This window comes from Vibrio toranzoniae (assembly GCF_024347655.1).
GTDB classification, from domain to species: Bacteria; Pseudomonadota; Gammaproteobacteria; order Enterobacterales; family Vibrionaceae; genus Vibrio; species Vibrio toranzoniae.
In genome coordinates this window covers 865,074-980,416 of record NZ_AP025515.1, presented here as the reverse complement: position 1 = coordinate 980,416, position 115,343 = coordinate 865,074, and the positions used below count along the sequence as shown (strand labels likewise).

Sequence of the window (115,343 nt, the reverse complement as noted above, 5' to 3'; positions counted from 1 at the left end):
GGCGCTTTAACGCTAATGAGTTAGGCGGAACAGAAGGGTCTACATGTTTAAAAGCTTCTACCATCATCTGGAAAATGATCATCTTGCCCAGATTGCGAATCAACCCAACAAAGTACGCCGCCGCTTGATCTTCTTGGGATGAAGAGTCTTTCATCAACTCCTTAGAAAATGACGCCGTTTGAACGCTGTGATTCCAAATCTTCTCACCGAAATGACGCCAGTAAATGTTATTGCCCGGCGTAAAGTTCTTCATGTAAGAATTCACCACTCCTTCAATTAGCCCTTGAGAACCCATATTTAGGAATGCTGTTTTTAGGTCGGTAACTTGTTTTTCACTGCGTTTGTAGAAAGCACTGTTAGCCAGTTTAATCACATCGGCAGCCATACTTGGCTCTCGCTCAATCACTTTCAGCAATGCATCGATATCAAATTCGTCGCTCTGTAGTTCTGCCATTAACGTAGTCACCGAGGCTGGCATCACTGGCAGTTCATTAAGCAGCGCTTTCGGAGAACGAATCAAACGTTCGATCTGACAAGCGACAAAATCGCTAAATGGATCAGACTCCGTTCTCAAGCGTGATTCTCCAAACAGATAATCAAGAAACTCACCATCGTGAAGGCTTATCGTTTTATCGACAAGTAATGATGATGGCTGAGCAGATGACGGCGGAACAAAGATTGAAGTGCGAGGAGTGACTTGCTCTGCTTTAACGTTTTCCTGCTCAGAGGTCATTTGTTGGGAGGTAGCTTGTTGGGAGGCACTTTCTGAAGAATGACTTTGCTTACTTTGATTAGCAACGAAAGGAGAAAATAGTGCCTGCAATACCCTTTTAAACATCAATACGGCTCCTAGATGAATACAACATAGATAGGATAGTTAACGGCAATGATTATCGCACAGTTAATTCATAAACCACACAGTGATAAATGAATCCTTAACTTTTCACCGATATAGGGTCTGTTACTCAACAATTTGTTAGGCCAAGCCCTCGATATTCGCCAGAAAAAAAGCGAGCAAATAAAGCTTGCTCGCTCTTACGTAGATTAGATGTATGACACTATCTAAAGTTAGATCTGGGCTACTTCCAACACGATCTTACCGTTAAATCTAGAGTCGACTGCGTATCGTCACCAACACAGATAACGCGCCACAAAGTACCAACACCATACCTAAATCTTGAATCATTCCCGCTAAAGCGAGCCCTGAACCAATCAAGGTGTAATACATCAAACCAAACAGTGCGCCTGCACTTCCTGCTTGAGATTGGTAACGCACCAACGCTCGGCTCAATACATTAGGAATCGCAATGCTAAACGCCATAACCACCAACATCATCGGAAGCAAGAACCAGATCGTGTGTTGTGAACAATACACACCCACCGCACCTAATGTTTGAAGCCCTACCGCTAAGCCAATCAAAGAGATAGATGACACTTGTCGCTTCAAGAGCGCTTTGTTAACCAAGCTTCCCAACAAGGTTCCGAACCCAAGCACGACACCACTATAACCAAACTGCTCGATGCTGAATCCAAGCTGTAAGAAGGTGAATGAACCCAGTTGATAATACGAAAACAACGCAATGTTGAATGACGCAACAAGCAGTGCCGATACCCAAATACCGCCGTCTTTGATCATGTGACGACTGAGTGATTTTAATTGCAACGGCTGCTTAGATTGTTGTGTTTCAGGCAGCGACCATAAGCTATGTAACAGCAATGCTAATACCATAATAAACAATGCAATAAACACATATTGATGCCCACCGGCTTGGCTTAACTGGCCACCCAGTAGCAACCCGATGATTGGGCTAATCGACAACCCCATACCCATGTAACCAAATACCTTGGCTAGCTCTGTTCCGCTAAAAGCATCTCGAAGCATGGTTTGAGTGACGACAGAGCCAACCGCAAGTCCGAAAGCGCCCATCGCTCTTGCTATCATCAACCACGTGAAACTGTCGGTTTGCATAGCAATGAGTGCTGAACAAGCGAATAATCCCATCCCCAATAACATGGTAGGACGACGTCCCCATTTATCCGCTAACACGCCCCATACCACCACACCCACCGCAAATGCAGAGAAGTAAATCGATAGGGTTTGTGCCGCTTGTGTATAACTAACATCAAAGGATTTCGATATAGAATCCAGAGTCGGGCTATAGATGGTTTCTGCGATTTGAGGGAACATCAACAGCAGCACCATTTGCCATAAAGAAGGTTTTGTTTTCATCATTTTTCCAAGACCAGTGAACTTGACGGGAAGTCTAGAGGAAACTAACCTTGGCTCGTTAACAACATTAAAACCAAAAACAACAAGATTGGGACAAATGGCATTAATTAGTGAGACCATCGAGTTTGATGCAGATAGCTTACCCGCACCTGTCATTGGCATTGCCGCAGAGCTAGGCAAACATGACTCGGGCATACATCACCACGTTAAGGGGCAACTTCTGTATGCTCCACAAGGCTGCATCACCTTAACCTTAGAAAACGCCTTTTGCATTTTACCGCCGACCAAAGCCGTGTGGATCCCGCCCTATACCAAGCACCGAGCGCAGATGACTAATGTGGTTGCCTATCGCTCGCTCTATTTCGATAGCAGTATTTATACCTGCCCAGAAGCGATTGAAATTATTGAAGTGAATGAGCTTTTAAAGGCGCTGATTAATAAAATGGCCTTTTGGGATTGGAACATTGCACCAGAGCAAATCACCAATACCGCCAACCTATTCTGGGAAGAGTTTTACAGCGCCAATCAGTATTCATTCATCTTACCGATACCGACAGATCGCCGCTTTAAAAGCTTTTGTAAACGAGTTCGAACCGCTTCCTTTCTTGCACCTGCCCTCTCGACATTAGCGAACTCAGTTGGCGCAAGCCCCAAAACGATTACCCGATTATTCAAAGCAGAAACAGGCATGACCTATCAAGAATGGCGACAACAGTGGCGCTTGTTTAAAGCAATTGAATTGTTATCAGAGAGCCGACAAGTCGGTGATGTGGCACACCAATTAGAGTTTTCATCCAATAGCGCTTTTATTGCTTTTTTCAAACAGCAAACCGGACAAACACCACTGGCTTTCGTAAGACAGCAAAACTAACGCAATTTGCCTAACATTCAAATAGAAATATTAATAATAGTATCAATGACACATTTGAGCATCGATGAGACTCTCAGCCATTAACGTGTTTGATCGACAATTAACTCCCTCAACCATTTGTGACTTGGTTCAGAGTCAAAGTAACGGTGCCAAAGCAAGAACAAACCACCCGGTACTAATTCTATTGGAATCGGTTTCATCACCAGCTCGCCACTCTCGATATAATCTCGTACTGAGTTATAGGGATAGCACATCAACAAATCACTTTGCTTACACAGTTTTACTGCGCTGGTAATATCCGACACGTTCGCCGCTTTATTAATTTGTAACTGCTTGGCTTGCAAGACTTCAAGTAATAACCAGTCACCTACTCCACCCGTCACAAGCTGGATATGACGATGTTTTAGAAACGCTTGTAAATTCCACTCTTCTTGAAGTACAGGGTGGTCATTACGCATTAAACACACTGAGTAATCTTGTAGCAATTCAACATAATTTAGTTCAAAAGGGATATTCTGAATATGGGTACTCGCGCGCTCATCATGCTCAAAAATCCCAATCCCAAAATCAACCTCACGCTTTAGTAAGCGCTTAAAGGTTTCACTACTCCAAGTTGTACTGTTTATCGTGATGCTCGGCGCTTCTGCCAACGCATTAGGCATAAATTTGGGGTAAATCGCGGTATAAGCGGTTTCAACAAGATCGATATTAAAAGTGCGCTCGCTGTATTTTGGCTCAAAAATGTCCGGCACGGTTAGCTGTTCAACTTGCAAAAGGATCTGATGAATTTTTGGTGCCAGAGAGGTCGCTTTCGGAGTTGGGAACAGACCTTTTGACTCACGTTCAAACAGCGGGTCATCAAACAAGGATCGTAGCTTAGTTAGTTGCTTACTTACCGCCGACTGACTAAGAAACAACCGCTCTGCTGTTTTACTCACGCTACGCTCTTCAATCAACACATGTAAACACAGCAGTAAATTCATATCACATTTGAGTAAGCTCTTAACATCTACCATGATATTCCTTGAATTCAGATTAATGATGACTTTATGTCACTTTAAATCATATCACAAACTTGTTAATTTAAGTCCATGTAACCTATGAGTTAATAACTCAAAAAAATAATAGACCTAAGGAATACTCATGAACTTTCTAGCACTCCCGAAGATTGATCTGCACTGCCACCTAGACGGAAGTGTTCGCCCAGATACGATTATTGACCTAGCAAAACAGTACAATATCGAACTACCTGAAGATCGCGATGCGGTTGTTCAATCTCTAACTGTGCCAGAAGATTGCAAAAACTTAGATGAGTACCTGGCTTGTTTCAGCCTGCCACTGCAAGTCATGCAAACTGAAGAGGCGATTGAGCGTATCTCTTTCGAGCTTTACGAAGACGCTGCACTAGAAAACGTTAAGTACCTAGAAGTTCGCTTTGCACCAATCCTGCACGTAAACAAAGGCCTGTCTCTTGATACGATCATTGCAAGCGCAGTAAAAGGCATGAAGCGTGCTGAAGAGAAATATGACATCAAGGGCAACTACATCATGTCTGTACTTCGTATGTTCCCTAAAGATTCTATCAAAGATGTGATCGACGCAGGTAAACCATACCTTGATAAAGGTGTTGTTGCGTTTGATATCGCTGGCGGCGAAAAGCCAGGTTTCTGTGCGGAATTCCCTGAGTACACGCAATACGCTATCGAACAAGGCTACCGTGTGACAGTTCACGCTGGTGAGCAATGGCATGGTCAAAACGTTTACGACGCTGTCACTATGCTAGACGCTGAGCGCATCGGCCACGGTGTCCACATCCAAGGCAACGAAGATGCGTACAATATCGTTAAAGATAAGCAGGTAGCGCTTGAGACCTGCCCAACGAGTAACGTTCAGACTAAATGTATTCATCAATTTAGCGACCACCCCATTGCTGAGTTCAAGAAAGATGGCATCGTTGTTACCATCAACACAGATAATCGAACTGTGTCGAACACAACCATGACTAACGAAGTGAAACGTGTGTGTGAAACGTTCGGCCTAACGAAAGAAGATTACGTAGAAATCTACAAGTACTCTGTAGAAAGCGCTTTTGCTTCAGACGAAGTGAAACAGCACCTAATGAGTTTCGTAGAGCAGATCTAATTAACTTGTATTCCTAATCTCATTTAGTGATGAAAACCGGAAGAGAAAGGCTGAGGCTTTTCTCTTTTTTTATGTCTAAAAATCGCTAATCTTGCAGTATTCGTCATTTATACCAATCACAGTAAGTAAGTGATCATAAATAGCGCAGGAAAAAGGCTTAAGAACAAGGCAGAAATTTTCGATAAGTAGTTATTCTACAATCAAAATTTCTAACGCAGTTATTGAGCGTTTTAACCAGCTAGGATGACCAGTTATTTACTACGATTGGTATTAAACCGAGACTCTCGGAAAGTGGGCAAGCATGAGCAAAACTAACACTCAAACTGAATTAGAAAAGATGCTATCTGGACAAGTGTATGATGGCGCCGACCCAAAAATTGACATCATACGTACCAATGCAAAAAAATCGTTAATGGCCTTCAACAACCACCAAAAACCAGACCAACAACACGCATTGCAAGAGCGACTATTCGGGAAGGTCGGTAGTAACAGCTTAATCCAACCTCCTTTTCATTGTGAGTTTGGTAAAACCATTGAGATCGGTAACGACACCTTCATCAACATGAACGTGGTAATGCTCGACGGTGCTAATATCAAAGTCGGTAATAATGTTTTAATTGGACCAAGCGCTCAATTCTATACGCCATCACACTCCCTTGATTATCGTAGCCGCCGTAAATGGGAAACCTTTTGTTTACCAATAACAATCGAAGATGATGTGTGGGTTGGCGGGAACTCGGTGATCAATCAAGGCGTAACTATTGGCGCTCGCTCAGTCATCGCGGCTAACTCCGTAGTCAACAGTGATGTACCGCCAGATTGCCTGTATGGAGGCACACCTGCCAAGCTGATTCGAAACTTAAATACCGATAAGTAAAATAACTAACATGGTTACAGGCTCTAGAACAATGGCATCATAAAAAGCATGTCCCTGATCAAACCAATAAGCCCAGTAGATGTAAATGGTGTCTTTAGAGACATGCTGTTTTTAAAGACATGGTATTTTTAAAGACTAAGTTAAAAAGGCTAATCGTGGGGAGTTACCCAGTCTTTCTTTTGTCTATTTTAGTACCATATAAACTCGATTTTGGGTGGCTTAACTGATCAAAAAGTACATTTACACAAACAAGTAACGGTACGCCTATCAGCATCCCCATTGACCCCCACAGCCAACCCCAAAATACCAGCCATACAAACAAAACCAATGGGTTGAGACTAAATCTTTTTCCCAACAAAGTAGGCGTCACTAGCTGGCTCTCAATCAAGTTGATGGTTAAGAAAATCGCCGCAACGGTCAAGGCGTAACTGAATGACTCAAATTGTATAAATGAGACTAACGCGAAACACGTTACTGAAACCATTGGACCAAGGTAAGGGATGTAATTCATCAAGCCTGCAAATGCCCCCCAAAGAAAAGGGTCTTGCAGTCCCATCATATAAAAAACACAACCGACAATAAGCCCTAGGCAAACATTAACGATGGTGATCGAACCTATATAACGAGACAAATCCTTTTGCAGGACTTTAACCAACTCAACAGCCTTGCGCTTGTCTGAAAATCGTTCAAACAAAGATAAGCTTTTGGCATAAATTCTTCGGCCATAATTCATCATGAAATATGCCATAAGAAATGCCACCATTAACTGCGTGACAATAGTAGGCGTTGTTGTGAGCACCGATTTTATGATGGAAAAAGCCGTATTATTGGTAAGCCCATCATTAGCCACAGTACTACTCATAGACAACCCAGTCGCATCAGTCAGGCTGCTACTTTGAGCCGCTTCACTCACTTCATTGGATACATTTTCAAGCAACATCGGCAATTTCGACCACCATTGCTGAGCGGGTTCACTTAGCATATTTAGGCTAATCACAACAAAGCCGACAAGGCCAATCAATACTGCACTTACGTTAACGACACGAGGAATTCCGAAACGAATTAGATAATTAACCAATGGGCTACATAATAAAGAAATAAAGGCGCCACAAATGATAGGCAGCAAAAGCGGCTTGGCTATATATAATGTGAAAATAGACATCATTAAGATCGCAAAGAACATAAAGCTAGCTGTCAAAAGCTCATATTTTTTTGTTGTCATTATATTCCTATATGGTAGTAGACTTGCGATTTCAGAAGTAACGAGTAAAGGCTAAATCAGATATTTAACTAAAAACTTGAGCCCAACCAGGATTAAATTAATACTTATTGTTATTTGAGCAAACCAAGTATTAATGACACGGGTTGGTAGCCAAAAATAGATGACTTAAAGTGCCTCGTTTGGCTAAGAAACGCGATCCCAAGTGTTGTTACACCTAATGCATATAAGGGGCGATTTTCAATAAACTCTTTTCCTTTATGGCGAATGAGCCCGATACAGAGTGCCGCTTGACGAGCCCTACTTTTCCCCTCAAGCCTTTTCATCTGTATTTCTCTTTGTCGTTTTCTGAGTACTGACATGTAACCCCTCCTTCAATTGTTCTTTGGTATATTCAAAGCCGACAAACTGCCTTAAGTACTTATGACAAAACACTAGGCTTATAAGAATAAAACTGAGCATCAACATGAACGTGCCGTAACCCGCCAACAGGTTTAAAGTGAAGTAGTAGCTCACAACCCCAGCACCGACAGCGACACTAAAAAGAAACATCGGTAACAACACAATAAAGATAAATTGGAACACAAAAATCTTTTTACAAGCCGTAACACTATTGCGTAACTCTAATAAAAACAGTTCAAAGGTCGACTTAGACCATTGCTCTGTGTGTGCTTGCAGTAGGGTTAAGTCCTTCCATAGTCCATTTAATTCAGAAGCTGCACGTTTAAGATCATCCGCCTCTCTATCATGCGATTTACTATCGACGAAGTTCGACGAATCATTTTGACTATTTCCCTGCATAACTGTGCTCTCTCAATTGCATTGTTAATATGTGGCTATTTGATTAACTTCGACACAGCCCAACCAGCAAGAAACGCACACCCAACACTTAGCAGCGGACGCTCTTTAATTACATTTTCAGCCTTTTCTGTCGTATTTTTCATACTTTCAGAACTAGCCTCGAGCGTTTCATGAACCGTATCTTTGATACTTCCGATTGCTTCTACCGCAGCTTCTTCAGCCTTCTCATAAGTCTCTTCAATTTGCTGTTTAGACTCTGAACTTTTAGCATTTGACCTTGGCATAAAATCTCTCCTTATTTGACTAAAAAGACCAGCAACAATATAAATTACTGGTCGCTGTAGTAATATAAGCGAACTTCATGCCAACTTTATTAATCCCGTAATTATTAGTATTAAACACCGCAATAGTTAAATCACGACCGTGAAGATGTAATAATTTCATTGAAAATCACTTATTAATGTATTTTTTACAAAAACCATATAAAAACCAATCTAAATTACCAAATATGACAACTCATTATCTGGCATATAAAGTGCATATATAAGGTACACATAAAAATAAATGAGGAATCATGAGCAACCAAAACATATTATCGATCGTTAACTTGATAAAAAGTGGGAACATTATTTATGAAAGAGCAATATCAAACATAAAAAGTGACAAGATGAAAAATAACCTTTTCGATATATACACAGTAAAAAAATGTGCAGAATTGAAGTTGAGATCTTTAACCTACTACGCAAAAAACCAGCAAGATGAGATACCAGCTAGCTACACAATAAACGCTAGAGAGCGTTGCATTGAAGCAGAAGAGAAAAATGGAACAAGCAATGAAGATCTCTATTTAATGCACTTAGAAGGTGTAGAGAAGAAGATCATCTCCGACATTGAATCACTGTTAACAACAACCCCTAACTTAGAAGGGAAAAACAAGTTACAGAAGGTGAAAAATGAAATGGAAAACTGCCGAGATCAAATACACAGAATGCGTGAACACTAGCTCTTACTAGTGATAAATAAAGAGAGCAGGAAATACTACCTGCACAAAATACATCGATCGTAGTAAGTATAAACTGTTCCAAAAGTATAAGAATGCTACTGAGATAAAAGGAGTAATAACATGTTACTTAACAAGGACAATGACTCACTTGAGGTAATTCAGTATAAAGGCATAGATAAGATCCTATGCACATTGAAAGAGCATTATTTTTCATGTGTTGATCTAGTCGAACAAAAAACCAATGGAAACATATCAAGGGCTGCTAATCGATTTATCAAAGTAGAACGTTCAATGATCAAAGAAGTAGACACTAAGTTCTGCGTTAACGAAACGGATAGTGATCATTCAATCTTAAGCCAACAGTCTACTTCAATCGTTGACTATAATGATATGTACAGAAGTAACCTAAGCTTAATTTCCTACTTAAAAAATATTATCCGGAAGTTTAACAACCAACATATGTCTTCATTTTTTTCTTATTGGGTTGCAGCATTGCAAGTTGAAAATGATGAAATGGCAAAACACCTATAATTGGCATAGTTGAAAATTAATCTAGTTAAACTTATCGGAATTACATTAAACATCACTGATATCATCCTGCATAAAAAAGCGTCAAAGTGTAAAGCCTTGACGCTTTTTTATGGGATAACATCACGACTTTTTTATTCGGTTCTTGCGATATTATCCGCACAAATATGGAGAATTCTTACCACCATTAGCGACAAACCCAGCGTTCTTCTAATAAGGCTTTTGGTCTATACTTCTTATGGGGCGCAAACTGTTAAGGCCTGCTTTTTAATGCTGATCTCCAGTGACTCAGCCGAATACATTTCCCCATCAATGACGTAGTCAATCGGGAGGTCAGAATCAATTTTAACGTGCTGCGCTGACAAATAGTTAAAGTAGCTTGCTTGCTCTTTCATTCCAAAACTAGAAAGCAATAGATCAGATAAAGCGATAACTCGTTCACCAAGTGAAGTAGTGTTTTCCAGATAGGTGATATGTAACTTCCCATCATCCGGCTTGGGAGTCTGCCCACCTTGAGCAAGTACAGTACTAAAAGGAGAAGTATTCGCTACCACCAAACTTTGTAATCTCACATCTTGTAGCGGCTTTCCATCGGCTGACATTCTAAAACGCTGATTACCTTCAGCGACAACAGCATTAAAGAAGCCCATCAAGTACGCGAACTGTCCATTTTCATTTTTTTGCTGTCGATGTGCATAATCGATCATCTGCTCTTCAAACCCAATACCAAGAAGCAGTAATATTGGTTGCTCATTGCAGAAAGCCAAATCCATTTTCTTTGAGTTATCAGATAGAATCACTTCGCACGCTTTTTCAACAGGGGATACTTTCGTCGCGAAACCATAAAGCATATGACATAGCGCATTCGCTGTCCCTAACGGTACAATTCCTAACAACGTGTCGGTATCCATAACCTGTCTTACCACTTCACTAACCGTCCCATCGCCTCCGGAAACGATAATATGAGAAGCATTTCGTTCTTTGGCCTGTTTAGCTAAAGTTTCTGCAGAGACATCTTGACTGGTGATAGAAATCTCTAAATTGTATTTCCTAGTAAGTCGACGTATAACCTGTTGTTCATTTGCATACCATTTACCGCCACCTGCGACAGGGTTGACAATAAGACAAGCCGTACGCTGAAGGGTAAGTAAACCTTTATCACTGATTGCATGAAGAGCTTTTAACTGGAGGTTATTTAATCGAGCCGTACTTCGAACATCGTTGATACTTTTCAAAGCCTGCTCCACTGTGAGTGAAGGGTTTTTAGCCAATAGGTATGCAGCAACTACAAAGACTGAACGGCCACGACCTAGCGCACAATGAACAACAACCGATCTCGATTGGTTAATTTGAGTGTCAATCCAATTTATCGCATGCTTAAGCTTATGTAACTTAGGGGCTTTATGGTCAAGAACTGGTGTATTTAGGTAGTTAAATTGGTCACCCGTCATTGCACTTTCTAAACCAGAAAATTCAGCCGTAACGTCAACAATACAGTTAATATTTTGAGACTCTAAGAACGATAAATCGGATGGAAATAAGCGACGTGATACATATAAGTTCTGACCAACTTGCTGTATTGGATCAACTTGATCTCTTTTAATAGCCCATGCATTGTATAATCGAACACCTAGAAAAAATGGAATAAATACCCATCGAGTCCACCACACGATTTTCCCATCGCTATTTTTTCTAAATATTGACGGCATATCGAAAATATAAGCGACACTGACGATTAGCATAGATAAGCCGCACCAGGCAAAAACTCCACGGAGCATTAACTGTGGTATAAAAACAGCAGCAAAAAAGCAAGCAGTAGCTATAAGTATATAATACTTAACAATAAACATAATGGCGCCTTAATTTATCTGTGCATAATTTTTTTATAGAGTAATCAAAGAGGGACTCTGATATGAGTCCCTATCTTACTTAACAAAAATTTTAGTGCTTAATTCCTAGTACATCGCGAATCAAGCCATCTCTTTTTCGTATTTGCGAGCCAATGTTTCTTTTTGTTCTGCATCTAAAACTCGTCCTGCCGTTTGAAAGAAACGCTGTTCCTCTTCTTCTAAATGATGTTCGACTTTGTGTTTTAATGTCTTCATTAAAATAAGCCAAGTGGGTGAAGACATGTCCGTATCATCTAGTTGAGAAAGTACTTTATCAATGCCGTGATGTTCAGCTATCCCGTGCCTTGTCATATCAATCGATTGGTCGCTCTCGATCAAAGGAGCATAAAAATGACGCTCCTCTGCAATCGCATGTTTGGTTAGCTCATCCTTAAGGCTGATATAAAACTCTTGCCTAGCCTGGGTGTCACCCGAAGTTTGGAGTAACGCATCCATCAAGAGTCGCTGCTTTTCATGGCTGTCTTTGAGTACATCAAATATATTTTTCATGTCTAATTCCTACTTCAATTGATTGTTTTTTATGAGGATTGGAGTATCTCATTGCACTCTAGACGACCGTTCTAGCAATCTTCGTCTTCCGCACCTAGGTGCTCTTTAACATTTTCACAGCTATCTTCTATTGTATTTTGAGTCTCTTCTACCGCCTCATCTACATTTTCTCCCGCTTGTTCCATTGGACCATCGTCACTACATGCAGCAAGAGCAAGAGTAATACCCATAACGGTAAGAAAACGGTAAATAATTGATCTGATTTTCATATAAACTCCTAGTGTTTATTTTTTATTCATTAGAATCATTACCATCGAAACCAGTAATGAAATTGCAAAAATGTTAAGGAACAACGAATCGTAATAGTTCCTCTATTTTTAGATAAAATTGATTAGGAATAGATAAATTAGATAATATCCAATTTATCAATCACTTCCTCTACATTCGGTGTATTGTTCGCTATAGATAAAGCAAGATCGTGTTCTCCGCCAGATGCAACAGAACCTTTCAATATGACAACGCTATTTTCGGTTTCGACTTCAATATCGGTACCACTAACATTGGTATTCATTAACAAACGAGTGATAACAAGTGTCTTTATATGAGAATCTGTTAAGGCTTGTACGGCTTCTTGCGTTTTTTCACCATCTTTTTCTATAACCGTAAGATTATTTTTCACAGCCTTAACATCCTTTAAACTTAACACTAGTTCTTCAGCAAGCATCTTCTCAGTTTTATTTCTAACCGAACCAGTCAAAGTAACAACTTGATCTTTAACATAGGTATTAATATCAAATGAATTCAAATTATAATTCAATAATAAAGTGGTCTCTGCTTTTCCATCAACCCAAGCGTCGAGCGTTTCTTTCTTCCACATGCTATCAGCGACAGCTGCAGAAGAAGAAGTAGCAATCAAAGTAGCTAATAATATTTTACTTATAGTAATTTTCATTAATTATCTCCTTTAGTTCACTTACACCTATAACATAAGCAATCAGCATGCCAGATATATAACCCATTGATATTAAATGATTTACCACCTTTCCTTCTGGATTTCCCACTACTAAAATAAAAGTCGTATGTATTAATTACATGAGAGAGTTGTAAAAATTATCACCAAAATCAGACCAATATTAATTAATATCACCCCTTACTCTGGTTAATAACATTATTACTATTTCACTTATTTGGCTGGCGTATAGTAAATGATAGATTCGTCTTTGAAGGGTATCGTGGTATTATCGATATCACTTCTTGTCGTATAAAAAGAGAGTTAAATCATGTCATTACCGACACTGTTCTTAGAGCTAAGAGACGAACAATTACTGTCTCAAGTAAACTCTCTAAATGAATCGTCAAACTTTGAAATCATACAGAGTACAACGGATGTTCATTGGATTGACAAGCTACAACAACTCCAACCAAATACTGCTATTGTGGAAGTATCTCGGTTCACTAACGATGATTTTAAAGCTCTATCTAGTGTTAAAAGTTTGGACGAAACTGACCTAATTATTATTAGTTCCGGTTCGCCAAATAAAAACTTAGAAAAAATGATGAGCCATGGTGCAATTTTCCACTATAGAAAACCCGTTGATATACAGATTTTAGAAGATACTCTAGCTGACTTTAGTCAGTACTTCCTACAAAAACAGGAAGAAGGACGTAAAGTTTCCACAAGCGACTTGGATCAATTTGGGATGTTAATTGGTTCTTCTAAGCCAATGCATAAGCTGTATCGAACGTTAAGAAGAGTCGCTAAAACGGACGCCAATGTACTAATAGTCGGAGAAAGTGGTGCGGGTAAAGAGCTTGTAGCACAAACTGTCCATCTCGCTAGCGATCGCAAGAACCAACCTTTTATCGCGATTAACTGCGGTGCAATCAGCCCAGAATTAGTAGATAGTGAACTATTTGGTCATGAAAAAGGAGCCTTCACAGGCGCAAATCGAACACACCAAGGTGTATTTAGACAAGCAGAAGGTGGCACACTATTTCTCGATGAAATCACTGAGATGCCACTTGAACATCAAGTTAAATTATTGCGAGTTTTAGAGACTGGAGAATACCGCCCAGTGGGAAGTAACACATTTACCATCGCTAATACTCGGGTCATTGCAGCTACAAACCGAGATCCACAAGTTGCGATTGAAGAGCTGTTTTTGAGAGAAGACTTATACTTTAGGTTAGCTCACTTCCCCATACATATTCCCCCTTTACGTGAACGAGGCGACGATATCGTCGGCTTGGCTAAACACTTCATTGCTCATCGCAACGCAAATGAAGCTACAGCAAAAACTATTTTTACCTCAGCGCTTCAAAAGATCTCAGCTCATGCATGGCCAGGGAATGTAAGGGAATTAAAACACTGTATTGAACGGGCATTTATATTAGCTGACGACACGATTAAAGATGAGCACTTAATTTTTGACACTCCACCTTTGGAAACTGGAACAACGGTTGAAGAGATGGTTCCAGCTGGTGTGTCTCTCGAAAAAATAGAGAAAGCCGCAATAATCAATACACTCGAAGAGAACGAAGGCAACAAAAAAGAAACAGCTCAAGACTTAGGGATTAGTATTAAAACGCTTTATAACAAGCTTGATAAGTATCAGGAGTAATTCTGTTGATACCTTTATAGAGAACGATAAAGAGCCCCAAAATAAACTAAAGGTTACTTTAGGACTCTAATCACTTTCTTCTGTATTCTATAAAAATATAGTCATTCTACAAAAATATAGTAGTGGAGATGCCTCATCCCCACTACTATATTTTAGGCAGCACTCACCGATTTTTTAGCTTTTTTATTTTGATCAAAAAACTCTTTATGTAGTGCACAAATCGCTTGTTGATACTTGTCATCATTCACGACAAATTGCACATTTACATTTCTCATCGACGAGTGTAATGCAATAGGAGTTACGCTATTATTCATCAATGACAGTACGCCATTAGCAAGTGTTTTGTTGGTATCAATCTGAGAACCAATCGCTGAAATTATGGCTACCATACGGCCAGCAATTGATGCCTTTGGATACCGCTTCTCAGCTTTATAAAGCACCTGATTTAAGCTTTCAGGGTTACCACCAAGATAATAAGTAATAGAGTTGGCATTCATCTCCTTGCCTATCAGGCTAACTCTTGCATCCGCAATAATTTCCATTAACTCATAACTCACATTATCTATCTTACCAACCATTCCTTGGTCAAAGATATGCAATGCGTAAACTTTCTGTTTTCCAGCAATGATCTCCACATGATCCGTATCGGGTCGATAATTCGAAGAGATCAGTGTACCTTCATGCTCAGGTTCAAAAGTGTTCTTAATTTGCAGCTCAATCCCGCATTCACGTAAACCTGCAGCCGCATTTGAGTGGATAGCTTCCATACCAAGATTGGCTAATTGGTCGGCAACATCATAGTTAGTTAATCCAATGGGATTAACTGAGCCAACACCGACGACTCTAGGGTCTGCCGAGCTGAAATGATACTCTTTATGGATAACCGCAAGCGATGCTTGAGTTATTGTTGCGATGCGACTGAATGTCATCTCGCTGTAGCCACGGTCATAAGTATGCATTAACCCTTCTTTGCAATAGGCATAACCGGTAACAATAGGTAATTCTTTAGTCACGTCTATTTTAGAGAAAGCCTCTTTAATTGTCTCATCCAAACTTAGGGGTTGTTGGTTATCCCAACCAGACAAATCAACAAAAGTTGAATTTATACCGATATTTTTCAGTTTAAGAGCTGTGTTATATGCACTATGTGATTCGCCAATAGAAGCAAGAAACTCTCGAATTTGCGGTAAGTAATGTCGTAGTGAAAACTGCCCGTATTGACATGTTTCAAGAATATTAGCGATACAGTTTTTTGCTTCTGAAATGCGAGACCGGATAAACTTATCCGCTCTAATACGATTCATTGGATCAGCGAAGATATGTTCATTAGTCAACAACATACGACTTTCAATATAAGACAGAGAGTCTTTCCATGAGTCGTCACGCTTAGCGATAAGTTGATAAACGCCTGGTTTACCAGTTTTTTTACATTCCAGTAATGCATCTGTCATACCGCCATACGCAGATACAACAAAGATTCGGTTATATGGATTTTTAGGGCGGAGAATAATATTGTCTAGCACAGCATCAAATGCTGTCATTGATGTACCGCCGATTTTTTCTACGGTAAATGTCATAAAAGACCTTAATAATTAAGAAATTTGAAGGCTAAGTAAATAAAGAATAGGGGGGATGTTCCCCCCTCCCAAAAACGTTAGTCAACCAGTGGATAGACACCGTTTTCGTCGTGAACTTCAGCCCCAGTAATTGGCGGGTTAAACACGCAAGCCATGACCATCTCTTTGTTTTTATATGCGCGTAAATAGTGCTCGTCATGCTTATCAAGGATATAAAGCGTTCCAGGTTTAATTGGATAGGTTTTACCACCAACCACTTCGATCTCCCCTTCTCCACTCATACAAAAAACTGATTCTAAATGATTTTGGTAATGGATATGTGTTTCTGTCGATTCGTAGATTGTCGTGATATGGAATGAAAAACCCATATTGTCCTCTTTCAACAGCATACGAGTACTTTCCCAGTTATCTGAGACGATACGTCTTTCGCTATTACGACATTCATCAAGTGTTCTAACAATCATTTTATTATCCTTATTACGATGCTTTCTTGAAATACTTAGTTGCTATAACTTCAACTGAGTTTTCGAAAATAGTTAGGCCTTGTATTAGCTCCGACTCCGATATAGTTAGCGGGCAAAAGAACTTCAATATTTCATCGTTTGGACCTGCTGTCTCAATGACCATGCCGTTGTTAAAACATGTTTTAGCAATATCGTCAGCAGTGTTTCCATCTTTACATTCAATACCAATCATCATTCCGCGCCCTTTACGTTGAACAAACAACTCAGGGTAGCGTTTGATATTACGTTGGATAACTTCGTCAACCAAGCCTGAACAGTGTTGGACATGAGTTTCAAAATCATCATTTGCCCAATAGATTTCCAGCGCTTTAGCCGCAGTGATAAAGGCATGATTATTACCTCGAAAGGTACCGTTATGCTCTCCCGGCTCCCACTTATCTAATTCTGGTTTTAATAAAACGATGGCCATCGGTAAGCCATAACCACTAATAGATTTAGACAGTGTTACAATATCAGGCTTAATACCTGAAGGCTCAAAGCTGAAAAAGGTACCCGTTCGCCCACAGCCAGCTTGAATGTCATCCACAATTAACAATATATCGTGGGCCTTACAAATTTTACTTAATCGTTGTAACCATTCATTTGAAGCGACATTAAGCCCGCCTTCACCTTGAACCGTTTCCAATAAAACGGCTGCGGGTTTATCCATACCGGCTGAATTATCGGTTAACATCGTTTCGAACAATTTTAATCCATCAATGTCAGCGTAACCTTCAAACGGCAAACGCGTAACGTTGTTGAGATCCGAACCTGCACCTTGCCTGTGATGTTGATTACCAGTCGCAGCCAGTGCACCAGCAGTACAGCCATGAAAGCCATTAGTAAACGCAACAATGCTGCTTCGGCCTTTCACTTTTTTAGCTAACTTGATTGCAGCTTCCACTGCATTTGTTCCTGTAGGGCCGGTAAATTGAACTTTGTAATCTAAGGCTCTTGGTTCCAAAATGAAGCGACTCAGTGCTTCTAGGAACTCAGCTTTGGCTTCTGAATGCATATCTAAGCCATGTGTAATTCCATCCATTTCAATGTACTCAAGCAGTGCTTGCTTAAGGATTGGGTTGTTGTGACCGTAATTTAGAGATCCTGCTCCAGCAAGAAAATCGAGGTAACGATCACCTTGTTTTGTTTCAAGCCAGCAACCTTTTGATTTGCTAAAGGTGACTGGAAAACTATTCGAGTATGAACGTACGTTAGATTCCTGCTTTTTAAAAATATCCATGATAAGGCCGTTATTTAATTCCTATTAGTTTGTGATTATTTAAGGGAATTCGATATAAATATTCAGTATCGTGCTGACCGTTGAAGTGAACATTCTCATCTAAGAATGTTGTCACCTCTCCGGAACTACCATTTTTAGCGTCAAGCTTTTTGAATAGTGCCCAAGATGCTTGGTTTGATTTGGTAATGGTGGTTTCAATAGCGTCGATACCCTCCAACGATTCTCGCTTAAGTAAAGCATCTATCATCTTGTAAGCTAATGCATTACCTCTAAACCGAGGGTCAACGGCTACTTGCCAAATAAATAGTACATTAGGCTCACTCGGCTTCTGGTAACTAGAAATAAAACCGGCAAGGTCCCCTTTGTGCTCAACCAAGATACAAGTTTTACTAAAGTGAGTAGACTGCAAAAAATTGCAATATGAAGAATTAACATCTAATGGTGGGCATTCTGAAATTAAGCGGTAGATATCGTTGCCATCAGAAACTTCGGGCTCACGAAAAATCCATTTCTCATTGCTTTTTTCTACAATCTCCGAATATAGCCCCCAAGGCGCTGATGTAATCATATCTAGTTTTTTCCTTCGAACTCTAATTAAATTCCTTTCCATTATGAGCATTTTCACAGCATAAAGATCAACAAATTAACGCTACAAAGCTAAATTATGTGATATATATCACATAATTTAGCGTATTGCATGAATCAAACAATACTTTGAGTTCTAATGTATTTATTGAGATGAAGTTATCGAGACGTATTTTTCAAGGAACAGACACAAAAAAGTAGTTAGACAGAGATTGAGGATAGGAGCTTTTTGAGCATGGCGTTAAGTAACCGAGTACCCCACGTTTGATAGGTAGTAAGCCATTTACTGAGTCAGACCTATAACCTAATTGATAAGTAATCTCTAGCTAAAGAGATAGCAGTCAGCATCCAATAAGTCGCTAACTGAAAGCACTCCAAACAGTGGTATCTATAAGTCACTATTGGAAATGTTAGCCAAAAAAAAACCTAGCGACGAATCGTTAGGTTTCTAGTATAAAAGCAGTAATAACGAGCTGAAAAAGAAACGGATTCAGATACACCCGTTTAACTTTTACTTACTTTAGAGGATCATTGTCAGGTAATGCTTTGTGTATCCATAACGCTAAGCGCTTTTTAATGTTTGCTCCATCAAGCTTACTTTCGGGTAACGGCGTTATCTGGTTCACTTCAACAAGAAACAAATACACCGCTTTAACCTTTATTGGTTGAGATGAATGTGGCAAATCAAAGCCCTGCAATTTTGCCATCTTAAAACCGACCTCGACTGCTTTTTTCACCAGCTTATCTTCATTAATGATCTTCGCGGTTTTCGACATATTATCTCCATCACCTTTACCGAGCGAACAATAAGTATATCAAACAGATATCGTTCACAAGATTACCGTGCTCCCAAATCGAACACTCTTCCTGATAAATACCATAAACGAATCACCGTTTGGGAAAAGGTTCTAGTTTGAATTTCATGTACAACGTTTAATGGTCAAAAAATCCACCTTTTTACAAAAGACCAATAAATGAGACTTTCAGCCAAGAAACTAAAAATCGAACAAAATTTGACTTATCATTATAAAGAATACAGCATATTATTATCATTCAGACAATAAGCGCTCCCTCTAAAATCAATAACCCTCTGTTATTTAATCAGTTTTATACTAAAACGACTTAGATCATACTTACCGTTTCCTGTAACGAAAATTACTTACAAAACACTCAATAATAAAATAGAATAAACCCACTAATTTTATACTGGTGTTAAAAATGCGTTACCTGTGGGCTTCATTCTGTCATAAAAATCCAATTCTCGGACGAATCGTTCATATCCTTGTTATGTTGGTAGCGTTAGCTTCTATCGTTGTTCCACTGCTCTCGACAGATGCGACAACAATCCTTGTGGCACTGGGTACAGCCCTTGTGTGTATTGTTCTATTCGTTTTCTTTGCGCTCAGTGACAAAATGCGTTCAGGCATGCACTAAACTCCACTTTTCATAACTTACCGTCTCTTTTCGAGCATCGATATTAAACTGACCGTTTCCAGAGAAACAAAAGCGCCCAAAGTTATTCGCTTTCGGGCGCTTTTAGTTTCGGAGCGCATTACTCGCTCAACTTCACCGAACCTATCAATCTGGCATGACAACAATACCCATGCTTTCAAGCAGTTGCTCTTGCTGCCAAGCGACGATTTTAATCCCCGATGTGTCTACCTTGCGAGGATCTAACCCTTCTAATTCAGCATGGCATAAGTTGGCACCTTGCATACTGAATTGCCCCCATACGTCTTCCGAGAACACACCGCGACTGAGATCCGACTCTTTCAGTGACGCGCCGCCAAGGTAAGTACCAATCCAACGGTTTTCAAACAGCTCGCACTTCTCTAAACAAGCTTGTTCAAAATTGGCGTATGACAGGTTACAGCCCGTAATATACGCTGAGCAAAAATACATTCTATTACTTACCTGATTGGCAAAGTTAGCACGAGTAAAGTTCGCCCCTTTCAAGTCACAATCACGTAGCTCAATACCATAACAATTCGCGTTACTAAAATTCGCCATTGCCAACTGGCAATTTTGGAAGCTTGCATCTCGTAAGTCGGCAATATCAAAGCGGCATCCCTCAATATCGCCTTGCTCAATAAACTTACAGTTAATAAAGGTTGCGTCACGTAAGTTCGAACGTCTGAAATCACAACAAATAAACGTACAGGCTGTAAATGTCATTTCAGACAGGTCTTGCTGAACAAAACTGTGGTGATGATAAGTGCTGTTATTGGTGTCCATTTAGCCCCCTAAAGAAATTAAGCTAAGACTACCATTGCGATCTTAAGAAAACACCAAATTAAAAACCAACAAAAACAGCAACTTAAAACACCCTAATTTAGCCATTTTAAGACACCAAACAAGCCCTTTAAGGTTGTTATTTTCGATTTATAGGATGTGCTTATCTTGAAAAAAGTTTTGTCGCTTAGAAGGAGCATATAAGATGAGACACAACGAGAAGATAATCATCATATGTCAGTATGAACTTGATGCAATACCCTATACAGATACACTCGCTGATAATCGGTCTTTCTCAGGCCCAATTTGTATCGACAGGCCACAACTAAAAGGTGATTTGTACCAGTAAAATCTGAGGAGTAAGGAGGCCAAGATCAAAAATGGCCGCTAAAAGCGACCATTTGAAATCTATTAAAATTAATTCAAACCCTAGCTCTTAGCTACGTTTGCAATTCCTTCAAGCTGAAGAACGGGAGCGGCGTCGATGTCTTCTGCGTTCATCATTGCTGATACTCGCTGCATTGAAGAAAGCAGTAAGCTTTGCTCCCACGGTTCTAAATTTTGGAACTTCTTAACAAAGTTATCTTGCAGTGGTGGGGGCGCGTTATTAAGCAACTCTTGCCCTTTTTCAGTCAAGTTCGCGTGAACTTTGCGGCGGTCAGACGAACTGCGCACTCGTTGTACATAACCATTTAACTCTAGACGGTCGATGATCGTCGTCGTCGTTGCTTGGCTTACATTGGTCTGATTAGACAATTCTTTGATTGTCACATTACCCATTTCTTGGATTGCTCTCATTAAGATTAATTGAGGGCCAGTCATACCATATTCTTTACTCAGCTTCTTCGAGTGTAAATCGATAGCGCGAATAATTTGTCGAATAGCGACCAGGATTTCGTCATGTTTGTCCAAGATGCAGACCTTTGTACTAATATATTGTGAGTGGCTTTACAGCGTCGAAGTGATTAGATGTCCTAAGTGATTAAGTCAGGCACGTTCGAATTACACTGTAAATTGATAAATTAATTCATTGATTTTTTCCGCATTGTACTTATGTTCATAGTATTCTCAATCTTTTCTATGCTTCTGAATTTGCGCAGACCAACATTTTTGTTTAACGAGTGCCGATATTTGGCCTTAAAGAGACGAACAGGGTAAGAAAAGGCGAGAAGTTGTTGGTAAATAAAAAGACGATTTAGTCAAATAGGTAGTGAGATCTCGCGATCTCGCGACCTCACTACCTATTTTATCCGTTAGAAAACGAGTTAACTCAGCTCAAACCATTAAGCGGCACTGTTGAGTTGAAAATTCCCTATTAGCGCGTTGTAAAACTCACTGTTATCCAAAATACCAACCAATTGATTGTTTTCAACCAACAGAATTGGGTTATTACTTATCTGTTTCAATTTAATCGCATCACGCATTCCAATCTCAGGGCTCGCCACTACAACACTCGACGCGCTAATCGCGGTTAGATCGTCAGATTCATTCCACTCAACAAGCGCCAAAGTTGGCTCACCTTTTACCGATAATGACCCTTCAGTCTGTTCTATCCATAAATCTTTTGAATCACAAATCTTCCAACTCTCATTATCTTTCCTCAGTGAATCAAGAGGCTGCATGAGTGAACGACCTTTCAATACGTTCAACGGGTTAGTGTGGGCAACAAAGTCCTTCACATATTCCGTTTTTGGCGTTAACACGATTTCTTCAGGTTTGCCGTGTTGAATCAGTTTTCCCGATTCCATGATAGCGATGTTATTACCAATCTTTAGCGCTTCATCAAGGTCATGACTCACAAACAAAATCGTTTTGTTAAGTTTATTTTGTAGCGCAATCAGTTCATCTTGAAGTTGCGCACGAATCAAAGGATCAAGCGCAGAAAAGGGTTCATCCATCAATAGAATGTCAGTATCCATCGCAAAAGCACGCGCCAAACCCACACGTTGCTGCATACCACCAGAAAGCTCATGAGGGAATTTTGTTTCCCACTCTGATAAGCCAACCATCTCCAGTTGCTCACGCGCTTTAGCACGGCGAGCATCTTTAGCGACACCCTGCATTTCAAGGCCAAACGCGACATTATCTAATACAGTTAACCACGGCATTAAAGCAAATTTTTGGAACACCATAGAAACACGGTGTGTACGTAAGTGGCGCAATGTCGCTTCGTCGCACTGTTCGCCTAAATCAACCAGCTTATCGCCATCTTTGATTGCCAATGAACCACGGCTAATTTCATTCAAACCGTTAACAGCGCGAAGCAGTGAAGATTTACCCGAGCCAGACAAACCCATGAGTACGCAGATTTCGCCTTCTTTAACGGTCAGTGAAACATTATCGACACCCACTACTTGGCCCGCTTCATCGATGATCTCTTGGCGAGTTTTGCCTTGGTCGAGTAGTTCAAGCGCTTGATTAGCTTTGTCACCAAACACAACATCGAGATTCTTAATAGTAATAGCATCCATAGCTTTACTTTCTTCAAGCACACTTTTGTTTACTAGAGACATAATTAAGCTTCCTTCTGGTTGGGTGTTTTGCACAAGCGATCAAGAATAATTGCTACTAAAACAATCGCTAATCCGGCTTCAAAGCCTTGTGAAATGTTTACTGTGTTTAGAGCTCGAACGACTGGCTTGCCAAGACCATCAGCCCCTACCAGTGCCGCAATAACTACCATTGAAAGCGATAACATAATGCACTGTGTGATACCTGCCATGATGCTTGGTAAAGCCGCCGGCAATTCAACTTTGAGTAGCAACTTCATGCGGCTAGCACCAAAAGCTTTACCTGCTTCAATCAATTCTTCTGGTACTTTTGTGACACCCAGATAGGTCAAACGAATCGGCGATGCTATCGCGAAGATGATCGTCGAGATTAAGCCAGGTACGATGCCTAAACCAAACAGCACTAAGGTCGGAATCAAGTACACAAACGTTGGGACTGTCTGCATTAAATCAAGCACTGGACGCAGCAGCGTATAGAGCCAAGGACGATGAGCTGCCATGATGCCAACTGGAACACCAATTAATACGGAAATCGTTGTCGCCGCAAAGACGAGAACAAAGGTTTCCAGCATTTCTTGCCAATAGCCAAGGTTGAGGATAGTGAGAAGCGCTGCGACAACAAAGATCACCAACGACAGTTTACGGTGTAAATACCATGCGATTGCCGCCGTGATCACGATTGGCAGCGCAGGTGGCATCCATTTAAATACATCGACTAAAAAAAGAATAACGGTTTCCAAGAAGATAGAAATAGCATCAAAAAAACCTGCTGCGTTAATTGTTAACCAGTCAACACCAGTTTCCATCCATTGTCCGACAGGGATTTTGTTTTCCGTAATAAAATTCACAATATTGCCTTTGATTATTGGTGAGCCGAAGCTCACCTTTGTTATTTATGTAACTGGGTAGAGAACTAAGCTTTTACCTGCTTTAGGTAGTCAGTAACGGCTTGAGTTGCTGATTCACCTTTATGTGTTTTTACGTTGTCTAACCAAGCTTCCACTTGCTGTGGGTTGCTATTTAGCCATTGTTGAGCCGCTTTTTCAGGCTTAACGTTTTGGTTAAGGATTTCTTCCATCAACTGGTTTTCCATCTCTAGAGTAAACTCTAGGTTCTGTAGAAGTTGACCGACGTTTGCGCACTCAGACAGGTAGTTTGAACGAACATTGGTGTAAACATTTGCGCCGCCGTAGTTAGGACCAAAGAATTCATCACCACCTGATAGGTATTCCATTTCAACATTGCTGTTCATTGGGTGAGGTGCCCAACCAAGGTAAACAATCCATTGGCTACGGCGTGCGGCGCGTGATACTTGAGATACCATGCCTGCTTCGCTTGATTCCACTAGGCTAAAATCTTTTAAGCCAAATGCGTCAGAATCAATCATTGATTGGATTAAACGGTTACCATCGTTGCCCGGTTCGATGCCGTAGATACGGTCTTTAAACTTGTCGGCATGTTTTGCGAGATCAGTGAAACTTTTCACACCAGAGTCGTACACATATTTTGGTACGGCTAGTGTGTATTTAGCGCCTTCAAGGTTGGCACGAACGGTTTCCACAGTGCCCGCTTCACGGTACTTAGCAATATCGCCTTCCATAGTTGGCATCCAGTTACCTAAAAAGACATCAATATCACCGTTGGCCATTGAAGAATAAGTTACCGGTACTGAAAGTAGGTCGGTTTTGGTTTTGTAACCAAGGCCTTTTAATAGTTCAGATGTAACAGCAGTTGTTGCAGTAATGTCTGTCCAGCCCACATCAGCGAAACGCACGTTTTCACATTGCTGTGGTTCAATAGAAGCATTAGCACCAAATGCAAATGAGCTGATGGCTAATGTTGCGAACGCCTTCGTTTTTAACGCATTGCTTGCTAAAGGCTTTTTTGTCGCGGTTTGTGTATGTTGAGTCGTCATAATGATTCCTTTTTATCTTTCCTTTTACTGCCCTAACTCATACAAGTAAGGGAAGTTCTGCTAACTTTTTACTAATTTTTGTTATTACTGATTTTCTTATTTTTATTCAGTAACAGAGACTTACGCCTCTCTTACTGGTTTATTTATTCTTTGTTTCTCTTCCCATTCAGGCGCAATCCACACTGGAACGTCTTGTTCTTTAAGTGCAGGCTTGCCCAGAATCAAATCAGAAGCACGCTCAGCTACCATAATGGTTGGTGCGTTTAAGTTGCCATTTGGAATGGTTGGGAAAACAGATGAATCCACCACACGTAAGTTGTCGATGCCGCGGACTCGACACTCTTCATCAAGCACCGCCATTGGGTCGTTGTCTGAACCCATTTTGCAGCCGCATGAAGGATGGTAGGCGCTTTCAACGTTCTGCTTAACCCATTCATCAATCGCTTCATCAGAAGTAATGTTGAGACCAGGCTGAATCTCTTCACCTCGGTACACATCCATTGCAGGTTGAGACAGAATCTCACGCGTCAGGCGAATACAGTCACGCCAATCTTGGCGGTCTTGTTCGGTCGAGATGTAGTTGAAAATGATCTCTGGCTTGGCATGTGGATCAGCAGAAGTGATCGCCACCGTACCGCGGCTTTCTGGCTTATTGGGACCAACGTGTACTTGGAAGCCATGACCATCAAAGGCCGCTTGCCCGTCGTAACGCATTGCTGCTGGTAGGAAGTGGTATTGAATATTCGGCCACTTCAACCCTTTGCGTGAACGAATGAACGCGCATGATTCAAAGTGATTAGTAGCACCCAAACCTTTACGAGTCAGAATCCACTCTGCGCCAATCATGCCCTTGCTCACCAAGCCAAGCTTGCTGTTGAGAGTAATAGGCTCGTTGCAGTGATATTGGAAGTACACTTCTAAGTGGTCTTGCAGGTTTTCACCCACGCCGTTCAACTCGTGTTTTAGTTCAACGCCTGCCTTTTCAAGCACGGATTTCGGACCGATACCAGAAAGCTGCAGCAATTGAACAGAACCAATAGAGCCCGCTGACGAAATCACTTCTTTGTTCGCCACAGCAACTTGAGTATTGCCTGACTTTTCAAACTCGACACCAACGGCTTTCAAGCCTGATTGACCTTTTGAATCTTGAGCTTCAAGTAAGAAACGACGAGCCACGATGCCTTTTTTCAAGGTAAGGTTTGAACGCTTCAATGCACGGCGCAGATAAGCATTAGAGGTTGAGGCTCTAACACCCTTGTCTACTGTCATGTGCATGGTACCGAAGCCTTCTTGCTGGTAGCCGTTGTAGTCTTGTGTTTCTGGGTAACCGGCGTCTTTACCTGCATCAATAAATGCTTGATAAAGCGGATTAAGCTCCATATCGTTGCCGTTACAAGTGCCTACTGGACCATTGTCGCCACGATATTCGTCACCACCTTTGCTCCATGATTCAGCACGGCGGAAGTAAGGCAGACAGGCTTGGTAGTTCCAGCCCGCCGCACCCTCTTCTTCCCATTGATCAAAATCACACGCATGGCCACGCACATAAACCATACCGTTAATTGATGAGCTACCGCCTAATACTTTGCCACGTGGGCAATGCAGTTCACGTCCATCAAGGCCCGGCTCTTGCTCTGTTTCAAATTGCCACGCATACTTTTCAGTATTCATTGGGTAAGAAAGCGCCGTTGGCATTTGGATAAAAATGCTCTTATCCGTACCACCAGCTTCCAATAATAAAACGCTATGTTCACCGCTCTCTGTTAGTCTATCCGCTAACACACAGCCGGCCGAACCCGCGCCGACGATAATATAATCGTAGCGTTGTTCCATTTTGTTTCTCCGTTGAGTTGAGTGTTACGCGTTAGGCATATGGGCTAGCGAAATCGCCTAGCTCAATAAGAATGCTCTTGGTTTGCGTATAGTGAAGTAGAGTTTCTGGTCCATTTTCACGACCAATACCCGAAAGTTTGTAGCCACCGACAGGCATTTCTGCAGGTGAGTCACCCCATGTGTTAATCCAGCAAATACCGGCTTGCATTTGATGAATAACTCGGTGAGCGCGAGAAAGGTTTTGCGTGAATACGCCAGCAGCAAGGCCATATTTAGTGTCATTAGCACGGCGAATAACGTCGTCTTCGTCAGTAAACTTCATTACCGACATCACTGGACCAAAGATCTCTTGTTGGACATGTGGCATGCTGTCTTCGCAATCCACAAACACGGTTGGAGTAACAAAGTTGCCGCTCGCTAGGCCATTGGCCGTTACTTGATAACCACCAGTTAACAGGGTTGCACCAGACTGTTTAGCTAGCTCAATCGCTTCAAGAACTTTTGCAAGGTGTTCTTTAGAAATCAACGCGCCAACCTGAGTATCCATCTTCATTGGATCACCAATGATCAGCTTTTCAGTGCGTGTTTTAAGTTGAGCAATAAATGCGTTATAGATGTTTTCGTGTACATAAACACGAGTACCATTAGTGCATACTTCCCCTTGGGTATAGAAGTTTGCGACCATGGAAGCGGAGACCGCATCATCCAATTTCGCGTCATCAAACACGATCATTGGTGATTTGCCACCAAGCTCCATAGTGACCGATTTAAGCGTTTTGGCGCTATCGCCCATCACGGCTTTACCTGTACCAATTTCACCGGTGAATGACACTTTTGCGATGTCTGGGTGTGCGGTCAGCATCTGGCCAACGCGGTAATCTCCCTGAACCACGTTAAACACACCATCAGGAAGCCCCGCTTCGGTAAAAATTTCAGCGAGCTTAAGTGCCGTTAGCGGCGTTTCTTCTGACGGCTTGAAAATCATGGTGTTGCCCGCCGCGAGTGCCGGCGCTGATTTCCACATTGCGATTTGAATTGGATAGTTCCACGCACCGATACCTGCACAGATACCTAACGGTTCACGACGTGTGTAGAAGAATTGAGATTCACTAAGCGGTTGTTGGTCGCCTTGAAGAGTAGGAGCAAGGCCTGCGAAATATTCAATAACATCCGCGCCAGACGCCACATCCACTTCAATTGCTTCTTGCAACGGTTTGCCCGTATCAACAACCTCAAGGCTAGCAAGCTCATCATTTCGAGCTCTAAGTATCTCTACAGCTTTTAAAAGAATACGGCTGCGTTCAACGGCTGACATTGCTGACCATACCGCAAATCCACGTTTTGCCGATTCGATAGCACTATCCACATCCGCTGAAGATGCTTGGCCCAAAGTTGCGATAGATTCACCGTTTGCCGGATTAATACTATCAAAGGTTTCACCAGACGTTGCTTTAACTGCTTCGCCATCGATATATAATGAGTTCATTTCCATTTGAGATTCTGACTTAATTATTGTTTTAGACTCTACAGGTCTATATGTGAGTGTTTGTAATTCGAATGCTATGACTAGGTTTTATTCGAGTGACACGAGTAAAACGTCAGTTGCTTATCAAGGTAGTCATTGATGATAGCGCGTGCCTTTTGGGCATCGATACCTTCAGGGTTTAACGTGCCTCTCAGCCATAAACCATCAATCAAAGAAGCAATACCGTGAGCAACGAGCTCCGCCTGTTCATGATTAAGAATACCTTTCAACTCAAGGCGTAAATGCGAAAGTAAACGTCTTTCATTCACGCGCTGAAGTCTTTTCAATTGTTGGTCATGCATCGAATATGACCAAAATGCCAACCACGTTTTTGCGACCTTGTTTTCGGCTTGGTAGCCTTCGAAGTTCCCTTCAATGATCGCATTAATCCTCTGCTGGTGAGCATCAACAGGGAGTGCTTTTAATGCCGTGGTAATGGTGTTGGATAATTGGCGAAGAATTTCACGCATAGTCTCTTCAAGCAGGCCATGCTTTCCACCAAAATAGTGATTAATGATGCCCGTTGAAACTCCCGCTTCCTTACTGATCAAAGCAATACTTGCGGCATGTAAACCCACTCGATCAATCACGGTCATCGTGGCTTGTACGAGCTGTGGTTTACGTATATCAGGCATCCCAACCTTCGGCATTTTTTAGTCCTTTTATTTTTTATTGAACGTTTAGTTAAATATAAAATGACAGAAATTTAGTTAGGGTTCAAATGATTATTTAAAACAAACCCATAACAACGAACCGCCAATATATAAATAAATTAAATATAAACAATCACTTAAATATCATTTAGACCCCTAATTAAATTAATTAAAGATTTGAGGTGTGATGGTTATTGGTCGAATGTTTTCACTTAAAAAGTACAAAATTCAATCAAATTAATATTCTGTAAAAATTAGGCAGATCGTCTTAAAAGCAGATTCTAACGCTGAAAGTTAGAGGTAAAGGTAATGTCAGTAATGTATTTCGATAGTAGTGCTACCGTTATTCACTCCTGTGTAAAAGGTAAACTCTATTGATTAAGACTGTGACTATCGTCCTTACGAAGGTAATAGAATAAGTACGCTTTCTGAACATTGTTTTTTATTTTGCTCACTAATTCAAAATCAGCATTGAACTACCGTAGAAAGTGTTTAATCATTTACGTCAGATATTGTTCGCGAAGCATTTGAATTCAATATGCAACAATAGATCACCATAGAATCAAACTCGTTCAAAAAATCTCAATAAGTTAAACACCCAATAAGGCTGAAAATGGAATGACAAAACCTAAAATGATCATCGTGGAAGACGATTTGAAACTTCAGAAAATGTTGCAAGACTACTTTGTCGCGCAAGATTTTGATGTATTGGTTCTGGACGATGGCAGTAATGCCGCGCAAACCATTCTTGCCGAACAACCCGACATCGTATTGCTGGATTTAATGCTTCCTGTAACCGATGGGCTTACAATCTGCCGACAGACGCGTACGCTCTATAAAGGTAAAATCTTGATGTTGACCGCCAGTGATGACGATTTTGACCACGTCGCTGGTTTAGAAATAGGGGCCGATGACTATGTGACCAAACCAATCAAGCCAAGAGTTCTGCTGGCAAGGGTTCGCTCGCTCATGCGCCGTCAAGAAGCCTACGCTCCTTCTGTCGATGACTCAGACACCCTTCAGTTTGATCAGCTCGTGTTAAGAAACATCTACAAAAAATGTGAACTTGCAGGTTCAGTTTTATCACTCACGGACAGTGAGTTTGACCTGCTATGGTTATTAGCAAATAACCCTGATACTCCGTTATCACGAGACTATTTAACCCAAACACTGCGCGGGATTGAGTATGACGGGATCGATAGGACGATTGATAACAAGGTCGTACGCCTAAGAAAGATACTCGGTGACGATCACACACCAGCAGAGAAAATTCAGACCATTCGCGGTAAAGGTTACTTATTTGTTTCGACCGCCTGGCGTTAACCTCGCTCAATACGAGCGTAATGAAAGAGAGCGATTATGCGACGTATCTATTTGGAGTCCCTACTTGGGCTGTTAGTTTGCTTTATGACTGGCCTTTTTGCCTACGAGATTTCTGTCTACCAGCTCAATACCGACTACGAATATGTAATGGAAGATTACGAAGCGACGGCCCACCAACAACTCATAGCAAACATCGCAAAAAATCAAGGCCTTGAAGCGGCTCACCAAGCGATAAATCAGTTTGCAGAAACCACACGAAATAAACTGGTCACGCTCAGCTCAAAAGATGAAATACCAGGCCCTGTTTCAGAGTTCTTTAGTACCAACCCGAATACCTTTATCTTTCACGATGATGAACGTGATCTATGGTTTCGCCTAACAGACAGTGACAATACCTATCATTACCTACCTGACAATGAAGCATTCGTACGGCAAAAAATCGAGCTAGAAGATGACCTTATTTGGTTATTCTTCCTTGCAAGTTTTATCTTATACGGCTTATGTCATCTAGTTATTATCTTCCGCCGCGTCAAAAAGCTTGAATACGCCACCCTACGCTTTGCAGAAGGGGATCTCTCTTCACGAGCAGAAACTTCAAGCGGCATTGCCATCGGCTCACTGAATAAGTCTTTCAACCTGATGGCTGACCGCATTCATCGCTTAATTGAGAGTAATCGCTCGCTCACCAACGCAGTGGCTCATGAGCTACGCACGCCAATATTTCGTATCCAGTGGCAAGCTGAAATGCTCAAAGACACGCCACTCAACGAAGCTCAACAAGACACCGTAGAAAGTATTGTCGAAGATACGGAAGAGATGGAAAAGATGGTCGATGAACTGTTGTGCTACGCCAAACTCGATAGCATTGATCTCGAAAACCGACAACAACCATTAGAGATAAGAGGCTTTCTCAATCACGCGATTATTCGTTGGAACAAAGAGACGGAGCTCAATATAGACTTATCACTGCCTGAACAAGCTCAATTGATAAAGGCGGATGAAACACTACTGAACCGCGCCTTAGATAACCTCGTCCGCAACGCCATGAAATTCGCACGCTCTCAAGTCTCAATTGAAACCAGCGTGCATCAAGATCAGCTACAAATCGCAGTACATGATGATGGTGATGGTGTCGCACAAGAGCATCAAGCCCGCCTGTTTGAACCGTTTTACGTTGGCGACAAAGCACGTAACAAAGCCAAGAGCGGCCATGGTTTGGGACTTTCTATCGTCGATAAGATCTGTGCTCAACACAACGCAACCGTGGAAGTTGGCCAAAGCCAAACCTTAAAGGGTGCGGTATTCACTATTACCATTCAGATATGTAATGATTCAGATGACAAACCCATGCAGTAACTACAAAACACCTCTGGAATAATGTTCAACATCGGTCGGGAGGTGCTGTCTCACGATTAACTTAACTACGTTCAAATGGGCGGTAAGAAGAAGTAATTCGTTACGAACCTTAGTTGCGTACCTTTAATTGGTAATCTGTACAAACTAAGCTCATCTAAGCCAGTGACCTCATCACTGGCTTTTTTCATCCAACAGATTTTGTGCTCTGTGCCAAGTAAGTGGTTAATTCACCCAGCTTCATGTAACAAATAACTCGAGGCATAAGCCTAAAAATCTTCAATTCCTTATCAAAATTGCTTGTAAATTCGCTGAATAACCTTCTGCTTAAAATCACAATTTGAAATCGTTGATCCTTCTATCAACCCAAAAACCATTAATTGAGGCACGGATCAATTTGTACTAAAAACTTAATTATCAATGAAAATTAACACTTAATAAAAGTATCATGATTGTATAAATAAAAGACGCGGGTGCGTTCAAAAATAAACAGAAACAATAACTATCTGTAAATATGACAAATATAAATTTCATGAATAAAAGAGAGCGCTGCCATGCTACTAAATAATCAGACCGAATAATGTAAATACATTGTATTAGTTTTGTTACTTTTTCTTTGAATTTACATAGAAAGAGAAAATAACAATGAAAATAAGAAAGCGTTTAGTTGCCGTTGCTATAGCCAGTGCTATGTCTTTGTCAGTTCATGCAAATGAATCCGTTAAAATCGATCAACCGATCAACTTTACCAACTTCTCAGGGTTGAACGCCCAGTTAGGTGTCAGTAACGCCTCTAACTTCAAAATGGTAAAAGAAGTTAGCCTCAAAAAGCGTGGTACCTACAAAGTTAAGATTCAACAGAATATTTGGGGCACACCAGTTTGGGGGCATTATCTAAATGCGACCCAAAGTGTGAAAGGTGGGGCGCTTAAGTCGGTTCAAGGCCTCTACCTTAGAACAACAACCCTAGAACGATCGTTTGTGAAACCATCCATCAATAGCTCTCAAGCCGTTGCTCTTGCGAGTAAAGACCTCAAGACTCAAGGCTTAACCAGCCAATTTCTAGACAATGTCCAACATGAGTTGTTTATTTATCAGGGCGCATCCACCCAAAGATCCGGTAAACAAGGCATTGGCACACAAGGAGCGGATAAAACACGCCTAGTGTACGTTGTCTCTTATCTTGTCGAAGGCAGCGAGCACCCTACTCGACCATTCACCATGTTAGACGCACATACGGGCGAAGTTATTGATCGCTGGGAAGGTATTGCTCACGCACAGGTTGGCACTGGCCCCGGTGGTAACGAAAAAACAGGCATGTACGAATACGGTACTGATTACCACTACCTAGATGTGTTGGAAAATGGCACAGAGTGTGTGATGGAGTCGGAAAATGTTGTCACCGTTGACCTCAATGGTGCTACCGATGGCGACACCACTTACCGCTATGAATGCCCTCGTAACGAACACAAAACCGTAAATGGTGCCTTCTCACCACTCAACGATGCCCACTACTTCGGTAACATTGTGTTCGACATGTATAAGAACTGGTTTGACACCGCTCCGCTCTCTTTCAAACTTATGATGCGTGTTCACTACGGTTCCAACTATGAGAATGCTTTCTGGGACGGCAAAGCAATGACCTTTGGCGATGGTGAAAGCTTCTTCTATCCACTTGTCAGCTTAGATGTATCAGCGCACGAAGTGAGCCATGGCTTCACGGAACAAAACTCAGGCTTAGTCTATGCAAATCAATCTGGTGGTATGAATGAGGCTTTCTCTGATATGGCTGGTGAAGCCGCTGAATACTATATGAAAGGCACCAATGACTGGATGGTCGGCCGTGATATCTTTAAAGAAGAAGGAGCTTTGCGTTACATGGACGATCCATCACGCGATGGCTCATCAATCAACAACGCCTCCGAATACTACGATGGCTTGAACGTGCACTACAGCTCTGGTGTGTTCAACAAAGCATTCTACCACCTAGCAACCACACAAGGTTGGGACACGAAGAAAGCGTTTGAATTGTTCGTGCTAGCCAACCAAATCTACTGGTCAGAAAACAGTGACTTCTGGCAAGGTGCTTGTGGCGTGAAAAACTCAGCAACCGACCTTGGCTACAGTGCCGATGACGTTGTTGCTGCGTTCAACCTAGTCGGTGTCAGTCCATGTGGCGAGCCACCATTGCCGCCAGAACCGGAATATCAAAATCTAATCAATGGCCAAGCTCAAACCGTGACTGGCGAAACAGGTTCGAAAACTTACTTCGATATCGAAGTACCAGAAGGCCTAGACAAGCTGACGATTGATCTGGCTGTCTCTACTGGTGACCCAGATATGTATGTCGGCCTGGACTATGCACCAAGCTCTCAAGAGAATATTTGTAAGAGTGAAACCGTGACCGATGAAGTCTGTGTCATTGAAAGCCCAGTAGCAGGTCGCTATACCATTAACGTTCTGGGTTACTCAGATTATGCAGATGCAAACCTAAAAGCATCATACGAAGCAGGCAATGCTAACGTACCGCCAATCTCTTCATTCGAACACACCATTGTTGGTAAAGAAGTAGAGCTACGCAGTACAAGTTCGGACAGCGATGGCCAGATCGTTTCTTACCAATGGAACCTAGGCGATGGCAACACGCAAACAGGTGAAGTGACTCGTTATACCTATGCTGAAGCTGGCGATTATGTGGTAACACTTTTCGTGACAGACGATGCTGGCGTTACTACGTCTACCAGCAAATCCATCAACATTGAAAGCAGTTCAAACGATGCCTTCCCACTAAAACTGAAGTTTGGTAACAAGAATCCGAACGGCAAAGCTCGCGTTAAGCTGGCATGGGATTACGACACCAACGACTACTTTGTGATTAAGCGTAATGGCAAAAATGTTGGTGCTACAGACTACAACTTATACGTCGACAAGTTCCGTCACAACGGTACGATTGATGTGGAGTACCAAGTGTGTACCTCAAGCGATATTTGTTCAGAAACCAAGCACTACCGTTTCATTAAAGCACAATAATCGATAATAAATTCAGGGCTCCTAAAGGGGCCCTGTTTCTCTATTTGGATAGTGAAAATATCCAATAGTAGCACCAGAAAGACAACGTCAGACAAGCGGCGGTAAATAGAAACAATACCAATCAGAACAATGATATTAACCATAAAAAGGACGACAAATGGCTATCAAAAAAAGCATCCTAGCATTCGCTATATTCGGGAGTGTCTCGGCTTACGCATCACTCGGCATTACGCCACCAGAGGGCTCAGAAGTTTGGATCACAACCGATGCTGATGCCCAGCACCTTGTGACTCAACACGGCGCAACAGTTTATTCAGGGCTGGTTGCGAACAAGAACTCCATTGTGGCTAAAATAAACGAGAAACAACTGGCTAAACTCTCTAGCCATATGCACGAAGAAACCCACCGCTGTGGTGGTTACATGGTGCATGAAGACCAAGCAAGTGCACTCAAAGCGGCAGCTATGCCACTGACGATGAGCACGTTCGAAAAGCCAGTGATCAGCCACCAAGATACCGTGAACGACTTACTCGCTCAGGTTGAACCCAATAACCTGGTCACAACCATAGAAAATCTGACCACTTTCACCAACCGTTTTTATACGACTTCTACTGGTGTTGCTGCTTCAGATTGGCTTTTAGAACGTTGGGAAGCGGAAATTAAAGATGTGCCGTATGCGTCTGCACGACAAATCACGCATGCCGAGTATCCGCAAAAATCCGTTGAAGTGACACTACTTGGCGCCAAATATCCTGAAGAGATCGTCGTTGTTGGTGGACACCTTGATTCGACCGTTGGATCTTGGACAAGCGAAGGCACCATCTCACCGGGAGCCGATGATGATGCGTCTGGCATTGCAACGGTAACAGAGTCGCTTCGCCTGATGATCGCCAGTGGCATTCAGCCAGACAAAACCATTAAATTCTATGGCTATGCTGCAGAAGAAGTAGGGCTACGCGGTTCACAAGATGTCGCTAACGCTTTAAGAGATGAGCAAGCAAACGTTGTCTCGGTACTGCAATTAGACATGACTAACTACAACGGTTCAGCGCACGATATCACCTTCATTACGGATTATACCGACAGCAATCTCACCGCCTATTTGAGTGAACTTATCGATACTTACGCCAGTGAGATCAGCTACGGCTTTGATGATTGTGGCTACGCCTGTTCTGACCACGCCTCATGGCACAATGTTGGCTATCCAGCAGCAATGCCTTTTGAGAGCATGTTCAACGATTACAACCCGAACATCCATACGGAACACGATACACTCAATAACTCCGACCCTACGGCAACACACGCAACAAAATTCGCCAAACTGGCGATTGCTTACCTCGTTGAAACCAGCCTTGATTCGCCAGTTTCAGGCCCTAAAGAGCTGCAAAATGGTGTCCCTGTTGAAGGCCTTACGGCGGGATATGGTGAAGAGCAATTCTTCACCTTTACGACTCAAGATGCCGGTCAGTTAACCGTAACAATGACCGGACCTCGCAGTGGTGATGCCGACCTATACGTCAAACACAACGGTGTGGTTTCGAACGCTAGCTACGATTGTCGTCCATACACAAATGGCAGTAACGAACAGTGTGTATTGAATAAACCTGCGGGTGAATTCAACATCATGGTGCGCGGTTACCGTAACTTTAACGATGTATCTATCGTCGCCAACTTTGTTCCTCAGTCGCTATGAGCCTTGTAAACCATCACTCATACGAGTTCCACCGAGCATCAGGCATATTTGTTAGGTAGAAATATTCTCTAGGTTAAATGGACAAAGTTAAAAAAATCCACGAGTTCGATCCTAAATAGAATTGAGCTCGCGGATTTTTTATTGTCTGCGGAAAAAGTTCGATCAATGATCTTCCGTTATCATCAAGCCGTCTTTTTCATCACCTTGGTGCAAATATATTCACCAATCGGCATTGCAGAGGTCGCGGCTGGCGATGGCGCATTGCACACATGCAAACTTCTTGGGCTTTCGGCAAACAGAAAATCATGAACTAAGGTGCCATCTTTGAGCACCGCTTGAGCGCGAATGCCTGCAGGGTAAGGCTTAAAATCATCAACCGTAATGCTCGGGCAGTACTTGTTGACCAATTTTAGGTAACCCGGCTTCCACCACGAGTTCTTAAATTCCACCAATCCTGTTTTCAGGTTATTCGCGGTGACTTTCCAAAAGCCTGCAAAGCTCAGCATCTGACAAGTGTCCTTAAAGCTAAAGTTAAGCTTGCCATAACCTTCTCGCTTCCAGCCTTGAACTGCATTTGGCCCTACTGTTACCGAGCCATCAATCATGCGTGTTAAGTGCACACCCAAGAAAGGCAGTTCAGGGTCTGGAATAGGATAAATAAGATGATTCACCACTTGGTTGTGTTTCGCGTCCAACTGATAGTACTCACCTCGATATGGGACAATCTGGAAGTCAGTTTCAATGCCTAGCATGCTGGTCATTCTGTCAGCCATCAAACCTGAGCACGTGATCAAGAATCGGCTATTGAGTTGAAGAGTCTGACCATCTACTTTGCACGTTAGCTGCACCTCATCTGCTTGTTCATCCGCCATGACCACTTCGGTGCCTAAACTGAGCTTGCCACCCGCTTCAACAAATTCTTGAGCCATCACTTCGGTCACTTTTTTATAATCCACAATACTGGTGGTTTTGACATAAATCGCGCCTAAGCCCGTTATGTTCGGCTCAGCAAGCTTCAGCTGTGCTTGATCCAAGAGATCGACATCAATATCGTTGTCCTGACAACGCTGATAGAGCGCGTTCATTCGCTCCACTTCTTGTTGACTGGTTGCAACCAACAGCTTGCCACAATTCTCAACAGGGATATCGTGCTGACTACAAAAAGCAATGGTGCGCTCTACACCACGTTTACAAAAATCCGCCTTTAAACTGCCCGGAGCGTAGTAAACACCAGCGTGAATCACCCCACTGTTATGGCCAGTTTGATGCTGCGCGAAGCCACGCTCTTTTTCCACTAAAAGAATACTTTTATCAGGGTGAGCTTGTTGCAATTGCCACGCGGTCGACACACCAACAATGCCACCACCTACAATAATATAGTCGTATATTGAATTCATAATATTCCTACATTCAATCCTTTTAATTATAGGGAGGAAGCGACCGTTCTAGACTCGATTTGAGGTTCAGTTTCTTCCTCGCTTTTCGATTCTCTTTTCACTTTATTAGCATCGTATTTGCGACCACTGTGAATAAAAATACCGACAAACAAAGCAACACACACTAAGCGAATTACGACTGAAACATCAGGCCACACCAAGGCCACGCCAAGCACGACTAACACGACTCGAGTCATCACATTGATTTCACTTTCTAGGTAACCCTCAATTGCCGCGATAAACGCGTAAGTGCCAACAATAGCAAAACCACCCGTTACCAGTACCGAGACAATATCCCAGCTCACTAAATTAGTGTAGGCAATCAGCAACGGTACTAGGTATAAGCCTTTGGCGATCTTCCAAGCCATTAAACCTGTTCTCATTGGTGGTGTTTTAGCGATAGTCGCTGCCGCAAATGCAGTCAAACAAACTGGCGGTGTCACGTTGCTGTCTTGCGATAGCCAGAAGATGATCAAGTGTGCAGAAAGCAGTGCAAGGCTAATCGCTTCTAGGCCGAGGCTTTGCTCAAGCAGCGTTTCCACAAAATCAGCAGGCACTAAAGCAATCATCTCTTTGGCTGTTTCAAGTGCCATTGGTGCATTCAATAAATCTAACTTGTCTGGTGCCGCCAACATAAAGATGGCTTTTGCCTGTTCAGGTAACTGGCCCGATACCAACAGGTCAAGCAACTGGCTTTCAGCAATCAGTTTATATAAAGCCGGAGCCGACAAAGTGCCCAGCACGATATAAGCCGCCGTTACTGGTAAGCCCATACCCAGAATCAAAGAAGCGAGTGCGATTAAGGCTATCATCACCAACAAGTCACCATTCGCCCAACTGTTGATCATCAACGAGAAAGTGTTACCAATTCCGGTGGTGCTGATCACGTTGATAACGAGACCAATACCCACCAACAATACTGCCGTCGTCGCCATGTTTTTCGCGCCTTGAGAAAGCGCTTCAATGATCGCTTTTGGACCCATTTTATGATTTTTAGAGAACCATGAAGCCACGACTACGGACAGGATAGAGATACCCGCCGCGTAAGTCGGCGTAAAGCCTTTCACCAATAAGGTTACCAACACCGCTAGTGGGATCAGGTTGTGCCATCCTGAAAGTAGCACCTTCAACAACGGTTCACACCCTGAAACCACCTTCTGTACCCCACTACGCTTCGCTTCAATACGCACGAAAAAAGCCACAGACAAAAAGTAGATAAGCGCAGGTAAGAAGGAAACCGCAATGATATCGACATAAGGGATTTGCGTGTAAGACGCCATGATAAACGCACCAGCGCCCATCACTGGTGGCATCAACTGCCCGCCCGTCGATGCAGCGGCTTCAACACCTGCTGCAAAACGCGAAGGGAAGCCTGCTTTTTGCATCAGGGGAATGCTGATTACGCCAGTGGATACCGTATTTGCCACGCTAGAGCCCGACACCGAGCCCATCAAGCCAGAGCCAATCACCGCAATGAAACCGGGGCCACCAATCACTTTACCCGCCGCCGCGCGAGACACATCAATGATGTAATCACCGACACCAGAGCGTACTAAGAATGCGCCAAATAGGATGAACATGAACACGAAGGTCCAACTGATTCTTGAGATAGAGCCGAACATCCCTTCCGAAGAATAAAAGCTTCGATAAAGTAGAGTCTCAAGGCTCAACCCCGGGAAGTGGAAGATGCCGCTGGTCCATTGCCCCCAAAGCACCACATAGCTCAAACACACCAAGATAAGCACCGGAATAAACCAGCCCATAGTACGGCGAATCAGCTCAATAACAATTGCAATCGCCAAGATAGAGAAGAACCAATCACTGGCGATAAACTTCACGCCTCGCTCATAAAGCGCATCTTCGGCAAAGGGAATATAAATAAGGCAAGCCAGAGCCGCTAAAGCGATTCCGATATCGACCGCTAAAGCTACTTTGCTCTTTTTAAGCGAGATATGAGCCGGATACCAAAGCGCACAGATGATCGCAAAACCCGCGAAGTGAGTCGCTGAAACCCAAAGCTCTGGTAAGGTGGATAGCGTGTTAAACCAAATGTGCAATAAAGAGAGAATCACACCCATTGTTGTTATCGCTTTGCCCACCCACGGGAAATCCGTCCGGGTCGGCAGTTCAAATTTTTTCAGTTCCTGCTGCAGCGAATCGCTCATAGAAAACTCCTGCTCTCCGCAGCAAACACGAAGAGAAAATCCATAAAGTGAGGAGGCGCACGAACACATTCTTTAGCGAACGCGCACCAACAATTAAGTCACGAAGGGGGTAGTTGATGGCAAACCGTTAGTTCACAGACCAATAGTTCATAAACCAATGGCTCATAAACTAATAGTTACCTGACAACAGGTAAGCTAGTTGACGATCAACTCAGAAGGGATCTCGATGCCCACTTCTTGGTAGTAACGTGCAGCGCCCGGGTGAAGCGGAACAGGAAGACCTGCGATCCCTTTCTCGAGAGCCATTGCTTTGGTTGCTTTGTGGATACCTTGTAAGAAAGGTAGGTTTTCATAGATAGCTTTGGTGAGCTGATAAACATCCTCTTCAGAGATGTCTTCACGAACCGCTAGAAAGTTAGGTTGTGCGATAGTGGTAATCGGCTGATCGACACCTGGATAAGTGTTTGCTGGGATCTCATATTTTGTCCAGATATTGTAATCACCGTTCGCTTGTTTGATTTGCGCATCGGTAAACGACAAGATTTGAATGTCTTCACCTAAGGCCGCAAATGCTTGAGTAACCGCCCCGACAGGAACACCAGCGGGCGTATTCATGCCATCAATCGTGCCATTTTGTAATGCGCTCGCACTGCCACCGTAACCCATAAAGGCGAGTTTAAATTGTTCTGGGTCTATGGAAAGGCCTCGCATAATTTGACGACCTGAATTCTCTGTTCCTGAGTTTTTCTTACCAATAGAGAACTTTTTGCCATTCAAGTTCTTCAAATCAGTCATGGTGCCCGTTTCTGTCAGATCAGAACGAACAATGAAATGCTCAACATTTTGCCATAGCATAGAGACTGAACGCAGTTGCTTTTGACTGCCTGACTTCTCATATGGACCAAGCCCTTGCCACGCCCACGCGCCATACAAGCCTTGTAAAATGGCAAACTGAGCTTCGTTCTCATTTAACAACTTTACGTTCTCACCGGATCCAGCAGAGCTGATAGCCGCCAAAGAAAAGTGCTGCTTAGGCGCAAGCTTAACTTTACTCAAAGTTGCTAAGGCCACACCAACCGGATAGTAAGTCCCACCCGTTGAGGCCGTTGCTAAAATGTAGCTGCGCTCTTCTTGTGCTGAAGCGTTGCCGATAAGGCCAATAGAGGCCATTGCGATCGCTAAAGTTTTAACTAGCTTGTTGTATTTCATTGTTACTCTCCATGTAGAGTTATTCACGTTATATTTTTGTTAACAACAAAAGCTAGATAGCAAGCACAATGCCAATAAGGTAAGTTATTGATATGGTTTAAATTAAATGAAAAAACCATTTGAAATAGGCAAAATATTGCTTATTTGACAGCGATTACATGAGCTGTTTTTTGCTTATCCAAAGCCGTAATTAACACCCTCATAAAGGTGGTTACATCACACTGCGTTACATTTGCGTGATCAATGTTAATAATTTGATAAATAAACAATGAGCCATTTCTTGCTCATCAGTCATCATTAATAATGACAGTTAAACGGTTCACTAAGAGTCGACATAGTCACTTCGGTTCAATGCATAACGGACCATTTTTTGGTTTAGTGTTCGACGTGGTAAATCTAAATCTTGCATCACATCGTTGATACGCCCTTGATAACGCACTAACGCGTCGTGAATCACTTTTCGCTCAAAACTCTGAACCTGGACAGCCAAAGGGATACCCGCAGTGGTGGACTCCGTAACAGAGTTAGGACGACACGCCAAAATATCACCGACTGTCAGGCTTTCATCCAATGCAAAACGAATCGCGACATTGCGCAGCTCACGCACATTACCTGGCCACGAGTACGACAACAAAGCATAGCGATCAGCCTCACTAGCAATTCGTGTTTCAGTATGGGCTTCCTGGGTGAAATGTTCGAAAAGAATAAGAGCATCGTCTTCTCGCTCACTGAGCGGCGGTAAATGCAGCTGCGCGACATTCAAACGGTAGAAAAGATCTTGGCGAAAGTCGGGGTGATTGAGCAAATCACTTTTCGAAGCAGATACCACACGCAAGTCAACATGTTGTTGCTGATTACCACCAACACGCTCAACGACATTATCTTGCAAAGTCCGCAGTACTTTGACCTGCATAGATAGCGGCATACTCTCTATTTCATCAAGAAACACCGTCCCCTTGTCGGCAAACTCTAGCTTACCAATACGTCGTTTGGCGGCTCCAGTAAACGCACCAGCTTCATGGCCAAACAGCTCACTTTCAAATAGGTTTTCTGGAATCGCACCACAGTTTAGTGGCACAAAAGGATGAGGTTTTCGCTGACTAAACTCATGCAAACAAGAGGCGACCAGCTCTTTACCACAGCCGGTTTCACCATAAATAATCACATTGGTATCAATCGAGGCAACCTTGTGTATTTGCTCTCTCAATTCACACATCACTTTACTGCGACCAATCAGAACCTGTTCAATGCCCTTCAAGTTATCTAAATAGCTTTGGCGACTGATCCTGTCTTGGCCACTTTGAAATTTATCTACCGCTTCAGAGACCGTTTGAGAGAGGCGTTCTGGATCAAACGGCTTCTCGATGAAGTCATAGGCACCTTGCTGTAAAGCCTTAACCGCCATATCGACATCACCGTGACCTGTAATCAAGATAACAGGCACGTCTGGCACAAGATTTTTGAACCGCCCTAATAGCTCAACGCCATCAATATCAGGCAAACGCACGTCACTAATGATGGTTTGGAAATCACCCTGCTCTACCGCGTTTAACGCATCTTGCCCAACCTCAAATGCGGTGACATCGAAGCCCGCTAATTGTAACCACTGACTGGTTGCTTGACGCACTATCGCATCATCTTCAATCAAAGCTATACGCTGCATAGTTTGGTTCCGCTGCTTACATCAGAATAATGTCGCCCACGGTATGTAAAAACACCGCAGACTAAAAGGAGCTAGCTCCCACTTTGGATAACACTCCTTTAACCGTTTTGTAATGTTTGTTAGCTTCAATTTGTCCCACACTTCATCTTCCAAGTCATAAAACCGTGAAGCTTCGCACTCACTCATTTAAAGAGACAGACAGCTAACTAATTTAAAAGGATTTAATCAAGAATGGTTAAAAATAATCGATATTGGCTGTTCGTGTTCGCCTGTTTGTTAATTGGTTTGGTTCAGCTAGCCACTAAAAATGGGATAAGCCAGTGGAAGCTTGAGCAAGCTCAGCGTTATGCAGAACAACGCTTTCTTGGGTACATTGCTGAAGCAAGACGCACACTCAAACGTTTTTACTATTTGCCTTACCTGGTCACGAACGATGAAACCAGCGTTCGTTTTATTGATGGTGAAAGTCGCCTCCAAAAACACATTAAAAAACAACTAATTCAATTAGACAAAGCGGCCAACACCAAGGGCTGGTACCTACTTTCAGCTGAAGGTGAGTTGTTGGTTTCCAGTGTCGAAAGAAGCAAGCTGAGTAAAAAGAACGCCAATACGATTGTGTCTAAGATCCACCAGCAAGGTGGCGCTATCTCAGTGGTCACCAAAAATAAAGGCGTGACACCCGATTACTTCATTGCGGCACCGGTTTATCGAGCATCCGATGTGGTGGGTATTGTTGCGGTACAAATCGACTTATCGCTTCTTATCGATCAATGGTTTGCCGATGGTGAAGCGATACTGTTTCAAAACCCTCGAGAGCAGTTCTTCCTCTCCAGTGATAATCGATTGAGTGCCGATTGGTTCAACGACACCTTCAATTCTCAGCCCAGAGCCACAAAACGCGAGTTGTACGATCAAACCCATATTCAAGTGTGGCAACTACAAGGTAAGGACTACCTGATTCAATCGATCAAGTTGGACGATCTAAATTGGCGATTAACCTATTTGACCCCATTAACTAGCCTCAACCAAACCACTAACTGGATAAGTTGGAGCGTGGCTGTGGGCTGTCTTTTCGTTCTGTTATTGTTGGTTATCCTCTATCAAAGACGCCAGAAAAAGCTCAGCAATTTGCGAATCCAAAAGCTTATCGAAGAGTCGGAGAAACGACTGTCTAGGATGATCAATAAGACGCATGTTGGGTTAGTATTGATCGATAAATACGGCCATATCCACGATATCAACCTGATGGCAAAGAAATACTTTTCCCTGTCCGACTCAATGATAAGCAACATCAAAGCGTGGCAACTTTTTGAAGCGGGTAATCCAAATTCAACCACACTCCAACTGCTCAAGAATTTAGAACAACACCAAGAACTGGCCGAGATCACCAGTGTCGAAACCATGGCAAGACGCAGTGATGGTAGCTACTTTCCTGTGTTGTTCTCTATTAGCGCTTTCCCTTGGCATGACACCACTTATTACCTGTGTACGGTGATCGATATAAGTAAACGCAAGAAAGCGGAAATTGCGGTGCAAAACGCCAATAAAACGCTGAAACTGCGGGTAGAAGAGCGAACACAAGATCTAAAAGATGCACAGCAAGAGCTGGTTGAATCAAGCAAGCTCGCAGCGCTAGGTCGCATGTCGAGTGCGATCACTCATGAGCTTAATCAGCCGCTTACCGGCCTAAAAACTCTGCTTTCTAGCAATCAATTACTGATGGAAAGAGGCGAGACCAAACTGTTGAAAGCGAACATGGACTTAGTCATGAGCCTCATCGACCGAATGGCTAACATGACCAGTCAGTTGAAGTCGTTTGCCTTTAAAAGGCTGGAAAGCCCCTACCCAGTTTCTCTCACAGAGGCGCTACAAGAAACCCTAAGAATTCACCAAGCCGAGTTAAAAAACATTGATATGCGAGTACGTATCGCGTCCAATATTTCGATGGTGATGGGTGAAGAAGCACGACTTCGCCAAGTGCTTGGCAACCTGATCAGAAACGCCGTTGACGCCACCAACCATCAAACGCCTGCCACCATTATTGTCAGTGCACACACCGAACAGCAACGCGTGGTGATCAAGGTTCAAGACAATGGCTGCGGCGTCTCAGAAGACCAACTCGAAACTATTTTCGAACCCTTCCATACCAATAAAAAAATGGGCGAAGGTTTGGGGCTCGGGCTGGCAATCACCGCCAACAACGTGCGTGATATGCAGGGCACCTTGATAGCGAAGAACAACCCAGACCAAGGCATGACTTTCATCCTAACGCTGCACAATGTAAGTAGTCAGGAATAACCGGTACGCTCCGTTGAAAGTAATCATTGAATACAGGCAGCTGAACACAAGCAGTTGAAAATAAAGGCTCACTCTGAACCACTCTACTTTCGTCGCGGGTTCAAGAATAAAGTGGGGTTAAGCCCGAAGCTTTATCGTGAGAAAGTGAGAAAGTGAGAAAGTGAGAAAGTGATGTAAGCACCATGTTGGGCTAGAACCCCTTACCAGCCCAAATCGTTTGTGATCACTGACTATGATGGGTCATAAACTGATAACTGGTTTGATGCTGATAGAATGACTTTTTGGTAATAAAACGTTTGTTCGCTTCCGGCCATGTTGGATGATTTGGACAGTCAGGTAGGAACTGAGTCTCAAGCGCAAGCCCTTGATAGTTTTGATACTCCCCAGTACGAGATGGGGTTCCTGACAAGAAGTTCCCGCTATAGAATTGAATCGCTGGTTTGTCGGTAAACACAGACATCACCACCTGTTTATCGGAGCTGGTTAGGCGAGCGATAGTACCCACACCGTCAGTCAATTCTTCAGGCAAAGTAAAAGCATGGTCATAACCTTTGGCCAACTTTTGGTCTTCATCTTGTAGTAAACGGGCTCCGATTCTCTGAGCTGTACTAAAATCAAAATTGGTCCCTTGCACCGCTTTCAGTTCACCCGTCGGAATGAGTTTATCATCGGTGGGCAGGTATTCGTTGGCACGCAGTTGTAATTCATGATCGAGAATGGTTTTGCCAGATTCCGCACCGTCTAAATTAAAGTAGGCGTGGTTAGTTAGGTTGATAGGGCAATCTTTGTCGCAAATAGCCGAATATTCGATACACAGCTGGTTGTTTTCCGTCAACGTATACGCGACTTCAGCGGAAAGGTTTCCCGGGAACCCTTGGTCACCGTCGGGAGACATCAAACAGTAAGTAATGTGTAAATCACTTTGGTCTTTCACCAACCAGCGGCGCTTATCAAAACCCTCAATACCACCGTGTAAGCTATTGCCATTATCATTACGGGTAATGGAATAAACCTGTCCGTTTAAGTTGAATTGCCCTTTGGCAATACGGTTGGCAAAACGGCCTATGGTCGCACCTAAAAACGCCGAGTGAGACTGGTAATCATGCATTGATGTCATGCCGAGCAACACTTCACGCTGACCAAAAGGCGTTGGAACTTGGCAGCTCAACCATGTTGCACCAATATCCATGAAAGTAGCCGTCATGCCGTGGTGGTTACGTAAAGTATGAACCTTGGCCGGCTTGTCATCGGTAAAAAGATCGCTCTCGATAGCAGCCTTGATCGAGCTGGGCGGGATGATGCTGTTAGGCATAGATACTCCTTGCAAAAACACAGTACCTGCAAGTTGCAGGTACTGAGGTAACTGGATTAAATCGCTTCACCGAAGATAGGAAATCCGTCTTTCCAAGTGAGGCGTTTAATGCGTGTGTGGCGATTGGGGTCCCAAAGCGGGTCACCTTCAATTTCGGTGTAATCGCGTGCGTGATACACCAACAGATCATGGCCTTGTTCATCGACCGTAAAACTGTTGTGGCCAGGCCCGTAGATCTTTTTCTCCCAGTTAGTTTTAAACACTGGCTGCTTCGATTTCACCCAGCTTTTTGGGTCAAGCAAGTCACTGTTTTCATCCGCGTACAGCAGCCCCATACAGTAATTTTCGTCGGTCGCGCTGGCGGAGTAAGTCATCCAGAACTTTCCGTGACGATGGATAACCGACGGTCCTTCATTGACCCAAAAACCAATTTTTTCCCACTCAAACTCTGGAAGGGTCAAACATCGGGGAGCAGTACGTAGCTTGGTCGGTGTTTCTAACTCCGATATATAAATATTGGAGTTACCGCCGATGTTGTTGTCTTTTTGCGCCCAAACATAGTAGTTAACTCCGTTGTGACTGAAAGACGTCGCATCCAGACAGAACGTGTCTATGCCAGTATCGACTTTCCCTTCGAACGTCCATTCTGATGTGATCGGGTTTGGATTCGAATTGGAAATCGCATACATACGGTGCTGGAACAACCCATCGATGATTTCTCGTGATGGCGCGGCGGCAAAGTAGACGTACCAAGCGTTATCGATAAAGTGAAGCTCTGGTGCCCAGATTAAATCACTGTATGGGCCCGTATCTGGTTTGTACCATGCATTGACGAGTTCGCTGGTGGTGTCGAGTTCAGAGATACTCTTTGCTCGACGAATCTCTATGCGATCATATTCCGGTACCGAAGCGGTAAAATAGTAATAGCCGTCCGAGTGTTTGAAGATGTGTGGATCAGCACGCTGCTCTATAATAGGATTTACGAATTCAGTCATACTCTCGCCTTAATTTTCGAAACTTGTTTGAGGTTTTGAAGGTTGAACTTCACTTAGGTTTTTCTTTCCGCCTTGGATGTTGGCGGCCGTCATCGATTGGTAGTACTTATCAGTCACTTTGTATTTAGACATCAGTGAGCCCATTAGGAAGTGGAAAAAGCCTGGGATAACCGTCAACATCAGTGCGATACCGGTAAGGGCGTAGTCTGATTGCGCTTCGTTTGGCACGTAATTGAAATAGGTTAGTAGCCAACCGACCACCGCACCGCCGATCCCCATACCTAGCTTTTGGCTAAAGGAGATACCGCCAAACGCTAGGCCAGAAACGCGTTGACCTGTTTTGTATGCGCCGTAGTCAACGGCTTCGGCAATCGCAGACCAGAATACAGGTGCATGCAAATCTACGACGAAAGAAACTAAGAAATACAACACGAAAGCCAAAGCCAAATCTTCACGACCAACAAATACGTAGAGCATCAAGCTTAATAACAGTACCGATACTTGGCTGTAACGGAACAGTTTAATTTTGCAGTACTTTTTAGTGATCCAAGTTGACGCAACCATCGCCAGAATCGCCGCACCGACACCCGTTGCAAGGAAGGCTGAGATAGTACCCGCGTCACCACTGAGGTAGTACTTGGCATAATACGCGGCAACTGACCCACGAATCACGTAGCCGATAGTACCTGTCACACATACCGCACACAGCACTAACCATTGGTCGTTTCTCATCAGCAATTTAACTTGGTCTTTGAATGACTTTTTGTCGACCACGTGTTCAATACGCTCTTTGGTGGTCGCGAAACAAAACAAGAACAGCAACGTGCCCATCAATCCCATCAAACCCATCGAATATTGGTAACCCAATTGGATGTTATCTTGGCCCCAAGCGGTTGATAACTGCGGAACGATAATGGTGACAAGAAAAGCCGCGATCTTAGCGAAGAACAAACGGTAACCGTTCGCAGACAAGCGCTCTTTCGGATCGTCGGTCATCACACTGATCAAAGAGATGTATGGAATGGTCACTGCCGTAAACATGACAGTGATCAAGATATATGTCGCGTAAGCGTAAACCAGCTTAGTGTTGTAATCACCGTCTGGTGTGCTGAAAGCTAAGTAGACCGAGACACCAAAAGGAATCGCAAGAAAGAGTAGGTATTGACGGTAACGACCCCAGCGAGAGGTAAACTTATCGGTAATCATGCCCATCAACGGGTCGGTCACCGCATCGATTAATCGGACCACAATGAATAACATCGCTAAGTCTTCGGGTTTGATACCAAAAATATCCGTATAGAAGAATGTAATGATTAACATCATCGATGAAATCACCACATTGACAGCCATATCTCCGGCGCCAAATCCGACTTTTTCAAGGACAGGTAATTTGTACTTATACATAGGGACTATTCCTTTTTCAGATTAGGCCCAGATATTACTCATAAATTATTTGTGGGGATGTAACCTACCTTAAATATAAGAATAGACAGCCATTTTGTTCATTCTTTCAGCTAATTTGTTTATGCTAGGTTGGATAAAACAAGCTCATATTCTTTACTCTTTAAGGCGTGTCTCAGTTTAATATCTGGTAACGACTCCAAAATATTGAGACAAATTAATCACTATTCCCCACAGAGGGCGGTTTTGAATCTCTTATTGTCGTGTGACTTATTCGCTATTCAGCTTTTATCTGCTTATCTATTTAGCGGTTAGCTAGTCGACTAGCAGGTTATTCACTCAGTGGCTTCAACTATTCAGCCAGCCCCTTTAACAGTAGCTCTGTGGGGCGAACAATCGCGATGATCGATTCATCGTAGATTTTCGCTGAATCAGACAGTATCGCTTGGTAGGCATTCACGTCTGCTGCTCTAACTTTTTCACCTGCTTGCGCTTTAGCAATCAAGGTGAGCGCCAAGTCTGCGACTTCCGCCGTTTTCTCTGCGACAATCACAGTTTCTACTGAGGACACATTGCCAGCGAAGACAGTTTTAGCAGCGAGTGCAGCCGCTTTTGCTTGTTGATAATGCTCTGCAAGTTGCTCAAGCGCTTGTTGATTGCCCGTCGCAACGTCGTTGACCAAATCTTGCATCTCATACACGGCGTAGCTTTCGACTGGCAGCGCATCAACAAAGCGGTTTAAGCGCTCGTATTGGCTGTATAAAGTACCCTTGGGTTCAGTAGAGTTCCACTTCTCCCAGTTACGCGCATAGTACTGTGCTGGCTCGGTGTACTTGGCAAGCACTTGCAGGTCGTGAATATCTTGACCTTTCGCAATGCGTTTTAACAACATATCAGCATCCGCATGGTGACGCAGGCCAACCGAGACTTCAGACCATGTATCCATCGCTTTCATACGCTTATACATGCTGCGCTCGTCGGTCAATGCGGCATCAGACCAGAAGCGCTCTGCTATTGCATAGCTACGTGGCCATAAGTAGTTTTCGACCGTGAGGCTGTCTTTGTTCTCTAGCCACATGGTGATCTCGCCGCCTAAGATGAGCTCTTTTTCTTTGTCGGTTAACTCCGCAGGGTAACCACCGTTTGGCTCAAGAATCACACTGCCTTCTACATCGCTGCTCGCAATCACTTCGCCTGTGGTTGGCCAGCGCACGTTACCAATTAACTGATAGCTGCCTTCCGCAAACCCATTTGGATTGAGGTTCAGGTTGAACTCGGTGTACGACATGAAGTTATCGAAGTGGCCAACAAAGGTTTTACCCGGCACATAATCAAGGATGTAAATCTCTTCACGAGACTTGCCGTTGTAATCACTGAACGCGCGGAAAGTACCGTCTTTCGCTTCAATGATAGTCAGTGTTCCCTTACGTGGGCTCCCTTTAGAGCGAGGCTTTTGCCATTGGTAAGTCACAAACTTCTCGCCGCTGTGCAGCTTATCGTCAACCGTGATGCCACTTGGCATTGGGTCATTACGATAGTGGTAACTGGTTGGTTGAGGTTGGTCTAGGTAGTAACCGGTAGACAAAATACCTGGATAGCCCTCTTTCGCCGCACGACCAATGCTGTCGTGCCCTTGCCAGCTTTGAATCACGATAGAAGTTGGCAGATCTTTATGCCAAATCTCATCCCAACCCGTCATCTTCTTGCCGCGCTCTTCGAGCATCTTTTCAACTTTTACGTTGAGGTAAGACTGCAAGCCACGCTCGCCATCGATATTGTTCTCTTCGATGAACTGTTGGTGCTTTGCGCTGTTTTTCCACTGCGCATAATTCGGCTCATCGCCACCAATGTGGAAGTATTCATCAGGGAACAGTTCTGTCACTTCATCAAATACGTCGCCCAGCATTTCATAGAGCTCAGGGTTTAGTGGGTCCATCAATGGCTCAAATACGCCCCAGCCACGTTCTTGTTCATAGCTTTGACCTTCACCACCCGACATCAAGCGTGGGTAAGCATGCGCTACAGCAGAAGAGTGACCCGGCAGCGACACTTCAGGAATCACACGAATACCAAGGTTACGGGCGTATTCAACTAAGTAACGGACTTGGTCTTTGGTGTAGTAATTACCATCAGCGGTTTCAGACCACAGACGCGGCCATGATTCGGTTTGAATGCGAATGCCTTGATCGTCCCAGAAGTGCCAATGGAACACGTTCATCTTCGCCGACGCCATCGCATCTAGCTGACGAATCAACACATCGAATTCAATAAAGTGACGCGAGGTATCATAAGATACTCCACGCCAACGAAAGCGAGGCTCATCAACAATGGTTACGGCAGGAATATGATAGCCAGTCGCTGTCGCTTCAACGAGCTGTAAAAGGGTTTCGATGCCGTGAATTGCGCCATAAGGGCTTGGTGCACTCAGCGTGATTTGTTCACCCTGAGTCGTAATCTTGTAGGACTCTACAGAGTCGATATTTTGTATTTCAGACTTTGGCGCCGCGTCGATATCAATGATCAGGTTCGCTTGGTCTGCGCTATCAACCTGCCAGTTTAAAATCGGCACGCCAGTTTGGCGCTCAAGGCGATCAATAAAGCGTTTTGCGGTGTATTCAACGCGATCAGAGTTAAAGCCTTTGATGTAAACCTTGAAGTTACCGTCAACCTGAACTTGCCCAGCTTGAAGCTCGACTGTTTGCGGGTACGGCATTAAATTTAGATCGGTATTCGGAGCCATTGCTAACGCCATTGGGGATACTACTGAACCTGAAATCAATAGGGATAATATAGATTTTTTCATTATTAGTTTTCCTATATAAATACGGTTCTGTTTTGTTTATCGGAGGCAATTCACAAAACAGAACCTTTAGCCACTGTTGTTGTTTATCGTGAGCTCAAAGCCTATCGCCTGTTAACAAACGAATGAGCTCACAAACTGATGACTAGCTAACCAACTCAACCGCTTCACGAACCAGCACCGCGATCTCGTCCCACTGTTCGTTCTCGATCATCTTTGGCGATACCATCCAAGTACCACCACAACACACCACGCGATCAACCGCTAGGTAATCATTGACGTTGTGTTTGCCGATACCGCCAGTAGGCATTAGCGACACATCAACGTAAGGCGCTAGCAAAGATTTCACCATGTTGATGCCACCAGACGCTTCTGCCGGGAAGAACTTCAAGAAGTTAAGGCCAAGCTCTAGCGCTTGCTCTACTTGGCTTGGATTGTTTACGCCCGGAACGATTGGCATGCCGATTTCTTGGCAACGTTTTACGGTGTTTGGGTTCAGGCCCGGAGCTACGATGAATTCGCTGCCCGCCTCTTTCGCAAGGTCGATTTGCTCTGGTGTTAGTACTGTGCCAGCACCGATACACATCTCTGGGTACGCATCGCGCATCGCACGAATCGCATCTGCTGCCGCTTCAGTACGGAATGTTACTTCAGCAACTGGTAGGCCGTTTTCTACCAACACTTTTGCCAGTGGAATCGCGTGTTCAACCTTGTTGATTTGGATAACAGGGATAACTTTGAATTGCTTAAGTTTGTTGATCATTTCTTGAGACATAATAATTCCGCTTTGTTTTTCTATTTTTTAATTAAGTGATTCATGGCGCTTATCGGGATGATCGCGCCTGAGTATTGAATAACGGTAGAAGCCAGTTGGTGACCTAGTTCAGCTGAATCGGGGGCGCTCTCACCAGTAAGGCGCGCCGCCAGATAACCCGCCGCAAAGGAGTCACCCGCAGCGCAGGTGTCGACTACGTTAGAAACACGAGTCGCGGATACATAGCTCTCAACAACATCGCCTTGTTCAACTTGAACAATCTTGCATGGCTCACAGCCACGTTTGATGACGATCTCTTGGCAACCCAAACGAAGGCAGCGCTGTTGAACACTCTCGGAGTTACCCCATACAAGCAGGTCGTCGTCTTCGGTAATCAAGGCGATGTCCACCAGCGGTAGTAACTTGGCGTACCAATGTTGAGCTTGTTCAGTGCTCCAAAGTTGCGGGCGATAGTTATTATCAAAAATCACCTTACCGCCTTGGTTTGAGAACACGCTAATGGCTTTGAATAGGCGCTCACGAGAGGCATCATCCAAGATCGCGATACTGATACCGCTGATGTAAATCGCATCGACTTGTTTCTCTGTTAGCGCGATTTCAAGCTTGTTTAGGTTGTCAGCTTGCTTGTTTAAGTTATCGATTTGAAAGTAGAATTTTACTGCCGCGTCGTTACGCCAGTAATGAAAGTGTCGCTCGCCTGTCTCGTCGTTTTCGACCATGTACAAGCCGGGCAACTTGTTTGGGATGCGTTCGACGAAGTTGGTTTGAATACCTTCTACCTGCCAGTTATCAACCATGTTCTGAGACAGTTCATCGCTACCAAGCCCTGTCGCGTAGTGCACAGAGAGGTTTTGATGCTGAGTTAAGCGAGAAAGGTAAAGGGCGGTATTAAGCGTGTCACCGCCAAACTTTTTGGTTAATGGGGAGCCGCTGATTTCGACCATACATTCACCAAAGAAAGCAATATTGAAATGAGAAGATTCAAGCATAGCCGATCCTAAAATAGAGAGATAAATGGGAAAAGACCCCGCAGCTAAGCAGGGCCTAAACGAACTAAACCACTCCACAGTTTGTCGTACTCACTTTGTTGTACTAACTCGCTGTGGAGCATTGAGATTAGCTTGTTTGATTTGCAGGACGTTGAGAAGACGCATCGTCTTCAAGCACACCTGAGTCTGACATTTCCATCTCCATCAGAGCACGCTCGTCATCAAGAATCGCTTTTGCCATTTCAGGCGTTACTTGGTTAGCCGGAGTACATAGGCTGACAGCCACACCTGCCGTTAGAGCAAACAAACATGAAGGAATCACAGGGTTGCCCCAGAAAGCTGTGTAATCAGCGTTTAGCATGACTACGAATGAAGCCACAGAAGCACCCGCTAGTGTTGCCAGCGCACCTTGCCAGTTATAGCGTTTCCAGAATTTACCCAACATACCGCACACAAACATGCCCGACATAACGGTTGAAATCATCTTAGTGATGTAGCCAATGATGTCGTTTGACGTTAGCGCGAACAGTAGTGCGAAACCAATCACCACAATCAGAGCCAAGCGAGAGTAGTTCAGCATTGATTCTTTATTTGGTACGCGGCCTGTGAACATCACGTACACGTCACGCAGTAGGATAGACACACCAGCAATCGCATCTGAGCTTGCACTCGACATAGTTGCAGATAGGCCCGCGATAAGAACAATCATACCTACGCCAACTGGAAGAACCGTTGCTGCTACGTAAGGGAACGAGTAGTTCGGATTATCCAATGATGGGTCGATGGCGTGTGCAGCCATACCAATGATTGCAGGGATAATTGAGAAGAAAAGATACAACACACCCGAGGCCACAAATGAGCGACGGATAGTTGAAACATCTTTACCAGAGTAGATACGTTGGCGGAATGAAGGCGTCGCCAGTACACCCACACCGATAACCACAGACAAAGAAACAGCAGGCAGAATGCCCAGTTTATCTATTGCTAAAAAACTGGTAGCAGCAGGGTCCATCGCTGCATAAAGGTTGCCCATGCCACCAATGTGATCAACAGACATAACCGCCATTAGGATGAAGCCAGCAAAAAGGATGATTGCTTGAATGGTATCGGTCCATACAACCGCAGTGTAGCCACCGATAACAACGTAGATAGTGAAAGCTGCAGCAATAATGATTTTCGCAAGGTTAAGGTCGATGTCTGCAATCCACGCTAGGTACATGCCGCCACCTAGAATGTGCGCACCTAACCAACCGATTGATGCGATAAAGATAAGCAGGCCAACCACGTTTTTCACGGTTCGGTTGGCGCCTACGTAGTAAGCCAGCTCTTCACTCATGGTCATGAAGTTCAGTTTACGAACCGGAGCAAACCAAAGGGCAAGTAATAGGATGCCCACAGCACCACCAATTCCGTACAGAGCACCCGCCCAGCCATTTGCGTAGCCGAAGCCAACCGCACCCATACTTGAACCGGTGCCGACCATAGTCGCGACGGTTGTACCCAGTACTAAGAATAATGGCAGGCCACGGCCGCCTAATAAGAAATCTTCGCCAGATTTTTGATTACGCGAGACAAACCAGCCTAACCAGATTAAGAATAATACGTACACGCCGAAGCCTGTAAGAAAAAGTGTGCTGTTCATTTGACACCTCTCAGTGAAATATTAAGTTCATTCCTGAACTTTATTTATGATTCATTCATTTTATATTTCATATAATTACTTTAGTGATTCTATCTATTTTAATTAAAGTAACTTTTATAAATGTAGGGTGAGAGTATTAAAGGATAATAACAGGGTTGACTAACCCCTAATACTCTCTAAATAGGTAATTGTGAGTAGGTTATGACTAAACGCGATCAGCGCGGTAGCAAGTCACATCTACTTCAACCTTCACGTCTACAACTAGATCGCAAACCATGCAGATACGAGCCGGTGGGTTAGCACCGAAGAACTCTTTGAATACCTTATTAAAAGATTGGAAGTAACGAGAATCTGTTAGCACAACCTTTACGTGCATTACGTCTTCAAGGCCGTAGCCCGCTTCAGTCATGATATCGACACAGTTTTGGATCGCTAGGCGAGACTGGTCAACAATGCCACCCTCAACCACTTCACCATCTGTCATCGGTGTCTGGCCAGAAACGTATAGGAAACCACCTGCTTCAGTTGCACGTGCAAATGGTAAATGTTGTCCGCCTGTACCTGTACCGCCTTCAACACCGTAACGTTTAATAGTCATTTCTTAACTCCACTTATTTATAGATAAAACAGTTTCTATTCCAATATATTTAAATTAATTCGTCGTTTTTATATTTACCGTAAAATTAATTTGATAATTAAAATCTAGTTTCGGTAAATAAAAACGCCTGAACGATTATTTGTTACTTTTCCTTGCTGGTAAGTTAACTCACCATTTACAAATACACTTTCTATTCCCTCAGCAACTGAAATAGGATTTTCAAATGTTGCTGTGTCTTTAATATTCTTTGGATCAAATAAAACTAAATCGGCAAATGCGTCTTGGCGAATCTCACCTCTTCCCGCGAGGTTGTAGCGCTTCGCAGACATTCCGGTCATTTTGTGAATCGCTTCTGGCAGCGCGAACAGTTTTTCATCTCGGCAGTAGTGACCCAACACTTTCGGGAAGGTGCCCCATAATCTTGGGTGTGGATGCGGGTCATTGGGTAAACCATCAGAACCGACCATGGTCAGCTTGTATTTCAATACGCGCTTTACGTCGTTCTCATCCATACAGTGGTAAACCGCACCTGCTGGTTGAAGCGCTTTTGCTGTGTCCAACAACGGTAGGTTCATCTCATCAGCAATCTGCTTAAGCGTTTTGCCTGCATGTTCTGGCTTTGCTTTAGACCAAGTGATGAAGATGTCGAAATCGTCGGTCACTTGTTTCAAATCTAATGTCGAAGAGCTCGCTGAGTATGGGTAGCAGTCGCAAGACACATCTTGGTGCTCTGAAACCTTGTCCATCAAATCAAGTACTTCAACGGTTCTGCCCCAGTTGCCCGCCCCTGCACATTTAAGGTGAGAAATAACAACGGGCACTTTCGCGTATTGTCCTGTCTCAAACGCTTCTTCCATCGCGCTTAAGATCTCTTCGAATTCGGTACGCATATGTGTGGTATAGATGCCGCCGTGACTAGAAAGCACTTTCGCTAACTGCATTACTTCGTTGGCATTCGCTTGTTTCGCGCTTGCGTAAGCCAAGCCCGAGCTCAAACCCAATGCACCCTGCTCCATCGCTAAATCAAGGTTGTTTTGCATGGCTGCAATTTCTTCTTCGCTCGCGGTGCGTTGCAGGTCGTCCATCACTTGATTACGCAGTGTGGTATGGCCGACTAATGCTGCAACGTTCACCGCGGGTTGCGCTTGCTCTACAGCTTGTGCATACGCGGCAAAGGTTGGGTATTTGAAATCAGCCTGCGCGCCTAATAGATTCATTGGGTCAGGTGGATCGCCCGCCAAAACCGTTGGCGATGCACTGATGCCACAGTTGCCAACAATCACGGTTGTCACACCTTGGCTAATCTTAGGTAGGCAGTCTGGGTAACGAATTACATTGGTATCGTCGTGTGTGTGTACATCGATGAATCCAGGAGCCAATGCTAAGCCTGCTCCCTCAACCAACTGGCTACAATCTTCATGATCGATTTTGCCAATTTCGGCGATTTTTCCATCTCGGATTGCTACATCGGCACAAAACGATTGTTCGCCGGTGCCATCAAACACCTCTACATTTTTAATTATCGTATCGAACAACATTTCTCACTCTCTCAATCCACTCTGTTGATGGAGCTATATTAGAAATCCAGCCGATTATTTTCAGTGACAAAACACACATAATATTTTAATTTGCGTGATAGTTTCTATCACGAAGCGTATTACAGATATATTTAAACATTAAATAACAATCACTTAAACCATGTTAGGAATCAGCAATGAAACATAACCCTGCACAAAAAGATGTTATAAAGTATCAAAAAGATAGTTTCATCTTGACTGAAAAAGGCCAAAAAGGGAGAGCAATATCACAATCTGAGAACGGTATTTATCGATTGGTTGATGAAGACATTTCGCTTCCGGTAGCAATTATCAAACAATCAGCGTTGACCAATAACCTGAATTGGATGCAATCATTCGCCGATCATCACCAGGTTAAATTGTCGCCACACGGCAAAACATCAATGACGCCTGACTTCTTCCGTCAACAACTAGAAAATGGCGCTTGGGGAATTACCGTTGCGACACCTGCACAAGCAGAAATTGCAGCAATGGCAGGCGCAAAAAGAATCATCATGGCTAACCAATTGGTAGGAAAAACTAACATGGCGATCATCGAACAGCTTATTAGTGAGTTCGACGTTGATTTCTATTGTTGTGTGGATTCGTCAGTCAACGTGCAGCAACTCAACCAATACTTCTCCAACAAAAAGCAGACGCTAAAAGTACTGATCGAGTTTGGTGTTCCGGGTGGCCGTTGTGGTTGTCGTTCACCTCAAGAAGTTCTAGAGCTGGCGCAAACTATCCAAGATACGCCTGCGCTTTCGCTAGCGGGTATTGAGGTATACGAGGGTGTGATTCATGGCGACAATGCCGAGCAAGACATTCGTACCTTCTTAAACCAAGCGCTGACCTCGGTCGAAAGCCTTGCATCAGATGGCTTAATTACCGGTCAACCTATCATCACTGGCGCTGGCTCGGCTTGGTATGACGTGGTGGCAGAATGCTTGGCGAACCTAACGGATTATTTAGCGATTATCCGCCCAGGTTGCTATGCCATCCACGATACTGGGATCTACCTAGACGCCCAAAGTAAGGTATTGCAGCGTGCCCAAGTAAACCAAGGCTACGCGTGTGAATTGGGCGGTGATTTAGAATCAGCACTTGAGGTATGGGCGTATGTTATCTCTCGTCCAGAGCCAACCAAACTGGTAATCGGGCTAGGTAAACGTGATGTGGCCTTTGATGCTGGATTACCTATTGCTGAACGCGGATATCGCAATGGTGAAGATATATCTGTGAAAGGTCTGACCGCTACTGCCGTGATGGATCAACATACTTTTGTGGAAACGGACAGCTCTTCAGAGATTGAAGTTGGCGACATGATTGCGTTCTCAACCTCACACCCATGTTTAACCTTCGATAAGTGGCGTTACATTGCTATCAGCGATGACGACTATCAGGTAACAAACTGGGTAGAGACCTGCTTCTAGCTCGATTTTTCAATAAGCTAGAATCAGCGAAGCATTCAGATATACTAACGGGGCTAAGGCATAGCCCCATCAACAAAGGATCAGGATTCTTGAGTTTAGAAGTAGATATCATTTCACAGATAACCGAGCGTTTTCCCGCTCTTCGTGATGCCGAGAAAAAAGTTGCCAAGCTGATCATGGATGACATTGATTTTGCCGCCAAAGCCAGCATTACAGAACTCGCTGAAAACGCGCAAGTCAGTGAAGCTACCATTACCCGTTTTGCTAAGGCGATTGGCTGTAACAACGTTCGTGATATGAAGATCAAGCTTGCTCAAACCCTAACGGTGGGCCAGCGCTTTATTCTCGAACCGGTTAACCAAACTGGCTATCAAGGTATCTACGAATCGATCAAGCAGAGCCTAGACATCAACCGCACTCTGTTCAAAGAGCAAGACGTTGAAACCGCGGTGAGTTGGCTGCACAACGCCAGACAGATCATTGCTATCGGCATGGGTGGCGGCTCGACCATCGCTTCTCAAGAACTGCAACATCGACTGTTTCGCTTAGGTTACCCAGTGGTGTCGTACAACGATGGTTTAATGTCACGCATGGTTGCCGCCACGGCCGATGCCAACGACGTCATGGTGATGATTTCCGCGACAGGCTTTACGCCGGTGATCACCGAAACCGCCGAACTAGCGAAGCAATACGGGCTTAAGGTCATCGCGATTACCCCGCAAGACACGCCACTAGCAAAGGTTGCGAATATTGTTTTGCCAATCAAACACATGGAAACCGACTTCATCTACAAGCCATCAGCGTCTCGCTACGCTATGCTGGCGTTGGTGGATGTGCTTTCGATGGGCATGGCGGTCAATCACAAGAACCGCTCGCGCGATAAACTGCGCCGCTTGAAGGTTGCTTTAGACTCCCACCGAGGTGGTGGCGACCGACAGCCTCTCGGTGACTAAACGTTACCGAAGCCAATCTTGTCGCAGCTAAATCAAAATTGAATCTGAATAGGAAAGTCCCGTAGTATTAACTCAATCGAGTCGATATTGCGGGGCTTTTTTCATTGTTGTTTTGCCGGAACTCACTCGCCTGAGTTGATTGAAGCTAAGATAAACTCGACTCGCTCCTCAACAGATAATTTAGGCACTTCCACCAACTTATAACCAAACTGGGTATAGGCTGCCACCATCTTTTCGTAAGTGGCGATCGCTTCATCGAAATCTTGCTTGCGCTCTTGGTCATTGATGAAAATCGCCTCCCAAGGCGGGAAGATAAATACCTTGCTGTTGTATGCGAGCTCATTACAGCTATTCAGCAAGGACTCTGGAATAGGCAACGTTTCTAACAAGCTGTAACCGTATGAATCCACGATGCTTCTATCAAAGAAGACAAGCTGTTCACTCGATTCGAACGTTTGATAATTGGCTAACTCTTCTCGCACCATTTCATCGCGAAATGCCACTTTGTCTAACCATGGTAAGGCGATCCCTTGTTTCTCGACTTGATGCTGAATCACTTTACGCCCAACTTCTGGTGCGCAGCGATAGCCCTGGCTTTTCAAAGCGTCGATAACTGAAGTTTTGCCCGATCCCGGGCCACCGGTAAATACGATTAGATTGTTCAAATAGACCTCTTCAAAGGAGTGGTACTCCTCAATGATACTTAGATATGTTTACATAAATCAGTAAGGAGCACTTCTGCATCGATGACTTTTGATAGCTCAGCTCTGTCGCGATCATTGAATGAGTGCGTGTATCGACTGATATATGCCGCTTTCACCAGACGCTACACTTCCATTTGTATCGTTTGTTTACTTTCCACTCCCCTTCGCCATAAAACTTAAGACCAGTCGCACGAATGGTTAGGTCACGTATCAGTGGGGAAGTTAAATTACACCACGACAGAGGGTAGGCAGAATATGAGATATTGAGATAAATTAAGCGGTTTCATGGCTAAATCGAGTCGCTGGAAAGCGGTTCAACAAGCGATGAATAAAATAAGTGATCAATAACGTCACGACAATAGCAAACAAGATACTGCTGATACGATATAAAGCACTATAGATAAGGTCACCGCCAGGAGTGAGGTACTGGCCGAATAAAATGCCGATGGTTGTCAGTCCACCAAACCCTGTTCCTGAACCACTCGACTCCTTCACATGCATGTAGCCAAAAATCATTGCCCCTATCCACAAAAGTGGAACCACAAATAACAGTAAATCTGACCAGTCATACAAAAGAATTTGACTGGCTAAGCCAAAAGTCACACCAAACAATGTCCCCATCGCACGCTTGCGAGCATAACCCAATGCGCCATTCCAGTTCATTGGAAAAAGCAGCAATATCGTCGTGACCTGTGCTGACATTGAGTCCTGCAGATCAAAGACTTGGAACACAATAAACGAAAGCGTAGCGATACTGGCGCCCATTAAGGCTTCGTGACGCATGCGGTGACTTTTCTTTGCTTCGGTTGGCCTCGGCGGTGGCTGACGGGGTTCCACATCTGGAATTACAAACATCATTAAATAAGCAATGATAACGGATAGCACGCAGGCAAGTAAGTTGGTAAAAATAAGGTTGTTTAAGTCGATGCTTGGGTAACTGGCAAAGTGCAGCATAATGCTCAAACTGATGATGCTGTTTGCACCAAACAAAAATAAGCTGCCTTTTGACATGCAGGCAAACTTTATCAGAAATAGTACAAAAGCCACCATCGTCATCATGCCGGGGTGACTGATTAATAACCCACCAATAATACCAACTTCCAGCCCACAAACGATGGCAGATGCAAACAATTGACGCGCAGCGTGTGCGCTCATCACAGGTACCATACCCAATAACAACATTGGCGTAACGGTAAAAAATACGCCGTTATCCCAACCAAACAGCTTGCTGATGGTAAAGCCTAAAGTAGCGCCAGTGGCAATACGTAGGCATTGTCGAAAATCATTTCCAGATAACGGGTGATCCCATAATTTCATGCCACCTCCCGATCAGTAAACGTAGTGTAAAACACTGAGGAAACGAATCTGTACTTTCGCAAGCCATGCAAATACCGCATTGTTAGGGATCAATTGAACCGTAGCTCGGGCTCCAGATGGAAGTTGCTTAACGAGTTCATTGTCGATGTCTAAATGTACACGCATTCGTTGTGCATCCCGCACCCAGCGATTAGAGCCTGTTGGTGTTGCAAGACTACCGTCGGCTGCAAATTGACCCGCACTGACCCCCGCATCCAGAGTGCTCACTTGTGCGTTAAAGACATGTCCAGGTTTGCTGTCGAACGCGATCAAGGCGTGACTATCGATTGAAAAGTGACGCAGACTTTTTTCGCGAAAATCTGCGATAACATCAACGTTATCTGAAACTAGCGCAATCAATGGGCTACCCGCACTGGCATAGGTACCGGCTTTCAACTGTAAGTTCGTTATCACACCATCGTGATCTGAAACCACTTGTGTATAAGAAAGATTGAGCTTGGCTTTTTCTAATTGATTTTGAGCTACACGAATACTGACATTACTATCGTCGATTTCACCACGACTCACTTGTAACTCTTTCAAACGTGCTTTCGCAGCAGCAACATTCGCTTTAGCCGCCACGGCGGAGCTATGAGCGTCATCGCGTAACTTTTGAGAAGTACCATGACGTGAGAAAAGCGCATTTAATCGTTCTGCTTCACGGTTTTTTTGGCTTGCAAGAATACCACTGGCTTTTAGATCCGCTTCGGCAGCAGCAATGGATGCGTCAAGCTGCTCATTATTTTGGATAACTTGTTTAAGGTTTAATTGAGCTTGTTCAACCGCAAGCTGATAAAACGCTGGGTTAATTTCAAATAGGAGATCTCCTTGATGGATAGCTTGGTTGTTTTTCACATATACGTGGGTAATTTGTCCACTGACTTGAGGTGCAACTTTAGTTACGACACGGGTTGCCATTGCTTGAGGCGTTAATGGCATGGTGAGATCAGCAACAAGAAAATATGCAAAAACAAGAACAAATCCGAAACAGGAAAATTTAATCCAGCGCGCGAATGTTTCGTCGGGGGTCATAGATAGTAACTTCTCTTTTATTGTGTGGTTTCTGACTTTTCGCTAAGAGCATCAAGGGCGTTATGGGTAATTTGTTCAAGAATGAAAGAGAGCTTTTTCATCTCGTCATCATCAATACTATTGAGCAACTGGCGACGTACTTGAATAATGCGAGCTTCCATTTTCTTGATTAACGACTTACCGTCATCGGTAAGACCCACAATTCGAGCACGTTTGTCACTAGCACAGCAGTGTCGAGTGATGAGCGATTGCTGTTCTAATTGATTCAACGTTCTCATTAATGATGGCAATTCAATCTCGAGCGCTTCCGAGAGTTTTTTCTGGCTCACGTTGTCACCGAGGCGTTGCAGTTTCCATAGCGCCGTCCAACGTGGGTGCGTAAGACCAAGCGGTGCGAGTTCACGGTCAGCGACCATTTTCCATAGACGAGAAACGCGAGCAAGTTGCTCGGCCAGAGAAAGATCTTTAAGACTGTGGGTGTCTTGAACCATGATGAAAACCTCAATTACTTAGCGTGCTAACCACTTTACTTTACTTAGCGCGCTAAGTAAATAAGTGAGAGGTAAATCACATAATATTTTTATTAATAGATCGGTTATAAAGAGACGGGTAGCGCACTCGCTTGTTGTTCCGCTGGCACTGAAAACTTGACACCCTACGTCTGACACACATCAGCCATTAAGTTTTTAAATACCCAATCACCGATGTGTTGTCTAACTTGCTCCTCTGATAAACATGATTAGATTATTCAAATCAGCGGCTTTAAGAGAATGATTAACGAATCAAGGATAGGACTTGCTTGAACTCAGAGGCGCGGCAGTCTTTCACTAGCTCGTATAAGCTCATTTCCAATCCTGTGATTAGAACACCAGAGCCAGCCAATCTTCGGATAGCCAACTTCTTATTAAGCGCGGTTCGTGAACTAACACAGTCACCAACTACCTGAACCTTGTACCCAAGATCCAGCAAACCAATGGCGGTTTGATAAACACAGATATGAGCCTCTATGCCACACACCAACCACGTATCCACATCCTTGGCTTGCACTGCCTCAACAAACTTGGGCTCGTTACACGCGTTGAACGTAAATTTTGGTATCGGCTTAGCTTCGCCCAACAAGTCATTCAACTCACTAACGGTAGCCCCCAACTTCTCTGGGTTCTGCTCCAAGCTCACAATAGGAAGACCTAAAACCTGTGCTCCTTCAATCATCTTTCCACAATTAGAAATCAGGGTATCGCTCTCATCAACAAGGCGTGCGAGTTTGCCTTGCACATCCACAACCACCAAACCCGTCTTCTGTCTCGTTAACATCTTTTTCTCCTTGTCATAATCTGGCTGGCTCATATAAGCAACTCGATGTGTAAACCACCCACTATGTAACGATTCAACTTACAAAGCCATACAGTAATGAGCAAAAGATTCAGGGATAATATTCAACAACGGCCGAGTAGCCAAAAACAACAAGTATTAAAAATTGACAGTGACCGACAATCACATTTAAAAACATGACAGAGTGAGTAACAAAGATGAACAAGATAACGAAATCAGCATTGGCACTAGGGTTAATCAGCGCGGTTTCTCTTCCAGCTTTAGCAGCAGGCACTGACGGTGGTGCGTACATTGGGGGCGGACTTAGCCTCTACCAAGGTTCTGATACAGATGGTCAAGGTAGTTTAGATTCAGACGGCATGGGCTACAACCTATACGGCGGTTACCAATTCAACCGTATCGTTGGTGTTGAACTTGGCTACAACGATTACGCAAACTACAAAAAGGGGGCGGCTAAATTGTCACCGACATCTATCTCTGCATCCGCAAACATCGGTTACACATTCGACAACACAATCCGCCCATTCGTATTGGCTGGTTTAAGTTCTGTTGACCTAAACGCAAACAAGAGTGCTGGTTACGATGACGACAGTGGTACTGGCTTCCACTTTGGTGTTGGTGTTGAATACACGCCGATTGAACATTTAACACTGCGCCTAATTTCGCAAGCAGATGCAGTTAGTGTTGAGAACGACTACGGCTCTAAGAAGGAAGACAAAACACTTGCCTTCAACAGCATTAGCTTCGGTGGTTCATACAACTTCTAATGTGATTGAGTCACATAGAATAAGCTAAACATACTCATTCACTTTGCTGTTCCACCTTGTCATGAAGGTCACTCAGTAGAGTGAATTTGTACCGTTCTCACCCCAGTAGTCAATTTCATCATTCAAACCTCTCAACCTATCGCATAACCAGCCATCTCTAATAAACTAACTTCAACACTCTGAAACGCTAACGCTCTGAAGTGACACAGATCCAATTAGAGCTTTCGCCATAACAGACTAGACTGAATGTTAGAGAGTGTGTATTTAACCTGACTGAATATCTCGTGTCGTTAAGCTTGTGCTTGTCGTTATGTTAGTGATGGTAAAAAGCGACTTACTGTCATCGATTTATCTCCTGCGTACAAAGAAAATACCTCAGTTTTTTCTCTTTTATCCATCGCTAACGCTGTACTCTAATGCTAATTTATAATGACTAAACAATGAGCTACATTTGTTCGAGAAAACAAAGCGAGTCCATACTACTCACAAAAACAAACTAACCTCATTAAACCGTGCTCAGTATGGCGCCTTAAATGGCACCGTCATTTCGATATACCTCATATCATTAAGGATCGACGAATGGACGCTTTCATAATTTCAAGCTGGCAATTTTCAGAGGGAGTGGCACATGAACACAACACCACCCCTGAACCATTCGAACAAGCGACTTGGTATCACTGCCAAAGAGATGCTGAAGGGTTACGAGAATGGCTTCAAAATAATACAGTTTCGAACGCTATTGTGGATTCCCTGCTCGCAGATGACACTCGTCCTCGATTTGAACAGTTTGGCCATGATTGCTTTTTAATCATCCTACGAGGCATTAACCTAAACGAAGGTGCTAATCCCGATGATATGCTGAGCCTGCGCATCTTATGGTACAAAGGCACCTTAATATCAACGCGCAAAGTCCCTTCGAAAGCAGTCAGCAATTTACTCTCCGACCTTAAACAAAACCAAGGCCCAACATCACTGCCAGATGTTTTACTTGGAATGATACGTGGAATAAACCACTACATTTCGAACTTCTTAACGCCTGTAGAACAACTGATTGACGATCTGGAGTCTGACTCCCATATCGATATAAAATCCATCAACGCTCTGCATTCAAGGCTACTCAAATTAAGACGTTATTTGAAACCACAGAAATACGTCTTCGAAGATTTAATGAATGAACTACCGACTCCTCTCAACAAACACAACAGCCATATAAAAAACAGCCTCGACACCATGCTGAGAATTAATGAATCGATTGAGTTTTACATCGATCAGATTAATGTATTTTTTGCTAGCCGAAGTCAGCATCAAGCTGAAAAAATGAATAGAAATACATACCTATTTTCAATCATTGCAGGTATTTTCCTCCCAGCTGGTTTCTTCACCGGTTTACTCGGAGTCAATATTGCCGGTATCCCAGGAACAGAGAACCCAGTGGCATTCCCACTGTTTTGTGTTGGGTTGCTCATGACCGTGGCGATAGAAGTCGTTATTTTGAGAAAATTGAGGTTTATTTAATGGTTGAGTATTTACAATCAAATATGTGGTTTAAACAAGCAGGTTTAGGCTTACTTCTTATCGTTTTGTATTGGGTGATAAAACGCTTAGGTCAGAATTGGATCGAAGCACTAGCAAAAAATAAGCGTGTCGCATTGAAGCGTAAACAGTCCGTGCTTAAATGTTTCAATATCACTCTGTTTCTACTCTTCACCGCTATTTTTACTATTATTCTAAACTTAGGTTTTGGCGACATCTCCCTGTTTTTATCCTCCATATTTGCGGTGCTCGGTGTCGCGTTGTTTGCACAGTGGTCAATTTTAAGTAACCTCACAGCCAGCGTACTGATATTCTTTGTGTTCCCGTATCGTATTGGTGACAAAGTAAAAGTCGCAGAGAAAGACGAAGACATCAGCGGCGTGATCATCGATATCACCATGTTCCACGTGATTCTCCGACACAGTTCGGGCAACATCATCACCTACCCTAATAACCTGATCCTACAAAAAGGCGTGATCAAGGTTTTAGTCGAACCGGAACTTAAAAATGAAGCTATCCACACTACTCTTGTGAAAACTGAAGACACACAAAAGTAAAGTTCCCCCTTGTGGAGCATCATCAATAGACTCAGAAAGAGGGCTAAAATAGTTATCCCTCTTTCAATTAAAAGTCATTCACTTTCTGCTAACTTTACCATTCAAAAGAACTCACGCTTTATGATCGTCAATTGTCTCTCATTCACAATAAGTTTTATTGAGTTTAAATTGGTGACTCAATATACTGGAAGGCATCATCAGACGGAGGACAAAAATGAATAATAAAAACAAACATATAGTTTTAATTCATGGTCTGTATATGCCTGCGTTGATCATGCAGTATCTTGATAAGAGTTTTAAAAAGCGTGGCTTTATAACGCACAAGTTTTCCTACAACTCTTTACGTTTTCCTTCTGCCGCTAAGCGCCTCAGTCGCTTTGTAAACGCTCGTTTTGATGAACACGATGAAGTTTACTTTTTTGGTCACTCACTTGGTGGTTTACTTATTCGCCACTACTTTAAATTCTATCAACCCAAGTTCTCTGACACCTGCATCATCACTGCGGGCACCCCGCACAATGGAGCAACCATCGCTAAGACACTGTCGAATCATGGGCTTGGATTTATCTTTGGTTCGAGTGAAATAATCTTAAGTGATGGTTTGGGTGATTACGATATCGATGTACCGATTGGGGTTATCACTGGCACCTACGATACCGGAGTCGGACGTATTGTATTAGGCAGAAACCCAGGTGACGGTACGGTCACACTGGAAGACGCGAACCTAAGAGGCGCGACTGACACCTGCGCCCTCAAGCTCAATCACACTGCACTTGTGTATTCCAAGGAAGTGGTCACGCTATCTGCTCAATTTATCGAGCACAGAGCTTTCACGAGCGCCTAATGAACACTTGCCTTCAAGGCTAAAGACAAAAATACCACTCTACGAATAGAATGGTACTAAACGGCTGTTATCAAAGACCGATGGCGTGTTATAAGCGATTAATTCGCGTTGGTAAGAACACCTCACCCAACATACAACGAACGGAACCACCACCGATGTCTTCGATGGTTTTTACGTTAAATGGCAACAGCTTCCCATGCGTTGCAAGCTGAGTTAATTGCGCTGGAGAAAAAGCATCATATGCCGATTGAGACATTGCGATTACCTTATCGCCATTCACGGTCTCCAACTGCAGGATGTTGCCACAGAACCGATTCATCTGATCTATGGAAATAGAGATAACCTGTTTATCTTTAGCAAGTGACTTCACAACAAAGCGACGCTCAAATTCAGGAATCACTTCATCGCAAATCACACAGAAATTATCACCGATCGCCATCATCACATTAGTGTGATAAATCGGCTGACCAGACGGTAGTGCCGTTTGAAATGAGACCACGCGAGAGTAACCAATACGCTTAGCGTAATCTTCTAACACTTCACGGTCGCAACGCTGAGAAAGCGCAGCGTAGATCGTCTTATTAATATGATCGATAACCATAACGCCAGTACTCTCTAAATAAGAGCCCTGTGCAACATAAGACTCTAGCGACTCATTATGATTAACAATACGACCTGAGGCTTCTAGCGCTTCAATTAAGGCGTGTGGCTTTACTTCATGCTGACGGTTTTCGCACGCCATAGGGAAAGTGAACAAACTACCATCGCCACAAGTGCTGAACCAATTATTTGGAAAAACAGCATCAGGTGTTTCTACCCCTAACTCGGGGTAATCAAACTCTACAACTTGCACACCTTCTTTACGCAACGAGGCCACCATCGCCTTAAATTCAGCCATCGTCTCTAGCTTAATCTCAGGTTCGGTCAAGTTAACTCTGTGCTGAAACTCATTATCACGTGCAGTTTCTTCGTTAAATCGAAATTCTTTTGGCGGAACCATAACAACGCAATTGGCGTTTTGAACATTAGTAATACGCAGTGATTTCTTGTGTAGGTTTAACATCTCAACCATCCCTATCTTTTATTTACCTCAGAAGTGTAAACAACTTGTTACAACAAGATTCACTGAAAATAATAATGATTTGAATATTTATCCCACACAATAACTGCATAACTTAAATTATTCCGTGATTTTTACTGTGATATAACAGCACGCCAGAAAGAACCAACTGCGTGCATATCAGTTAAGGAACTTGTTGAATAAATATTCTTACTTCACTTTTTAGCTAACCACGAGTTTTGATTACAATTTAATCCATTTAACGTTAGGATTATCACCGTTGCATAACAATCAATTACGTTTGAAATAAGCTTAATTTTTTCCTGTCTAATTCAATCTAAAATAGATGTATTTAAAAGCACTCTTTACGTTTTCTTCAAACAAAACCCCTCGAACGACGTAACGCTAACGCTTATAGAACTCAAATCGTACTTATAAAAACATAACTGCACATCGTGATGCAGTGGCTTATAAAAGGAAATTTATGTACAAGAAATTTGAAGGCTTTACCGAAGCCTTTCCAAAGGGAGAGCCAATACAACCCCCCACTGGAATACTAGCATTCTGTCGCCATTACACTCGGGGCTTTGAAAAACCGTTGATCTTACTCGGGTTGATGACCATGACCATCGCGATAATCGAAGTCGCACTATTTGGTTACATGGGACAATTGGTTGACTGGCTATCAACAAGCAATCCCGATACTTTCTTGGCCGACAATAAATCAACGCTGGTAGGATTGGGGATACTACTGCTGGTTGCGATGCCGATATTAATCAGTGTGTACTCGCTATTGCTTCACCAAACCCTGTTGGGCAACTATCCAATGTCTATTCGTTGGCTAGCACACCGCTACCTTTTGAAACAAAGCTTATCGTTCTATCAAGATGATTTCGCCGGGCGTGTAGCCACCAAAGTCATGCAAACATCGCTTGCGGTGCGTGAAACAGTGACCAAAATGGTTGACGTATTCGTCTACGTGACCGTGTACTTCACGGCGATGTTATTCATGCTCGCAGAATCAGACTGGCGCTTAATGGCACCGATGTTGATTTGGTTATTTATTTACGTCGGCATTCAACTACATTTCGTGCCAAAACTTAAAGACGTATCTTCAGAACAAGCCGATGCTCGATCGCTGATGACGGGCCGTATCGTCGATAGCTACACCAATATCGCAACCGTCAAACTGTTCTCACACAGCAAAAGAGAAACCGAATACGCCGAAGAAGGCATGGAGAGCTTCTTAGACACCGTACATCGACAGATGCGCTTGGTAACAGGTTTCAACATATTGGTTGAGTTTGCTAACTACTTACTGGTGTTCAGCATTGCGGGGATCTCTATCTACTTGTGGCTAGATAACGCGATCACCGTGGGTGCGATTGCGATTGCAGTCAGCTTAGCTCTGCGTATTAACGGCATGTCGAAATGGATCATGTGGGAAATCGGCGGCCTGTTTGAAAACCTAGGAACTGTGATTGATGGCATTAAAACGCTGTCTAAGCCCATTGCTATCGAAGACAAGAAAGACGCTGAGCCTCTTAAGGTTCCACAAGGCGGTATCAACTTCGACAACGTAAGCTTTAACTATGGCGAGAACAAGGGCGTGATCAACAACCTTAATCTCAACATCAAGCCGGGTGAAAAAGTGGGCTTGGTAGGCCGTTCAGGTGCGGGTAAATCAACCTTGGTTAACTTGCTGCTACGTTTCCACGATGTAGAAAGCGGCAGAATTCTGATTGATGACCAAGAGATATCAGCGGTCACGCAAGACTCTCTACGTAGCAACATCGGTATGGTGACTCAAGATACTTCACTGCTTCACCGCTCGATCAAAGACAACATTCTTTACGGTCGACCTGAAGCATCGGATGAAGAAGTTTACGCAGCCACTAAACAGGCGCACGCGCATGAGTTTATCGAAACACTCACTGACCCATTTGGTAATGTTGGTTACGATGCGCAAGTAGGTGAGCGTGGTGTTAAGCTTTCGGGAGGTCAACGTCAACGTGTCGCTATCTCTCGCGTACTGCTGAAGAATGCTCCACTGCTTGTTCTTGATGAAGCAACATCAGCACTCGATTCAGAAGTCGAAGCAGCCATTCAGGAAAGTTTGATTGAACTAATGGAAGGTAAGACAGTGATTGCGATTGCACACCGTTTGTCGACCATCGCTGCGATGGATCGCCTAATCGTACTCGATGAAGGTAAAATCGTTGAGGAAGGCACTCACCAAGAGCTCATTCTCCACAATGGTATCTATGCACAGCTGTGGAGTCACCAAACGGGAGGCTTCATTGCCGATGATCTTGACCAAACATCAAACGCTTAATTCATGTGCTATTTTAAGTTATGCGGCGTATTTCACATCAATTTGTTAATTAACGAGTGAATTACACGTAGCAGAATGTTATTTCGTAACTATATAATGAGATTAACATCAAAGGCGCTTCGCTTGCGCGTTCTGGAATAAGGCTAGACTTCGGGGGAAGGCTAGCCTTTTTTATATTAGTCATTCGACGCTCTGTATTTTCCTTTCCACCACTAGATTGATCCTTTTGGTTTTTTTCTTGGCGTTTTTTTCTTAAAATGCGCGCAATACTCACTCTAGAGATCAACCATGAACAAAAGTGTCTTAACTAACGTGCTTGCGTTAGCACTGCTTGCTGGCGGCTATGCGACAGCAAACCAATACTTGCTTTATGCAGGCCTATTTGCATTTTCAGGCGCCATCACCAACTGGCTTGCGATCCATATGTTGTTCGAAAAAGTACCTGGCCTATATGGCTCTGGCGTCATTCCAGCACGTTTTGAAGAGTTCAAGGCAGCCATTAAGCAACTGATGATGGAACAGTTCTTTACTGAAAGTAACATCGACCGCTTCCTTAGCAGTGAGATGACCGGCAAATCGCTCAACCTAGAGCCAGTGATTAAGAAGATCGACTTTAATCCTGCGTTCGATTCACTGGTTCATGTAATCGAGAACTCACAGTTTGGTGGCATGTTGGCAATGGTTGGTGGCACAGAAGCACTACAGCCGATGAAAGCGCCATTTGTGGAGAAGATGCAAGAATCTGTGATTGAAATCAGCAAGAGTGATTCTGTAAAAAATGCCATTAAAGATGAACTTGAATCGCCTGCCATGATGGATGAAATCAAAGAGAACATTGAAGCGATAATCGATCAGCGTTTAAATGAACTAACACCAAAACTTGTTAAAGAGATGGTTCAAACCATGATCAAGAAACACCTTGGCTGGTTAGTCGTTTGGGGTGGTGTGTTCGGCGGTATAATCGGTTTAATTTCTGCGGCGATTACCCTTTAGACTGCTCGTTCTCAGTTTATCTGGTTGCTTTTTTCTGGCACCCAACAAAAAATGGAAGCTCATCAGCTTCCATTTTTATATCCAATCAACACCCACTTTAGCTACGAAGCCGCGAAGACGTCGCTCTACTTCAAAGTTGCCAACAACTCAGGGTTTACACCAAAACCCTTTTTATGCTCTTCAATCACGACTTCACTACGCGTCTGAATAACGCCTGGCAAGGTACCTAGTTTGGTTGCCATAAACGCTTGGTATGCCTTCATATCTTTAACTCGAACCTTGATCATGGTGTCAAAGTCACCAGACAATGAATAACACTCTTCCACCTCAGGCATCAACTCAACCGCTTGGGCAAATTTATCAAAAATCGAAAAACTGGTTTGATCGAGACGGATATGGATAAAGACTTGTACATCAAGCCCCAACTTTTCTGAGCACAATTCAGCGTGATAACCCGTTATGTAACGCTCTTTTTCCAGTCGTTTCAGTCTATCGGAGCAAGGAGAAGTTGTTAGGTTTACCTGTTTCGCTAATTCAACAACTGGCAGACGCCCTTTTATATGCAGAATTCTTAGTATCTCTTTATCGATACGATCAAGTTGATGCTGAGACATAACATTCCTTAAACATTCTAAATTCGGCTCAGTATATTCCATACTAAGAGCAATCGGGCAAAACCCGGCTCACACATTTAAAAACTAAATACATCAACAACATTCAGGGAAAATGTAAATACCCGAAAAATGATAGTAACCCTTGTCAACCTTAAGTTATTAACAAACTAATATAGCCATGACCCGATTAACACATAAATTGAGCCAGAAAAGAAAGAAGGGAAAATACCAAAGTGAATAATAGAATGAGCAAAGGTCAGGGATAATTCCATGATTAAAACACAAAAAATCGCGTACAAACCGTACTGTATTAGCTCATGGGCAGAATCAAAACATGTTACTCAGGCACTAATAAATCGAGTACTCAAATTGTGGAAGGAAAGTGAAAAATGATGACAAGAGCATTGAAGCAGAACTTGCATTCAAAACGACATAGAAAACAAAAAAACCTCCCTAACGGAGGTTTTTTCTAGGTTAGTAAACACTTACTATACGTTAGCGAGACCAACTCGGTGAGCTGTGCTTCCAGTTTCACATCGGCAATTGCACGTGCGGCAGAAGTGCTGAGTTTCCATATTATAGTGAAGGTTGCCACTAAATAGTTTTGACGTCCATTGCATCATACGACCAGAAGCGGTCTCAGGCTCTGATTCACAACGTTTCATTACCGACTTATGTGGTGTTGTTTTTTTACATCCTTTGCAATAGAGATCAGGCATACCTTTGTCCTATAGGTCTTTAGTAGTTACTGACAATTGACACATCATGTCCAATTAGGTTCCACAATTCACGGAGCTAATTACAAAAGTGGGCGCCAAGTTCAAAAAACAGTCATTTTTCTATTATATTTTTGACATCAAACGTCACTAATATCAGTCCCCCACATTTGAGTATCGTCAATTTACATTGTAAAACCCTCAAATAACTGTCCCGATAAACAACATGCATCAAACATACAATGACGACTATCTCACTTCCCAACGCGCTGAACGCTCTCACCAGCTTCTAATCACGCTAAGCTCGATAAAAGGTATTGTCTTCATCTAATATTGACCCGTAAGAACCCAAAGCATTAGAAAATAGACAAAAAAATAGAGCCACCGAAGTGACTCTATTCTAGGGTTTACAATGTAAACTCTTGTCATCATTGAGCTAGTGAGCATCCAGCCCTATGACTTAGCTGAAAACCTCAGTTCAGACGATTAGTCTAGTTCAACAAGGTTTTTCTCGAACTCAGCGTGTTGCTTCTTAACTTGCTCTTCTGGCTCGCCAGTAATTAGACTCACGATAACGATAGAGATAGTCGATAGGATGATGCCCGGTACGATTTCGTAAACATCGAACCAACCGCCCGTGAACTGTTTCCAAAGTACAATCGTCACACCACCAACCACGATACCCGCTAGAGCGCCGTTGCGGTTCATACGAGACCAATACAGGCTCAATACGATAGCAGGACCGAATGCCGCACCAAAACCAGCCCATGCATAAGACACAAGGCCAAGTACTGAACTGTCTGGTGTCATTGCTAGCGCAAGTGCAATAAGAGAGATTAGGATTACCGCGAAGCGACCTACACGAACGATCTCTTCAGACGTCGCATCTTTCTTAAGTACTTGCTTGTACAGATCTTCTGCCATTGCAGATGAAGAAACAAGAAGCTGTGAATCCGCAGTACTCATGATTGCCGCTAGGATTGCAGCCAGTAGGATACCTGCGATTACTGGGTGGAACATCGCGTTCACAAGAAGCATGAAGATCTTCTCGCCATCCTCTAGCTTAGGCGCGCCAGAGTTAGTCACGTAAACTAAACCAACAAGGCCCACCAACATAGCACCAATCATAGACAGTGCAGTCCATATCACAGCGATACGACGCGCTGTTGTTAGGTCTTTATTGCTACGCGTTGCTTTGAAACGAGCAAGGATGTGTGGCTGACCAAAGTAACCTAGACCCCATGCCGCTAGCGAGATGATCGCGATAGCAGAAAGAGGCTCACCTTTCGCATCATTCCATAGCGTTAGTAGCTCTGGGTTGATGTTATGAAGGTCAGTAGATAGCTGACCAAGGCCACCGTTCATAGCTGCGATTGGTACAATCAATAGCGCAGCAGACATCAACAGACCTTGAACCAAGTCAGTCCAAGATACCGCAAGGAAGCCACCAAACAGGGTATACGAAACCACACATACCGTGCCGATAATAACTGCTGTTGTATAATCTAGACCGAATACCGTTTCAAACAATTTACCACCTGCTACTAAGCCTGAACTTGTGTAGAAAAGGAAGAATAAAAGGATAAAGAAAGCAGAGATCGTTTGAATCAACTTCGAGTTATCATTGAAACGACGAGATAGGAACTCAGGCAACGTCAGTGATTCTGTTGTAATGCTGTAAGTACGTAGACGTTTAGCACTGATTAGCCAGTTCGCCCAAGTACCAACAAGTAGTCCACCAGCAAGCCAGAATGCTTCAAAGCCAGCAGCGTAAGCGTAACCTGGTAGGCCAAGTAGCAGCCAACCACTCATGTCTGATGCACCAGCAGAAAGTGCAGCAGGCCATGGGCCTAACGAACGACCACCTAGGAAGTAGTCAGTTGAGTTAGATGTACGTTTGTAAGCAATAACACCGATTGCTAGCATCATAATTAGATACGCAATAAACGTCGTCGTTATTGCAAAGCTGTTTTCTATCATTTGATAGTCCTCATTTTGTAGAATGCCTTCCATGCCTGACTATATGGATTAATCTCGCCATGAGAGAAAAGGTTAATCATTTAGTTAGGAGATATAGGGCTTTAAGGAATCTCAAAGCCCGTTTTACTGAAGGTTAGTGAGCTTCGCTTCCCAGTTCGAGCAAGGTCGCGTTACCACCCACGGCTGTTATATTTATAGTTCGCGTACGCTCAGTAATAAAACGCAGCGATAAGTGTGGATCGTTAGCAACATTCATTGCCGTAAGATCCGTTTCAGCTACTAAACCAACGATTGCACCGTCACGCTTAGCAAGCTGTAAATTGATAGCTTGTGCAGATTTTGAGTTACCTACATAACCTACGCTTCGTACATCGCAAGACAGCAGCTGTTGTGCAGCGTCATACGAGGCAACTTGCACCAAGTTAGTTGGCAGATTCGCTTGTTTTGCCGCATCGGCAATTAAGGTGTTGAACTGCACATCATCACTGCACAACTGAACGCTGTTCCCAGCCAATAATGCAGCAGTAATCATTGCCATTGCGGTTTGCAGTGCTGGCACTTTCTCTTCGCAATCATCAACAATCACCAAAGCCACACCACGACCTGCAGCATACAACTCGTTGGTTTCGCCCGTAGGACCTGGCATAAGGTGGTGTTCTGCAAGTAATGCTGACGCTTGCTCTAGATGATAAGTCGCTACTGCTGCCAAAGGTGCAGATTGGCTTTCGATCTCTGACTTAAATGAAAGTACCTGAGCACTCTTATAATCAAAGTCGGTAAGATTCCATTGTTCCCACGCTAGCAAAGCATCAGAAAAACCTGTCACTTGATGAACCATGATACTGCTCCTTATGCCTTGTCTTGTGATTGAGAAAAATGAACATCAGTAAAGCGGTATAGGTAGTGAGGACCACCCGCTTTAGGGCCAGTACCCGACAAACCTTGACCGCCGAATGGTTGAACCCCAACAACAGCGCCCACTTGGTCACGGTTGATGTAACAGTTACCCACACGAATGTGTTTCTCGATCCAACGGTAAGTTGTCTCGTTACGGCTGTGGATCCCCATAGTTAAGCCAAAACCGGTTTGGTTAATTTGGTCTACAACTTGCGCTAACTCACTCGCTTTGAAGCGAACAATGTGCAGCACAGGGCCAAACTGTTCTTCTTTCAAGCAACTAATGTCATCGATTTCAAAAGCACTTGGTGGAACAAAATCACCATGTTCACAATCAGAACCTAAAGAAAGCTGAGCTACTTTCTTCTGGGAATTGGTCATGTTTTCTAAGTGCGCCAACAACTTCTGCTTCGCATTTTGGTCGATAACAGGACCAACATCGGTTTTGTGTAGATGTGGAATACCAACACTCAGTTCGTCCATTGCACCGTGAATCAATCCAACCACGCGGTCTGCAATGTCCTCTTGGATGTAAAGCACACGCAGTGCAGAACAACGTTGACCAGCAGAAGCGAATGCAGAACGAATTACGTCACGAACTACCTGCTCAGGCAGTGCCGTACTGTCGACGATCATTGCATTTTGGCCGCCGGTTTCCGCGATAAACGGAACTGGCTTAGCGTTACGGCTTGCCAATGACACATTGATACGTTGCGCTGTTGGGGTTGAACCCGTAAAGGCTACGCCCGCAATCGCATCATGGCTGGTTAGCGCACTGCCGATCTCAGCACCACGACCTGGAAGTAACTGAATGGTGCCAGCAGGGAAACCCGCTTCGTTCATCAGTTCCACTGCGCGAGCTGCAATTAAGCTTGTTTGCTCAGCAGGTTTCGCCACAACCGTGTTACCCGCGACTAGTGCCGCTGTAATTTGGCCAAGGAAGATAGCGAGAGGGAAGTTCCAAGGGCTGATACAAACGAACACACCACGACCTTGTCGTGAAGCGATTCGTGTTTGGCCATCAAAACCTTTTAGTTCGAAACCTTGTAGGTTGTTTGCTTGTTTTGCGTAGTAACGACAGAAGTCGACCGCTTCACGCACTTCATCAACGCTGTCGTGAATCGTCTTACCCGCTTCTTGATGACAAATCGCCACTAGCTCAGCAAGGTTGTCTTCCATCAGGTCAGCCAGCTTCTCAAGCGCAGCCGCTTTGGTTTCAACCGAAGTCGCGTTCCAATCAGCAAATGCCGCATCTGCGCCAGTGATCGCTGCGGAAACATGATCAAGGTTAGCGAAAGCCACCTGACCCACATTAATACGACGATCGTAAGGTGCGGTTACTTGCTCAACGTTCTGATCAGCCTTGATCATGCTTTCAGCAAGAGATTCACCGTTGATCACAGGGCCTGCAGTCCATTGATTGTTAAGGTAAGACTTAACCTGCTCTTCAAACTGATGCGCTTCACTTTCGATATCAATGTTCACACCGTAAGAGTTTTTACGATCAGGGAATACGGCCGGTGGCAATGGAATCTTAGTGTTGTGCAATGTATCAAATGCCAGAAGCATATCGACAGGGTGTTGTGTCAACTCAGCAACTGGGCAGCGAGCATCAACCAAACGATGTACAAACGAACTGTTTGCGCCGTTTTCTAGCAAGCGACGTACTAGGTATGGCAGGAGGTCTTTATGGCTGCCAACCGGTGCGTAGATACGTACTGACTGTTGGTAAGCTTCCATTGCATGGTTGTAAAGAGAATCCCCCATGCCGTGTAAGCGCTGGAATTCAAAGTCTTTATGGTCAGTCATCACTGCAATAGCAGAAACGGTGTGAGCATTGTGGCTCGCAAACTGCGGGAAGATATTGCCACGAACGCTTGGGCTCAATAGGTAACGCGCACAGGCAAGGTAAGCTACGTCTGTCGCTTCTTTGCGTGTGTAAACTGGGTAATCAGTGAAACCAGCTTGTTGTGACCATTTGATCTCGCTGTCCCAATACGCGCCTTTCACCAAGCGAAGCGGGATTAAATCACCCTGCTCTTTCGCCAAGCGGTTTAGCCATACTAGAACCGGCAGCGCACGTTTTGAGTAAGCTTGAATAACCAGACCAAATTTACCCCAACCTTTCACAAGGTCAGTGCGGTACAGTTTTTCGAATAATTTAAGAGAAAGCTCTAGGCGATCGGCTTCTTCCGCATCAATCGTAATCGCAACATCAAGCTCTACGGCGCGGCGCAATAGCTGCTCTAGCGTGTCGCACAGTTCCGTCAATACTCGATCTTCGTTCGCCACTTCATAACGTGGGTGAAGCGCAGAAAGCTTGATAGAAACCGATGGAGCAGGACTCGATTTTGAAGATACGTAGGTATCTCGACCTACGGCTTCAATCGCCATTAGGTAATCTTTGAAGTATTTGTTTGCGTCTGCCGTAGTCAGTGCCGCTTCACCTAGCATGTCGTATGAGTAGGTAAAACCTTTGTCACGCATAGACTTACCGTTCTTTTGCGCTTCAGCAATGCTGCGACCAAGAACGAATTGGTGACCCATCACCTTCATCGCTTGGTGCATCGCTTTACGAATCACCGGCTCAGAAAGCTTGTTCACTAAACGGTTTACTGCTTGACCAGCACTCTGCTCATTAGATGAAAGTCCAACCACCTTGCCCGTTAGCATTAGGCCCCAAGTGGATGCGTTAACAAAAACCGAGTCAGAATTCTTCAGGTGAGATTTCCAATCCGCAACACTGAGTTTGTCACGAATCAGCGCATCAGCCGTTGCTGAATCAGGAATACGCATCAAAGCTTCCGCCAGACACATCAGCAAGATGCCTTCTTGAGTATCTAAGCTGTATTCAAGCAACAAGGCATCGATCATCTGGATAGAAGTCTTATCCGTTCGGATAGATTCGATCAATGATGTCGTTTTGTCTGCGATTTGCTTCTTTTCAGACTCAGAAGGGGTAGCTAGTGGCAGGAGCTGCTCTAGCCATTGGGTTTCATCCACCATATACAATGGTGAGATAAGCGACCATAGATCATCAAGCGATTGCTCATTGAATTCTGGTTTTAACACATCAGTAGCTGTAAACATGCGTTTTCCTTAATCTCACACCCGAAAAGAGTTCGGGCTCTCTACAATGGCAGCAGTGTATTTTGAGTATATAAGGATTACTTGTCAAAAACTCCGGGTTTTTTGCCAAAAGCTCGCTTTATTAACAAAACAAACACAACGTCACATATGAAACTTTAATATAACCTGGCGTTTCGTTCCATTATTTAACAGAAATTTGCTTTTTGTATTGAGATGGTGACATGCCTTGAAGGCGCGAAAAGGTGTGAGTAAAAGAGGATTGACCGGAGAAACCAGCAAGTTCTGCTACCTGACCAAGGCTAAGATTACCTTGTTCGATTAAGCGGCGGGCGCGATCGATACGCTTACCCAAAACATACTGATGTGGAGTAATGCCCATTTGAGCTTTAAATAGCATATGGAACTGACTTTCACCTAAGAATACACTACCCGCAAGTTGCGCGACCGAGATCTTGTTCACTAGGTGCTGCTCGATGTAACGATCCAATGCATCAAGATCAAAACGCGAGTCTTTTATTGAAGTTTCAAATGCTGAAATATGTCTTTGCATCAGCGCTATCACCGTATCATTACACGCACGACTCAACAGGAGATCATCAGGGCTGGCCTGCATCTCTTGCACTAGCATATGAATAAGCTTTTGAATTTGCGCGTCTAATTGGAAGTAGACATTCGATGATGCTAACTGGTTTATCTTCTCTAGCATCAAAGGGTCATCATCGGTTGGCATAGGCATATTAAGCACGAGAATATCCGATTGACCGACCACTCCCCCGAAAGCATGATCAGAGCTAGCCGTTACCACACAACCTTGCCCAGGCCCGACAAGATTACCTTTCCCGTTGATCTCAAACTCAGCCCGTCCTTTTAAACCAATGACTACCTGCGAATAATGGTGATCGTGGCAATCCATGTGAGATGGCAAAGTAATGATCTCAGCCGGACGAGGCGCAGTAAGGCCTATCGGAGACAAATCTAGGTTTGGCAAAGGTAAAGATTTTGGCATGGCATCAAAATACTGAAGTCGACATATTAATAATACTACTCTGAAATCTACTTAAGATGAATTTGTAAATGATCATGAGAGTCATTTCTTCACACTTTACGAAAAGATCACGACCGTGATCGTTGTGATCATGCCTCCGGAAAGATGATCATGAGTGTATAAACTACGGCCATTGTAGAACCAATCGTTCCGGTAAGTTTAGGGGCTTAAAAGCACTCACACAGAGCGTCAAAGTGATTCATAGATGAGAACGTAACATCAGCACAATCACGCCAAAATTTTCTTATATAGCTCAAATAATTAACCTTTAACCCGTAAAAAGTGTATCCGAAGTACCGAAACTTGGCTTTTGAGTAGATTGGATGGCAATAAAACGGTATAAAGACGGGTACTGTGTTAATTGATAATAACTAGTGACTCACAACTAGAAAGTTGACACTTTATTAACGAGCCAATTTCAATCTATAAGTTGCAGGGACCTATGACTAACTTTCGAATTTCAGCGCTTTTACTTGCGCTATCCCCTCTTTGGGTATCTGCATCGTTATCCGCTGAAGAACTGAATCAAGTCGATCCCGTTTCAGCTATCGATGCAAAGCTAACAGAGAAAAACTCAGATATTGAGCGTATTTCAGCAACCAAAGTATCGGCGACTGAAAACTTAAAACAACTACAGAACCAAAACAGCAAGTTGTTACGCGAAGGTGAAGAACTAAAGGCAAAACGCAACAGAGCTAAGTCTGTGCTAGACAAACAGTACAGTCGCTTGCTTGAAGATCCAGATACTGATTTGGTTTCTTTTCAGAAAAGCTACCAAGATGCTTGGGCAGCCGTGAAAGAAAACCAATCGTCTCAGCTAGATAACCAACAAGCGATGAACGAGAGCGAGATTCACCTTTCTCAAATCAAGCAAAAACAAGCTCGTCTAAATAATGAGCTGGCTAACTTGAGAGAATCAAAAGTTGCAGCTCGAGTTAAACGTATCGCCACAGAGCTTCGTGAAAGTGCTGTTCTTGAAACCAGCTACACCACCACATGTTCATCAACAATGACACTGGGTGAGTGTACTGCTCAAGGCAAGCACTTAACAAACCAAAAAGCAGTACAGACGTTTAAGTCTCAATTACTTGATCAGCTCACAGAAAGTGCACTCGCGAAACAAAATTTACAAGGTGTTCAGCTGAATATCCATGTTCAAGATAGCCAAGCAATTAAGAGTGGCTTCTCTGGTAACAATTCATACTTCATGCAGATGCAAGCTCAACTTCAAGCTAAACCTGAAGCGGTTGCAGCGTGTAACTTATTGAATGTCTCAACACGCTACTGTTTAACAGGCAGTGACGCAGCTGTGGTTAAAAAAAGTGACAAACAGTGGGCTAATGTGACGGTGCGCTCTGATCAATACAATGACTCAGTCACCATCAACGGCATTAAGTACGGCAGCACACCTATTGAGGTTGCTCTACCAAGCGGTCGTCACCAAGTAACTATTTCAAAAGAAGGTTATGAGTCTTACAACCGCACTGTAACCATCAGCGGCAGCGATACTATTTGGGTTAAACTCCTTCCTAGCAAGGAAAGTTAAATTCCCTCTCTATAATGAGAGAGAGCTCAGTCGATATAAAAAGCTAAGCTCGATATAAATAGCCGTGCCTATTTCACAAAGCTGAATGATGACTCGCCATTTTGTTGATAGTTATAGAAAGTAGCTACAGACGAAATGGCGTGTTAGTTTAGATTATTCGATTAACCTAACTTACGATTGAAGTAGCCCAACATGCGCCAAGGTTTCCCCACTCTACTATTTGTTGCACTTGCTCCCTGCTTAATGACGCCTGCTGTTTTTGCTGAGACGCCACCAGCGATCGCAGCGTCTGTCACCGATATTGAAAGCTTACTTTTCGAAAAACATGCCGATTTAACGTCTGTTGAAAAGAAAATGTCAGAGAAACAAAACCTAGTCGACAATCAGGCACAGCAAACCGCGCGTCTCGCTAAGTTATCAGCTCAAGCAGAGCAAGCACTCGCAAAGGCAAAAACTGACCTAGAGCAAGATTACTCGCGCATGATTGATGAACCAGATTTCGATATTTCGCCAGCTCAAAACCGATTCCAAGATGCTTGGAAGGCCGTAAAAGAGAGCAAGCTTGCGATTTCAGACGCAGAACAGAAACAGCAAGGCTTAGCTATGGAGTTAGAAGCTATTCAAGCAGAGAAAACAGCTGTAGAGACTTCAATCGCAAATCTAGGTCAAGACAAGTTAAGAGCAAGAGCTGAGCGACTAAGAAACGAGATAACTCAAGCCGAAGAACAAACGGTCAGCTTTACTAACCGTTGTAGCAATGACATGACATTGGCGCAATGTTCAGAGCAAACCGTGACCTTAGCGCTTCAAAAAGCGGTGAAACAATTTCAGAAAAGCCTTGTGGACAACGCGACTGAATCAAAAGCGGTGAGAGAACATCTCGCATCTGCTTCACTAAACATTCACGTTCTGCAGCACAAAGTAAAATCCTCTGGCTTCTCTGAAAATAATCGTTACCGAGCGGTTATTGCTGCAAACCTAGAAACGCGTCCAGACAAAAATACACCTTGCCGTCTACTTGATATTCAATCGTCCAACTGTTTCACGCAAAGCGAGCAACAAACCAACGATCAACAAAAAGAAGTCGCTTGGGTCAACTTAGTGGTTCGCTCAAATAAGTACAACGACAAAGTTTCTATCAACGGCGTGAACTATGGCAGTACTCCGGTTGAAGTGATGTTACCAACGGGCCCACACATAGTCACGATAGTGAAAGAAGGCTACCTTCCTTTCAATCAAGAATTGAAGATAACCCGCGATCACAACCTAAGAGCGGTATTACAAGCCAAACAGAACTCATTGAACGTTGGCACTAAGTTTGCCGACCCAATGGGGAGCAACCTTCAGAGCCCAGAAATGATTGTTGTCGGCTCTGGTCGTTACCTGTTGGGCGAACACAACGCCAAGCAAGTCACAATCAAACAACCATTTGCATTAGCAGCAACGCCAACCCGTGTTCAAGATTTTAAAGCGTTCGTTGAAAGTACTGGCTACCAGACAGACGCAGAGCTGATGAATACTTGTGATCAGTTCGTCAATGCCGAGATCACGACGGTTTCTGACAACGACTGGCAGAGCCCTGGCTTTAAGCAAGCGAATAACTCTCCTGTCGTTTGTGTGAGCCAAAACGATGCCAAGGCTTACACGCGTTGGTTATCTGACAACACAGGTTTCACCTACCGCTTACCAACGCCACAAGAATGGGAAGCCGCTGCAAGAGCAGGTCAAAATACCAACTTCTGGTGGGGCAATGAATTTCGTTCAGGTAAAGCCAATACCGGCTGGGCTGGTACTCCTTGGTCAAACGTCAGTACGTCCCCGGTTAAGTCATTCTTACCAACACCAACGGGCTTCTACGACATGGTGGGGAACGTATGGGAATGGACAGCCACTCAGAAAGGCTTAGCGAAAGGTGGCGCATGGAGCTTCTCGCCAGACGAAGCAAAAGTGTTTAACGAACTGTATGTACCACCGTCAACGGCCGCGAACTACTTAGGATTCAGAGTATTACGAGAGCTGTAAGCTCTCAGGGTTTACTTTAAATAGCCAAGTAGTGTCTCTATATCGAAAAAATACCGTTGATGTGAGTAAACACAAAATCAACGGTATTTTTATTTCGATGAAGCAAACTAAGGTTAATGAGACTAAGGCGCTAGGCGATCAATGTCCCAGCGGTTGTCTTGACGTGAGAACAAGAAGCGGTCATGCAGACGGTGTTCGCCACCCTGCCAAAACTCGATGCTATTAACGCGCACTCGAAATCCCCCCCAGAAAGAAGGGACTGGGATCTCTCCTTTCGCAAACTTCTGTTTTAGCTCTAGATACTTACCCTCTAGAATCCCACGAGCAGAAATACGACTACTTTGTTTACTGGCAATAGCGGCTAACTGGCTCTCTTTCGGACGAGACGAGAAGTACTTCATGTTTTCCATCGCAGTCAACTTTTCCGCCGTGCCGGTAATGTGAACCTGTCGTTCTAACGGGTGCCAAGGGAAATGCAGGCTGATCTTGCTGTTGTGCTCAAGTTGGTGCGCCTTACGACTACCTAAGTTGGTATAAAAAACGAAGCCATCTTTATCCACATTCTTCAGCAAAACAATTCGTTGGAATGGCTGACCATTTTCATCAACCGTAGCAACTGTCATGGCAGTAGGGTCAGTCAACTTAGCTTCAATGGCTTGCTCTAGCCATAGATTGAACTGCTCAATCGGGTCTGCGGCCAAGTCTTTACGTCTCAACCCACCCTTAGCGTATTCGCGACGAATGTCTGTCAGTTCCATTTGATTGCTCCTTTTAATTTTTTGTGATTTTGCGCCGTAATGCTTTGAAACACAAGTCTCAGCCTTGGTTTTGTCTCAAAGAAGGTTCGCTGTGTTAACGAGATCTCGGTACTCTAGACACCATATTGATAATCTTTATATAAACCGATTATAAGCTGAGATCCTAGTGACTAAGATACTGCCTAACCTGATGACCCCTTTTGTTTTACTCTCATTGTTATTGGGAACAGCAGGACTCACCGCCACTCACTTTTTAGCAGTGAAATTTCAAGAAAAAGCCGTTACACAACAACTTAACGAAGCTGCCAATAAAGCCAATCTGCAAATCGATTCTGAGTTGGATAAGTTCAAACAAATCCCAGATTTACTCAGTCACGATCCACGCCTACTTTCTTATTTTGACCAGTCATCACAGTCAGATAGGATGACCACAACACAACTCAATAAGCTGTTGTTTGAGTGGTCGAATCAAAGCCAGGCCGATACCATCTATATCCATAATCCAAGCGGCACAGTGGTCGCTTCAAGTAATTATCAAAAAGCGCAAACTTTTGTCGGTGAGAACTTCTCGTTTCGCCCCTACTTTGCCTCTGCGATTAAAGGCAACAATACGCAATATGTCGCGCTAGGTGCTCGCTCGAACGTACGAGGTTATTTTCTATCTTCACCGCTGTATATCGCGAAGGAAGTTGTGGGGGTTATTACCGTAAAGGTGAGTTTAGAGAATCTCGAAAACATCCTAACCAGCGACGACTTTGAGATCATAGTACTCGACTCGAACCAAGTGGTTTTTCTTTCGAGCCAGATTCACTGGCTTTATCACTCATTACTGCCATTAAGTCAGCAGCAGCAACAAGATATCGTCCTTCAACGCCAATACGGTCAAAGCCAAATTTCGACTATCGAAGCCTTTCGCTCTTCAAGCGTTGCGAAAGAAGTTAACGAAGCAAATCAGAGCAATGGTATTCCAGCAAACCAAGTGCAAAAACACCTCACAGCGAATCAATTATTTAAGCTTGGTAATTTCAACCTTTACCCCACAGAAATTAGCCACAACCAATACCAAGTAATTGCTTTAAAAGAGACCAATGCTGAAATCCTTAAAGTTCTACAGATCGACATAATCTTTGTCGTCATTTACAGCTTGGTGGTGCTCATTGCTTGGTCGTGGCGTCAGACCTATGTAGCGAAAGTGGCGTTAACTCGACTCAACCAAAACTTAGAGCAAGCCGTTGATAAACGCACCCAATATTTAAAACAATCTAACCAGCAGCTTCAGCAAACCATCTTTCAATATCAAGAGTCTCAGCTAAAGCTTAAACAGACAGAGCAAGAACTGACACACACCGCCAAACTAGCCGTGCTTGGGGAGCTGTCAGCCAGCATTAATCACGAAATCAACCAACCACTTGCTGCCCTGAGAACCTACAGCGAGAACAGCGTAAAGCTGCTTGAAATGGGACGTTCCGACTTAGTCAAAAGCAACCTAGATAAAATGATCGCTTTGAATGCATCTATTACAAAGATCATCACCCGCCTTAAAGTTTTCACCCGTAAGGTCACCAAACAGCAGCACCATAAGGCAAATCTTCATCAAGCGATAAACAACGCCACCACTATTCTCAGTACATTGATGATCAAGCACGGCATTACCCTTAGATTAAGTACAGTACCAAATGACATTAATATTGCCATTCACCCTACAGAGCTTGAACAAGTGTTGGTTAACCTCATTCACAACGCCATTCAAGCACTTCAACAGCAATGCCTTGAACAGGAAACCTTGAAAGAACAGCAAGCCCTGGGCCACCAAACAGCGTTAAATTTGCATCAGCTGGCTAGCCCGCAAATTGGCGTTGAATGGCAACTGCAAAACGGTACATGCCGGCTGATCATTTGGGATAACGGAATTGGCATTACTGATGATAAACTTGAGCAACTCTTTGATCCATTTTTCACCACCAAACCAGAAGGCTTAGGGCTGGGACTCTCAATATCGAAACGGATTATTGAAGCGTATCACGGCACGATTAGAGCAACACAGCGAGCGCCCTCAGGCATGCTATTCTCGCTAGATATTCCACTTTATAAAAAGAGGGCTAACGCCTAATTTTGACCGACAGTTAAGGACTCGGCTCTTGCACTCTATGACCAAACTCTATTTTGTAGACGATGAACCCGCCATCCGAGACTCGGTAGAACAAGCCATGCTCATTGAAGGCATCGACATTGTCTGCTTCCCAAATGCCATTGAGGCGCTAAATAAAATTGATGTGACACAGGCAGGCATAGTGATCACTGATATTCACATGCCAGTGATGAATGGTATTCAATTTACTCAAAAGTTGTTAAACCAAAACCCCAACTTTCAGATCATCGTACTCACAGGACACGGCGATGTACAAACTGCGGTGTCTGCAATGAAATCCGGCGCTTATGATTTTTTCGAGAAACCGTTTGTTGTCGATGCTCTACTTACCGCAGTAAAAAAAGCCGCCGACAAACTCGCCTTGGTTGAAGAGAATAATCTATTAAGAAAAGAGTTAGCAATGCAGAATCAGGTGGGGCCGAAACTCATTGGCCAATCCCCTTCTATGCAGAAATTACGCCGTGAGTTAATCACTCTAGATTGCAAACAAAACCCGTTGTTGCTGTTTGTCGGTGACGTCGGAACGGGCAAAAGAATTACTGCGCAGTACACACATGACTTACACAGCCATCAAACGGCCGAGCTTTGTCCTATCGCCGCGTTCAATTTACCACACAGTGATGAAGCGTCATTTCATCAGTTTGTTTTGCAGCTATTTCTCAAACATCAGGGCGGAACACTCTATATCCATGAGACAGAGGTATTAACTCAGGAGCAATGGTTATGGTTAGCAAACCTAAAACCCACTCTACTTCGTGAAAACTCATGCAAGACCAATGCAACCTGTATCATTATAGCAAGCACAATAGTTCCAACTACAATTATAAATGCACTGCGCCGCTTTGATTTACTACCCTTGGCACAAAGGCCAGAAGATATTGGCTCTTTGTTCAAACATTTTGCTCGTGGTGCAGCAAGCCGCTATCAGCTGCCGCCGCCAGTTATCACAGAAAAAGAGATCCAACGGCTAATAGCCACTCATTGGAGCGAAAACATTCGACAGCTTCGTCAACATGCTGAACTCAGGGTGTTAACTCAAGTAAAGCAGCCAGCGCTCGGCAATGATGAAAACGAGCAAAGTGATGCGCACCAATTTGATACGAGCATTGAGGAGCAACAACTATCATTAAACCAACGTACCGATAGCTTTGAGCAAATTATCTTGGTTGAGGCATTACATCGACATCAAGGGCGGTTAAAAGAGGTACAACAAGAACTACAAGTGTCGCGAAAAACACTTTATGACAAGCTAAGAAAGCATCAGCTCGATAAAACGGATTTCAAAAACCGATAAGAATTGAAAGATATATAAATTCAAATATTTAAAGGTGCAAAATCTTAACATTTATCAAAAGTAAGAATACACTCAATGAGCTTGTACTTTATTTAGTAACCAAGGACTGTCATGAGCCAGAAGAATTACAGCAAACTGAACGACACCGAACTTGAGTATGCCGATGATAAAACAGCGGCACTGCTACTCAATACGCCCACCAGTGCGCGTATCATGCTGTGGATGATCGTGTTGTTTTTTATTGCTGCTATTGCTTGGGCCTCTTGGGCTGAAGTCGATAAAGTCACCGTTGGTCAAGGCAAAGTTATTCCTTCGTCCCAAATCCAAGTTGTCCAAAACCTTGAGGGTGGCCTAGTAAAAGAGATATTAGTTAGAGAAGGTCAACGCGTTAAAAAAGGTCAACAGCTTCTCTTGATCGATGACACTCGATTCCGTTCTGACTTTCGTGAACGCGAACAACAAGTCGCCAACTTAACAGCCAACGTGCTGATGCTTTCTGCTTCATTTAGCAGTGTGATCATCAACGAAGAATTCTCCGTCGAAAACTGGGAGCAAAGTGTCTCACTCGACTACGGTAAATTAGCCTTCCCTCCAAAGTTCTACGAGCTTCATCCAAAACTGGTTAACCGCCAAAAAGCAGAATATCGCCAAGACCTGAATAATCTAAAAAATCAACTTTCCGTTTTTGATCAACAGGTTGAGCAGAAGCAACAAGATCTTATTGAAATAAAAGCTCGCGTCGATAACTTAAGACAGAGTTACCGATTCGCCCGCCAAGAATTAGAAATAACAAAGCCGCTTGCCGACGAAGGGGTAGTACCAAGAATTGAACTGCTCAAGCTTCAAAGGCAAGTAAACGATACTCGTCGAGAAATGACCTCTAGTGAACTCAAAATTCCTCTACTGCGCTCCGCAATCAAAGAGGCCATGCTAAGTCGTATTGATGCAGCGCTGAGCTTCCGCTCAGAACAACAAGAAAAACTGAACCAAGCACAAGACAAACTCTCAGCAATGACCGAATCTTCGGTTGGCCTGGAAGACAGAGTCAATCGTACCGTGGTGGTATCCCCCGTCACAGGCACAGTAAAAACATTGGGCATTAATACCGTTGGTGGAGTCATTCAGCCTGGTATGGACATTGTTGAGATTGTACCAACTGAAGACTCGCTACTAGTTGAAGCAAAAATCGCTCCGCAAGACATCGCTTTTCTTCGCCCAGAGTTGACCGCTATTGTTAAATTTAGTGCTTATGACTTTACTAAATATGGTGGATTAGAAGGCGTGTTAGAACACATCAGTGCCGATACTACGCAAGATGAAGAAGGCAACAGTTTCTACATCGTGCGTGTACGTACTGAAAAATACAGTTTCGGGCACAATGAAGAGCTGCCTATCATTCCGGGAATGACGGCCTCTGTCGATATCATCACAGGTAAAAGAACCGTGCTTGAATACATGTTGAAACCGATATTAAGCGCTCAAAACAACGCATTAAAAGAGTAAGGACGTTTGATGTTTAATAACGCCTTGCAGCATACAACGAATAGACAAGAGCAAAGACTATGAAGTCTCGAGCCTCGTTATTGTTGCTAGTACTCACCTCTTTTACCTCTGTGGCGCTCAATAAGAGTGATCAACGATGGATAGATGCCGTCTCTGAAACCTACGGAGAGAGAGCAGGAAAACGAGTGGCAACGTGGCGTTCAAATATTGCGTCATACGAAGGGTTGAGGGAGACAGAGAAACTCGAATCCATTAATCGGTTCTTCAACCAAATGTACTTTGTCGATGACAGAGTACTGTGGGGTAAAAACGACTACTGGGCGACACCACTGGAGTTTTTAGGCAGTAATGCCGGTGATTGCGAAGACTTCACAATAGCAAAGTACTTTTCTTTGCTTGAACTGGGTGTCCCAGATAAGAAACTACGATTGGTGTATGTAAAAGCACTTGAGTTAAACCAGTTCCATATGGTGCTGGCGTACTACTCTACACCCAGTGCGGAGCCACTCATTCTGGACAACTTAAACCCTGAAATAAAACGCGGCTCTAAGCGACAAGATCTACGACCGATTTACAGCTTCAATGGTAGGAACCTTTGGTTAATCAAGTCGGCAGCAGGCAGCGGTAAGTTAGCAGGTAAATCTTCAAGGTTGAGCTTATGGAACGACTTACGTTCTCGTGAACGCTCTCTAAAATTAAATAAACCCATTATAAATTACGATGAGTAAGTACAATGACTTTATATAAACAGCTTGTGGTCGGGATGGTTGCGGTGTTCATACTGCTGATGACATCAGTTTTTATGATCGAATTCAATACTACCCGTGGATACTTAGAGGAGCAGCAACGCTCTGAGGTAAGTAATACCATTAATACTGTTGGGCTGGCCCTTGCCCCTTACCTAGAAGAAAAGGACAAGGTGGCCGTAGAGTCTGTCATCAACGCCCTGTTTGATGGCAGTTCTTATTCAGTCGTTCGATTGATTTTCCTAGACAGTGGTGATGACATTCTCCGCTCATATCCTGTTACACCTACAGGCGTACCGCAATGGTTTACTAATCTGAACCTGTTTGAACCTATTCATGATCGCCGTGTGATAACCAGTGGTTGGATGCAGCTGGCGGAGGTCGAGATTGTCAGCCACCCAGGTCCCGCCTATGATCAACTTTGGCAAGCTTTCACCCGCTTATTGACCACCTTTGGCGCGATCTTCCTGCTGGGTTTAGTTTCTATCTCTTGGATCCTTAAACGAGCATTACGTCCGCTCTCTATGATCATTGCTAAAATGGATCAGATTGCGAAAAATCAGTTTGGCGAACCACTGGCCCGTCCTAAGACAAAAGATCTAACCCTAGTTGTCGATGGTATCAACCACATGTCGACTCAAGTTGAACTGGCCTTTAAAAATCAGGCGAAAGAAGCACAGAAGCTGCGTGAAAGAGCGTATATCGACCCTGTATCTCAATTAGGTAACCGTGCTTACTACATGTCCCAACTAACTCAGTGGTTAGAAGAATCCAGTTTGGGCGGTTTAGCAGTACTAAAGGCCGAGTTTATTAGCGAAGAGTACGATGAAAAAGGCTACCAAGAAGGTGATGCCTTGGTTCACCAATTGGCCGAACAGTTGCAAGCTTCAATTTCATCACCAGATATCACCATTGCTCGTATTTCTAGCGACGAGTTCGGCTTCATTATGCCAAACATCGATGAGAGCGAACTTAAACTCGTCGCGAGTAGCATTGTAAACTGCATTCAAGGCCTTGGCTCAGATCCAACAGGTACGGCTAATCCACACCTTGCATTGGGCGTCACCTACAGCAACACCCGTAAAACCAGTACTGAAATCATGTCGTTAGTCGATAACGCGCTCTCAAGTTCCAAGGCTAACCGTGAACTTGCTTATGGTTATGTCACAGCAGACGACCATGGCGCCGTGATGGGTAAACAACAATGGCGTATGCTAGTTGAAGAGGCGATCATCAACGACCTAATTACTTTCCGTCTCCAAGCGGCAAACAATGCCTTTGGTAAAACGTATCACCAAGAGGTGTTTTCTGCGATTGAGAAAGAGGGGGTTCGTTATGGTGCCAACCAATATCTATACGCACTAGAACAACTTGAAATGAGCCACATTCTCGACCAATACGTTATCGAGAAAATGATTGAAAAGCTCAATGCAAACGAGGTGACGAGCCCGATTGCTATCAACATTTCACCAAGCAGTATCTCTCAGCCAAGCTTCATCCGTTGGATCGGTAAAATGCTTGAACAAAATGCTTCAATCGCTCACCTGCTGCATTTTGAGATTCCAGAAAACTGCTTCATTAATGTTCCGCACTACACAGCGCTGCTGTGTAACACCATTCGCAACACTGAAGCCATGTTTGGTGTCGATAACTACGGACGTAACTTCCAATCGCTGGATTACATCAACGAGTACCGTCCAAGTTATGTGAAGCTAGATTACCTGTTCACGCATAACCTTGATGATGAAAAACAGAAGTTTACCTTAACATCAATATCTAGAACCGCTCACAACTTAGGCATAACCACCATTGCGTCTCGAATAGAAACTCAGACTCAGCTAGATATCCTGTCTGATAACTACGTAGAAGTGTTCCAAGGCTTCATTGTTGATAAATAGTTGTAAGGGTTATATCGCATGCAAGATCCACTATTAAACTCACTGATCTACGTTAGCCGATATTACGGATTAGCTAACTCACCCGAAGCGTTGATCAATGGGCTGCCACTATCAGACGGTAAGCTAACCCCTTTCCTATTTCCACGTTCTGCTGAACGTGCGGGGTTAGTGGCAAAAGAGAACCGCTCCGACTTAGAAAATATCCCTCACCTGATTCTGCCTGCCGTTCTATTGCTAAAACAAGGCGAGGCATGCGTTCTCAACAGTATCGACATTGAAAAACAAGAAGCTGAAATTATCACAGCGGAGAGTGGAATGGTGCCGATCATCATTCCTGTCGAAGAGCTGAAAGAGCAGTTCATTGGTCGTTACTTCCTAGTAAAGAAACAGTTTCGCTATGACGAACGATCACCCGAAGTTTTAAAGACTCGTAAAGGACACTGGTTTTGGAGCACCATTTGGGAGTCTAAAAATATTTATCGTGATGTGTTGATCGCCTCTATTCTGATCAACATCTTCGCCATTGCTGCGCCAATGTTCACGCGTTTGGTGTACGACAAAGTGGTGCCCAACCTCGCATTTGAAACGCTCTGGGTGTTGGCGAGCGGTATTTTTGTGGTCTTCCTTTTTGACCTGCTTTTAAAATTAATGCGAAGCTACTTTATTGATGTCGCTGGTAAAAAATCCGATATCCTAATTTCCTCAAAATTATTCAGTAAAGTATTGGGCATTCGTATGGAAGCAAAACCAGCTTCTGTTGGCGCTTTCGCAAAAAATCTGCAAGAGTTCGAATCAATTCGTGAGTTCTTCACCTCTGCAACCATCGGCTCGTTAATCGACTTACCCTTCGCAATCATGTTTTTGGCTTTAATCTGGTTGATGGCAGGAAACCTTGTGTTTGTTCCTGTCACAGGTGTAGTCATTCTGGTCATCTATGCGCTGTTAATCCAGGGCCCATTGCGTCGCACAATTGAAGAAGGTTCTCGTCTCGCTTCTCAAAAATACGCGAACTTGATTGAGAGTTTGGCAGGACTAGAAACCGTCAAACTGTTCAGTGCTCAAAGCCAGTTTCAATTCCGTTGGGAAGAAGCCGTTGCTCACATGGCGAATTGGAACATTAAAAGTCGCCGCATTACCGACAGTATCCAAAACACCGCTGGCTTTGTTCAGCAAAGTACCAATGTTGGGATGATCATCTTTGGTGTGTATCTAATTGCAGAAGGTGAACTTACCATGGGTGGATTGATTGCAGCAACGATGTTGAGTGGTCGTGCGATTGGTCCTCTGGTTCAATTATCACTGCTTTCAACTCGTTATAACCAAGCAAAATCATCGATGACCTTGATCGAACAAGTAATGTCGATGCCAGACGAGCAAGAAGAAGGTAAGCGTTATATTCACCGTCCTATTATTCAAGGTCATATTGCGCTAGACAAAGTGACTTTCCACTACCCGGACGCTCCAATGGCTTCTATAAGGGATTTGACTCTGAATATCACTCCAGGTGAAAAAGTGGCCATCATTGGTCGTATTGGTTCAGGTAAAACGACTTTAGAGCGCCTTATTATGGGCCTATACAAGCCCACAGAGGGCCATGTGCGTATTGATGACACAGATATGGAACAACTACACCATGTCGATGTAAGACGTAATATAGGCTGTGTACCACAAGACAGTAATCTATTTTATGGCTCAGTAAGAGACAACATTACCTTGGGGCGTCCTTTGGTGGATGACCGTGATGTGATGGATGCAGCTAACCGTGCAGGTGTGACAGCTTTTACTCAGCAAGATCCTGCTGGGCTAGAGCGTCAGGTCGGCGAGGGGGGAGGATTGCTATCAGGTGGCCAACGTCAATCTGTCGCGATTGCTAGAGCCTTCCTAGGACGACCACCGGTCTTATTGATGGATGAGCCAACCAGTGCCATGGATAACCGCTCAGAAATGCACATCAAGCATCAGCTTAGCCAATTGTTACCAAGTGAGACCTTGATTCTAATCACTCATAAGACTTCAATGTTGGACATTGTAGATAGAGTGATTGTCATGGAAAAAGGAAGCATTATTGCCGATGGTCCAAAAGCGCAAGTTTTGTCAGACCTCAAACAAGGAAAAGTAAGAGCTGCAAGCTAAGCCGGTCTCAAATAAACGAGCCAAAATTTAAGACATAAGTAAAAATAAAGAGAGGGAGCATCAGCTCCCTCTTTTTATTTATTCAATTAGATAGAAAAGTAAATCTGCCTTATTCAGCAGTGTTCAGTCACAAGGAGATATCTTCTTGTTCCATCTTGAACGTACATTGGATCTCGTATTGATTGAATGAGAAGACACTTCCGCCATGCGTTCGTTTGGTTGTGACCGTCTCATCACCAAACTGAATCGTGACTCGGGTATATACTTTTTCATGAGCCTCGACTGTACACTCAGCAAGGTTTGTTTCAAATTCTGCCTCTAGCGTGTCCAGTTGTGACTTGGTGCTTTCAATCGCGTGATTGTTCTTTTCTCGTTGCTGTTCAATGGTCAACGCTTGCTCTTCGCTTCTCTCAGCTTTTGGTTGCTTTTTGAATTCTAGCTCTTGGCGAATCACATCCATGGTTTGTTCTTGGGCGTGTTTATAGGTTTCCTTCAACTCGGCTATCTTTTGTCGGTATCCATCGTAACGTGCAAAACCGTGAACCTTGGTTGCGGTATCTCCCTCAACCCCTAAGAAAACACATTCCACTTTTCCGCCGACTTTAGCAGCACCGCCACTGAGTGTACCGTGCTTCTTCAAAGCATCCATCACGATAAGATTCTTACCACATCGAATGTCATTACTCATGCTATGTACGCCAAGTCGAATATCATTCACCGTTTGTAGCTCCGCATTCTGCGCATAACTTGCGGTGATGGAGCCTTTGCTAAATACCTTGCAGCTTTTAGGATCGCCCTCTTTGGTCGTGTGGCCAATAATTCCTTTCGCGACTTTAATATCTCCTTGAGCTTGAACTTCTGCCGATTCGATAAAACCACCGACAGTAATACTTCCCGTTGCCTTAACTATCATCCCCGGTTCAATATTTCCAGAAACAAACACATTACCTTTAAATTTAACGTGTCCGGTTGATACATCAACATTGCTAATACACAGGGCGTCATCGACTTCAATGGTTCGTTCTTTGATAATGGGTAAACCAGAGTATGAAGCCAATAATAAATTGGGATCGTCAGGAGAAATATAAGTGCCCTTTCCAGGTTTGATTAAAATATCTTGTCCTGGGAGCGGTGGGATAATTCGACCTTGGACCGTAAAACCAGCAATACCTTTGGTGGCTGGCGTTCGCTTCATCAATTGGTCATCTTTACCAACGGTAATAGTCTCGCCCAAATCTCGCATATCAATCTTGCCAACATCTTCACTATGAGGTTTCAATACTTGGCGGGTAATATCTTCAACCAAAGCGGTAAACTTAGCATCTTTCCCCTTCACGGGTTGAGTGCCCTTCGCTACTGGCTGAGTAAACTTTTCACCAGGCTTAAGCTTACCACTCATCATCAGTACTTTTCTGAGCGCTAACTTATTGATGCCTTTTGTTATGTGCGCCTGAGCTAAGCAGTGAATGATATCGCTGCCACGTAATACGTTCCCATGATATGGCCCAGTAACCACAAGAGTGGCGAGCATCTCATCATCAGACACTTCAACCTCAACACTTGCATTACGAACTTCGGCAATCAAAACGCCTTCGTACGCTTCACCCTTGCCTTCTTTAGCAAGAACAACAAAACGCAACACCTCTTCTTCGAAAATAAAATAGTTAGATGCGCCTAACGCTTCCAAGGCTGGTGATAGTGTCTTGTTGTCAAAGTTTGCGTCAACCACTATTCCCGACGGAAGACACGCAATCACTTGTTGCTTATCTTCTGATAATGTAACGATGTTATCCCACATTCGAATTGAGTATCCCTAATGACTCAGTTATTAATTAGTCTATATAATTCGTTCTGACCTTAAAATCACCACATTTGAATAATCAGCGTTACATCACTTACTTTTGATTCTGCAAAGATGACTTATAAATAATATTGAGCTATTTAATCATTCGCTTCTCTATTACAGATAAAGAGAGGCTAGCTTCGTTGGCAAGCAACCACGTGAACAGGCTGCCTAACCAAAATAGCAATTGATAAGCGCGGAGCCGGAGTCGCAAGGCTGGTAATTTTGACAAAGATAAAAAACACGAATGCAGTTTAACGCAACACCTATATTGATGCTTAGTTTACAGTGTAAATCTCTTATTCAAATTTACACTGTAAATCCATTTAGAATTCAGCCCCTCTATTTACAGTGTAAATTTGACACTAGAAAATCGATATTTTGTCGAAACTGAATCTCGGCTTGCTTGCGCCCAACAAGATTGAATTGGTCGATACAAGTCCCCCATTCTTTTTGTTGCACAACCTTTGCGATGAGTAAATCAGAAACAGCAGAGTCTTGCACTCTAAAAGACGGGGCTTGAAAACCAACGGAATCACGAGCGTTATCTAGCAAAATTAATTTCAATACGCTAAAGCCAATACTGTCATAACTATTGCCGCCCTCTACATAATTCCTGACTAATTGAATTTCCAACTCGCTCACTGCGCATACACTCTTAGGCAATAATGCGCGTACAATATCAACTTCAAGAGAAGACAAAGAACCCGACACGAGAAAACAATAACTATTTTCAAAGTGGCTTTGCAGTTGCTTAATCCAATCCCGAGCATTTCCGTGAAGCGGTTTAACCATCAGTACCGAGTGACAGCCACTTGCCTGATCGCGCTGGTGGCCAATATGAACAGGTACAAAATCGTTATCGCGCCAGAATGAAATCAACTCACTAGTGGCACCGAAGCTTGTCGCTAGATAATCCGCTTGGCTGGTTTGCTCTGATAATTTAGCCAACATCCAACGGCCAATGCCCAGACCTTGATGACGAGTTGAAACTGCAATGCGCATCACTCGAAGACAGCGACTAGTCGCCGCTTCTCTGCAGCCAAGTTGGTTTGCCAGTAGCACAGGAGCAAGGTGCCCTTGAGGCCTGCGTTTTCCAATTTGAATCTGAGCAATCAAATCTTTATCTAACCCACCCTCTTCCGTCACCAACATACAACCTAAGCACTCACCTTGTAGCCATACTGCGTACAAATGAATTGCAGGATTATCAAGAAACTGCATTAAGTCATTGGGTGACGTCTGATAATGAGCGTCAACTAACAGAGAAAAGCACTGTTGAAGCTTTACTGGGTTAATCAAACAGTCGGCTTTTGACAACGTGATCAAGTTTAAGTGACTCATAGCATCACCAGAAACATCACCTAAATTAGCAATATCGCTAGCAACCAAATCACTAGGCGGAACATCGTTGCTAAGCAGGAAGCAGTCAAACAGCCAACACTCTAGTGGATCGTCATTGTTCCACCGGATGGGTTGTTCAAGTTTGTACCCCTTCCAACCCGGGCGATGTTCCGATAGCCAAGCCTCAAACTTAATTCCGAACCCTCGCCCACTGCCTTCGTATCCGTGAACCGTAGTTGAAAAAACCAAACGATGATAAATACCAGCCATAGATTTGAGCATAGGGATTGGAATAGCAGCCGCCTCATCAACCAACAACAGATCGCAATCAGGCTTAGATTTGAGTAATTCATCTGGCGCAACAAACCTTAAGCTTCCACCTTGATAGCGAATGTGGGTAGCGTTAATCAATTCGCAAGCGTCAAGTCGCTGTAGCGCATGAGAAAAAACGGGCTCGATGGCTCTAACAGTAGGTGCTGTAACAATAATATTTAACCCATGGCGCTCAACCAAAAGCTGTGACGCCGCAATACCAAGTGTCGAACTTTTTCCACGACCTCTATCGGCGGTCAGAATCAAGGGGCGCTTTCGACGGCCAAACATAACTTTCTTAACCAACTCAATCGCCGTGTTTTGCTGTTCAAATCGACCAATACCATTTTTCCGATCCAGTTTTGGAGGAAATAAGCTAGCACCTTGCATGACGCCCGAAGCTTCATCACTCTGCGAAACAGGGATCAGTTTGTCAAAGTGTCCTTTTAACCAACGTTGACCAAACCCCGAACTTCCGTTGAACTCAGGTTTATCGACGCTTGGTGGCAGCACCAACAATAATCCGCTACCAATTAACGAACCCAGTGCAGCGCTAAAACCGTTCGCGTCAAACTGCTCTCTAAAGTCACAAACAAGAACATGGCATTCCCGGCCAAGAAGTTGCTGACCTTTTTTTACCGATGCATGAGTCACACCGTCAAAAGGAACGCCACCAAGCTGGAAAATGGTTTGAGATTTAGCATCTTGAAGGAAGGTGGAAATAGAAGTATTTTGCCAATCTAAATCACCATTAAAGACCACGCCATAGCGGTGATCGTTATGGTCGGCAATGTCAGACAGTGTGTGCAGAAAAGTGTTGGTTGGATTTGTCATAGTTAGCGTCCAGATTTATCTAAACACAGTTTATCACAGCCAAATAAAAAGCCGCATAAAGCGGCTTTAGAGTGATTAGAAAATATCGACAACTTAGTTGAGCTTCGATTCCACGAAAGTTAATATTTCTTGCATTGTTGCATCATCAATTTTCTTAAGGTTCAATGCCAAGTTTGAACCTTTGCGGCTGTAGGAAGCTCGGCCTTTAATAAACTCTACTTTTGGTGATGCTTTCTTCGCAGGCGCAGGAGATAGCTCAAGAATCCAACCTTCCAATGTCTCAGTGACATCTTTAGTTAAGCGAGTAACACCTTGCGCTTCACTTCTCTGCCACACAAAACCTTCAGAAGCATTGCACTTAGCCAGTAATGTTTGTTGTTTTTCACTATCTAGCCCGCCAAATTGTTTATGTAACTTAACAATCGTAGGACGACCAAGATCACTCACATTTGGGTAAGCTTGAAGTAACTCAAGTGGTAAAGCCGCAGCTTTCAATGCGCCACTCACCAAAGCTTCACTGCACTGGAACATTTTCGCGAGTGCCTTTTGATCTTCAGCTTCGCCTTTATCAAGCTTCGCTTGCATCTCTTTACCCTTCTCATATAAAGACAAAGGCTTATGAGCATTTGCGACATCTGATAAGAACTTAGCGTGTTCGCCGTTAATGTTTTCAGCAACATAGATAAGAAATTCTTTGTCAGCTAAAATACATGACATACGACGACGGCTACCATCAAGAACTTCAATCGTGCCATCTTTGTTCTTACGACCAACCGCTGGATATTGCTGACCGCGCTCTTTTAATGTTGTAAGAACATCAGAAAGCGCATGTTCATTTAAGAAAGACTGCTCACGAGCATTATCCTCAAAAACGACCGTTCTAGTTTCTACATCACAAGCAGGGATTCGAACTAGTTCAAATGAAACTAGGTCTTCTCCAGCAACAGAAAGCTCAATCACTTGAGCCTGTTCTTTAGCGGCGGTTTGTGCTTCCTGCGGCGTTGCTACGCGACGCTTGTTTGCTTTTCCAAATAGCTTTGCATTTAAGTCAGATGTTTTAATTGCCATTCTTGTTATCCCTGATTAAGTGAAGGCCAGTTGCTATGTAATACACGCTCTAATTCTAGAGCACTTTTTTGTACCGCATCTTGAGCGACTGCCAGAGTTTTCTTACCACCCTCAAAGTCGCTAACCGTAAGATCGAACACCGTGCTGTAGGTATCGGCACAAGTTTCAAACGCACGGCTTCTTGGAATGGTGGCCATCATTACTTGGTCATTCAGCAGGTAGTTCATTTCAGTTAAAACCGAAACCTGCTTCTTATTGTCGTCTTCAAACATGGTTGGCATTAGACGAACAAACTCAAGCCCTTTCCAATCTTCCGGGAACATCTCGTACACAGTTGGTAAGTGTTGGAAAAAGTTAACCGTTGAAGCCCAGTCTAAACGCTTTGCAGCACATGGGATCAGAAGTGCGTTCGACGCGTACATTGCGTTCCACACGAGAGGGTCTACGTGTGGGCCAGTATCGATCATAATTACATCAAAATCATCGGCGATTTTATCGATAAGCTTCTCTTTTAGAAGACGAACGATATCAAGTGACTGATCTTGAGAAAGGCTTTGCCATGCTTCAGCGTTAAACATCGCATCTTCAGGAAAAGCTGAAATGGTCTTAAGGTTTGGGTATTGAGTTGGCAAGAGCACGCTTTTTCGAAGAAACTCTAGGTCAACATCTTGGTCCTCAGGCACGTTGTCCAACATGATATCAACGGCAGAATAGATACTGTCGTGCTCTGCACCACTGATTTGTGGGTTTAAGAACAGACGTAATGAACCTTGTGGATCCAAGTCAATCAAACAGATACGGTAGCGCTTGTCTAAATTCAAAGATAAACAAGCCGCTAAGTGAACCGCTGTCATTGATTTACCCGTACCACCCTTCTGGTTTTGTACGTTGATAACCCAAGGTTTGTTGTCTGTATGCTGCTTACGTTGATGGAACTTTGGCACTTCAGCCGCGTCCATCAACATGTGTGCTTCAGTCAATGAAATCGAGTAATGATTAGCGTTGTTCTTTGTAAACTGGTGACCATCTGCTTCAAGCTTAGTAATAGCCTCATCCAATTTTCGACGAGTTAAGCCTGAACGAGTTTCCATCATAGCTTTAGACATTGGAGGAAAATGTTCATCACTTCGCTCTTCCAGAATAATCTCAATTCGGTCAGCCTGAACTTGTTGAGTTTGTTCGGCCAGCTGATAGAGCTTATCGATCGTTTGTTCTCTTTTCATTGCCAGTTTCCGTAATGATTAACTAATCATAAAATTGTACAGCAATTAACAGTAAATCCAACAAAAACATGAACATTCATTTATGAGTTAAATCACATAAAATAGACTATGTTATTACAATTAGATGAAACATCGATTTAAACAAACACAAAAAATGGGCGTTTTACCATGCATAATCGTGCTATTTCTTTATTAAATTTAAAATGTTACAGCATCACTTATTTACAATGTAAATGTATTTAAAAGGGGAAAACAGCGGAACGATTGAAATACAACCATAGATTACGGTTCGTGTTAGTTGCATTAAAAATAGAAGGAATCTCAATCAGGCAATGAAAAAATCACAAAGAGGTCAATCGAATGAGAAGTAAACCTAACAACTAAGCATCATAAATAAAGAGTGGAGGAGAGTAACCGGAAGAATGATCATGGGGTACATCACTGGCTTGATAATTGATAAGACGATATTATGAAGCATGATCAAGGGGTAACCTCATAAATATTAATCCAAGTGAATGTTCATTCTAAACGATCAACTTACGGAAAAATGATCAAGTAAATGTAGTACCGGAAGCATATAATTTGAGAGCTAAGTTACGGACAAATGCTTTTGTAATGGGGATTCAAGACTTATCAAGGCTCACAGCTTGGAAATTCAATCTGCACAGATAAATAATACACAAACATGACAATTTCATGATCATGCTTCCTATCTAGTGCGAGTTATCTTTATATACATCATAGCGAGCAGCTAACACGCAATAATGACTAAGTTTTGCATTTGTAAGAGTGTAAACAATAGAAAAATACACTTACTTGATCATTGTTCCGATAAACTAGCCGCTAAAAATATCCACACCGTCGACTAACAAGAGCATGATCAATCTGAGGCTGTGGATAAGCTGTACAAGTACAATGATCATGCTTTCTAAGTAATAATGATCATGCTTACAATGACTTAATGATCATCGTTCTGATTGTTTGTGATCATGCTTTCTTTGGTTTAATGATCATAGTTTCGTGTTCTTTATGATCATGCTTTCCGAAAGGATTTATTTTAATGCTTTTAATTCAGAGGCTTATAAGAAAATTCAGGTCCAGATCATTAGATCACTTAATCATTTAAGATCATATTAATCAAAAAGATCAGTTATTTAAAAGCCAATAAATTCTCTTTATTTATGATCATTCTTTCTTTATCATTCAGGAACTATAGTGATATTACGGTTAGTGTGATACGGATCAAAAATGAAACCAGAAGAAAAATTGTTAATTAAGGCACGAAGCCACAAAGATGGTCATTTATTTGAGGTATCAGAAACAGCCGTAGAATGGATAGAACAATACCAACACTTCAAAGGTGTCACCAAGAGCATAGTTGAACTTCTTAACTTAATTTCACTTCGTGGTTTTAGTAGTAAAGATGGTTATGTCTCTACCACAGAGATTATTGAATCAACCGATGGTCAAGTCACTCGTGCTGCCTTACAACAAAGGTTAAGAGCGGCGGTAAATATTGGTCTTTTTAAACAACTTCCAGTTCGCTTTGAAGAAGGCCTTGCGGGTAAAACTATGCTGCATCGCTTTGTTAACCCAAATCAATTGATATCGGTACTAGGCGCTACTAGCCTAGTCACAGAAAGTGTTAAACAAAATGAAAAGCAAAAGCGTTCCAAAGCTCTTGCTCAAACCAAAGTAAACAAACGTTTATTGAATGAACATGGTCTTAATACCCCACCAACGATGAAAGACGAAGCCGATCAATTCATTGTTTCTCCAACAAATTGGGCTGGGATTATTGATCAGGCACTAGCACCACCAAGAACGCGTAAGAGCTACCAGAAATCGATGGTTTCGATCTCTGGTACTCGAGCTGTTATCGAGACACGATCTTCTAAAAATATTATGACGGTTGATGATCTGATGACACTTTTCGCGTTATTTACGCTAACCGTTCAGTACCATGATCATCACCAAGATGATTACCATCTAGACGCGAAACACACTCCGAACAAAACACCACTCTACATCACTGATATTTTGTCTTTACGCGGCAAGAAAGACAGTGGCCCTGCACGTGATTCGATCCGCGATAGTATTGATCGTATCGAATTTACGGATTTCCAACTGCATGAGCTGACCGGTCGCTGGCTTAGTGAGAACATGCCAGAAGGCTTTAAGAGTGATCGTTTCCGATTCTTAGCTAGAACCATTACTGCATCGGAAGAAGCGCCTACAGAGGGCTCTGACGGCGAAATTCGCATTAAACCGAACCTCTACATCCTTGTTTGGGAGCCTTCGTTCTACGAAGAGTTATTGACTCGTGATTACTTCTTCTTATTTCCGCCAGAAATTCTGAAGCAACATACCTTGGTTTTCCAAATGTATTCTTACTTTAGAAGCCGAATGGCACGTCGCCATACGGATTGCATGTTACTGAGTGAACTGAATCAGAAGCTAGCTCGTAACATTGATTGGCGTCGCTTCTCTATGGATTTGATTCGCGAACTTAGAAAACTGGGTGAAGTTGGAGAGCAGGAAGATACCTTCCTGGTAAACTTGTGGGGTTATCACTTGACGATCACATCGTTGATCGAAAAAGGCAAAACGACCGACTATCAAGTTGATATCAAATGTAACGTGGAAGAAGTACTCCGTTATTCAAGAGCGCGTACCACCAACGCCGGTAAACGCAATATGGCGCCAACGCTACCGAACCCATTACGCAACGAGATGGTTTCCAAGCAGAAATTGGAAGAGCTGTCTGAAATTATTGATGGTGAGTTTGAGCCCATTCAGCGTAAAGCACCGTCGCCAAGAGGCAAATTGGGACGTCGAGTGAAGCAGCGTAAACACTCTGTTGAGATCAACGCTGACGAGATCATGATTACTCTCTCTAGATATACCTCTGCAGAAGCTCTAGAACGCAGTATAACGGCTTTATCAGCGATGACAGGGCACTCACATGCCTCAATCAAAGAAGAGTGCTCAGAGCTTATTGAGAAGCTTGATTGGTTGAGGGTAGGGGAGGATGTTATCCCATACGAAACACTGAGTAAGCTGATTGAGCTATACAACGATCGCGATAGTACCAGCAATCGACACTTGTCGATTGAACGTCTTATCTCTGGCTTGGCGGTACGTCGTAAAGTGTGCAAGCAAGTACACGAAGGTCATTTAGACGAGAATGTGTTCCTAGCGCTTGATGAAATGGCGATAGGCCATTAGACACTATAATTATAAATGGCGAGCTAATTTTTGTCGCGGTGAATAGGTAAGTCGATCATCATTCGATACTGATAATAACCACACCTAATACTGACAAAGCGATGACAATATAACGCACCTAGTTGATTATTATTTATCCCGAATAGACAACCTTTGTCCTTTCTTATGATTAATAGATTGGCTCATATTTTGTTACATCATACTGAATAGATTTTTGCGAGTTCCTCAAGGGACTCGCTTTTTTTTGTTTGAAATTCGCTTAATCATTAAAATTCAATGAATTGGAAAATTCGGCCATGAAGCATGATCAAGGTTAGATCATGTTTGTTATGATTCATACGGCTTGATGGAAAGCACTTAATCAGTTGATATTTGATCGAGAAAGGGCGGGTCAATGAAATTGACGTTGAACACTGCCTTGATCATCGTTCTGGAGCTGACTGGCCATAAAGCGGACATGCGATTCGATCAGTTTTTCTGATTCTTGTTGCCAGCGCGGTTCTTGTTGCTGATTAGCAAACTCCAAAGCGAGTACACACAAGTGTTGTACTCGCTGTGTACACCATCCTTGTAAGTCCGGTTCCGCTTTCGTGTCACAAGAGACTGCCTGAAGCTTGCCATAAGCAAACATTAGGTATTGATATGCTTTTTCTTGGTGATGCGGGTTTTCTTCTGAGTTTCGGTAGAAAGTAAAGATACGCAAGCACCCGTCTAACCAACATGCGATGCCTTTGCTTTGTTCATCTGTGATCAGAGGCCCCCAGAGTGCATCTGGAGGCGTTAAGATCAAAGGTTCCAACCGTTCCACTTGATCATGCTTTCGGTCGTTGTACCAATCTCCGATTCGCTCTAACCAAGTGTCTAGTTCATTCATGCAACATTATCCCACTGTTTTACAAAATGATTATCAGCGACTTGCTTGATTTCATGCTGTATTTCGCTGCTCTGCTCTCGAATACGATCTGCGTCTATGGAATAGTTTGGCTCATTTTTGACGAGTTCGCCAGATGGCAGATCAGGATCCGGCACCGCAGAAATCAACAGTTTCGTATATGGGTGCTGGGGATTCGTTAAGATCGACTGGGTTGATCCCCATTCAACGATCTGGCCTTTGTACATCACCGCTGTCTCTTCTGCGATGTAGTGCGCGGTAGCGAGGTCGTGGGTAATGTACAAGAAGCCAATTCCTAACTCTTTCTTCATTTTTTGCATTAGATTGAGCACGCCAAGTCGAATTGAAACATCTAACATCGAGGTTGGTTCATCGGCAAGGATGACTTCAGCTCCAACCGCGAGCGCTCTGGCTAGGTTAACCCGCTGTCTTTGGCCGCCGCTGAGCTCGTGAGGGTATTTCACCAATGTTTCGATGGGTAACTCCACCAGCGTTAACAACTCCTTTAGGCGCTCTTCTAGAGCCGATTTACTGGCGACTTGCTTGTGAATCTTAAGCGGGCGCGTTAAGTGGTGCTCAATGGTATGAGTTGGATTGAGGGAACCAAATGGATCTTGAAATATCATTTGCACGCGGCTGCGGTAATCCAAAGTATCTTTACGGCAGTTTAGCTGAGAGATGTCTTTGCCATTGAACAGGATCTCTCCCTCTGTCGCAGGGTAGACCTTAGTCATTATTCGTGCACATGTACTTTTCCCGCAGCCTGACTCGCCAACCAATGCCAGCGTTTTTCCGGCATAGATATCGAAACTCACACCATGTAGTGCTCTGAATATTTCTTCTTTACCAAAGCCACCACCCACGGTGAACTCTTTGACAAGGTTTTTTACTTGGATAATTGGTTGTGACATAGAGCTCTCCTAGCACGCCGTAGCGTGAGTTTGTTGGTGAATATTCGGGAATGAACTCCATAGCTTTTGGGTGTAGGAGTGTTGAGGGTTGTTACGAATCTCATAGGCTTGATTGATTTCAACAATTTGGCCGTGGCGCATGATGGCAATGCGGTCGCACAGTTGGCTCATTAATGCCAAGTCATGGGTGATGAAGAGTATCGAGAATCCAAATTCCTCTCTGAGTTGGTGTATCTGTTGCAGGATCTCACGCTGTACAACCACATCCAGTGCCGTTGTCGGCTCGTCCATGATGATTAACTTGGGGTTGAGCGCAAGAGCTATGGCTATCACTAAACGCTGGCGCATGCCGCCACTAAACTGGTGGGGATACTCGGTCAGTCGGTGACGTGGGATATTCACTAGGTCGAGTAATTTTTCTGCGCGATCTTTGGCTTGTTCATTGTTCATGCCTTTATGATGACGCAGCACATCCGCAAACTGCTCTTCGATAGTTAAAACGGGGTTGAGCGAGTTCATGGCGCTTTGGAATACCATCGCGATCTCGCTCCAACGCAAGGTATTCAAATGGTTGTCCGACAAGTTCAACAGATCTTGTCCGTCAAAGACTATCTGACCTCCAGAAATGAAAGCTGGCGGCTTATGCAGGCGGTTAATGGCAAACGCGATGGTACTTTTTCCACAGCCAGACTCTCCGGCTAACCCAAAAATCTCGCCTTTGCCTATGCTAAAGCTGACGGACTTGACCGCGTTGAAATCACCGTCGTCGGTGATGTAGTCGACACATAGATTCTTCACTTCGAGAAGTGGTGTATCCGAATTTTCCACAGACATGATAAATACTCACTTATGATATTGATAACTATTATCATTAACATGAAGTGAATTTAGTGAAAGCGATGAGCACAAAAAGAATGAAGTGCCTCGAAATTTATCTTGGGTTATTTCACGAATTTTCAGAAGAAACGAAGAGTTGAAAGAGAGGAAAATGAGAGTTGGATCAAACCATATTTATTATGGGTAATTTTTTAAATGTAATTGCAGAAAATGCCTTTGGCAAAGTTTAAATGAGGTATTTATTAATTAGGTTTGTGAAGCGTCGGAATCATCACATTTCAGTGCAGAACTTCTTAACAAGCGAAATCACATTTGCTACAGATTACTTGTCCATTACATGGTGTTTCGGAGGAAAAAATGTCCATTAATTCTATCAACCATGATGAAATGACAAATATTGCAAATAAGTGGGATTCTGAAGAAGAAGTATCTTTCAAACCAGAAAAGAAAATGAAGTCTGCTGAAGCTCGTCGTCGTATCGAAGCTCTAAGAGAAATCAGAGAAAGCGGTTTTAGTCTGGAAGAAGCGAGGGAACTAGGCCTTATTCATTAATAATCTCCATTGCATTTAGAAGGGTGGCACAACGCCACCCTTTAATTTATAACCATTTTTCTTTAACTCCTATCTATATTCAATCAACAAATTTTCTCTCTAACCCACTGTACCACTTCGCTATTCCCTCTTTGAAGTTACGACCTTCAGATTAAAAAACCGCACATGGCGTACTCTTGAACGAAGTCGTTTGACAGCAATATGCAACGCCACTAGTTTTAAAGTTGAAGTGAAAATATGTGATGTCCTTGGTAAGGAAAAGGCTATGTCTAATTCTGTGTCCCAAAATAAAGAAGTGTTGTTTTATGAACCTGAAGATCCGAACGGGTACCTTTCAAATTTTGCAGCTTGTCCTATCAAAGTTGATGATAAAGTTTGGGCAACCAGTGAACACTACTATCAAGCGATGAAATTTGCCTCTGAAGCGCTGCGCAATACCATTTTTGAAGCCAGCACTCCTGCTGAAGCATTCTCTTTGAGCCGGTATTATGAAGGGCAAGTTCGTGAAGATTGGTATGACATTCGTGTCGAAGTCATGCAATTCATTGTGACCGAGAAGTTTAGACAGAACCACAGATTTGCGCTGTTTCTTGTTAACACTGGAGATTCAGTGATCAAAGAGCATTCTCATAAAGACCACTTTTGGGGCGACGGGGGGGATGGAACTGGCGAGAACCGTTTAGGCGAAATCTTGATGGAGGTGCGTCAACAACTTCGAAATCAACAATTGCATTTGATCTCTTAGCATTAATCACTAATAGCTCTCCTATGTAAACGACAGTTCCTTAAAGGCCACTCTGCAAATCGGTATATAAGCTGAGCAGGGCGGCCTTTCTTGTTTTGGTATGAATAGTGTTTTAGTGAGAATATTGTTTAGTAAGAACACTATTTTTGGCGAACACTTGTTATCAGAGGGCGCTAAAGTACGCTACCAAAGCTACACATTGTACTGGTGTTACAAATAACTCTGCACAATCTCATTGAGTTGCCCATCGTCTTTCATCTGACCTAGACGTTGGTTAATGAAAGATTGCAGCTTAGGATCCATCTCAGGGTCGAACGCCAAATGGATTGGGTAGTTATTGATAACAGAACCAAACCCTTGCATCTGGTAGTCCTCAATACGCAGCTTCTGCTCGTTTAGGTTGTATTTGATTCGTGATTCCATCTCCACAAACACGGTATCGCCTGGTGTTCGATTCAGGACACGAAAAGCGGCAGCGTAATCTTTAACTCGGATCTCGTTGAGCTTACCTTGTTGGATGTAAGGCTCTAAGTTTGGATACTCAAAGCCAATCAGCAATACCACTGCTTTTCCGCTTAAATCGTCAATGGCATTAAACTCAAACGGCTTTTTACCGCTACTGAGCAACACGTGTTTTACATTGTAAATCGGGTCTTCCGACAAGTTAACGGATTGGATGTTTCCCCAGCTAGGGCTGCCGTAGGTTAACCAGTTGGGGTTCTCTCTCACATTGAGCTTATCGATCATTCGGTTAAAAGGGTAGGTGTGATAGTTGATCTCATATTGGCTGCTATCGAATACCGCCTTAACAATATCTGAAACGATTCCTCTGTGAGATGAATCGTCAGTTTCGATCTGAAAAGGTTGCGCTTGGCTCGCAATAATGTAGTAGTGAATAGGTTCGCTTGAAAAAGCATAACTGCTTGAAAACAAACTGACTATGGATGCAAAGATAAGATGTTTTTTCATAACCTTCCCTAGTTATTTGATGAATGACTACTATTATACTAATTGAGTAATTGTAGTTTACTGGGATAACAATAGTGGTAATTTTTGTATGGTAAAAAAAGGAAAGCGCTATATTGGGCTCTCTCGACAGTTGATCGGGGTAATTGTCGTCATTAGCACCTTATTCACAGTCATCGTGACAGGCTTGGGGCTGTATGTGGAGTATCAAAACCGAGTGTCTTTTATCAGCTCTCAGATCGAACAGGTTAAAGCTGGTTACCTCTCCGGTTTAACGGCTAGCTTGTGGGTTGAAGATCGAGATCAATTACTTGTGCAAGCTGAGGGCATCTCACGCCCACCTTCTGTAAGCTACCTACTCATTGAAAATCCCGATGAAAAAATTTTAGAACTGGGGAAAATGTCCTCTGAGCAGTCTTATTCTCAGTCATGGGAAATGGTCCATCAGATGGGAGATAAAAGCTACCCTCTTGCGACTTTAACGGTGCAATCGGACCTCGGTATGATTTTTGATCACTTTGAAGAGCAGGTTTTGTTATTGATAGCTTTTGAAGCCGTTAAAATATTTCTGTTATCTTTGGTGTGTTTAACCATCGTTTATCACCTCGTCGTAAAGCGCTTGATCACCATGTCTAATCAGATCAATCAACAGCAATTAGAAGACAACAAGCCACGCTACTTAACGCCAACCGAATGTACATATAAAGACGAAATATCCACGCTAGAAGTCAGTTATAACCAATCTATTGAGCGTATCCGTAAACAGTATCAAGAGTTGGTGAAAGCCAAAGATACAGCAGAAGTTGCCAACCGAAACAAAAGTGAATTTCTTGCTAACATGAGCCACGAGATCCGAACTCCGATGAACGGAATTATCGGTCTTTCCTCCCTGCTTTCTGAAATGGATATGCCTAAAGAGCAAAAAGAGTATGTCGACATGCTCAATACCTCTTCATTGACACTTCTTGACCTTATTAACGACATTCTCGACTACTCGAAGATTGAAGCGGGTCACCTCGAGTTGCAGCAAGAACCAATGAAGATGATGGGTATTGCCGCGGATGTTGAATCAACGTTTAGAGTGAAGGCTGAACAGAAAGGGCTCAGGTTCCAGTTGGCGATTGACCCTAAAATTCCAACCATGGTTATCGGTGATGGCACTCAGTTAAGACAAGTGCTGAATAATTTAGTGGGGAATGCAATCAAATTTACTGAGTATGGCCATGTCACGCTCTCGCTTCGTTTAGAACAAGTGATCGAACCTGAGCAAAAGCTAAGGGTGAGGTTTGAGGTCATCGACAGTGGTATCGGCATCGCAGAAGACAAGCAAAAATCGGTGTTCGATAAGTTTCAACAAGCTGACGGCAGTACCACGCGTATTTATGGTGGAACCGGGCTTGGTCTAACAATATGCGATAAGATCGTTAGCTTGATGGGCAGTCAATTAGAGTTAACTAGTGAAGAGGGTAAGGGAAGTACATTCTATTTTGTTGCTGATTTTGATCCGTGTTTGGACGTCGATGAGAGCAGTATCGATTTCAACAAACTCTCAGTGTTATTGGTTGATGATAGCCAGTTGAACATGCGCATTACTTCCACACAGCTTCAATCCTTTGGTGTCGCATCTGAATGTTGTGAGACGGCAAATCAAGCGCTTGAGTTAGTTTCAGAATCTATGGACAAGTCAGCACCTTATGACTTGGTGCTTATTGATAAGGTGATGCCTTCTATAGATGGCTTCCAGCTTGCTACTCGTTTGATAGAACGTTTTGGTAAAGAATGCCCTAAGTTGGTGATGATCTCTGCCGATCCCAGAAAGCAAGATGAAGTGCACGCTAAACAAGTGGGGTTTGTAGCCTACATTGCTCGTCCTTATCAAGATAACCAGCTTAAATGGACCATTAGTGAGGTGCTCGCAAGAGCGGTGGATTCCTCAACTTTTACCTATCCAAACAGAGGTGAGGTCGAGTTCAAAGACAATGAACTTGTACCATTAACCAAATCAGCAGCCTCTGTTCCACCTAAACAAGCAGAGAAACAAGATCCAATCAAAGAAGAACCAAAACCAGCGGCGATCGCGGCCTCTTTTCGTGGCAAAGTCTTAGTTGTGGAAGATTCGAGAGTGAATCAACAAGTCGCCAAGATGATGCTTAAGAAGCTGGGCCTTGAGGTTGACATTGCCGACAACGGAGAAGTAGGTGTCGAGAAGTTTAAAGTCAATGACTACGTGATGATCTTCATGGACTGTCAGATGCCTGTTCTTGATGGTTTCGAAGCAACTAAGCAGATCCGAGCACTGGAGGAGGGCTCTTCACAACATACCCCTATCGTCGCACTCACGGCCAACGTTGTGGAGAGAGATAAGCATTTGTGTTTTGATGTTGGTATGGATGAGTTTATATCAAAGCCTGTCAATCAAGGTAGGTTGAGAGATATCGTAGAGCGGTTCTTGTCTGAAGCTCCTGAATCAACCAACAAACATGAACAGAAGATTGTCTAGGTTAGGGGGCTTGCTAAGCAAACCCGTTAAAATAAAATTCCGACTTAATCCGTCGGAGTTTTTGTTTGGGCTAACTAGTACATCACAAACCAAAGCCTCTCTAATCAATATTGCACTAACCAATGCTGTCGATATGAATCACTACCGAATCGGGTCTCCAATACTCCAATTCGCAGTCCATCAACTCACCATCTTGTTTGTAGTTCACTCGGCAGATCTTTAGAACAGGTTGCCCCTCAGCCAAATTCAATGCCTTAGCGACATGTGCGGGTGCAGAAGTTGGAATCACATCAAAGCGCGATCGTTTAGTCTCGTAACCATATTTTTCTCGGTAGATGCCTGTCAGCGACATAGTGAGGTTTTCCGACAACACCTTTTCAAATAGGGGCGCTTTCAAAACGTTTTCAACGAACAGTACCGCTCTGCCATCAATAAAGCGCAATCGCTCAATGACGTGTATCGGGGTTATCTGTTCTATCTCTAATGCTTTGGCGTAGTTGCCCGCAGCCATCTCTGTGCGAGTGCTCAGCAGTCGTGTTTCTGCTATGCGATCTTGTTCTCGAATCATTTGATGAAAGTGAGAACGAGACAAGGGGTTGTAGCGAATACGTTCGGGCGACACATACCAACCTCGGCGCTCTTCTCGGTATATCAAGCCTTCGGTTTCTAATGACACCAGCGCATCTTTGAGTGTGATTCGTGTGGTGGAAAACAGTTCACTGAGCTCCCTTTCTGAGGGCAGCTTTTGCCCCTCGGTGAAGATACCGGATTGAAGTTGCTCTCTAATACTTGCCTTAATTCTTCCTAGCTGTGTCCCTGAGTGCCCTGTACCCAATGTTCTCATTGCTGATCTAGTCCATAAGTTCGTGTGCTTAATAAGGTAAACCATGGAGTTAACAGGAATGTGACAGTAAACAAGGGCTTGCTGTCATATGCGTGAAATATAACTGCCATAGAAATGCACATGAACTGTCAAATAAGTTGCGCGAAAGCGTCACACTCCGGCGATAGCATACAAAACGAACTTACTGACCTAGTCCAGAAGGATAGAGACAATGAAAACTTTGCTTAGCCGTTCAACTGTATCGCCAGCCAAACTGAGTGGTTTACCTGAAAAATTAATCGGTTCACCTGCAAAACTGATAGGCGCAACCGTTAAATTGATTGGTGTAACAGGAATAACGGCAACACTTTCAATGCCAGCGATGGCGAAGGATGCTGATCTTGAGTCACTGATTGAAGCCGCTCAAAAAGAGGGTGCGGTTTACAGTGTGGGCATGCCAGACAGTTGGGCAAACTGGAAAGGCACATGGGCTGATCTGAAAGCAAACTACGGTTTGAAGCATCAGGATACAGACATGAGCTCGGCACAAGAGATCTCGAAATTTGAAGCAGAGAAAAGAAACGCAACCGCAGATATCGGTGACGTTGGTTTCGCATTTGCTCGTGTCGCTGTGAAGAAAGACGTGACTCAGCCTTACAAGCCCACCACTTGGACTGACATTCCAGACTGGGCGAAAGACAAAGATGGTCACTGGGCTCTGGCTTACACCGGCACTATCTCGTTCATTTCAAACAACAACCTTGTTGAAGATGCACCTAAATCTTGGAGCGACCTACTAGAAGGCGACTACAAAGTCACTGTTGGTGACGTAGGCGTAGCTGCGCAAGCAAACAATGCGATTCTAGCGGCTGCATTTGCTAACGGTGGTGACGAATCAAACCTAAAACCAGCGATTAAATTCTTTGGTGAACTAGCGAAGCAAGGCCGTCTATCTTACACAGATCCAAGCATCGCGAACCTTGAAAAAGGCGAAGTAGAAGTGGCGATCATGTGGGACTTCAACGCACTCAACTACCGCGACAAGATCGACCGTGAACGCTTTACGGTAAGCATTCCACAGGATGGCTCAGTGATCTCTGGTTACACCACCATCATCAACAAATACGCGAAAAACCCAAACGCGGCGAAATTGGCTCGTGAATACATCTTCAGCGACCAAGGCCAAATCAACTTAGCAGAAGGTTACGCGCGTCCAATCCGTAGCAACATTACGCTGCCGAAATCAGTACAAGACAAGCTGATCTCGAACGAGCAATACAGCAACGTTCACCCAGTAACTGACTTCTCAGCATGGGAAAAATCAGCACGTCGTCTGCCACGTCAATGGCAAGAAAGCGTATTGATTCACCAGCAATAACCCCGCTTAACACGCCACCTGTAATGGGTGGTTTATAGAAACAAGCAATAGAGAATAGACCATGAGCAATAAGGTTATCCTTGTTGTTCTAGATGGACTGAATTATCAGGTCGCCCGTGATTGCATGGGCTACCTGAACGGCTTTCTAGAACTCAATGACTCGAAAAACAGTAATCACAGAGTTTCCCAAAATCAACAGGACACTTCACAAATCATAAGCACGCAAAAAAACAAGCTGCGCGCCACACTTTATCCTGTGCAGTGTGAACTGCCGTCAATGTCACGCCCACTGTATGAATGCATCTTAACTGGAGTTCGCCCTGTCGAGAGTGGCATCGTGAACAATCAAATCGTGCGTTTGTCGAATCACGAGTCGATCTTTAGCTTGGCTAAATCTCAGGGCAAAGTGACGGCTGCCGCGGCGTATCATTGGGTGAGTGAGTTGTATAACCGAGCACCGTTTGACGCTGTGCGTGACCGTTTTACCAACGATGAAACCATGAACATTCAACACGGCTGTTTCTACCATTGGGACCACTACCCAGATGAAGCCTTGTTCTTGGATGCAGAGCACCTGCGTGTCACTCATCAGCCGGACTTCTTGTTGATTCACCCAATGAACATTGACGATATTGGACACAAGCACGGGCTGGATTCTCGCCAGTACCGCAACAGTGCACGTGGCGCGGATATCTACTTGTCGAACTACCTTGAGAAATGGGTAGACGATGGCTATCAGGTGATCATCACCAGTGACCACGGCATGAACAATGACTTGTCTCACGGTGGTATTCTGCCTGAAGAGCGTGAAGTACCATTCTTCGTAATTGGCGATAAGTTCACACACCAAGAATGTTCAGTGAAACAGACGGATATTTGCGGCAGCGTGTGTCAGCTACTCAACCTTGAACACGATAAATCTTACACTCAGGAATTGTTGGCCCTATGAGCAGTTCTGTAATCACGCAGGGCGATGGCTCTGCGCTTAAACCTCAAACCAAATCTTTGTTTCAACGTTTCAAGCCCGCTTTGTGGCTTGCGCCTTTCGCCCTATTTTTCTATCTGTTCCAACTGGCACCTATGGTTTGGGTGCTG

At 43.6% G+C, this 115,343-nt stretch carries 92 protein-coding genes and 1 pseudogene (2 of these 93 cut by a window edge); 35 read left to right on the top strand and 58 right to left on the bottom strand.

The genetic code is table 11. From position 1 onward, the window contains the following. Positions 1-838 carry the 5' portion of an HDOD domain-containing protein gene (locus OCU50_RS18760; RefSeq protein ID WP_060469207.1) on the bottom strand. 290 nt of this gene lie to the left of the window's left edge, so 838 of the gene's 1,128 nt are visible here — the first part of the coding sequence; it begins with the start codon at positions 836-838; its stop codon lies off the left edge, out of view. Positions 839-1,108: 270 nt separating this feature from the next. Then, positions 1,109-2,230: a multidrug effflux MFS transporter gene (locus OCU50_RS18755; RefSeq protein WP_060469206.1), complete on the bottom strand. Its 1,122-nt coding sequence runs from the start codon at positions 2,228-2,230 to the stop codon at positions 1,109-1,111. A 97-nt stretch (positions 2,231-2,327) separates the two neighbouring features. Between OCU50_RS18755 and OCU50_RS18750 the strand changes: the two genes are divergently transcribed. Continuing rightward, positions 2,328-3,101: an AraC family transcriptional regulator gene (locus OCU50_RS18750; protein WP_060469205.1), complete on the top strand. Its 774-nt coding sequence runs from the start codon at positions 2,328-2,330 to the stop codon at positions 3,099-3,101. An 80-nt stretch (positions 3,102-3,181) separates the two neighbouring features. Here OCU50_RS18750 and OCU50_RS18745 read toward each other — a convergent pair whose 3' ends face one another. Then, positions 3,182-4,117: a LysR substrate-binding domain-containing protein gene (locus OCU50_RS18745; protein ID WP_060469204.1), complete on the bottom strand. Its 936-nt coding sequence runs from the start codon at positions 4,115-4,117 to the stop codon at positions 3,182-3,184. Between the two features lie 127 nt (positions 4,118-4,244). Between OCU50_RS18745 and add the strand changes: the two genes are divergently transcribed. Beyond that, the gene (add, locus tag OCU50_RS18740) at positions 4,245-5,243 is read left to right on the top strand and encodes an adenosine deaminase (protein ID WP_060469203.1); all 999 of its coding nucleotides are present in this window, start codon (positions 4,245-4,247) and stop codon (positions 5,241-5,243) included. A gap of 301 nt (positions 5,244-5,544) precedes the next feature. Further along, positions 5,545-6,120 carry a sugar O-acetyltransferase gene (locus OCU50_RS18735; RefSeq protein WP_060469202.1) on the top strand — a complete coding sequence of 192 codons (576 nt, stop codon included), beginning with the start codon at positions 5,545-5,547 and terminating at the stop codon, positions 6,118-6,120. A 163-nt stretch (positions 6,121-6,283) separates the two neighbouring features. Here OCU50_RS18735 and OCU50_RS18730 read toward each other — a convergent pair whose 3' ends face one another. The 3 genes from OCU50_RS18730 to OCU50_RS18720 form a co-directional block, all read right to left on the bottom strand. After that, positions 6,284-7,342 (bottom strand): AI-2E family transporter, encoded by a 1,059-nt coding sequence (locus OCU50_RS18730; RefSeq protein ID WP_060469201.1) that lies wholly within the window; start codon positions 7,340-7,342, stop codon positions 6,284-6,286. A 309-nt stretch (positions 7,343-7,651) separates the two neighbouring features. Then, positions 7,652-8,140 carry a hypothetical protein gene (locus tag OCU50_RS18725; RefSeq protein WP_060469199.1) on the bottom strand — a complete coding sequence of 163 codons (489 nt, stop codon included), beginning with the start codon at positions 8,138-8,140 and terminating at the stop codon, positions 7,652-7,654. Between the two features lie 35 nt (positions 8,141-8,175). After that, complete coding sequence (locus tag OCU50_RS18720) at positions 8,176-8,424, bottom strand: hypothetical protein (RefSeq protein ID WP_017057779.1); 249 nt, start codon at positions 8,422-8,424, stop codon at positions 8,176-8,178. Positions 8,425-8,714: 290 nt separating this feature from the next. Between OCU50_RS18720 and OCU50_RS18715 the strand changes: the two genes are divergently transcribed. Both OCU50_RS18715 and OCU50_RS18710 read left to right on the top strand, forming a co-directional pair. Further along, the gene (locus OCU50_RS18715) at positions 8,715-9,143 is read left to right on the top strand and encodes a DUF2383 domain-containing protein (protein WP_060469198.1); all 429 of its coding nucleotides are present in this window, start codon (positions 8,715-8,717) and stop codon (positions 9,141-9,143) included. A 120-nt stretch (positions 9,144-9,263) separates the two neighbouring features. Next, positions 9,264-9,674 (top strand): hypothetical protein, encoded by a 411-nt coding sequence (locus OCU50_RS18710; protein ID WP_060469197.1) that lies wholly within the window; start codon positions 9,264-9,266, stop codon positions 9,672-9,674. 233 nt (positions 9,675-9,907) lie between these two features. Here the strand turns inward: OCU50_RS18710 and OCU50_RS18705 are convergent, their stop codons facing one another. From OCU50_RS18705 to OCU50_RS18690, 4 genes are all read right to left on the bottom strand, one after another. Next, positions 9,908-11,521 (bottom strand): diacylglycerol kinase family protein, encoded by a 1,614-nt coding sequence (locus OCU50_RS18705; RefSeq protein WP_060469196.1) that lies wholly within the window; start codon positions 11,519-11,521, stop codon positions 9,908-9,910. 120 nt (positions 11,522-11,641) lie between these two features. Beyond that, positions 11,642-12,070, bottom strand: a complete 429-nt coding sequence (locus tag OCU50_RS18700; protein ID WP_060469195.1) for a hemerythrin domain-containing protein — start codon at positions 12,068-12,070, stop codon at positions 11,642-11,644. A 71-nt stretch (positions 12,071-12,141) separates the two neighbouring features. Then, positions 12,142-12,339, bottom strand: coding sequence for a hypothetical protein (locus tag OCU50_RS18695; protein WP_060469194.1), 198 nt, complete (start codon positions 12,337-12,339; stop codon positions 12,142-12,144). Positions 12,340-12,476: 137 nt separating this feature from the next. Next, the gene (locus OCU50_RS18690) at positions 12,477-13,022 is read right to left on the bottom strand and encodes a BON domain-containing protein (RefSeq protein ID WP_060469193.1); all 546 of its coding nucleotides are present in this window, start codon (positions 13,020-13,022) and stop codon (positions 12,477-12,479) included. A gap of 328 nt (positions 13,023-13,350) precedes the next feature. Between OCU50_RS18690 and OCU50_RS18685 the strand changes: the two genes are divergently transcribed. Continuing rightward, a complete protein-coding gene (locus OCU50_RS18685; protein ID WP_060469192.1) occupies positions 13,351-14,691 on the top strand; it encodes a sigma-54 interaction domain-containing protein in 1,341 nt (446 codons plus the stop codon). A gap of 152 nt (positions 14,692-14,843) precedes the next feature. Here OCU50_RS18685 and OCU50_RS18680 read toward each other — a convergent pair whose 3' ends face one another. The 5 genes from OCU50_RS18680 to OCU50_RS18660 form a co-directional block, all read right to left on the bottom strand. Then, entirely contained in the window at positions 14,844-16,268 is a 1,425-nt protein-coding gene (locus OCU50_RS18680; RefSeq protein WP_017057771.1) for an aspartate kinase, read from the bottom strand. Between the two features lie 77 nt (positions 16,269-16,345). Then, positions 16,346-16,732 (bottom strand): ectoine synthase, encoded by a 387-nt coding sequence (locus tag OCU50_RS18675; protein WP_017057770.1) that lies wholly within the window; start codon positions 16,730-16,732, stop codon positions 16,346-16,348. 13 nt (positions 16,733-16,745) lie between these two features. Beyond that, positions 16,746-18,011, bottom strand: a complete 1,266-nt coding sequence (gene ectB, locus OCU50_RS18670) for a diaminobutyrate--2-oxoglutarate transaminase (RefSeq protein ID WP_060469191.1) — start codon at positions 18,009-18,011, stop codon at positions 16,746-16,748. 10 nt (positions 18,012-18,021) lie between these two features. Beyond that, on the bottom strand, positions 18,022-18,579 hold the full coding sequence (ectA, locus tag OCU50_RS18665; RefSeq protein WP_060469190.1) for a diaminobutyrate acetyltransferase: 558 nt from the start codon (positions 18,577-18,579) through the stop codon (positions 18,022-18,024). Between the two features lie 532 nt (positions 18,580-19,111). Continuing rightward, positions 19,112-19,372 carry a DUF5062 family protein gene (locus OCU50_RS18660; RefSeq protein ID WP_010431978.1) on the bottom strand — a complete coding sequence of 87 codons (261 nt, stop codon included), beginning with the start codon at positions 19,370-19,372 and terminating at the stop codon, positions 19,112-19,114. A 442-nt stretch (positions 19,373-19,814) separates the two neighbouring features. Between OCU50_RS18660 and OCU50_RS18655 the strand changes: the two genes are divergently transcribed. Then, on the top strand, positions 19,815-20,030 hold the full coding sequence (locus OCU50_RS18655) for a hypothetical protein (RefSeq protein WP_060469189.1): 216 nt from the start codon (positions 19,815-19,817) through the stop codon (positions 20,028-20,030). A gap of 144 nt (positions 20,031-20,174) precedes the next feature. Here OCU50_RS18655 and OCU50_RS18650 read toward each other — a convergent pair whose 3' ends face one another. The 8 genes from OCU50_RS18650 to betI form a co-directional block, all read right to left on the bottom strand. After that, a complete protein-coding gene (locus OCU50_RS18650) occupies positions 20,175-20,831 on the bottom strand; it encodes a Qnr family pentapeptide repeat protein (RefSeq protein ID WP_060469188.1) in 657 nt (218 codons plus the stop codon). Between the two features lie 426 nt (positions 20,832-21,257). Continuing rightward, on the bottom strand, positions 21,258-21,740 hold the full coding sequence (locus tag OCU50_RS18645; protein ID WP_060469187.1) for a MarR family winged helix-turn-helix transcriptional regulator: 483 nt from the start codon (positions 21,738-21,740) through the stop codon (positions 21,258-21,260). 371 nt (positions 21,741-22,111) lie between these two features. Next, positions 22,112-23,341 (bottom strand): choline ABC transporter ATP-binding protein, encoded by a 1,230-nt coding sequence (gene choV / locus OCU50_RS18640; RefSeq protein WP_060469186.1) that lies wholly within the window; start codon positions 23,339-23,341, stop codon positions 22,112-22,114. A gap of 2 nt (positions 23,342-23,343) precedes the next feature. After that, positions 23,344-24,186 (bottom strand): choline ABC transporter permease subunit, encoded by an 843-nt coding sequence (choW, locus tag OCU50_RS18635; RefSeq protein ID WP_029627173.1) that lies wholly within the window; start codon positions 24,184-24,186, stop codon positions 23,344-23,346. 65 nt (positions 24,187-24,251) lie between these two features. Further along, a complete protein-coding gene (locus tag OCU50_RS18630) occupies positions 24,252-25,253 on the bottom strand; it encodes a choline ABC transporter substrate-binding protein (RefSeq protein ID WP_060469185.1) in 1,002 nt (333 codons plus the stop codon). A gap of 120 nt (positions 25,254-25,373) precedes the next feature. Further along, complete coding sequence (gene betA, locus OCU50_RS18625; protein ID WP_060469184.1) at positions 25,374-27,086, bottom strand: choline dehydrogenase; 1,713 nt, start codon at positions 27,084-27,086, stop codon at positions 25,374-25,376. 31 nt (positions 27,087-27,117) lie between these two features. Next, positions 27,118-28,578, bottom strand: coding sequence for a betaine-aldehyde dehydrogenase (gene betB, locus OCU50_RS18620; protein ID WP_060469183.1), 1,461 nt, complete (start codon positions 28,576-28,578; stop codon positions 27,118-27,120). A 74-nt stretch (positions 28,579-28,652) separates the two neighbouring features. Further along, positions 28,653-29,261: a transcriptional regulator BetI gene (betI, locus tag OCU50_RS18615; protein ID WP_017057752.1), complete on the bottom strand. Its 609-nt coding sequence runs from the start codon at positions 29,259-29,261 to the stop codon at positions 28,653-28,655. A 621-nt stretch (positions 29,262-29,882) separates the two neighbouring features. Between betI and OCU50_RS18610 the strand changes: the two genes are divergently transcribed. The 4 genes from OCU50_RS18610 to OCU50_RS18595 all read left to right on the top strand — a co-directional run bounded on the left by OCU50_RS18610 (position 29,883) and on the right by OCU50_RS18595 (position 36,663). Beyond that, a complete protein-coding gene (locus tag OCU50_RS18610; RefSeq protein WP_060469182.1) occupies positions 29,883-30,587 on the top strand; it encodes a response regulator in 705 nt (234 codons plus the stop codon). 36 nt (positions 30,588-30,623) lie between these two features. Then, a complete protein-coding gene (locus OCU50_RS18605; RefSeq protein ID WP_060469181.1) occupies positions 30,624-31,943 on the top strand; it encodes a sensor histidine kinase in 1,320 nt (439 codons plus the stop codon). A gap of 642 nt (positions 31,944-32,585) precedes the next feature. Then, a complete protein-coding gene (locus tag OCU50_RS18600; RefSeq protein WP_060469180.1) occupies positions 32,586-34,970 on the top strand; it encodes a M4 family metallopeptidase in 2,385 nt (794 codons plus the stop codon). 157 nt (positions 34,971-35,127) lie between these two features. Next, positions 35,128-36,663: a M28 family metallopeptidase gene (locus tag OCU50_RS18595; protein WP_060469179.1), complete on the top strand. Its 1,536-nt coding sequence runs from the start codon at positions 35,128-35,130 to the stop codon at positions 36,661-36,663. 182 nt (positions 36,664-36,845) lie between these two features. On the opposite strand, the gene lhgO is transcribed toward OCU50_RS18595, so the two are convergent. The 4 genes from lhgO to OCU50_RS18575 form a co-directional block, all read right to left on the bottom strand. Then, positions 36,846-38,060 (bottom strand): L-2-hydroxyglutarate oxidase, encoded by a 1,215-nt coding sequence (gene lhgO / locus OCU50_RS18590; RefSeq protein ID WP_060469178.1) that lies wholly within the window; start codon positions 38,058-38,060, stop codon positions 36,846-36,848. Between the two features lie 26 nt (positions 38,061-38,086). Then, positions 38,087-40,264 (bottom strand): TRAP transporter permease, encoded by a 2,178-nt coding sequence (locus OCU50_RS18585; protein ID WP_060469177.1) that lies wholly within the window; start codon positions 40,262-40,264, stop codon positions 38,087-38,089. A 195-nt stretch (positions 40,265-40,459) separates the two neighbouring features. Beyond that, positions 40,460-41,473, bottom strand: coding sequence for a TAXI family TRAP transporter solute-binding subunit (locus OCU50_RS18580; protein WP_017057743.1), 1,014 nt, complete (start codon positions 41,471-41,473; stop codon positions 40,460-40,462). Between the two features lie 322 nt (positions 41,474-41,795). Further along, entirely contained in the window at positions 41,796-43,136 is a 1,341-nt protein-coding gene (locus OCU50_RS18575) for a sigma-54-dependent transcriptional regulator (protein ID WP_060469176.1), read from the bottom strand. Between the two features lie 231 nt (positions 43,137-43,367). Between OCU50_RS18575 and OCU50_RS18570 the strand changes: the two genes are divergently transcribed. Beyond that, positions 43,368-45,434 carry an ATP-binding protein gene (locus OCU50_RS18570; protein ID WP_060469175.1) on the top strand — a complete coding sequence of 689 codons (2,067 nt, stop codon included), beginning with the start codon at positions 43,368-43,370 and terminating at the stop codon, positions 45,432-45,434. Positions 45,435-45,657: 223 nt separating this feature from the next. Here OCU50_RS18570 and galM read toward each other — a convergent pair whose 3' ends face one another. The 9 genes from galM to OCU50_RS18525 form a co-directional block, all read right to left on the bottom strand. Continuing rightward, complete coding sequence (galM, locus tag OCU50_RS18565) at positions 45,658-46,746, bottom strand: galactose-1-epimerase (protein ID WP_082710369.1); 1,089 nt, start codon at positions 46,744-46,746, stop codon at positions 45,658-45,660. Positions 46,747-46,802: 56 nt separating this feature from the next. Next, complete coding sequence (locus OCU50_RS18560) at positions 46,803-47,741, bottom strand: glycoside hydrolase family 43 protein (protein WP_060469174.1); 939 nt, start codon at positions 47,739-47,741, stop codon at positions 46,803-46,805. A 9-nt stretch (positions 47,742-47,750) separates the two neighbouring features. Then, a complete protein-coding gene (locus OCU50_RS18555) occupies positions 47,751-49,145 on the bottom strand; it encodes an MFS transporter (protein ID WP_017057738.1) in 1,395 nt (464 codons plus the stop codon). Between the two features lie 349 nt (positions 49,146-49,494). Beyond that, positions 49,495-51,945, bottom strand: coding sequence for a family 20 glycosylhydrolase (locus tag OCU50_RS18550; RefSeq protein WP_060469173.1), 2,451 nt, complete (start codon positions 51,943-51,945; stop codon positions 49,495-49,497). Positions 51,946-52,087: 142 nt separating this feature from the next. Continuing rightward, positions 52,088-52,717, bottom strand: coding sequence for a bifunctional 4-hydroxy-2-oxoglutarate aldolase/2-dehydro-3-deoxy-phosphogluconate aldolase (locus OCU50_RS18545; RefSeq protein ID WP_060469172.1), 630 nt, complete (start codon positions 52,715-52,717; stop codon positions 52,088-52,090). A 20-nt stretch (positions 52,718-52,737) separates the two neighbouring features. Further along, the gene (locus OCU50_RS18540; RefSeq protein WP_060469171.1) at positions 52,738-53,706 is read right to left on the bottom strand and encodes a sugar kinase; all 969 of its coding nucleotides are present in this window, start codon (positions 53,704-53,706) and stop codon (positions 52,738-52,740) included. 127 nt (positions 53,707-53,833) lie between these two features. Then, positions 53,834-55,348 carry a sodium:solute symporter family protein gene (locus OCU50_RS18535; RefSeq protein WP_060469170.1) on the bottom strand — a complete coding sequence of 505 codons (1,515 nt, stop codon included), beginning with the start codon at positions 55,346-55,348 and terminating at the stop codon, positions 53,834-53,836. Between the two features lie 205 nt (positions 55,349-55,553). Continuing rightward, the gene (locus OCU50_RS18530; protein WP_017065166.1) at positions 55,554-55,946 is read right to left on the bottom strand and encodes a RidA family protein; all 393 of its coding nucleotides are present in this window, start codon (positions 55,944-55,946) and stop codon (positions 55,554-55,556) included. A gap of 104 nt (positions 55,947-56,050) precedes the next feature. Continuing rightward, positions 56,051-57,484 carry an N-acyl-D-amino-acid deacylase family protein gene (locus tag OCU50_RS18525; RefSeq protein WP_060469169.1) on the bottom strand — a complete coding sequence of 478 codons (1,434 nt, stop codon included), beginning with the start codon at positions 57,482-57,484 and terminating at the stop codon, positions 56,051-56,053. Positions 57,485-57,660: 176 nt separating this feature from the next. Between OCU50_RS18525 and OCU50_RS18520 the strand changes: the two genes are divergently transcribed. Next, positions 57,661-58,935, top strand: coding sequence for an amino acid deaminase (locus OCU50_RS18520; RefSeq protein WP_060469168.1), 1,275 nt, complete (start codon positions 57,661-57,663; stop codon positions 58,933-58,935). An 89-nt stretch (positions 58,936-59,024) separates the two neighbouring features. Next, positions 59,025-59,888: a MurR/RpiR family transcriptional regulator gene (locus tag OCU50_RS18515; protein WP_060469167.1), complete on the top strand. Its 864-nt coding sequence runs from the start codon at positions 59,025-59,027 to the stop codon at positions 59,886-59,888. 122 nt (positions 59,889-60,010) lie between these two features. Here the strand turns inward: OCU50_RS18515 and OCU50_RS18510 are convergent, their stop codons facing one another. From OCU50_RS18510 to OCU50_RS18485, 6 genes and pseudogenes are all read right to left on the bottom strand, one after another. Next, positions 60,011-60,553, bottom strand: a complete 543-nt coding sequence (locus OCU50_RS18510; RefSeq protein ID WP_060469166.1) for an AAA family ATPase — start codon at positions 60,551-60,553, stop codon at positions 60,011-60,013. 65 nt (positions 60,554-60,618) lie between these two features. Then, positions 60,619-60,797 (bottom strand): annotated as a pseudogene (locus OCU50_RS20775) (IS5/IS1182 family transposase); the annotation flags it as partial. A gap of 68 nt (positions 60,798-60,865) precedes the next feature. Continuing rightward, a complete protein-coding gene (locus tag OCU50_RS18500; RefSeq protein WP_060469165.1) occupies positions 60,866-61,909 on the bottom strand; it encodes a DUF2955 domain-containing protein in 1,044 nt (347 codons plus the stop codon). Between the two features lie 12 nt (positions 61,910-61,921). Beyond that, positions 61,922-62,980, bottom strand: coding sequence for an HlyD family secretion protein (locus OCU50_RS18495; RefSeq protein WP_060469164.1), 1,059 nt, complete (start codon positions 62,978-62,980; stop codon positions 61,922-61,924). A 17-nt stretch (positions 62,981-62,997) separates the two neighbouring features. Next, entirely contained in the window at positions 62,998-63,471 is a 474-nt protein-coding gene (gene slyA, locus OCU50_RS18490; RefSeq protein WP_060469163.1) for a transcriptional regulator SlyA, read from the bottom strand. 283 nt (positions 63,472-63,754) lie between these two features. Further along, entirely contained in the window at positions 63,755-64,294 is a 540-nt protein-coding gene (locus OCU50_RS18485; RefSeq protein WP_060469162.1) for a hydrolase, read from the bottom strand. A 215-nt stretch (positions 64,295-64,509) separates the two neighbouring features. Here OCU50_RS18485 and OCU50_RS18480 point away from each other — a divergent pair, with 215 nt between their 5' ends. From OCU50_RS18480 to OCU50_RS18465, 4 genes are all read left to right on the top strand, one after another. Further along, complete coding sequence (locus OCU50_RS18480; protein ID WP_060469161.1) at positions 64,510-65,079, top strand: porin family protein; 570 nt, start codon at positions 64,510-64,512, stop codon at positions 65,077-65,079. Positions 65,080-65,658: 579 nt separating this feature from the next. Continuing rightward, positions 65,659-66,594: a zinc transporter ZntB gene (locus OCU50_RS18475; protein WP_060469160.1), complete on the top strand. Its 936-nt coding sequence runs from the start codon at positions 65,659-65,661 to the stop codon at positions 66,592-66,594. Beyond that, on the top strand, positions 66,594-67,169 hold the full coding sequence (locus tag OCU50_RS18470; protein WP_060469159.1) for a mechanosensitive ion channel family protein: 576 nt from the start codon (positions 66,594-66,596) through the stop codon (positions 67,167-67,169). Before OCU50_RS18475 ends, OCU50_RS18470 begins: the two co-directional genes overlap by 1 nt. Before the next feature lie 214 nt (positions 67,170-67,383). After that, positions 67,384-68,013 carry an esterase/lipase family protein gene (locus OCU50_RS18465; RefSeq protein WP_060469158.1) on the top strand — a complete coding sequence of 210 codons (630 nt, stop codon included), beginning with the start codon at positions 67,384-67,386 and terminating at the stop codon, positions 68,011-68,013. A gap of 88 nt (positions 68,014-68,101) precedes the next feature. Here OCU50_RS18465 and OCU50_RS18460 read toward each other — a convergent pair whose 3' ends face one another. After that, entirely contained in the window at positions 68,102-69,076 is a 975-nt protein-coding gene (locus OCU50_RS18460; protein WP_082710373.1) for an arginine deiminase-related protein, read from the bottom strand. Between the two features lie 481 nt (positions 69,077-69,557). Between OCU50_RS18460 and OCU50_RS18455 the strand changes: the two genes are divergently transcribed. Both OCU50_RS18455 and OCU50_RS18450 read left to right on the top strand, forming a co-directional pair. Then, the gene (locus OCU50_RS18455) at positions 69,558-71,408 is read left to right on the top strand and encodes an ABC transporter ATP-binding protein (RefSeq protein WP_060469156.1); all 1,851 of its coding nucleotides are present in this window, start codon (positions 69,558-69,560) and stop codon (positions 71,406-71,408) included. 288 nt (positions 71,409-71,696) lie between these two features. After that, positions 71,697-72,401 carry a DUF445 domain-containing protein gene (locus OCU50_RS18450; protein WP_017057718.1) on the top strand — a complete coding sequence of 235 codons (705 nt, stop codon included), beginning with the start codon at positions 71,697-71,699 and terminating at the stop codon, positions 72,399-72,401. A 125-nt stretch (positions 72,402-72,526) separates the two neighbouring features. Here OCU50_RS18450 and OCU50_RS18445 read toward each other — a convergent pair whose 3' ends face one another. The 5 genes from OCU50_RS18445 to OCU50_RS18425 form a co-directional block, all read right to left on the bottom strand. Further along, positions 72,527-73,015 (bottom strand): Lrp/AsnC family transcriptional regulator, encoded by a 489-nt coding sequence (locus OCU50_RS18445; protein ID WP_017057717.1) that lies wholly within the window; start codon positions 73,013-73,015, stop codon positions 72,527-72,529. 1,202 nt (positions 73,016-74,217) lie between these two features. Continuing rightward, positions 74,218-75,708, bottom strand: a complete 1,491-nt coding sequence (gene putP / locus OCU50_RS18440) for a sodium/proline symporter PutP (RefSeq protein WP_060469410.1) — start codon at positions 75,706-75,708, stop codon at positions 74,218-74,220. A 136-nt stretch (positions 75,709-75,844) separates the two neighbouring features. After that, positions 75,845-76,549, bottom strand: coding sequence for a hypothetical protein (locus OCU50_RS18435; protein WP_060469155.1), 705 nt, complete (start codon positions 76,547-76,549; stop codon positions 75,845-75,847). A gap of 11 nt (positions 76,550-76,560) precedes the next feature. After that, positions 76,561-79,698 carry a bifunctional proline dehydrogenase/L-glutamate gamma-semialdehyde dehydrogenase PutA gene (putA, locus tag OCU50_RS18430; protein ID WP_060469154.1) on the bottom strand — a complete coding sequence of 1,046 codons (3,138 nt, stop codon included), beginning with the start codon at positions 79,696-79,698 and terminating at the stop codon, positions 76,561-76,563. Positions 79,699-79,879: 181 nt separating this feature from the next. Continuing rightward, positions 79,880-80,704: a helix-turn-helix domain-containing protein gene (locus OCU50_RS18425; protein WP_060469153.1), complete on the bottom strand. Its 825-nt coding sequence runs from the start codon at positions 80,702-80,704 to the stop codon at positions 79,880-79,882. Positions 80,705-81,185: 481 nt separating this feature from the next. Here OCU50_RS18425 and OCU50_RS18420 point away from each other — a divergent pair, with 481 nt between their 5' ends. Beyond that, complete coding sequence (locus OCU50_RS18420; protein ID WP_060469152.1) at positions 81,186-82,289, top strand: PEGA domain-containing protein; 1,104 nt, start codon at positions 81,186-81,188, stop codon at positions 82,287-82,289. Between the two features lie 192 nt (positions 82,290-82,481). Continuing rightward, positions 82,482-84,311 carry an SUMF1/EgtB/PvdO family nonheme iron enzyme gene (locus OCU50_RS18415; protein ID WP_060469151.1) on the top strand — a complete coding sequence of 610 codons (1,830 nt, stop codon included), beginning with the start codon at positions 82,482-82,484 and terminating at the stop codon, positions 84,309-84,311. A 122-nt stretch (positions 84,312-84,433) separates the two neighbouring features. Here the strand turns inward: OCU50_RS18415 and pdxH are convergent, their stop codons facing one another. Further along, positions 84,434-85,069, bottom strand: a complete 636-nt coding sequence (gene pdxH, locus OCU50_RS18410; RefSeq protein ID WP_017057710.1) for a pyridoxamine 5'-phosphate oxidase — start codon at positions 85,067-85,069, stop codon at positions 84,434-84,436. Between the two features lie 166 nt (positions 85,070-85,235). Between pdxH and OCU50_RS18405 the strand changes: the two genes are divergently transcribed. The 6 genes from OCU50_RS18405 to OCU50_RS18380 all read left to right on the top strand — a co-directional run bounded on the left by OCU50_RS18405 (position 85,236) and on the right by OCU50_RS18380 (position 94,792). After that, complete coding sequence (locus OCU50_RS18405) at positions 85,236-87,179, top strand: sensor histidine kinase (protein ID WP_060469150.1); 1,944 nt, start codon at positions 85,236-85,238, stop codon at positions 87,177-87,179. Between the two features lie 37 nt (positions 87,180-87,216). Continuing rightward, a complete protein-coding gene (locus OCU50_RS18400; RefSeq protein ID WP_060469149.1) occupies positions 87,217-88,512 on the top strand; it encodes a sigma-54-dependent transcriptional regulator in 1,296 nt (431 codons plus the stop codon). 111 nt (positions 88,513-88,623) lie between these two features. After that, positions 88,624-90,015: an HlyD family type I secretion periplasmic adaptor subunit gene (locus OCU50_RS18395; RefSeq protein WP_060469148.1), complete on the top strand. Its 1,392-nt coding sequence runs from the start codon at positions 88,624-88,626 to the stop codon at positions 90,013-90,015. Between the two features lie 59 nt (positions 90,016-90,074). Further along, positions 90,075-90,743, top strand: coding sequence for a transglutaminase-like cysteine peptidase (locus OCU50_RS18390; RefSeq protein ID WP_060469147.1), 669 nt, complete (start codon positions 90,075-90,077; stop codon positions 90,741-90,743). Between the two features lie 5 nt (positions 90,744-90,748). Continuing rightward, the gene (locus OCU50_RS18385) at positions 90,749-92,659 is read left to right on the top strand and encodes a bifunctional diguanylate cyclase/phosphodiesterase (protein ID WP_060469146.1); all 1,911 of its coding nucleotides are present in this window, start codon (positions 90,749-90,751) and stop codon (positions 92,657-92,659) included. An 18-nt stretch (positions 92,660-92,677) separates the two neighbouring features. After that, positions 92,678-94,792: a type I secretion system permease/ATPase gene (locus tag OCU50_RS18380; protein ID WP_060469145.1), complete on the top strand. Its 2,115-nt coding sequence runs from the start codon at positions 92,678-92,680 to the stop codon at positions 94,790-94,792. A 127-nt stretch (positions 94,793-94,919) separates the two neighbouring features. Here the strand turns inward: OCU50_RS18380 and OCU50_RS18375 are convergent, their stop codons facing one another. From OCU50_RS18375 to OCU50_RS18360, 4 genes are all read right to left on the bottom strand, one after another. Then, positions 94,920-96,590 carry a DUF342 domain-containing protein gene (locus OCU50_RS18375; RefSeq protein ID WP_060469144.1) on the bottom strand — a complete coding sequence of 557 codons (1,671 nt, stop codon included), beginning with the start codon at positions 96,588-96,590 and terminating at the stop codon, positions 94,920-94,922. Positions 96,591-96,977: 387 nt separating this feature from the next. Continuing rightward, on the bottom strand, positions 96,978-99,125 hold the full coding sequence (locus OCU50_RS18370) for a tRNA(Met) cytidine acetyltransferase TmcA (protein ID WP_060469143.1): 2,148 nt from the start codon (positions 99,123-99,125) through the stop codon (positions 96,978-96,980). A gap of 93 nt (positions 99,126-99,218) precedes the next feature. Continuing rightward, positions 99,219-100,193 (bottom strand): ParB/RepB/Spo0J family partition protein, encoded by a 975-nt coding sequence (locus tag OCU50_RS18365; protein ID WP_060469142.1) that lies wholly within the window; start codon positions 100,191-100,193, stop codon positions 99,219-99,221. A gap of 5 nt (positions 100,194-100,198) precedes the next feature. Beyond that, positions 100,199-101,416 (bottom strand): ParA family protein, encoded by a 1,218-nt coding sequence (locus OCU50_RS18360; protein WP_017057700.1) that lies wholly within the window; start codon positions 101,414-101,416, stop codon positions 100,199-100,201. Positions 101,417-102,664: 1,248 nt separating this feature from the next. Here OCU50_RS18360 and OCU50_RS18355 point away from each other — a divergent pair. Further along, positions 102,665-104,644 (top strand): replication initiator protein RctB domain-containing protein, encoded by a 1,980-nt coding sequence (locus OCU50_RS18355; RefSeq protein WP_060469141.1) that lies wholly within the window; start codon positions 102,665-102,667, stop codon positions 104,642-104,644. 391 nt (positions 104,645-105,035) lie between these two features. Here the strand turns inward: OCU50_RS18355 and OCU50_RS18350 are convergent, their stop codons facing one another. Genes OCU50_RS18350 through OCU50_RS18340 form a run of 3 tightly spaced genes read right to left on the bottom strand, consistent with a single transcriptional unit; the run spans position 105,036 to position 107,281 of the window. Next, positions 105,036-105,518 carry a hypothetical protein gene (locus OCU50_RS18350; RefSeq protein WP_060469140.1) on the bottom strand — a complete coding sequence of 161 codons (483 nt, stop codon included), beginning with the start codon at positions 105,516-105,518 and terminating at the stop codon, positions 105,036-105,038. Further along, a complete protein-coding gene (locus OCU50_RS18345; protein ID WP_060469139.1) occupies positions 105,515-106,447 on the bottom strand; it encodes an ATP-binding cassette domain-containing protein in 933 nt (310 codons plus the stop codon). The genes OCU50_RS18350 and OCU50_RS18345 overlap by 4 nt, the downstream gene beginning before the upstream one ends. A gap of 9 nt (positions 106,448-106,456) precedes the next feature. Beyond that, positions 106,457-107,281 carry an ABC transporter ATP-binding protein gene (locus OCU50_RS18340; protein ID WP_060469138.1) on the bottom strand — a complete coding sequence of 275 codons (825 nt, stop codon included), beginning with the start codon at positions 107,279-107,281 and terminating at the stop codon, positions 106,457-106,459. Between the two features lie 360 nt (positions 107,282-107,641). Here OCU50_RS18340 and OCU50_RS18335 point away from each other — a divergent pair, with 360 nt between their 5' ends. Then, positions 107,642-107,836 carry a PA3496 family putative envelope integrity protein gene (locus OCU50_RS18335; protein ID WP_060469137.1) on the top strand — a complete coding sequence of 65 codons (195 nt, stop codon included), beginning with the start codon at positions 107,642-107,644 and terminating at the stop codon, positions 107,834-107,836. A 190-nt stretch (positions 107,837-108,026) separates the two neighbouring features. Beyond that, a complete protein-coding gene (locus OCU50_RS18330; RefSeq protein ID WP_060469136.1) occupies positions 108,027-108,581 on the top strand; it encodes an NADAR family protein in 555 nt (184 codons plus the stop codon). Between the two features lie 210 nt (positions 108,582-108,791). On the opposite strand, the gene OCU50_RS18325 is transcribed toward OCU50_RS18330, so the two are convergent. Further along, positions 108,792-109,550: a substrate-binding periplasmic protein gene (locus OCU50_RS18325; RefSeq protein ID WP_060469135.1), complete on the bottom strand. Its 759-nt coding sequence runs from the start codon at positions 109,548-109,550 to the stop codon at positions 108,792-108,794. A gap of 88 nt (positions 109,551-109,638) precedes the next feature. Here OCU50_RS18325 and OCU50_RS18320 point away from each other — a divergent pair, with 88 nt between their 5' ends. Then, a complete protein-coding gene (locus OCU50_RS18320; RefSeq protein WP_060469134.1) occupies positions 109,639-112,047 on the top strand; it encodes a hybrid sensor histidine kinase/response regulator in 2,409 nt (802 codons plus the stop codon). A gap of 115 nt (positions 112,048-112,162) precedes the next feature. Here the strand turns inward: OCU50_RS18320 and OCU50_RS18315 are convergent, their stop codons facing one another. Further along, the gene (locus OCU50_RS18315; protein ID WP_060469133.1) at positions 112,163-112,891 is read right to left on the bottom strand and encodes a UTRA domain-containing protein; all 729 of its coding nucleotides are present in this window, start codon (positions 112,889-112,891) and stop codon (positions 112,163-112,165) included. 211 nt (positions 112,892-113,102) lie between these two features. Here OCU50_RS18315 and OCU50_RS18310 point away from each other — a divergent pair, with 211 nt between their 5' ends. From OCU50_RS18310 to OCU50_RS18300, 3 genes are all read left to right on the top strand, one after another. Beyond that, positions 113,103-114,248 carry an ABC transporter substrate-binding protein gene (locus tag OCU50_RS18310; RefSeq protein ID WP_060469132.1) on the top strand — a complete coding sequence of 382 codons (1,146 nt, stop codon included), beginning with the start codon at positions 113,103-113,105 and terminating at the stop codon, positions 114,246-114,248. A 61-nt stretch (positions 114,249-114,309) separates the two neighbouring features. Next, entirely contained in the window at positions 114,310-115,197 is an 888-nt protein-coding gene (locus OCU50_RS18305) for an alkaline phosphatase family protein (RefSeq protein WP_060469131.1), read from the top strand. Then, positions 115,194-115,343: the 5' end (the start) of an ABC transporter permease gene (locus tag OCU50_RS18300; protein ID WP_060469130.1), read on the top strand. The gene runs 744 nt beyond the window's last position; only the first 150 of its 894 coding nucleotides appear in the window; the start codon lies at positions 115,194-115,196; the stop codon falls past the right edge of the window. The genes OCU50_RS18305 and OCU50_RS18300 overlap by 4 nt, the downstream gene beginning before the upstream one ends.

Excerpts from the sequence above, each read along its gene's own strand:
- OCU50_RS18395 (WP_060469148.1), top strand. The coding sequence starts at position 88,624 with ATGAGCCAGAAGAATTACAGCAAACTGAACGACACCGAACTTGAGTAT.
- OCU50_RS18400 (WP_060469149.1), top strand. The coding sequence starts at position 87,217 with ATGACCAAACTCTATTTTGTAGACGATGAACCCGCCATCCGAGACTCG.
- OCU50_RS18450 (WP_017057718.1), top strand. The coding sequence starts at position 71,697 with ATGAACAAAAGTGTCTTAACTAACGTGCTTGCGTTAGCACTGCTTGCT.
- OCU50_RS18555 (WP_017057738.1), bottom strand. The coding sequence starts at position 49,145 with ATGTATAAGTACAAATTACCTGTCCTTGAAAAAGTCGGATTTGGCGCC.
- OCU50_RS18315 (WP_060469133.1), bottom strand. The coding sequence starts at position 112,891 with ATGAGAACATTGGGTACAGGGCACTCAGGGACACAGCTAGGAAGAATT.
- OCU50_RS18540 (WP_060469171.1), bottom strand. The coding sequence starts at position 53,706 with ATGCTTGAATCTTCTCATTTCAATATTGCTTTCTTTGGTGAATGTATG.
- OCU50_RS18550 (WP_060469173.1), bottom strand. The coding sequence starts at position 51,945 with ATGAAAAAATCTATATTATCCCTATTGATTTCAGGTTCAGTAGTATCC.
- putA (WP_060469154.1), bottom strand. The coding sequence starts at position 79,698 with ATGTTTACAGCTACTGATGTGTTAAAACCAGAATTCAATGAGCAATCG.
- OCU50_RS18575 (WP_060469176.1), bottom strand. The coding sequence starts at position 43,136 with ATGCAGCGTATAGCTTTGATTGAAGATGATGCGATAGTGCGTCAAGCA.
- OCU50_RS18745 (WP_060469204.1), bottom strand. The coding sequence starts at position 4,117 with ATGGTAGATGTTAAGAGCTTACTCAAATGTGATATGAATTTACTGCTG.
- betB (WP_060469183.1), bottom strand. The coding sequence starts at position 28,578 with ATGGAAATGAACTCATTATATATCGATGGCGAAGCAGTTAAAGCAACG.
- OCU50_RS18415 (WP_060469151.1), top strand. The coding sequence starts at position 82,482 with ATGCGCCAAGGTTTCCCCACTCTACTATTTGTTGCACTTGCTCCCTGC.
- choV (WP_060469186.1), bottom strand. The coding sequence starts at position 23,341 with ATGTCTCTAGTAAACAAAAGTGTGCTTGAAGAAAGTAAAGCTATGGAT.
- OCU50_RS18470 (WP_060469159.1), top strand. The coding sequence starts at position 66,594 with ATGGTTGAGTATTTACAATCAAATATGTGGTTTAAACAAGCAGGTTTA.
- OCU50_RS18435 (WP_060469155.1), bottom strand. The coding sequence starts at position 76,549 with ATGGTTCATCAAGTGACAGGTTTTTCTGATGCTTTGCTAGCGTGGGAA.
- OCU50_RS18460 (WP_082710373.1), bottom strand. The coding sequence starts at position 69,076 with ATGTTAAACCTACACAAGAAATCACTGCGTATTACTAATGTTCAAAAC.
- OCU50_RS18335 (WP_060469137.1), top strand. The coding sequence starts at position 107,642 with ATGTCCATTAATTCTATCAACCATGATGAAATGACAAATATTGCAAAT.
- OCU50_RS18710 (WP_060469197.1), top strand. The coding sequence starts at position 9,264 with ATGTTACTTAACAAGGACAATGACTCACTTGAGGTAATTCAGTATAAA.
- add (WP_060469203.1), top strand. The coding sequence starts at position 4,245 with ATGAACTTTCTAGCACTCCCGAAGATTGATCTGCACTGCCACCTAGAC.
- OCU50_RS18530 (WP_017065166.1), bottom strand. The coding sequence starts at position 55,946 with ATGACTATTAAACGTTACGGTGTTGAAGGCGGTACAGGTACAGGCGGA.
- OCU50_RS18560 (WP_060469174.1), bottom strand. The coding sequence starts at position 47,741 with ATGACTGAATTCGTAAATCCTATTATAGAGCAGCGTGCTGATCCACAC.
- galM (WP_082710369.1), bottom strand. The coding sequence starts at position 46,746 with ATGCCTAACAGCATCATCCCGCCCAGCTCGATCAAGGCTGCTATCGAG.
- pdxH (WP_017057710.1), bottom strand. The coding sequence starts at position 85,069 with ATGGAACTGACAGACATTCGTCGCGAATACGCTAAGGGTGGGTTGAGA.
- OCU50_RS18480 (WP_060469161.1), top strand. The coding sequence starts at position 64,510 with ATGAACAAGATAACGAAATCAGCATTGGCACTAGGGTTAATCAGCGCG.
- OCU50_RS18630 (WP_060469185.1), bottom strand. The coding sequence starts at position 25,253 with ATGACGACTCAACATACACAAACCGCGACAAAAAAGCCTTTAGCAAGC.
- OCU50_RS18705 (WP_060469196.1), bottom strand. The coding sequence starts at position 11,521 with ATGTTTATTGTTAAGTATTATATACTTATAGCTACTGCTTGCTTTTTT.
- OCU50_RS18465 (WP_060469158.1), top strand. The coding sequence starts at position 67,384 with ATGAATAATAAAAACAAACATATAGTTTTAATTCATGGTCTGTATATG.
- OCU50_RS18495 (WP_060469164.1), bottom strand. The coding sequence starts at position 62,980 with ATGACCCCCGACGAAACATTCGCGCGCTGGATTAAATTTTCCTGTTTC.
- OCU50_RS18355 (WP_060469141.1), top strand. The coding sequence starts at position 102,665 with ATGAAACCAGAAGAAAAATTGTTAATTAAGGCACGAAGCCACAAAGAT.
- OCU50_RS18595 (WP_060469179.1), top strand. The coding sequence starts at position 35,128 with ATGGCTATCAAAAAAAGCATCCTAGCATTCGCTATATTCGGGAGTGTC.
- OCU50_RS18340 (WP_060469138.1), bottom strand. The coding sequence starts at position 107,281 with ATGTCTGTGGAAAATTCGGATACACCACTTCTCGAAGTGAAGAATCTA.
- OCU50_RS18695 (WP_060469194.1), bottom strand. The coding sequence starts at position 12,339 with ATGAAAATCAGATCAATTATTTACCGTTTTCTTACCGTTATGGGTATT.
- OCU50_RS18715 (WP_060469198.1), top strand. The coding sequence starts at position 8,715 with ATGAGCAACCAAAACATATTATCGATCGTTAACTTGATAAAAAGTGGG.
- OCU50_RS18325 (WP_060469135.1), bottom strand. The coding sequence starts at position 109,550 with ATGAAAAAACATCTTATCTTTGCATCCATAGTCAGTTTGTTTTCAAGC.
- OCU50_RS18455 (WP_060469156.1), top strand. The coding sequence starts at position 69,558 with ATGTACAAGAAATTTGAAGGCTTTACCGAAGCCTTTCCAAAGGGAGAG.
- OCU50_RS18375 (WP_060469144.1), bottom strand. The coding sequence starts at position 96,590 with ATGTGGGATAACATCGTTACATTATCAGAAGATAAGCAACAAGTGATT.
- OCU50_RS18690 (WP_060469193.1), bottom strand. The coding sequence starts at position 13,022 with ATGAAAATTACTATAAGTAAAATATTATTAGCTACTTTGATTGCTACT.
- OCU50_RS18320 (WP_060469134.1), top strand. The coding sequence starts at position 109,639 with ATGGTAAAAAAAGGAAAGCGCTATATTGGGCTCTCTCGACAGTTGATC.
- OCU50_RS18610 (WP_060469182.1), top strand. The coding sequence starts at position 29,883 with ATGACAAAACCTAAAATGATCATCGTGGAAGACGATTTGAAACTTCAG.
- OCU50_RS18420 (WP_060469152.1), top strand. The coding sequence starts at position 81,186 with ATGACTAACTTTCGAATTTCAGCGCTTTTACTTGCGCTATCCCCTCTT.
- OCU50_RS18750 (WP_060469205.1), top strand. The coding sequence starts at position 2,328 with ATGGCATTAATTAGTGAGACCATCGAGTTTGATGCAGATAGCTTACCC.
- OCU50_RS18520 (WP_060469168.1), top strand. The coding sequence starts at position 57,661 with ATGAAACATAACCCTGCACAAAAAGATGTTATAAAGTATCAAAAAGAT.
- OCU50_RS18660 (WP_010431978.1), bottom strand. The coding sequence starts at position 19,372 with ATGTCGAAAACCGCGAAGATCATTAATGAAGATAAGCTGGTGAAAAAA.
- OCU50_RS18720 (WP_017057779.1), bottom strand. The coding sequence starts at position 8,424 with ATGCCAAGGTCAAATGCTAAAAGTTCAGAGTCTAAACAGCAAATTGAA.
- OCU50_RS18735 (WP_060469202.1), top strand. The coding sequence starts at position 5,545 with ATGAGCAAAACTAACACTCAAACTGAATTAGAAAAGATGCTATCTGGA.
- OCU50_RS18600 (WP_060469180.1), top strand. The coding sequence starts at position 32,586 with ATGAAAATAAGAAAGCGTTTAGTTGCCGTTGCTATAGCCAGTGCTATG.
- OCU50_RS18370 (WP_060469143.1), bottom strand. The coding sequence starts at position 99,125 with ATGACAAATCCAACCAACACTTTTCTGCACACACTGTCTGACATTGCC.
- OCU50_RS18685 (WP_060469192.1), top strand. The coding sequence starts at position 13,351 with ATGTCATTACCGACACTGTTCTTAGAGCTAAGAGACGAACAATTACTG.
- OCU50_RS18360 (WP_017057700.1), bottom strand. The coding sequence starts at position 101,416 with ATGAAAAGAGAACAAACGATCGATAAGCTCTATCAGCTGGCCGAACAA.
- OCU50_RS18500 (WP_060469165.1), bottom strand. The coding sequence starts at position 61,909 with ATGAAATTATGGGATCACCCGTTATCTGGAAATGATTTTCGACAATGC.
- lhgO (WP_060469178.1), bottom strand. The coding sequence starts at position 38,060 with ATGAATTCAATATACGACTATATTATTGTAGGTGGTGGCATTGTTGGT.
- OCU50_RS18485 (WP_060469162.1), bottom strand. The coding sequence starts at position 64,294 with ATGTTAACGAGACAGAAGACGGGTTTGGTGGTTGTGGATGTGCAAGGC.
- OCU50_RS18570 (WP_060469175.1), top strand. The coding sequence starts at position 43,368 with ATGGTTAAAAATAATCGATATTGGCTGTTCGTGTTCGCCTGTTTGTTA.
- OCU50_RS18680 (WP_017057771.1), bottom strand. The coding sequence starts at position 16,268 with ATGACATTTACCGTAGAAAAAATCGGCGGTACATCAATGACAGCATTT.
- betI (WP_017057752.1), bottom strand. The coding sequence starts at position 29,261 with ATGCCGAAGGTTGGGATGCCTGATATACGTAAACCACAGCTCGTACAA.
- OCU50_RS18755 (WP_060469206.1), bottom strand. The coding sequence starts at position 2,230 with ATGAAAACAAAACCTTCTTTATGGCAAATGGTGCTGCTGTTGATGTTC.
- OCU50_RS18390 (WP_060469147.1), top strand. The coding sequence starts at position 90,075 with ATGAAGTCTCGAGCCTCGTTATTGTTGCTAGTACTCACCTCTTTTACC.
- slyA (WP_060469163.1), bottom strand. The coding sequence starts at position 63,471 with ATGGTTCAAGACACCCACAGTCTTAAAGATCTTTCTCTGGCCGAGCAA.
- OCU50_RS18580 (WP_017057743.1), bottom strand. The coding sequence starts at position 41,473 with ATGAAATACAACAAGCTAGTTAAAACTTTAGCGATCGCAATGGCCTCT.
- OCU50_RS18385 (WP_060469146.1), top strand. The coding sequence starts at position 90,749 with ATGACTTTATATAAACAGCTTGTGGTCGGGATGGTTGCGGTGTTCATA.
- OCU50_RS18310 (WP_060469132.1), top strand. The coding sequence starts at position 113,103 with ATGAAAACTTTGCTTAGCCGTTCAACTGTATCGCCAGCCAAACTGAGT.
- OCU50_RS18675 (WP_017057770.1), bottom strand. The coding sequence starts at position 16,732 with ATGATTGTTAGAACACTTGATGAATGTCGTAATAGCGAAAGACGTATC.
- OCU50_RS18525 (WP_060469169.1), bottom strand. The coding sequence starts at position 57,484 with ATGTTGTTCGATACGATAATTAAAAATGTAGAGGTGTTTGATGGCACC.
- ectA (WP_060469190.1), bottom strand. The coding sequence starts at position 18,579 with ATGATTACATCAGCGCCTTGGGGGCTATATTCGGAGATTGTAGAAAAA.
- OCU50_RS18605 (WP_060469181.1), top strand. The coding sequence starts at position 30,624 with ATGCGACGTATCTATTTGGAGTCCCTACTTGGGCTGTTAGTTTGCTTT.
- OCU50_RS18380 (WP_060469145.1), top strand. The coding sequence starts at position 92,678 with ATGCAAGATCCACTATTAAACTCACTGATCTACGTTAGCCGATATTAC.
- betA (WP_060469184.1), bottom strand. The coding sequence starts at position 27,086 with ATGGAACAACGCTACGATTATATTATCGTCGGCGCGGGTTCGGCCGGC.
- OCU50_RS18305 (WP_060469131.1), top strand. The coding sequence starts at position 114,310 with ATGAGCAATAAGGTTATCCTTGTTGTTCTAGATGGACTGAATTATCAG.
- OCU50_RS18700 (WP_060469195.1), bottom strand. The coding sequence starts at position 12,070 with ATGAAAAATATATTTGATGTACTCAAAGACAGCCATGAAAAGCAGCGA.
- OCU50_RS18545 (WP_060469172.1), bottom strand. The coding sequence starts at position 52,717 with ATGTCTCAAGAAATGATCAACAAACTTAAGCAATTCAAAGTTATCCCT.
- OCU50_RS18725 (WP_060469199.1), bottom strand. The coding sequence starts at position 8,140 with ATGCAGGGAAATAGTCAAAATGATTCGTCGAACTTCGTCGATAGTAAA.
- OCU50_RS18350 (WP_060469140.1), bottom strand. The coding sequence starts at position 105,518 with ATGAATGAACTAGACACTTGGTTAGAGCGAATCGGAGATTGGTACAAC.
- OCU50_RS18475 (WP_060469160.1), top strand. The coding sequence starts at position 65,659 with ATGGACGCTTTCATAATTTCAAGCTGGCAATTTTCAGAGGGAGTGGCA.
- OCU50_RS18445 (WP_017057717.1), bottom strand. The coding sequence starts at position 73,015 with ATGTCTCAGCATCAACTTGATCGTATCGATAAAGAGATACTAAGAATT.
- OCU50_RS18650 (WP_060469188.1), bottom strand. The coding sequence starts at position 20,831 with ATGGACACCAATAACAGCACTTATCATCACCACAGTTTTGTTCAGCAA.
- ectB (WP_060469191.1), bottom strand. The coding sequence starts at position 18,011 with ATGGATATTTTTAAAAAGCAGGAATCTAACGTACGTTCATACTCGAAT.
- OCU50_RS18730 (WP_060469201.1), bottom strand. The coding sequence starts at position 7,342 with ATGACAACAAAAAAATATGAGCTTTTGACAGCTAGCTTTATGTTCTTT.
- OCU50_RS18535 (WP_060469170.1), bottom strand. The coding sequence starts at position 55,348 with ATGAACAGCACACTTTTTCTTACAGGCTTCGGCGTGTACGTATTATTC.
- OCU50_RS18425 (WP_060469153.1), bottom strand. The coding sequence starts at position 80,704 with ATGCCAAAATCTTTACCTTTGCCAAACCTAGATTTGTCTCCGATAGGC.
- OCU50_RS18365 (WP_060469142.1), bottom strand. The coding sequence starts at position 100,193 with ATGGCAATTAAAACATCTGACTTAAATGCAAAGCTATTTGGAAAAGCA.
- OCU50_RS18345 (WP_060469139.1), bottom strand. The coding sequence starts at position 106,447 with ATGTCACAACCAATTATCCAAGTAAAAAACCTTGTCAAAGAGTTCACC.
- OCU50_RS18585 (WP_060469177.1), bottom strand. The coding sequence starts at position 40,264 with ATGAGCGATTCGCTGCAGCAGGAACTGAAAAAATTTGAACTGCCGACC.
- OCU50_RS18655 (WP_060469189.1), top strand. The coding sequence starts at position 19,815 with ATGCGTTACCTGTGGGCTTCATTCTGTCATAAAAATCCAATTCTCGGA.